This window comes from Solibacillus sp. FSL K6-1126 (assembly GCF_038003445.1).
GTDB lineage: Bacteria > Bacillota > Bacilli > Bacillales_A > Planococcaceae > Solibacillus > Solibacillus silvestris.
Genome location: NZ_JBBOPD010000001.1, coordinates 1,729,917 through 1,845,259, shown reverse-complemented (window position 1 = coordinate 1,845,259; position 115,343 = coordinate 1,729,917). Strand labels below are relative to the sequence as shown.

Genomic DNA, 115,343 nt, shown 5'->3' with positions numbered 1-115,343 from the left:
ATATGGTGTATGATGTGCTATTTCGTTCTTTACTGCACTCTTTTAGCTTGTTCATACCGTCCTTGTATATAACGAATGCTGTCGGTAAGATGGGGGTCGCGTGTATTTTCCAAAAGAATGTTGATGAACGGCTTCTCCTTCTTCAGTCGTTGCAACAAATATTTATAATCCAGCTGTCCAGTCCCAACTGGTACCATCGTAATTTCTCCATTGTCTACGATGAAATCTTTTGCGTGAACAATAACTATCCGTTCACCGAATAATTGGAACGCTTCCTCCATGACAGAATGCTGTTCATGGACATTATCCAAGCTCATAAAATTCGCTGGGTCATAAATGACTTGCAGGTTCGGAGACGGTACATCTTCCAGTAATCGCTTCATCCGTTTCGGTGTATGAATCGGGTGATTGATTCCGCCTTCAACCCCGACGATGATACCAAACTTTTCGGCCTCTTCTACGAGCTCACGCACACTTTTCACCACTTCTATATAAGCTTCCTCAGTAAAATTATCTTCGCTGTAACCGAGTGATGGAATAACACTGCCCGTTTCTGTTCCGACAATAGTGCAGCCGAAATCACGTGCGAAACGGATATGCTCTTTAAAACGATCGAGCTGCCTCTGTCTTTCAGGTAAATCCGGATGAATCATATTAATGTAACAGCCTAAAACAGCGATCCGAACATCATGCTGCTGAAAAATCGATTTTACATAATGACCATACCCTGGTGATAATGAACCTGTACTTGTTGAAAATTCCGTAATGGATTTTGCAAGTGCAAGCTGGACTGCAGAAAATCCTCTTTGCACTACGTTTGCAGCAAGCTCGTGTAAGTTTTTTGCTTCCACATCATGTGCACGAATACCTAAATTTACTTTCATTGTCCCCACATCCTTTAGTAAAAGCCGTATCAGCATGGCGTGATACGGCTTATGATTTCGTATTAATTTTAGTCGTTATCTTGCCAGCCAGCCGCCATCAACAGCTAAAATATGACCGTTCGTATAATCCGAAGCACGGCTTGCCAAGTAAACGACCGATCCCATCAAGTCTGCAGTCGTAGCCCAACGTCCTGCAGGAATACGGGATAAAATTTCCGCACTGCGCTTTTCATCCTGGCGAATTGGTGCCGTATTATCTGTCGCCACATAGCCTGGAGCGATCGCGTTAATCTGCACATTATGCTCTGCCAGTTCATTGGCGAATGCCTTTGTCAAACCGGCAACGGCATGTTTGCTCGCTGTATATGGCGGAACAAATTTGCCGCCCTGATATGAAAGCATTGAGGCGATATTAATAATTTTCCCGCTCTTTTTTTCTACCATTACTTTCGCGACTTCCTGGCTTAACAGATAGAGGGAGTTTAAGTTAATTTCCATAACCGCATCCCAGTCTTTTTCCTCGTAATCCAATAATGGCGAACGACGGATCGTACCGGCATTATTCACTAAAATATCCACTGTGCCATACTCTTGCAGGCAAGCTTCTACAGCTGGTTTGATGACCGTACGATCGCTTAAATCAGCTTGAAAAAATGTTGCTTTTTGGCCTGTTTCGTTGATAAGACGTTCTGTCTCACTCCAGTCTGCGCTGCGTGCGATGACAAAAATATCTGCTCCCGCTTTTGCCAATGCGACCGCATATGCCTGACCTAACCCTTTATTGCCGCCTGTTACAATCGCAATTTTCCCTTTTAAGCTAAAGTAATCCAATGAAAAACCGGCTACATCCTGTGTCATCTATTGTTCCTCCATTCGCTTATCGTAAATCTTCCATTTTTACATGGTCCATGTCGTCATACGTAATGTTTTCGCCGCACATTCCCCAAATGAATGTATAGTTACTTGTCGCTGTGCCTGTATGAATCGACCAGCTTGGGGAAATTACCGCCTGTTCATTTTTCAAAATAAGATGACGTGTTTCGTCCGGTTGGCCCATAAAGTGGAAAACGCGTGTATCCGCTTCCATATCAAAGTATAAATACACTTCCATACGGCGTTCATGCGTATGAGCAGGCATTGTATTCCATACACTGCCCGGTGATAGCATCGTCAAGCCCATCTGCAACTGGCAGCTCTCGCAAACATTCGGATGAATATATTGATAGATTTTCCGTTCATTCAATGTACCTGGTGCACCTGCTTCTAACGGTTTGATGTTGTTAATGTCAATTTTCACCGTCGGATATGTATGGTGCGCCGGTGTGGAATTGATGTAGAATTTCGCCGGATTTGCCGCATCGTTTGATCGGAACAGCACTTGTTTCGTACCACGGCTAACATATAAACCGTCTCGGCGCTGCATGTCATATTCAATACCATCCAATACGACAACCCCATCACCACCGATATTGATGATGCCCAGTTCACGGCGTTCTAAAAAGTAACTCACGCCCAATTCTTTATCCAGTTCAATCGTCAGTTCCGTATCAGCTGGTGTCACCCCGCCAAAAATCATACGGTCGACATGTGTATATGTTAAATGTACCTTTCCAAGTTCAAAAAGTGTTTCCACTAAAAAATGCTGACGCAATTCGTCCGTATTATAGCGTTTAATTTCTTCAGGATGATTGGCATAACGTGTTTCCATTTGACTACCTCCTCCGGTTAATAAACAGTTTTAATCATTCAGGTCTGTGATCCCTAAGTTTCGCTATTGTTTTCTGAATATTGTTACAACCCGATTATAAAAAACGATGTAAGTGTTTACAATGTTACGTAAGGATGTCCTTAAAATATCAAACGCTTTTCTTAAATATTTGTACACATAAGCTCGGCTTCAGCCCGGGCTATAAAAAAAGCTAGCGGCATCTTTAACCGCTAGCTGACATTCGGATTCAGTTTCTTTTTAAATTCGGCCGGCGTATGGCCCGTGTATTTTTTAAAACAAATGCTGAAATATTGCGGATTACTGTACCCTACCTGCTCGCTAATTTCATAAGTTTTCAAACTTTCTTCTCGCAGCAGTTCCATCGCTTTTTTCATGCGCAATTCCAATAAATAATCGCCAAAATTAAACCCTTTTTCGAGTTTAAACAGATTGCTTAAATACGGTGCACTTACATGAATCATTTTAGCCAGTTTCTGCAATGTTAAGTTGCTGTCCGAATAATATTCATTCATATAGTAGATCGCCAAATCAACATGGCTTTTAAACTTACTTTCCTCTTTTTGATAAAGAATTTCCGACCACTGTTGAATAAGCTCCCGGATAATTTGCATCATGTCGTGCAGTGAATTCATTTCCATAACAGCCTGATATACATGAGCGGAATAGGTCGATGCTTCGTCTTTACTCCAGCGGTCGATTTCAAATGATAACAGCGTCGCATATTTCAACGTCATCACTTTCAGATCTGCTAGAGACAGCGATTGATAGTCGATGATTGCGTCATGAAATTCTTCAAGCAATTCCTCCACTTTTTCCGGAACCCCTTGCTTAATCTGTGCAATCAGTTTCGTATCAATCGCTTTTAAACTTTCCGCTGATTGCTCGCCGCTTGTCACTTTTTCATCGATTGAAAACAGTTTGCCAGTCCCCAGAATATAGCGCAAATCCAACGCCATTTTAGCCTCGACAAACGAACGGCCAATTTCAAACAAATTCGTATACGGACGCCCATACGCCAATGTCACATCCGGCAGCTGCTCAAGCAAAAAGGTTGCCAGGCCAACAGCTTCCACCGTTTCATCATGACCGATCAGCAGCACCCATTCATTGTCCGTGACAGATAATAGATGAAATTTGTCTTGATCAATCTGCGTTGATGTATTCAGAACAATTTCTTTATCAAGCGACGATTGCAGCTTTCCTTCACATCCGTCATGCACAATAATGGCAGAATAAAATGTCCCGTCCAAGTGAACATCCAATTCAGCAAGCCCTTTTTCAATATCGGTCTCCGTTTCACCAACCGTCATGAGCTGTTTGAAAAATTTCTGCTGGCGTATTGCACGCGACTCTACCAGCAATTGTTCATTCGAAAACGTTTCGGACCATTCCGCGAGTGCTTCCTTCACCTTTTCAAGCAGCAGTTCCGAATCGACCGGTTTCAATAAGTAATCGAATGCTTTTAACTGTACCGCCTGCTGTGCGTAACTAAAATCCTCATAACCCGTCAAAAATATAAATTTTGTCTGCGGACTGATTTCCTTTAATTGACGCGCCATATCGAGCCCATTTAAAAAAGGCATATTAATATCTGAAATGACGAGATGCGGCTGATGCTGTGCAATCAGTTCAAGTGCCATTTCCCCGTCACTTGCTTCTCCTACCACTTCTATTCCATTCTCTCCCCATGGAATCGTCTGGCAAATGCCTCGACGAATAATGCGATCATCCTCTACTACGATTATTTTATACATCCTTAGTCAAGCCCCCCTGTTGTCACCGGAATAGTAATAATCATTGATGTCCCTTCTCCATATACACTTCGGATTGTGAGTCCGTAAGCTTCCCCGTACTGCATTTTAATTCGGTCATTGACAGACTTTATGCCAATTCCGATATATTGCTTCTGATCTTGGTAAGTCAGCTGCAGCTCCGCATGAATCGCTTCAAGCCTTTCCTCGGAAATTCCTGAGCCGTTATCTATTACATCCATGTAAATACGATCTGCGTCCCGGTATCCTTTAATCACAATCTTTCCTTGGCCGCGCTTTTGCTTTACGCCATGATAGATCGCATTTTCAATTAACGGCTGCAACGAAAGTTTGACAATCTCATTATCCAAAATGCTTTCCTCTACTTCAATTTCATACGTAAAATCATCCCCGTAACGCATCTCCTGGATAATCAAATAATTTTCGATATGCTCAATTTCTTCTTTAACCGAGATGATTTCCTTCCCTTTACTAATCCCGATACGGAAAAAGTTCGATAATGCCGTGACCATCTGGCTCGCTTCTTTTGTCATGCCCATGTCACAGAGCCCCTTAATCGAGTAAAGCGTATTATAGAGGAAATGCGGATTAATTTGTGCATGCATAATAGCAAATTCCAGTTGGCGTTTTTCTTCTTGCTCCAAAATCACCTGGTCCATCAACACATTTATCCGGTCGATCAATTCGATAAAACCACGGTTCAACACACGCATCTCTTTCGGTCCTGATATTTTTTCTTCCAAATAAAGATGGTTTTCATTGACGAGATCCATCTGTTTCGCCAATTTCTGAAACGGTTTCGACATATAGGAAATGAAAATATTCGTCACAAAGACAACGAGACCGATCATGATGATAATTAAAAACAATGCGAATATTTTTATATACTCCACTTTGTTCAACAGATCATCTTCAGGCACAATCGCTGCGATTTTCCATCCGTTCGACTCTAGCGTATCGTATATGACAATCATTTCTTCATTGTCTTCATTTGTATATGTAATTTGGTCTTTTGGATTTGATAATTGATGCAATTTCTGAAAAGTCTTGTCATCAAGCGTATATTTCGACTCAAGTTCCTTCGACTGATAGATCCCGTCTTCGGAAATAAGCGCCAAATAACCATTCTCCCCGATGAGTGATCGACTCAGCACCTTTCCGAAAAATTCTTCGCGAATATTAAGGAGCACTATGCCTTTTTTCTCCAGCTCATTCAGTTCCAAAAGCTTGTACATCGACATCACCGAATTCCCGGTATGAAATGCTGCGTCTTCATGCACATTTTTCCATTTGAAATTTTCACTGTTTGGTTTGTAATTCACGAAAAAATCATCATAATCAATGACCGGTTTTTTCGTAAATTCACTTTGATAAATCAAAAATTCCCCTACGTTCAGATCAATCGTAGCCGACTCCAAAATGGTACTGTACCGCCCGTAAATGATCTGCAGGTTTTTATCAATCGGAATGTAATCTTCCGGTACAATCTGCTCCTGCTCCTTCATCAGTAAACTGACCAGCCGTGAATCATAGGAAATGGACACAAGCTGCGAAAACAGATCCGAAAGGGTGTGGTCTAAATAATTTTTCGTTTGATAAATCGTATCGTTCATACTTTGATACGTATTTTCTTCAATTTGTGCCGTTGCGATGTAAGTCGATACACCACCCGTCACTAAAATACATAAAATTACAATCGGCAAAAACAACATATTCATCGTTGTTTTAAAAGAGTGAAAAATATATTTATACAAAAATGTCCTCAGTCGTTCCAGATGCCCCACCTACCAAACATTCCATTCTCTTTTAAGGAGATGATATTTCATACATAAAACGCATACAAGAAGAGTAACGCAGTTTCTACAATTATTTTCTATATTTTCTAATTATTCTAACATAAACATGTTATTACTTTACATTTATTTTTTGAAGTCAAGAAAAAAGTACCCTATAAACCGGGTACCTTTCCGTTTCTATTATTATTTTGCCTTAATGTCGTGCAACGCCATGCTTGCTAGGATGAATGCGCCCATGCCATGCAAATCATTTTCGGAAGTTGGGCGGTCCACATAATAATCGTACACCCCTGCGGATGTGCCAATGCAGATACCTTTTAGATTGGCTACATCCTCCTGCACATCGACCATATGCTCGATCAGTCCGTCATACGCTTTATTTACTACTTGTTGATAGGAATCATCAACCAAGCCAAGTTTAATCGCTTTTGCGATGAAGTAAATAAACAGGGACGAGCAGGAAGATTCCAGCCAGTTATCATCAAGGTCTCCTTTATCAACAATTTGATACCATAAGCCCGTTTCTTCGTCCTGAAACTTCGTAATAGCAGGCACTAAATCTTTTAGCGATTGTTCCATCTCTTCCTGCCCTCTTGAACCGTTGATCAATTCCAAAATATCGACAAGTGCAGTACCATACCAGCCGACAGAACGTCCCCAAAATTCCGGGGAGCACCCTGTTTCTTTGTCCGCCCATGGTTGCGCCTTTTTCTCATCCCACGCATGGAACAGTAAGCCTGTATTCTTATCCTTCATATGTGCGCGCATCAGTTTTTCCTGGCGAACGACATTCAGCACTAGCTCTTCCTCGACAAAATGCTCATTGTACATGAGCATAAACGATGCCGCCATGAACAAACCGTCCAGCCACATTTGATAAGGATATTTATCTTTATGCCAAAAGCCACCCTCTGTTGTCTGATTAATCGAATACAGCAAATGACGAAGTTTTTTCGCAGCAACTAAATAACGACGGTCTTTTGTCTGTTCATACAAAGGGAACAGTAAAATGCCTGCCTGAACAGAATCAAGCTCATCCCGTGCAAAGTATAAGTTACCTTCTTCGTCGATCAGGCTGTCGATATAGCCTTTCATATAGTCAAAATACTGCTGGTCACCTGTCGCTTCCCATACACGAAGCATACCGTATAAAAATACCCCCTGATGATAGTGGAAGGAATTCGCCGGTGGCAGCTGATCTGGTGTATACGTATCCATAATTGCCTTACATGCTTTTTCCGCCAGTGCAAGCGGTGTATTAACCGTAATATTTTCGGATGTCGTTCTCATTTGTGCCCTCTCCTTTAGCTTTAGCGTCGTTTGTAAATTTCAAAAAACAAAGGGTGTGGCTAAAGCACCGCACCCTTTTTTTGTATTATTTGCCGAAGTGCTCTGAGTATTTAGCTTGCGCAGCTTCCATCGCACCCGCCCACTCATCTAAAAATTCCTGTGCTGACGCTTTACCACTCATTACCGATTGGATTCCCGCATCGACCGTACCATCCAGGATTGAACGGTATTCAGGTAAATAGAATGGCGGCTTATAAAGAACTGTGTTCGGATCATCATACACTTCAAATGCAGTTTGAATATGAGGCGAATTTTGAATCCAGTCTTCTTTTAACACGTCACTGTTCGTCGGAATCTGACCGACTTGCTCATTCCAGAAACTTTGACTAGCTGCCGAGTTCAGGAATTCTGCAAATTTCCATGCTTCATCGGGATTATCTGTCCCGTTGAAAATTGAAATACCGATCGTATTTCCGCCTTCCGCCACGTAATTGCCGTCTTCCGATTTAGGCAGTGGAATCGCCTGGAACTGTCCTTCTTCCAATGCTTCCTTGTGCTCACCGAATGAACCGATGTTATGCTGTACCATTGCCACTACACCTGTATCAAAGCCGGCGATCATTTCTTTATAGCCGTTTGTAATATCGCTTTTCGGTGTGTAGTCTTCATATAACGATAAATACTTTTCGATAAACTCGACGTTTTTCGAATCATTGATCGTTGCTTTGCCGTCTTCCATCAAATAATTTTCAAACCCGTTGTACGCATACATCATACGCTGAATTTGGAATGATCCGCCTGCTCCGCCGCGGATTGTATAGCCGTAGCGATTATTCGCTTTATCCGTCATTGCTTCTGCAGCCGCATAAAATTCATCCCAAGTCTCAGGAATCTTTACTCCTTTTTCTTCAAACCAGTCTTTGCGTACCCAAAGGATATCCAGGTTTTGTGTATAAGGAATTCCGTATAGCTTTTTATCCGCTACGATGTCCTTATTGAAATTCAGTGCCCCTTCATTGATCATACCGTTCAGCTCTGAATCAGCAAAATAATCATCTAATGGCAGTAATGCTTCACGAATCGAGAATTCAGGTAACCAGCTCGTTTGGACAGATGCCAAATCCGGCGTATCGTCCGCTGCAATGGCCGCATCCATTTTTGATTTTGCCGAGTCTTTCGGTAATCCGACATACTCCACATCAATCATCGGGTTTTCCTTTTCAAATCGGGAAATTAATTCCTCCCAAATCGGTGTTCGCTGCGGTCCGGCATTTTCATCCCAGAACGTAATTTTTACCGGCTTTCCGTTTTCTGCTGATACCTCTTTTTTACCTGCCGACTCATCATCCCCGCAAGCGGCCAATAATAACGCTGTTGCGATCGTACCTACTGCTATCGATTTTCTGAACTTGCTTTTGAACATCAACCTTCACCCCTTATAAATTCATGTACAATTAACCTTTTACTGCTCCACCCATACCATTGACTAAATGCTTTTGTGCATATGCAAATAAAATTACTGCCGGAATTAAGGCAATGACACTGCCTGCTGCCAACGCACCGTAGTTGACATTGAATTCGCCCATCATCGTACTCAGACCGACCGGCAAGGTGAACCGGTCCTGACGATTCGTGAGCATTAAGGCAATTAAAAATTCATTCCATGTGTAAATGAATGTAAACACCCCTGTTGCGACAATACCTGGAAGCAGCAGCGGGAACACGACATGACGGATGGACTGAAGTTTCGTACACCCATCAATCATCGCCGCTTCCTCCAATTCTTTCGGAACGTTTGCGATGAACCCGCTCATCAATATGGTCGTAAACGGAATCTCAATCGCCGTATACGTAATAATTAGAGCGAGTGGACTGCTGATCAGCCCTAAATTTTTGAAAATGATAAATAACGGGATAATCATCATTGATCTCGGGATAAATTGCGTACATAACAGCATCAGCATAAAAGCGCGTTTTCCCTTGAACTGATAACGGGCCAATGCATAGCCGGATAATGTTGAACAGATTAATACAACAATTACTGTACTGATGCCGACGATCAAACTGTTTTTCATGAATGTGGCAAACCCGACATTATTCCACGCCATCACAAAGTTTTCCACTGTCGGATTAAGCGGCGCATATTCCAGCGGACGTTTCATAATATCTCCCTCAGGCTTGAACGCCGTATTGATCGTCCAATAGAGCGGGAAAAGGGTAAAACTTAACAACATACCGAGCGGCACATAAAGTGTCAATAACTTATCTATTTTTTTATTTTTAGAAAACATAGGCTATCACTCCTTTTCATAGCGCGATAATTTCAGATAAAGCGCCGCGAAAACTAATAGAATACCAAACGAAATGACTGTAAGCGCTGAGCCATATCCAAAGTTACTGCCATGAACAGCTAATTCTGCAATATACATTGTTAATGTTGTTGTTGAATGGGCAGGTCCGCCGCCTGTTAAGTTGAAGATCAGGTCAACGTTATTAAACTCCCAAACCACTCGCAGCAGTGTCGTTAAAATAATCGTATTTTTCAGCTGCGGCAATGTTACGAACAGGAATGATTTCCAGCGGCTCGCACCATCTACGCGCGCTGCTTCGTACAATTCTTGCGGAATACTTTGCAGACCGGCCAAAAGAGTAATCGCAAAGAATGGAATACCCCTCCACAGTTCGGCAATAACTACTGCACCAAATGCGGTAGATGTACTTGCCAAAAAGGCTTGCGGTGAATCTATAATGCCGAAACGCATCAGGATATCATTCAGTACACCCATATGCTCGTTGTACATCAATGACCAGATAACAGATGCCAGTACACCTGAAATCGCCCAAGGAATAAAAGCAACCGCACGTATAATTCCTCTGAATTTAAATGTCTGGTTCAGCAACAGAGCCAAAATCAGACCAAATACCAATTGAAGCCCCACTTCTGTAACAACCCACTTCAAACTGTTGAGTAAGCTCGGGAAGAACAGCTTATCACTGGTAAAAATATTCACGAAGTTATCGAGCCCTGCAAAACTATTATAGTAAGGTGCCGAAATATCGTAGTTTTGGAAGCTATAATAAAATACCATTCCTATCGGGTAGAAAAGGAAACTTACAACCATTAGTACGGCCGGCGTAATGAATAGATATGGGACCAGCTTCGCCTTATTAAATTTGCGGACTTTTTCGCTTTTCTTTTTTTCCAATACTTGTTCATTTACTTCTGGGGAATAACTCATTAAATTTCCTCCCTTCTTACAAATCATTCTAATTGAAAACGCTTTCCCGAAATATTCAAAATATTAAGATGTTAGATAAAAATTTTAAGAATCTTCACATTTTGATGGCATAAAAAAACGCTGAGCAGTTTTTTCACCTACTCAGCGCTTCCCGTTTGGGCATGATATTTTTCATATAGTGCATATTCATTTTCAATGGCCACGCTCCACTCTTTCAAGAACTGCTCGATTGTTTTCGTACCGCTCAGCACTTCCTGAAGCCCAGGTTCAACAATCGTAAACCGGATGGAATTATACGCAATTAAATAGAATGGCGGCTCGTACATTTTCGTGTTCGGATCTTGATAGACAGAAAGCGCTGTTTGCAGATGCGGCGAATTTTGCACCCAGCCCTCCTCCAACACATCCTCATGTGTCGGCAATTGACCGACTCGTTTGTTCCAATGGCTTTGTCCCTTTTGCGACGCGATAAAGGAAATAAATGTCCATGCCTCTTCCGGATGATCGGTGCCCTCGAACATTACCATATCCATCGTATTACCTGCCTCAACAGTGTAATGCCCATTGACTGATTTCGGCAATGGCAATGCCTGAAACTGATCCGGTGACAGCACTTTTTGATGCTCTGCATATGAACCGATATTATGCTGGATTAAACCGACAGCGCCATGTTCAAAATCGTCAAGCATGCCTTTATAATCTTTTACAATATCATTTCTCGATGTATGTAAGTCATAGAGCGACAAATATTTTTCCAGAAACTCCACATGGAGCGGGTCATCAATTGTACTCTCTCCATTTTTGATATACGTCGAAATACCCGAATAGGCATACATCATCCGCTGCAGCTGAAGTGACGACCCTTCCCCGCCGCGAATGCTGTAACCATACTGTTGATGCTCCTTATCCGTAAAAGTTTTCACCGTATGAAAAAAGTCATTCCATGTATCTATCGTATCCAGCTCATAGTTGGAGAGCCAATCCTTTCGTACCCAGAGGACATCCATATTTCGAGTGTAAGGCAATCCGTACAATTGATGATCCTGTGATATATTTCGATTGTAACTGATGAGAGACTCCGCAATCTTGTCTCCTTCTTCCCACTTTTCAAAATAGGAATCCAGTGGCACCAATGCTTCACGATATGTATATTCCGGTAACCAGCTCGTATAAATGCTGCCAACATCCGGCAATGTCTGCATTGCGAGTGCCGAATTGAATTTCGGTTTCGCGATATCCTTCACGAAGCCTTCGTATTCAATATGAATATGGGGATGCTCCTCTTCAAAGGTCGCGATCAGTTCTTTCCAAATGGCCGTACGTAACGGACCGGCATCATCAAACCAAAACGTTAAGGTCACGTCTTTTTTCGGCGAGCCATCCACCTTTTCTGCTTCCTCACTTGAACAACCCGCCAACATTAACAGTAAACAAATGGGGAAGACATATAACATATAGGTTTTTCGTAAGCTGCTCAATGAGATTCCCCCTTAACGTCAGCTAGCTTCTCACATTCGACATTTGGACAAGCATTTCATCCTTTGCCGTATCTTTGGAACGACAGTGTTCCATCACGACATTTTTACTATTCGTTATTTCAAATGCCGGTCCTTCATGCTGTTGGACCGTCACATGCTCAAACAACACATTTTCCGCATTGGAACAGAAAAAACCACGTTGTTTCATCGGTTCCAGATCCACCATCATTGCCGGTAAATCTGGCTCTGCATCCAGTTTCATCGCAATACGAATATGGCTGAATGTAATATCCTCAACCGGCATCTCCGGTAAGCCATACATAAAGCCGGCAGCCGCCGTTACCTCCGTCGCGGTTATATTCGAAAAATGAATATGTCTGAACTTCGGTGTCAGCGCTGTAACAGGCTGCACCTCCTTATCCGAAACATACGGCTCCATTCCTCGTGGACCGTGATAATAGTATAAGTTTAGTATAAACGGACAAATGACATTATTCATCACAATATTGTTTACACGGATATTTTCAATCGTACCGCCTCTTCCTCGCCGTGACTTAAAGCGAATGCCGCGGTCTGTGCCTTCAAAAATACAGTTCGACACAACGACATTGCGAATATCTCCGCTCATCTCACTGCCGAAGACGACCCCGCCATGACCGTGGAGCATCGTACAGTTCGTAATCGTTATATTCTCACAAGGAATCACACGCTCCGCATCCTCAGTACCCGATTTTATCGCAATACAGTCATCCCCGACGTCAATCGAACAATCGGAAATTCTCACGTTGCGGCACGATTCCGGATTAATGCCGTCCGTATTCGGGGAATTCGCCGGATTAACAATCGACACAGCCGAAATCGTCACATTGTCACAATCGTTCGGATGTACCGTCCAGCTCGGTGAATCAATCATTTTCACCTGCTCAACATGCACCCGCTCACAATGGTCAAAGCTCACTAAATTAGGGCGAGGATATGCGAGGGCATCCTCTTTAAAAAGTTTCCACCAGTAAGCACCCTGGCCATTCAGTGTGCCAAAGCCTGTAATCGCAATATTTTTTGCATGACAGGCATAAATACAGGACATATATACATCTCGACTTGCCCCTTCCCAGCGAGAGGAAATGACCGGATAATCCTCCCGATCATTTGAAAACAAAAGCTCGGAACCCGCCTCCAAATGCAAATGCATATTACTTTTCAGTTCAATCGCACCCGTCACAAACACACCGGCAGGCACATAAACCGTCCCGCCCCCTCCCTGTGAACAAGCCTCTACCGCACGCTTAATCGCAGATGTGTTATTGGCCCAGCCATCACCTACCGCACCAAACTGTTCAATATTATAAACCGCCGAACTATGCTGCATTGTATCCCATCCTTTGCAAACAAATCTTGTTGAGATTAGCATATAAAATCTTGCTTATGGAAGTCTAGCTGCAGATAGGAAATGCTAAAAATAGTACGGGAAACATAGTAAAATATTGTAGGTTCCGGGGGGGTGGTCGAAACGAACCAATGACAGTTGTTTCGTACTTGCAGTAGCTACTACCATTCCATTTTTTCGATTAAAATGTTTTTCAATGAAAACGAGCGATGGATACGCTACACTAAGTTAGACAGAATAATCGAAGCAGTTAGATTGTTCATTCATTATATAAAAGGAGATACATAGGATGGGAATTTCACAAGATTGGAAAACCGGTGCAGATGGTCAAAAGTTTGTTGTTTCCTTTAGCGGAGGGAAAGATAGTACACTCGCTTTATACGAGGCCATGAAGACCGGGAAAGCTGTAGGTTTAATTATCGTACTCGAAGAATATGGGACACGATCTCACTCTCATGGAATGACCGTCGATTTCATAAAAGCACAAGCAGCGTCTATTGGCTTACCAATTTATTTAGCAGCAGCAAGCTGGGAAAACTATGAAGCAACGTTTATTGATATGCTGCACAAAATGAAAACATTAGGAGCAGAAGCACTTGTTACAGGCGATCTCGATATGCCAGAGCATGGCTGCTGGCATGAAAAAGTGACAAACATTGCAAACTTAACGCTCGGAATGCCTTTATGGCAAGCGGATCATACAGAAATTGTGGAACGCTTCATTAATTTAGGTTTTAAAACAATCATTACTACGGTTAACTTAACACTCGGTATGTGTGAAGATGATTTAGGGAAAGTATTAACTTATGAATATGTGCAGGAACTAAAATCTCGGGGCATTGATCCTTGTGGTGAGGGTGGCGAGTTTCATACAACTGTTATTGATGGACCCATTTTTAAACAGCCGATCTCCTTTAGGCCGCTTGAAATTATTCGAGAAAACAACTATGCGTTTTTACTGCTCCAATTAATTTATACAAATGATTGAGTAATGGCTCCTTGCAAGTTATAATATTGCAGGCACATTAAAATACCAAATAGCTGTTGGCGTTATCCAACTCCATAGGCACTCGATAAAATGGTTCCTCTTTGAAACAATATCGACTATGGCAAATTTCAGTTACAAACGGTGGAGTGAAATATGAAAAAATTTACAACTGATTTTATTATAATAATGGTTGGGGCATTTCTTTTTGCACTTGCTATCAACTTATTCGTTATTCCAAACGATTTAGGTGAAGGCGGTGTAACAGGTGTCACGATTATTCTTTATTATGTAATGGGATGGTCTCCTAGTCTTGTCAGCTTTGCTATCAATGCTGTCCTTTTAATAATCGGCTATCGATTTCTCAATAGGCAAACAACCATTTATACGATTATCGCCATAATCTTCAATTCAATTTTCTTATATTTAACTGAATCTTGGTCTATTCAATCAGATGAAATTATAATTAATGCCATTTTTGGTGGGGTTTTTGTTGGTATTGGGATTGGCTTAATTATCCGCGTCGGTGGTACTACTGCCGGCACAACCATCCTAGCGAGAATAGCAAATAAATTCCTAGGCTGGAATATTAGCTACGCGCTACTCTTTTTCGATTTAATCGTCGCATTCTCATCTTATTTCATTATCGGCGCAGAAGCACTTATGCTCACGATTTTGATGCTTTACATCGGTACAAAGGTGATGGAATTTGTAATTGAAGGGGTGAATCCTCAAAAAGCGGTGACAATCATTTCGAAAAATCCGAATGCCATCGCAGATCAAGTAAGCTATAAAATGAACCGTGGTATAACAGTTCTTTCCGGGCACGGCTATTATACGAAGGAACAAAAGGAAATCCTCTATATCGTTATTAGCAGACAAGAAGTGATTAAGCTAAAAAATATCGTAAAAGAAGCAGATTCGGATGCCTTTATTGCAGTCCATGATGTACGGGATGTGTTTGGAAAAGGCTTTATTGAGCTATCCAAGTCTTAATACGATAAGGTTATTGGTCCCCGCCTAATTGCAAATATAAACCAAAGTAGGGGCTGTCCAAAAAGTCGAAACTTTTTGGACAGTGCAAGCCTCGTGTAGTAATGTCCGCTTTAGACGGTGCTTCTGCGGTAGTTGGAACAAATTCTTACCATCTTCGGCGCAAAGGGAGTGTCCCAGAAATAATTCTCGGACACTCCCTTTTCTTATGGATTCTTATTAATACAGTTCGTCTTCGTCTTCCATGCAATGACCAGTGGCTATTTTTTGCTTTTCCGGCATCCATGAAAACGATCAGAAAAAAATAAAAATCGTTGGACTTATTGAAATAAAAAAAGTGTCAAAATCCTTCTCTATCGCACTCAGCATTTCCTATAATAATGAATCCCATCCCGCACCTCAATCTCGACCATACCTTGCTCGACCAGGTAATCAAACTGCCCTAATGTTTCCGATAGTGTCAATCCTAACTGCTGCTGATAAATGCGTTCGAATAATTGAGTTGTCATTTCAAAGTTAGTTTGCGGTGTCTTAAGCAGACCGTATACTTTTAATGCGCGTTGTCTCTGTTTTTCCAACCGTTCATCAATGAGTGGTTCGATATTTGTCAGTTCTCCGCCATGACCAGCATACACTTTGGAGATCTCTAGATTTTTCAGACGTTTAAGTGATTCATTATATTGCAGCAATGATTTAGGACGTTCCATCGATAAATCAAGCGGTGGCTCGACTAATGGATTCGAAGATGTGCGTTCCAGTAGTAAATCACCGCCGATACATTCCCGAGTAGTCTCGTTGACAAAAATCAGATGGCTTTGTGCATGACCGGGTGTTTCATATACTTTCAAACCAGGATGACCTGGCACTTCATCGCCCTCTTTTAAATAGCCAGTCAATGGAATTGTACCGAATAACTCAATTTCCCCTTTAACATGTAAAATCCGGTTCACATATTTTTCAGGCACGCCTTGCTCAATTAAAAGCTTTTTGAAAAATCGCTCATGATATTGCAGAAATTCCGGCTCTTTTTTCATCCAGTAATCAACATATTGATGCCCTAACACTTCCGCGCCGGGAAATGCATCGATCCAACCGGCATGGTCCGGATGATGATGTGTCAGCACGACTTGTTCCACGTCTTTCAAGTCATAACCTGCACTGTGTAAACCCCATTTGATTGCTTCATATGCTTCTTCCGTTTTCGGACCTGCGTCGAATAATGTCAGTGCATCCCCCTTTACTAGAAAAGCATTTACATCTCCCACTGCATATGGTGTCGGTATAACAATTTTATGTACTTCCATATTTTAATCCCCTTTGAATAGCTCGTAATGAATGACTATTCATTTATTTTAACTCTTTTTTCTTCATTCGTCACGTCAAAGGTTGACAGTTTTTCAATACAGCACTATAATTTTGGATAATTCAAAATTTACAGGCAATGAAAAAGCCAAGTAGATTATTTTAAGGTTATAGAGAGTGCCGTCTTTGCTGAAATCGGCATAACCCGCTGGAATAATTGAACCTCCTTTTGAGCCGTTATGACAACATAACCGTACCCTTTGCGATAAAAAGGCTGAAGCTGCACACTTTATGTGTGAATAAAGGTGGTACCGCGGAGATCAATGCATTTTCGTCCTTACTTAATTGTAGGGATGGAAATGCTTTTTTATGTTCCTTAAAGGATCGGATTTAAAAATCGGAGGGATACTTTATGCAAAAAATTATTTTTATTGGCGCAGGCTCGATGGCAGAAGCACTCATTCATGGATGGATTAAAAAGAATGTCATCAACCCGCATGCCCTGTTTATATCCAATCGGTCGAATAAAGAACGTCTAAACGAACTGGTGGAAAGCTATGATGTCAACCTATTGGAGGACCATACACACTTGCGGGATGCAGACCTCGTTATTTTAGCAATGAAACCGAAAGATGCGCGTGCTGCTATGGAAGTCATCGCACCTCATCTAAGTGCTGATACCGCAATTTTATCGGTACTGGCTGGTGTCAGCATTGATACGATTGAACAGCATCTCGGCAGCCGCCCAATCGCTCGTGTAATGCCGAACACCTCTGCAACAATCGGCATGTCTGCATCCGGCATTGCGTTCAATAACCATGTAACAGACGTGAAGCGTGCGCTTTATATTCAAATGTTAGAAGCGATTGGCATTGTCATCGAAGTGGAGGAAGAAAAGCTTCATGCAGTTACAGCGCTCTCTGGAAGTGGTCCTGCCTATTTATACTATTTGGTTGAAGCATTTGAACGGGCTGGTGCTGAGTTTGGTCTATCAAAGGAAATTGTACGGGAACTGATGGTACAGACGATTGCTGGTTCCGCGGAAATGCTGAAATCCGGTAATTTGGAACCTTCCCTACTGCGCAAAAAAGTAACAAGTCCAGGAGGAACGACAGAAGCCGGAATTAAAGCCCTTGAATCGATGTCCTTTAACGAAGCGATTGTAAACTGTGTTCGAAGTGCCGAAAACCGTTCAAGGGAACTGGCGCGTGAGGAATAAAAAAACACCTACTAATAATTCGAATATAGGGTGAAAAGTATAATAAAAAAAAACAGTACTTATATTTAGGGGATTTAATTTTTGTTGTATATAACAAAAATTTTTAATAAAACTAAAAAACATCCATTAAATCTTTATTGAGATAATGGATGTTTTTTAAAATTTTGGTCTTTACTTTACTTAAATCACTTTTCTTAAAGATTGTGGCTATGAGCGCGATTGTTGAATATCGTTTTCTGTGTTTCCAAACTTTTATTAGGTAACGTATTTAAAAACTTTATACACCCTTGTGGTATATAAACAAAAGTTAGTTGGTTTGAGTGTTTGATACTCTAAATATCTTTTGAGATAGAGAATAAGCAACTGTGGCTGTTAACAATGCCAATAGTAATGGATTTGAGGCACTTCCAAATGATATTTCTCGATTTAAATCATTTGCAATTGAAGGGAGATTTGGAGTGTGAAAAGCTGTAAGTATCAAACCCGATAATATTTGAAATGCTAGAAATAATATTATGAAACTAATTATAAATACAGAAAACTTCTTCAAAATTTTTCACCTCCTTCGAAACTATTATTACATTTACGGATTAGAATTCAAAAAGTTTCGATAATTCCAAGCAAATATAACATAATCGTTCCAAAAGCGGCGTTTGGGAACCTTCTTAAAAGAATGTTATTCAACAATATGGCACTTTAGCTGAAGAAGGCACATGTCTTTTCAAGAATTGCACCCGATGGTTGAATATTGAAAGAATGATAACCAACCTTCACTCATCCTTCTCTATAATTTATTTCGCATCAGAATTGAATCGTATTAACGTTAAAAATGAGAACAATGGGAAAATCAAATATATAGACATAAAACCACCAAGAGTAAAGAACCAAAGATCAATGCACCACACCAAAAATAAACCGATAACATTTGTTAGAACAAAAAAAGTATTTTGTTTTTTTATTCTATTAGTTAAATAAATATCAATAGGGACTACAAAGATAATAGTAAATAAATAGATTCCTAAATAGAGCAGTACAGCAAGCTGTATTTTCTCAGCTGTCGAAGGAGGCATTATTTCGGATCGGAATACTCCTTCGATAAATACGATGCTTAATGTGGTAACTAATGCTACTATTATCGGGGCAATTAGCATCTTTGCAATAGAAATCTTTCTCATTCAAGTCACCTCTTTTTGTTATTATAATCCAGTCTTTAAGATGACAGCTAATCTTAATTTCTTTAGAGACATTGTTCAACAATGTGGCCCTATAACGGAAAAACGCGATTTTCTAATTGAAGAATCGCACCCAATTGTTGCATAATGGCCCGTCATATTCGTAGGTTTTACTACCTTACATACAAAGAAGTTCCCAAATACGATTTTGAAGACTTAATTAAGGCTATGAAACAACGGTTTGGGAAGGTTATACTTCAACTAACGAGCCAATTTAGTTGAATAAAAAGGGATAAAATATATATGTAAAATCTAACATTGGACGTGATTAAAACGGATAATAGATTACTGGAAATTTATGAAGAATGGCAAGAAAAATTAGAAAAAGACGAGTGGTATTTCAGTAATTCTTTTGAATCAATTACTAAGGGAATGACTTCTGAAGAAGCATATAATTATTTACCAAAAGTCATTGAGTTGTTATTTAAGTTGGACGAAGACTATTTGATATGGGAAGCTCTTTACTTTTTAATTAAACTGTATAGTATTGCAAATACCACTCAGATTCACCCATTTTTTGAAAAGAATTGGTCTGAGTTAACAAATCATATCAAGAAATTTAATGATTCTTATGCTACTCCATTTAAAGTGCTTAAAAATCACCTTAGAATAACAAATTGAAATTATACCTTTTGCCACTAACGAGTGCTTAATGGCACAAGCATTTTGAAATGTGCAAAACCCCGCTTTATTAGCTTTTTTATTTATAATAGTATCTTAGATTAACTTAACTATTAAGAAGGTGTTAAATTGAGAAATTATTTTAAGTCCTACGCTTTAGGTATATTATTTGGCTTGCTATTCTTTTTGCCAGGACTTTCAGATTTTAATTGGTCATTACAAAAACATTGGATTGCAATGCTTATTTTTGCCCCAGCTTTAGCATATATATTTGTTCTATATACAAATTTTATAACCAAGCCTATTAAAGAGAATTGGTTGTATTTGTTAACTTTCATATTAGGCTTAGTATTATGTGTGGTTGCTTTATTTTCTTTATAAAGTGTTCTTTAATATTTTTTGGATATTTATAAATTTCAAAAATAAATAACGTTCTCAAATTAAAGTTTTGGAATACACCAAAATACGGGAAACGTTGATTTAATAACGTTCTTCGCTTTTCTTATGGAACAATGTTTATACGTGATTTTATACAAGTCAATGAAACGTTACTTAAGCTACTTTTATTATTGCTGTGCATGATCTTTAATTTGTATAAAAACTTGTATAGCCATTCTTTTATCGGTATAAATCTGCATCTTCTCTAACACTCCCCCAAGAAAAATGCTGCTTCACAATATGGCCCTATAACGGAAAAACGCGATCTTCTTATTGAAGAATCGCGCCCGATTATAGAATAAGAATATTAAGTAGTTAAACGAAAAGATAAATGTTTTCCCTGCAATTCCCACCCACTAAATGTTTCAAGGAATTTTTCATGTAGTTCTTTATCTGCGCTTATTATTTCACACCCTCTATCATCGTATAAATGAAAAATACAATTAGTATTAACATTTATTAAAAAAACATCAGGTGCATAATAGCTATGTGCTTTTCTTAACCGAGGTTGTAGAGGATGGAAATCCTCATGAATTAATGTTTTCAAAAGCTGTTCTATCTTCAAATCAGAAGCTTTACAGAACAATGTCATTTGCTGAATAAGTAAATTATCTTCATCGAACTGCCATTGGAACTCATGTAAGTGCAAGAAATACTTTAATTTTTGTTCTTTTACATATCGTTTGAAAAAGTTAGGATAAACTACTTTGTTTGTTTCATGGGGGTATGAATTTACCACCACTAAGACGTCATCCATTTTCTTGAAAAGTATTGGAACAATTGCAGATACCTGTTCATAAATCGTATTAAACCTTTTCATGTTAAGGCGGTTATTGTCACCAAACTGATAAATGTCATTTCCTAATTCTAGATGTATACCGATATTCCATTGATGATAAAAATCTGGTGTTATAGAAAGGCCATTAAAATGTTTTTCCATAATTTCTTGTAGTTTCATAAATATCCATTTTCAGCTCCATTATATTTTTGTTTTAAATAATTTAGTTATCATTGAATTTTAACATAAATATCAAGCTTACTTTTTAAATCCTATTCCAGAAAATGGCCTTGAAAAACTCGATTTTCTTATTGAAGAATCGCGCCTTATTGTTGAATAGTATAGGATATATCTCTTTCGAATCTTAATATTTATTAAAATGATCTTTCAAACCAAACACATTTACATCATTAAAAATGTAGTACTTTTTTTATAGTTTTATTATAAATATTTAACCCTAGATAAGTTAAACTAGTGGGTACCTTTTCCTGGGAAATACTTCAATATCTCACCTTGACATATCGAAAATTCTAGATATATAATTACACGCATGGAACCTATTGATGTATTCAAAGCATTATCGAATGAAACAAGACTCAATATCTTAGAGTGGTTAAAGGAACCCGAGAAACATTTCCCAAAACAAGGCGCTCACCTACCGAAGGAGGTAAGTTACAAGGGTGGAGTATGTGTTGGGGATATTCAGGAAAAGGCCAAAATTTCTCAATCTACTGTTTCTAGCTACTTAAATATGATGCAAAAAGCTGGTTTACTTGAGTCGATTCGCCATGGACAATGGACATACTACAGACGTAATGAAGAATTTATTCAACAGTTAGCTGAATACTTTAAAACAGATATCTAATATTATTGATTTCTGTTTTTTTATCAATACTTATATCGATATTTCTAGATATACAATTATACCGAAAAGAGGATTTCATCTATGCGCTTTATATTTTATCTATTTGCTTTTTTAGCTGGAGCAGCACTTAGCTTTGAAGGCGCAATTTACGCTGAACTAGGAAAAACGATCGGACAAATAGAAACAAGCTTTTATAACTTCTTTATGGGCTCAATCATCATGGGGCTTTTGTGGCTCTTTTTTGGAAAAGGCAGGATTTCCTATACTTTGGAGGCACCTAAATGGGCATTGCTTGGAGGGCTCTTAGGTGTTGTTTATTTAACTTCCATCGTTGTAAGTGTCCCGTTCGTCGGAGTAGGCATAACAATGGTTGCTGTCATCATCGGGCAATTGGTGATGAGTATGACGATCGAGCATTTCGGGTGGTTAGGTAGTAAGAAAAATAAGATTAATAAAGAAAAAATATATGCAGTTATTTCAATGATCATCGCACTTATATTAATAAATTAGGAGGTATGGCCATGGGATTATTTATGATTCTATTCACGTTGATTGGCGGTATCACATTAAGCGCACAATCATCTATCAATGGTACATTTAGTCAAAAAGCCGGAACAATTGAAACAACATTTTTAACCTTTCTCACTGGGACAATGTTTTTGACCATATTTATTTTATTTTTTGGTAGCGGGAATCTACTTGGAATTTTAGAGGCACCAAAATGGCAATTAAGTGCGGCATTTTTAGGTACTATGTATTTACTTTTGACAGTTATGGCAGTACCACGAATTGGAGTTATCGCAACCAGTATTGCTGGTATAGCTGGGCAACTAGTAATTGGAGTGATTATTGATCATTTTGGGTGGTTCAATAGTTTAGTCATAGAATTAGATATAAAACGAATATTCGCCTTACTCTTTATGTTTATTTCCCTATATTTTATCTATAAAGGTAATAAACGCACTAGCGAAGATACGGCTGCATAAGAGAGTAAAATCTTCTCTATAAATAAACAATTTGAGGCAATCTTCATCTTATGAAGATTGCCTTTATAATTAACATTAATTATTTTTGAATTTGAATTTAAAAAATACTGTAAAATTTTTTAATTATAGTTACTAAAATGGCAAGAAAAAATACAATAAGGCTATTTATTAGTAAATAGCCGGCAAGATTTAACCCGTAGAATATAGCAAAGGCATCATTAATAAATAATGTTAATGCAATTCCTAGTCCGCCAAATACACCTGCCAGCAGTAATATTATTAATGCAGCAGAGTACAGATTTTTCTCTTTTTTGAAGACTATAAATCCAATAACATTTGCAATAATGATTAAAAAAATCATTAGTATGATGAAATAATTACCCATTAAACTCCCCTCCATATACATACTTTACCAGTTTAACTGAAAACTTGTTAAGAATTTCCCATAATGAAATCAATCTGAATTCTAGTGCTTCTCTAAGGCAAAATATTCTAAGCATTAAGTTTGTATAAACTTCTATAAGGAATAGCAAGTTCAAAATACAAAGGATATAATAGCAGTAAAAAAGGAGATGATTACTTATGGATTACGAATTAGAGTTAACGAACATTATAAAAACAGACCAATTTTTGATGTCAATTTTAAAAACCGTGCAAGAATTACAATTAAATGATTGCTGGGTCGCAGCGGGTGTTATTCGAAATAAAGTTTGGGATTACTTACATAATGTACAAACAGAAATAAATGATATTGATGTAATATATTTTGACGAGTTGAATAGTTCAATCGAGTCTGAAAAAGCATTAGAATCCAAGTTGCAAAAGAGTATGCCTCATCTACCCTGGTCTGTAAAAAACCAGGCCAGAATGCATTTTAAAAACAGATTCCCTCCCTATTCATCATCATTTGAAGGTGTTGCTCATTTTCCTGAAACACCTACAGCAGTAGCCGTTCGTTTAAATAACAATCAAATAGAAATCTTAGCTCCTTATGGTTTAAATGATTTATTTGTAGGTCTAGTTAGACCTACGCCTCTATTTAATCAAGACTCCAAATTACATCCTATTTATTCAAATCGATTACAAAGTAAAAATTGGGGTTCTATTTGGAATACATTAAAAATTGATTCGGAATAAAGCGTCATTTGGCGGCCTTCAAAAAAAGAATCCGTAAGTAATCTGAACATACCAATAGCAAAACAACTAAGCTACATACAAGCGTCATATCGATACGAGCGCTGATCCTTTTGATAGAATCGAGCCCGATGATCAATTTTATTTTTATTCTTTTCATGACGTTCACCTATCTAAAAAACAAAAATATCACTAAAAATTTTGTCAATCATTTCTTGATATAATTCCATTCACCTTCTCTCATATTAAGGAGCGAGGAGATGATGACATTGTCAAAATTTGATGATAAGAAAAATAAAAAAAGCAATCAGACCAGTAATGATCAATCGAAGCTAGATACTTTTTACGAAATCGCGAAAGAATTTTCACCCATTCTTTCAACCGATGCTAAATCCAAAATCGAAGAAATTGCAAAAGAGTTCCTCCCTGCAAATGATCAAACAAATCGAATGTCCAATGCGGTTGCTTCAAAAAAATCACAACCAAAAAGCCAGGAAGAAATCGCGAAAGAGTTCCTCCCTGCAAATGATCAAGCTAACCGAATGTCCAATGCGGTTGCTTCAAAAAAATCACAACCAAAAAGCCAGGAAGAAATCGCGAAAGAGTTCCTTCCTGCAAATGATCAAGCTAACCGAATGTCCAATGCATTTGCTTCAATGAAATCACAACCGAAAAGCCAGGAAGAAATTGCGAAAGAATTCCTCCCTACAAATGATCAAACAAATCGGATGTCCAATGCGTTTGCTCCGATGAAATCACAACAGAAGAGCCTAGAAGAGATTGCAAAGGAATTCCTCCCTGCAAACGATCAAACAAATCGAATGTCCAATGCGTTTGCTCCGATGAAATCACAACAGAAGAGCCTAGAAGAGATTGCAAAGGAATTCCTCCCTACTAAAGACAAAACATTTAAGCATGATAATGGTACGAATTTTGATAAGTAGAATACCTAAGTCTTGATAAATTTATTAGCAAAGCCTGTGAGATTTTTTCACGGGCTTCTTCACTTTAGATTAAAAAAATTTTAAAACTCAACCTTTTTTCAATAAAGATGGTATGGAACCCCTCTCTTCGGCTAAATGAATAATTGCTAAGAAAAAATGGCTATAAAAGTCAGCAAACAGATTCTATCTAGAAAAGTAGGATTTCCCTCATAATAAACCTCGATTATTTCAAATTACTCTTTTTCCTCCTTTTTGTTCTCCTTCTCCTTTTCCTTGTCTTTCTTCTCTTTATCCATCTCTTTCTTCTCTTTTTCTTTCTCTTTCTTCTCCTTATCCTTATCCTTCTCTTTCTTCTCCTTCTCTTTCTTCTCCTTCTTCTCTTTTTTCTCTATCTCTTTTTCTTTCTTCCTCTGCTCTTCCTCTTTCTTTTCCTGTTCTTTTAGCTGTTTGGCTAGTAGAGGTAAGTTAAATTCTTTTTGGTTAAATTCCGTCATAGATTCAGCCAAAACGGCTTTGAAAATCTTTGTAACAGTAGATCCGCCAGTTCCCATCAAATAATGATTTTCATCTGTTTGATCATATCCCATCCAAACTGCCCCAACAATTTCTGGCGTATATCCTACAAACCAATGATCCTTCGCGCCCCCTGAATTCGCAAAAGGAAGCTCGGTCGTGCCCGTTTTACCGGCTACTTCCCATCCTTCCACTTGAGCATTCTTTGCTGAACCTTCTTCAACAACGCCCTTAAGCATATATGTTATTTCTTGAGCGACTAGGGGCTTCGTAACGCTCGTCTCATTATAATGCCACTTAGCAATGACCTCACCATCTGCATCTTCAATTTTTTGTATAGAGTGTGCTTCTACCATTACACCATCATTAGGAAATGTGGAATATGCCTGAGCCATAGATAAAGGAGATATGCCTTCACTCATACCACCAAGTGCTAAACCTAAATTATGATCCTCTTCTTTTAGTTTAATACCAAAACGCTCAACAGCATTTATACCGTATTTCAGTCCCATTTTATTTAATAACCATACCGGTGGGATGTTGTATGAATTCACCAATGCTTCATACATCGTTACTTCACCATGGAATCGTTTGTCATAGTTCATAGGTTGATACCCGTCAATATTAATAGGTGAATCTTGTAACTTATCATAGATTTCATATCCTTGCTCCAAAGCAGGAGTATACGCCGCCAATGGTTTCATAGTTGACGCAGGCTGACGTTTTAATTGAGTAGCTCGATTAAATCCTCTAAAAGTATGTTCCCCTCTACCTCCAATTAGTGCAGTGATTCCTCCGGTTGAGGGATTGATGAAGATTGCTCCACTTTGGATTAACTGGTCCGATTGCCCTTCAGGAAACATTTCATTATCTTTATATACCTGTTCAACTGCATTTTGTATTGCAGGATTAAGTTCTGTATAAATATGAAGTCCTCCCGAAAGTACCTCATTTTCTGTAAGCCCGTATTGTTCGATCGCTTCTTCAATAATATGGTCTACATAATAAGGATATTTCCCCTTATAATCATCCATCTTTTTGCCCTCTAATACAATAGGTTGTTCTTTTGCTTTTTTCGCATCGTTTTGAGTTATGTAACCTTCCTTTTCCATTAATGCTAGAACAAGGTCTCTCCGTTGAACTGATTTATTCATATCTTTTAATGGTGACAAAACTGACGGCGCTTTAATCAACCCCGCAAGCATAGCCGACTCACCTAATGTTAATTCACTAACATCTTTGCCGAAGTACGTTTCGGAAGCACGCTGTATGCCCCATGCGCCTTCACCAAAGTAAATCTGGTTTAAGTACCGTTCCATTATTTCGTCTTTATCGTATGTTCGTTCAATTTTCTTCGTCAATATGAGTTCTTTTAACTTTCTCGTATATGTACGTTCTTGTGTTAGAAAGACATTTTTAGCTAACTGCTGTGTAATCGTACTGCCTCCAGCCACTATTTCTCCACTCATCATGTTTTGAGTCAATGCCCGAACAATCCCTATCATATTAATTCCACCATGCTTGTAAAACTTCTGGTCTTCCGTTGCAATTACAGCATGAATAAGATGTTCCGGAATCTGTCCTATACTGACCCCATCTATTTTAGAACCCGTAACCTTACTGGCTATATCTCCATTTTGATCATAAATAATCGTTGGCTGCGGAGTGGGTTCTTCTAGTTTACTGACATCGCTTGCCCAAACAAAAATATTAAATATGAGGAAACAGCATAATAAAAATACTGAACCCACTGCTATAACCTTCACCATTATTTTTTTATCTTTAACCTTACTCCATATCTTCCCGGTTAATTTTTGTTGCTTTCTTCTTTCCGTTCTTCTCACGTTTTATTCCACCTTCTAGTCTGACGAATCAGCTTCTGCATAAAGGTTATTGTTAGATATGAAATATACATAGTCAATAGGGATTTTGTAATCCGCTACTTTATCCTCTCTTAAATTCAATGCACTTCATAACATTTCTCCTACATTTTGTACCCATAAATGAAAATTGAGCGCTAATTCTTGTTTAAGAATCTCGCCCAATTGATGAAAATGCTTCTTAAAGTAAAGCACTCCTGAATTATTTTTCTGATAAAAGGATAAGCTTTATCCTGAGGTTGTTTTAGAGGTTTTTACATTCTTACGTCTTTACTAATTATTTTATTAGTATCGGGATTTATATAGATGCCAATCGGTCCCAGAAATCTGTCTCGAGACGTATTAAATATTACTTTCATGACTTTCATTGGATTATTATCTGGTTGTGTTTCATCATTAACGCTGAGCTGTTCCTCTGTTACTTTTGCATCTTTCCAATTCCCCATAACTGTTTCTTTATCCGTATCGCTCAAACTTGCCCAAGCAATTTCCCGCATTTCCATATTTACTTTCTCTAATTCACTTAAAGAATCTACTGGATCTACCTGTTTTTCATTAATGCACCCTAGAACGATAAAACTTAAAGAAAGAATAAAGAGAAATAAAATCAGATTTTTCATTTGCACCTCACTTATATTTATACACCTAAAACCATTTCTATTCTTGGTGTGAAATTAAGCTTTTATTATTCCCATACTGTTAACCCATTTAAAAACGCTTCAAAATTAGGAGCAAGTTCAATAATCTTTTCTTCTTCAGTATCAATAAAAATTACAGGAGGTTCTGTCATTTTAATTCTATAATCCAAAGCTATCCATGAGTGGCCGTCCCCAGAAATCAATACAACATTATTAGGTAGTTCCCATTCTTGGATCAAATACTCACTTTGCAATATCCCTTTATCCATACCCAATCCAATCCCAATTATGTGCTCAACATTAACATGATCTTCTGCCCAAGAGTTCGGTATATTAGTTGGGTATGCATTAAATTTTATATAACCTCCATTTTGTTGTTTCAAAATATTTATGTAGGAATTAGGCAGCTTTATGTTTAATAATTCTTCTGCTTTTTTTACCATCTCATCTGTTAACCGCTCTAATTTATAATAGTCGTTATCCTCTTGCCAAATACTTTTCATTGTTAATTCCTCCATTGAATACATACCCCCTAATCCTGGAATGAAGTTCCTAAATCGTCCTTTCGCCTTTTGGTTTACTTCTACCGAATAAATACCCTAAAATGATTCCCATTAAAAACATGAAAAACCTTTCTACTGAAAAGTCATCTGTAAAATAACCCCATATTAGCCAACCTGCTATAGACCCCATTATTAAACCCAGTATATTTTTCACTCTCTACCTCCCAAATTTAAAATAGCCATACTATATTTGTAACTCTGCTGATTGTATAACAATAGCAGTGAAACCTTTTTGACTACCACAAACGTGACTTTCTCCTTTTTCCCATAAGACAGCTTCACCCATTTGCAATTTTACCTTCTCGTCGCTTTTCCCCTGAACCCAACCTTCTCCCTCAATCACGATAAACAATTGTGGAACAGGTGCTTCATGACGACCTACTAAACCGTTAGCTTCGACATACATAATTCCGAAATTTGTGGGCGTTTCAGTTTTTATAACATTATTATAGGCAGTGAAAATTGAATTATAATTCAAAACTGGTTTCGCTTTATCTTTCGTAAAATTTAATAGTTGCAAGATATATCCCCCTTAAGAATTTAAATTTGTTATTTCGATAAAACACTATCCAAGAGTACTTTACATTATTTATAATCTCTTTGATTTATTTCTTCTCTTAATTTCTTTATTTCTTCCGTCTGTTCCAGAATATTATTGTTCATTCTTCTAATCAAATCATATATAGCAAAGAGGCCAACGAAAAATAATATAGCGAATAGTATACCCATCAGTTACCTTCTTTCTTTTTTCTTTAGTTTTATATTCTTTAAAATTACATAGGATTATTTGTACAAAATTTTCACCCTAGAAAATAAATAAGCGCTGATTCCAATTACAGAATCGCGCCAAATGAATTTAAATAAATCGATACTTACGGGAGAATTGGGAAATAGCCAAAATAACAGTTGCCCCAACTACCAAATCCCAAATTATATTAAAAGGAATTACAAACATCAGTAAACCAAACAAAACAGCTACTGAAGCGCTAATGATCATTGACTGTGCGCTAGTTAATCTATTTTGTAAGAAAAGATAAATTACTAACGGCAATGCCAAAGTAAAAATTGGAATGTAAATTGTGATAAAAGAAAGCTTAAGTAAAGACAACGACAGTACTGCAATTACAAAACCTATAGATGTAGTAAAGGTTCTTCCTAAAGTTTTTTTTCCTGAAATAGAAGCACACAACATAATAGTTAACACAGCAAATAGTCCGGAAATTGAAACAAATGTATAATCCATCAACAGAGCCGCTACGGAAAGACAAAGTAATGAAATACATGGCAACAGCAAGATTAATGGTTGTTGCTCTTTTTCGATATTCATCACATTAGTAAACCCTACTAGGAATAATAAAGAAAATGGAATCGCTAATAATCCTAATTCAATTTGATTAATATAACTAACTTCTAGATCACCAATCAAAACAATGATTAATGATGCGCTAATTTGCCCAACTATTAACCAAAAGCCTGAAAGATTAAATTTTTGAGTAAGCTTCGTTGTCATTACGATCAAAACCAAACCTACTAACAGCGTTAAATATAACAAACTTTTCCCACCTCATTATGCACTGGAATAGTAAATCCAAATAAGCCTAATATAATCGGTCACCGCCTATATCCTACCATAAAAAACTAATTTTTCAAATACTGCATTTACTTAAAATATTCTCTATATGCATTGATGAAAGCTTCAGGTGAGGATTTCACGATATACGTATATACACCTTGCAGCGTATGTAAATAAAGGATCCCTCCCTGCTTTGCAATTTTTCGGTACGAAAAATCCATTACAATTTTAATCGGAAACTCTCTATTTTGTGTAACGACTTTATCATTGTATAAATAAATGATCCGGTCATGTTCAATTTCAAACTGTTCAGTACTTGTCACGGTTCTTTCTACTTTAATATAAGGATGTTGCGCGATCAAATTCATGTGAACCTCCAAAAGCAAAGACTTATTGATTATATTAGCACAAACAGATTATTTATTTGGTGAAACGGACACACCTTCACTTTATTAAGTAAAAAGGCGAAATTCATCATCATGAATTCCGCCCGATAGTTGGTTTTAAAATTTCTCTACACCAAAATATTCAGTTAAAGGTTGCTGTCTCCCTTTTTCATGCCATTCTTCATATTTGCTAAAGACCTTCATAACGTCGCCTTCGTAGCAGCATTCTACTAAATAATGAACTGCAGCGGAGCTTCTCCAATAATTCAGCATAATCGAAGCTAACGATGTTTGATTATAGCTACCTGCTCCAAAATCATTTAATGAAAAGCCGCCATACTTTGGCATAAATAGTTTAATCAATAAGTTTTCAATTTTTCTTAATTCTGTATATCGATGTTCCGTTAATGTCATTCTTTGAGAGAGATATTCACACATCCCTTCTTCAAACCAAATACTGTTATTGCGCTCATCTTCAAACTCATCAGGAAAGAGTTCAATATGATGTGTTAATTCATGAGCTAAAATACAAAAAACGTCATCGATCGTCAGTGATTGGAAATATTGTTTTATGTACTCAATTTCATCACTTTTCTCTAATTCCTCACCATCAAATAGCGAAAGGTAAAACGCCTTCCATTCACTAACACTTGGCGACATATAAATGGTTTCCCGATTAGTATAGGCTGGGACAGGGACTTGCGAAAATACGGTAGTAGCATTCTTACTGCTCGTCCAAACAATTGTTTTAGGTAACTCTATGAGCTCAAATTGGTTAATTAACAATTCTTTATACATATTCAAATTGTTATTTAATAATTGAATTTCGTCTTTATAGTTTTCAAAATCCTGTATGCTTTCAAAAGCATAAATTTGTTTGATCACTTCTCTTCCCCCCCACTCTCACCTTTTATTATCAGCCTGATTTTTACGATGTAACTCTGAAAGATCTCTAATATATATTAATGAATAGTCATCTCTAATATCGACTTCAAAAAAGTAATAGGTATTCGTAACTTTATCCTTAACTTCTATTTCAAACAACCCCATTCCTCTTCGGAAATTGTTTTCTACTAAAATTATATTTTCCCCATCAATCCCATAGTTAGTTTCCATATAGTCTTCCACATAATTGAATACAACCGCGCTTCGAGATTTAATATTAAAATAATTGAATGCAACAATAACAACTACTATACAAAATATTAGATTAAAGAGAATTATTTTTTTCATGTGCCTTTCCCTTCCGTTACAACAGGACTGCTTTTCTAAATTTAATATTTACCAACTAGTTTATAAGAAAAATTTAAATAATCATTTATTACGTAGTCGGGCCACTTCTTCTAACATTAAAATAAACTTTACTCGCTCTTTTTCACAACGAATTAATCTATTTACACGCATAGAACTTTGTAAGTACTTTCTAATTTTTAAGCTTAAATAAAATGAACGCTGATGCTCCTCCATTTTATATACTTCATTAAACCAAGAATAGCCTTTTAATTTTTCTATATTCTTTTCTATCTTTTCTGTATTTAAGCCTTTACCACCACTAAAATCAAAGAAATTCACACCTGATATAATACTTGAAATTATAGTAAGCAAAATTCCTAATAATGCTACTATCCCTCTGCCGAACTTATTCAAAATAATCCTCCTTTATACAAGGTTAGGCCTATATTAGCATATTTCAGTCCCTACCCTCGTTGGATATCGGGATATAGTGGAAATCCATCTGATGGATTGCAGTTACTTCGAGTTATTAGAGAGTAGATAATAAAGAAACACTCAGTTCAAATAGTGACTGAGTGTTTTGGCATGTGATCAATTCAATTAATATTTTTCCCCTTACGCGAACCGGAATCCTTTACAATGTTCCATTCTTAATCCGCTTCACAATACTGAATGTCGTATAGAGTGAAATCGGGCCTAATACCGCCGCAATGATCAGCCACGTCGTTAAGCCGTCTGTCGCTTTCAGCATTTCCAAGTTTGTTCGTATGTACACAACGACCCCAAATAACAGAATATAGCTCATGACATTTGGAAAAATAACTAGCAATCGTAATACTTTTGGTGAAATTGTCGGTTGCTGCATCATTCATCCCCCTTTTCTCCATTATAGCGGAAACTTTCTGTTATTGGACAAAATTCTCTTAAAAAAGTAAAGAAGCATATAGTAAACATTCACCACGTTTACTATACACCTCGATTAAATTCATCTATTCAATTTCCAGCAGTTCGTTTTTTCGCCACTCATATTGGCTGAAATCATTTGCTAAATAACTGTTTTCGAAGATCGCTTTTGCTTCTTCCAAAAACGGAATCAGATCATGCTTCAAAAAACGGGCGCTTATATGATTCAACAGCAAATGTCTCGCTTGTGCCTCTTTTGCAATTTTAGCTGCTTCTGTATTTGTCGCATGTCCATACTTGCCCGCAAGTTCAATTGTGGAATGGTCAAAGGTTGCTTCATGTACGACAACATCTGCATTTTGTGCTAAACGGATACTGTTCTCGCAATACTTTGTATCCCCTAAAATTGCAACAGTGAACCCTGGCTGTGGTGGTGACGTTACATCGCTGCTTTCCACAACTGTTCCATCTTCCAATTTTACAGAATGACCTGCTTTTAACTGCCCTAATAATGGACCTTTTGGTACACCTAATGCTAAAGCCTTGTCAATCAGCAGCTCGCCCTGCATCGGCTTTTGTTCAATCCGGTAGCCGAAGCATGGTACAACGTGTTGAAGCGACAGTGCACGTACCGTAAACTTCTCATCTTCAAATACGATGCCATCTTTTACTTCGACAAATTCAATCGGATATGTTAAATGGGTTTTAGATAATTGTAATGTTTGTTCAATCCATTGTTGTAATCCCGCCGGCCCGTAAATTGTAAGTATGTCCTCCCCGCCTAAAAAGGAACGGGAACTTAAAAAGCCGGGCAGCCCGAAAATATGGTCGCCGTGTAAATGTGTAATAAAGATTTTATCGATTTTGCGCGGTTTAACCGTTGTATGCAAAATTTGGTGCTGTGTCGCTTCCCCGCAGTCAAACAGCCAAATAGAGCCCCGTTCTTCCAGCAGTTTGAATGCGATCGAACTCGTATTGCGTTCTTTTGACGGCATCCCTGCACCAGTGCCTAAAAATTGGATTTGCATGTCATTTCCTCCTAACACGAGTTTAGTTTGCCTCATGTAGAAGCTTTTTACTATCGTTGTATTTATTATAGGTTGCAAATAAGTATATGCAAAGAAAAAAAGGGGCGGCAAAAGAAATGATCATATGGAATGATAAAAATTCCCCTCTTCAACACTTGATTAGCAGAAAAAATTAAGGTCGGCTTTCCTTAATCCTTATTAAAAACCTCCACCTTGGCTAAACTGACTATTCAACTAATCCTTCCTAATCATTAAACATATAGTAATGAAACAAACGATTGGAGTTGAAAAAATGAGCCTAATTTTATGGATGACGGTGATATCCGGAACCTTAATTGCCGTCTTTGCGGATAATAAAAAATGTAAAAAGAAAATCACTTAAGTACAAGAGACCCTTTCCTGAAACCGGAAAGGGTCTTTTATGCATGAACAATCTTTAATTAAAATGTGCGCTCATACCAAGCCTTCGCTTTTTGTACTTCATTCATCGTAAGCTGGTGACCGTTTGATTCCCATTCCAATGTCACGTTCGCGCCTGCATCCGTTAAATAACGCTCCAGATCGATTGCTTCTTGCTGCGGGCAAATCGGGTCATTCACTCCTGCTGCGATAAATACATGTGTGCCGTCCTGTTTCGCAACCGTTGCTTCATGATTCGGAACCATTGGATGATGCAGAACCGCACCTTTTAATGCATTTTCATATTCAAACAACAGGTTTGCTGCGATATTGGCACCGTTAGAATAACCGATTGCAATAATGTTTTGACGGTCAAAGCCGTATTCACTTGCTTTCTCGCCGATAAATTCATACAGCTCCTTCGTACGGAAGGCCAAATCTTCCATATCAAACACACCTTCAGCTAAACGTCGGAAAAATCGCGGCATCCCGTGTTCCAATATATTGCCTCGTACACTTAAAACCGATGCTTCCGGATCAATGATTTCTGCCAGTGCAAGCAGGCTGTTCTCATCTCCGCCTGTCCCGTGAAGCAGTAAAAATACCGGCTTGTCTTCTTTCCCTTTGTTGAAAATATAGTTCATCGGACATTCTCCATTCTCATTTTGATAGACGAATTACTCGTATTCCTTCTCGATTGTTTTTGTTGAGCGTACTGTATCAATCGGACGCACAACACTTTCAATATAGTCGCGTTTGCTCTCCAGGAATGGCGGCAATGAAAGAATTTCCCCTACTGTTTCATATGGCTCATCGCCCATGAATCCTGGTCCATCTGTTGCCCATTCAAATAAAATGCCTGGTGCTACACGTGCATAAAGCGATTCAAAGAAGAAGCGGTCCACATAGCCTGAAGTACCGAACCCGAAGCTTTCAAGACGGCCGATCCATTCACGTAATACGGCTGTATCTTCTACTCGGAACGCGGCATGATGAACTGTACCGAAACCTTGACGGCCAGGCTGTAATACTGTATTGTGCTCGACAATAACCGATGCCCCGTTACCGCCTTCACCTACTTCAAATAAGTGCAGTGAATCTTCTTTACCTGTTTCACGCATTACTAATACCTTCTCAAGAACTTCTTTGAAATAATCAAAGTTCGAAACGCGTACATGAATCGGACCTAAGCCTGTAATCGCAAACTCCAATGGAATCGGACCTTTTTGCCAAGGTGTACCTGATGCAATGCCTTCATTGTTTTCATCTGAGATGAGCATGTATTGCTGGTCATCGAAATCGATGAATGATAATGTTTGCTTGCCGAATAATGGTGTGATGCCTTCATGCTGTACTTTCAGACGGTCAAAACGTTTTACCCAATAATCCAGTGCCGCATCATTTGGCACACGGAAAGCTGTTTTGTAAATTTCATCCGTCCCGTGACGTCCTTTCGGGATGCCCGGAAAATCAAAGAATGTCATATCTGTTCCTGCAGACCCTTTATCATCCGCGAAAAACAGGTGGTATGTTTGAATATCATCCTGGTTGACTGTTTTTTTCACTAAACGCATTCCTAATACATATGTGAAAAATTCATAGTTTTTTTCTGCACTGCTTGTAATCGCTGTTACGTGGTGAATTCCTTTAATATGGTTCATCTGTATAGCCTCCATTTTCTCGATATCGAGATATTAGTTTAAGAAAAATGCACCGAACCCGATGCTTGTAATCAATCTAAAATTTGTTCGCATGGTGTCCTACACGCTTTAAATAGTCTGTTAAGTTTTGCAGCTCTTCATCCGATAACACATCAAAAATCGATGCAATCTTCTCTTCATGTGAAGGGAAAATCGATTCAATCATCTGTTTTCCTTCATCCGTTAACGATACAAATGTAACACGGCGGTCTGTCGGACAGGCAACACGTGTAACGAGATTTTTCTTCTCCAGTTTATCGACGACATACGTAATGCTGCTGCTAGCGATCAATACTTTTTTACCGATGATTTGGATAGGCTGATCTCCTTTATGATAAAGCAATTCCATTACGGCAAATTCCGTTAAATTCAGATCATGCTGCTGGATATCTTTTTTCGTCGCTTCTTGGATAGAAGTTTGAGCCCGATGTAAAACAGTAAATGCTTTTAATTGCTTGTCATATTTACTCATAAAGTACCTCCTCCCTGTTATTACGAATTCATTTATCTTTAATTCGAGATAAATATACCATGTATAAAATACAGTGTCAAATAAAAAACGTTCCAATCCAGGTATTCACTGAATTGAAACGTTACTTCTATTCACATATTAAAACTTGGCGTTCGAATTTCCCTTTTTTCAATACGGCTCGATCGATAATCGTTAAACCGGCTTCGTGGATTTTATCGTCCATCGATTCGATTGTCACAATAATGACCCGCTTTGCAATCCGACGGGCATTTGTAATGATGCTTTGCTGCAGCTCACCCGTAATATGCGTAAATAAATTGTACGGCATATCAATAATTGCGACGTCATATCCTTCATTCGCCTCTTCAATTGGACCGATTTCCACATTCGGTTCATATCCGAAATGGCGGAGATTAATTTGGGACCCCCAAACAACACGTTTATTGATGTCGCGTCCTTCAATCGCAATGCCCATACTCATCGCTTCCACAAGCACCGTACCGATACCGCAGCAAGGATCAATCACCTTTAGTCCGTCCGGAAACGGTACCGCGATATTGACGATCGCACGCGCATCCCTTGTACTCAGTGCTGTTGAATACATTTCAGGCTTCTGCATATGCTTCAGCCAAACCGCTTCACCGTATGTAAGCTTGCCTAAATAAAAGCGCTCCTCATGGCAGACAAGTCCCAATACTACGTCCGGCTTTTCCAGATCCGGTTCGGCATTGATTGCCGAGCTGACACGAATCATATAGTCGTTTCGCATCGAGCGGTTCAGTTTTGGCTGAATTCCATCATCACTATTGTTTAAACAATGAATTTTAAACGTCTTTTGTCCAAGCTCCAGCTGTGCCGCCATTTCTATCAGCTGTTCTATTGAACTCGCTTCATAGAAAATGGCCAAACGTGAACGCATATACGGACTACGACTCGGCTCTATTCTTTCTTGACTAATTAGAACATTTCCTTCCACGTGAAAGTTAAAAAATGTGCGCATTTCCAAACGTGAAAGATCATATTCATCTCTTTGCCAAGTAAAACTATATAAATATTTTTGCGTCATTTATTTTTCGACTGTCGTTATTAATTGCGCAACAAATTGATAAAGCATTTCACAAACTTCTGTAAGAGTCATCTTCTCATGGAAGCCCTCAATGCAGTCAACCGCAATGTTCAGTTCCCAAAGTCCTTCTTGACCAGAGAACGCTGCACTGCTGCTTCCTAATGCAGATTTCACATTGTCTTTCAAATATTGACGAATTACTTCACCATGTTTCTTTTGCAGTTTTAAGCCGAATAATGCCGTATATAGATTAAATGCATCATCAAATTCAAGTGCTACCGCATCAATTCGTATATCATTAAATTGAGTACATTCCACATAAATAAATTCCCCTTGGTTGTCCTTTAAATAGTGGATCGGTGTTGATGCAAATGCGTTACTCTCCGCTGTAATTGTATCTTCTGTTTCTTTACTGCATCGTTCTAAAACTTCTAAATGTAATTGTACCATGATTATAATTCCTTTCGATTCCATATTCGCCCATAAAAAATCACCTAGTCCAGTATACATGACTATCGTTTAAAGCGCATTAGAAAGAAATTTCTTTCAAAACGAAAAAACTGTGTATTTATGAATGATGCATTTTTTCTTTATGCTGAACTTTTACAAATGCGGCACCTGATTTCATAAATGAAAAAAGAACAACGATACAGAAACTAAATAATAATGTCCCTGTAAAGACAAAGCCGGATGTTCCTACTAAATCAAGTGCGCCTAATAGTGAAGACCCTGCGACTACCCCAATGGAGAAGAACGCGTAAAAATAACCATATGCTTTGCCGCGAGTTTGTTCAGTCGTTGCATCAATTAACAGGGCATTGATAGAAGGGAATAAAAATGCAAACCCGATCCCGTAAATTGCGAGTATTGCATACAGCCAGGACATTTCTGTTGCCAGGCCAATGCCGATCTGAGCAAGTCCGAGTAATAGTACACCGACAAACAATGTCACTTGCGGATTTAAATAGTCGAAAATTTTGTTCGTCGGTAATATAAAGATTAGGACAGCGACAATTCCGAATACACTTAGTAATGTACCGGATACACGTGAGTCATACCCTAAATCCTGCACGTAAATCGGTAGTAAATACGCAAGAACACCTTGAGAAAACATAAGGAAAAATGCGCCGCCATACGCTTTTAAAATACCGCTGTTCCAATTGAACTTTTCGGTGACCTGTTTCTTATCGCGTTTCGGTAACGGTGATTTGCGTAAAAACAGGAACAAGCCTATCAATAAGACAATGCCGAACAGCGCAACAATTCCAAGCACATTCGGCACGGAAATTTTGCTTGCTAAAATTCCGCTTGAAGCCGGACCAACAATCGCCGCAATGCCGACAAACGAGCCTGTAACCGCGCTTCCACTCCCCTGTTCGTTGGATGCACGCATATTCGCAAGTAATGTAAAGGCAGCCGGAGTGATAAACCCGCTACTGAACCCATGAATACAGCGAACGATTAAAAGGACCGTCGCATTATCAACAAGCTGGTAGCATAATAACGAAATTGCAGACGTAAGCAGGCCAAATACTAAAATGTGAAATGGCCCAATTTTATCAGTAAAAATACCAGAAAAAATATTGCCGAACGTATTCATAAATGAATAAAGACCGACAACAATCCCCGCAACAAACGTTGTCGCGCCGACCGACAATGCATAAGTGCTCATTATCGGCAACTGGACGAACAGATCGAAAAAGGAAAAGAAAATGATGGCATAAACGAGCCATTGTTTCGGAAACGGCTTTGTATGTAATGTCGGTTGCATTTTTTTCAGTTGATAGTCGAATAGAAAATTGCCGAATGGGATAAATGCGACTAACACACTTAAAAATGACCAGCCGATATGCCATTGAATGCGCAGTTGCACAATGACGATTGCGAGAAAATAAGCTATAAAAATACCGCCGTGTACACTTCCGTTTACCGTCACAAATTGCGGTAAATCCGCGAAATACTTAAGCGGCATGGAAATAAGTAGTAATGTAATGAGCGAAATCCCATCGAGTAAGCCCATTATTCGTAAAAATCGGATCGGATGAATACGCATAGTGTCCTCCTGAAGCATAATATCAATCCTATTATAACATGGGTCTTTCGTAGTTACCTAACTAAATGAAAATTATTCTCACAATACTATGTATGCGTTTGTGAGAATTTAATAAAAGAGGGTGGGACATAACCCAAAAATGGCATTTTTTTGCTGAGCGTAAAAATTGATTTCCATTTCGGGACGCTTTCCGCGGGCGTGGCCTGAGCCTGTAGTCTCAGGCGTCACGCTATTCCCGCAGGAGTCGCCCTCCATTCCAATCAATTTTATAAAATATCCGTTTCTTAATAAGGTTTTTCTCCTTAGCTTATGAAATTTCTACTTCTGTCCCAGCCCCTTTCTCTGCGCGTGAAACGCTGGGTTACTGGCCTACGTCTAATGACGATCTGAAAGGTCTGCCAACCGCACTATGTTTCCATAAACATTGCAAGCTGTATTAAAGTTTATCTTTAATACAGCTTGCGTTTAATTCGTATGATCTTCCAGAAAATCCTTGCTGAAGCTTGTTTTCGATGCGTAACTTCTTGATTTCACCCGGACACCACGTTTAATGGCCCCTTTTCCGAATTTCTTCTCAATATTATCGACCAGTTCCAAAATAGGCTCGTCTTTAATATGCTGTTCAAAATTAAACAGACTGAGCTGTTGGGTCAATTCGGATTGATCGACAACATTTGAAACGGTAATGCCGATAAGTCGGACAGGTGTCTCATCCCAGTTTTCGGTAAACAGCTTCCAGGCGATTTCAAATATTTCATCGGCCTGACTGACTGCATTCCGCAATGTTTTACTGCGTGAAGCATTTTGCCAGTCAAAATTGCGGATTTGAATGGTCACCGTTGTCCCGGCCAAATACTTCACTTTCAGACGTTCAGCGACACTTCTGCTCAGCTTTTCGAACGTTTCTTTCAAAATATAATATTCCGTCTCATCCCTTGGAAGCGTCGTCGAATTCCCGACGCTTTTCGTATCAAATATCGCATTGGGATCAACCGGACGCGAATCAATGCCGTTTGCACGTTTAATCAGGCGAGCCCCGTTTTTTCCTAAATTCCGGATTAACAGCCGTTCATCCGCTTGTGCCAAATCACCAATCGTAAAAATTTGGAGTCCATTCAGCTTCTTCGCTGTTTTTTCCCCTACACCATGCATTGTCACGACTTCCTGTGGCCACAAAAGCTCCGGTAGCTCGCGAATTCTGAGGATAGTGATTCCGAGCGGCTTTTTCATGTTCGATGCCGTTTTTGCTAGGAACTTGTTAGGGGCAATACCAATGGAGCATGGTAGATCGAGCTCATGTAAAATGCGCTCCTGAATCTCTTCGGCCAACTGGAGCGGATGCTGTGATTTGGAGCGTTCCGTTACATCCAAATAGCCTTCATCAATCGATACAGGCTCCACTAAATCGGTATAGCTTCGTAATATTGAAAAAATCGCTGCACTTGCTGCCCGGTATTTTGGAAAATCGGGAGGTAATAACAGGAGTTCCGGACATTTGCGCTTTGCTTCCCCGACATTCATCGTTGTATAAATCCCTTTTGCACGGGCCTCATAAGAGCTTGTCACAATAATGCCGCGCCGTTCCTTTACATTCCCCGCTACGGCAATCGGTTTCCCTTTCAGACTCGGATTATGCGACTGTTCAACAGATGCATAAAAACTGTTCATATCCAAATGAAATATGATTCTCGCTGCCATTTCCCCCACCTCCTTTACCTAGCAGATCCTTTATTGATCTTTCACAAATTTTAATAAAAGTGTTGAAAGTTCTTCTGGCGGATAGGGCTTTGTAAAATACTCTTCAACATTGTATTTATCCATGTTGACGCTTGATTTGTCCAATGCTGAAGAAATAATAATTGGGATTTCCTTTGTATTTTTATGATTTCTTAAAGCTTCGACCAAATCCCATCCATCCATATTTTCTCCCATAATTAAATCGATGACAATACCTACTAATGGAATTTGAATGGCATCATCATAGGCACGTTTCAGGTCATCATGATAAATGATGGTAAAACCTTTGCTTTTCAGTTCTTCCGAAAGTAATAACGCTAAACTCAAATCATCTTCAACAATCATTACCGTACGATTTGATATCGTTTTTTCTTCAGTCAGCTCATTTCGGTTTTCTACTATTTCTTGGTCATACAATGGCAATGTGAAGAAAATAGTCGTCCCTATTCCTTCCTCCGATTCAAGCCAAATGTCCCCTTTATGCTTGGATATAATTTCTTTACTTAACGCAAGTCCTAAACCGGTCCCGCCGATTTTGCGTCGGGAACTGTTGTCCACGCGCTTAAACTTTTGGAATAATGACGGAATTGCACTTTCAGGAATTCCAATTCCGCTATCTTGAATGGAAACTTGCACCGTCTCATTTATATTTTGCATGCGTATTATTATTTCGCCGCCATTAGGGGAGAATTTTATCGCATTGCCGATTAAATTGAACAATAGCTGGATGATACGCTCTTCATCTACATTAACAATTGCATTTGTCGATTCATCTACAAAATGGATATTATGCTGCGGATCAATCTGGAAGTTTTTTAGCACATCCTCGATTAAGGCAGTTAATGAAATCTTATTCATTGAATACACTTGTTGACCAGATTCGATTCGTTGGATATCTAAAAAATCATTAATTAAGTTTGTTAGTCGCTTTGCTTCTTTATGAATCGTTTCTATATATTTTTTCTGACGTTCCGGCTTTATTTCTTTTGCCAAAAGCAGTTCTGTAAATCCTAACACACTTGAGAGCGGCGTACGTAATTCATGGCTTACCGTACTTACAAGCTCGGACTTCATCATATCCACTTCATATTCGCTCGTAATATCGCGATGAACAAACATCGTTCCTACTTTTTCATCACCTTCAAATACACTTGTTGCATAAACTTCCACAAAAACCGGACTGCGACCATCTTGTTGAATGGAATAGCGCATCGTTCTCGTATTTGTAAACTCCTCAATAATCGCGATTTTCAGGAAGTAAACGAGCTCATCCGACTCTTCAGCAATTTTCTGGAAATGCTTCAGCCATAGTTGTTGTGGTACTTTATCATCGATTTCTTCAAAAGGATATCGAATTATATTAAATAATGCTTTATTAAGCAGCAGTACTTCCCCATATTTTGATACAAACTGAATTCCTTCATTGGTAGTATCGATGATGGTCTGATTCAGTTTTCTTGAACGTTCCACTTCTTCATACATTAATATTCGTTCGAACGCAATGGAAGCTTGATTCATATGTCCATTGATGTCGGTTAACTCCTTGCTCGAGAAACTCCGCCCTTCTCTTGTAGCCATTAAAATAGCGACAAGTTTCTTCTCGGAATTCAGAATACAAGTGTACAAGTCATAGTCATTATACGTTGTATTGGCGATATTGTTTGCCGATTTTACCTCACGACAAATGACGAATGTCTTTTCTTCCTCGAGTCGTGCAATCTTGTCAATTTCCAAATGTTTAATTAAGCGTTCCGTAGTTTCTTTCGCCAATCCTTTTGATACAAATTCACCGCTGTCGATTAAATACATCAAGCTCGAATCGAATTCATAAATACTACGTAAATAGTTGTGTAGATCCTCTATCAGCTTCTCTTTATCCAACGTAAAAGTCAGTACATGATTCAGTTCATTATACTGCTGTAAATGGCTTAAGGATTGCTGTAATTGTTCCTGATTGCCTTGAAGTTCATCCTGCTGTGCCATCAACTCTTCATTTTGCGTTGTCAGCACTTCTTCCTTCTCTTGAATCGAACGGGTCATATTATAGAAGGAAGTAGCCAATACCCCGAGCTCATCTTCTTTATTTTTTAATGGCGTAATGTCAACATAGTCCCCAGTTGCAAAAGCATCCGTTGCGGTCGTCAATTTTTCGATTGGAGAAATCAGATTTTGGATAACCCGTTTCAAAATAATTCCAATGATTATAAATACGATAATAAACAGAAAAATACAAAGAACGGTTAAAAACTTAATTTGATCAAGCGTCCGGTTAAAATGATCGTTTACAACCATATCCGTTTCTGTCGTATAACTTTTTGTATATGCAATAAAACTGTTTACTGATTCATTCGCACCGCTATTTGATAATTCACGCAGCGCTTCATAATTATCTGCTTCCACATAGGAAACGGCTTTCGGCAATATTTCATTCCGATAAGTGACAATAAATTGATTTAACTCTTCATAAAGAAGGTTTTCCTCGCTAGATAGGGGCATTTCACCAAATTTTTGCAGCTCCATCTCAAATACAGACATTTGATCATATAAAATGTTCAGTTCATTTTTGTCTTTAAATGCATAATAGCCTCTTGCACGGAAAAATATATCATTGAAGCTTTCATTCATTTTCCGAACGAGCTGCTCTTTCTCGCTAATCGCTTCCCGCTCGCTGATTAGCCGCTCATTTGTAACGTTCGTATAAATGAAAAATGCCCCTACAATAATGGTAAATAAAATGATTATGGACCAAAGCATACGGACAAATTGATTACGTATGTTTTTCTTAAATGTCGGAATCGGTCTTGGCATTTATGAGCTCCTCTACAAATGAAATCAGCTTTATCGGGCTGAATGGCTTGGAAATGAAATATTGTGCGCCTTTATCCAATGCCAGCTGGCGGTCGGATTCCTGTGATTTTGCTGTCAGCATAACGATTGTTGTATTCGCCTTATACTCATCCGAAAGCTTTTCTATTACTTCCAATCCGGTAAAGTGAGGCATCATATAATCCAGGATAATGAGATCATAGTTATTTTCCTTCATTTTTTCCAAAGCTTCTAAGCCATTTTCAGCTTCATCAATCGTAAAATCAAAACTTTCCAATGTATCGCAAATAAGCATTCTTAAAATTTCTTCATCATCTACTACTAAAATTTTATTCATCGTTGAATTCCTTTCTTTTACCGAGCTTTTAAAAATAATTGGTTGGCTAATTGAAGCATTCGGTTTGTTACATCCGCGATATTAAATGGCTTTACGATGAAATCATCCGCCCCGTTTGCAAGAGCTTCCAATACATATTCCTCGTCATTGCGGCCTGTCAGCATCGAAACGATGACGTCGTTTGAAGAATACTCTTCGCGGATTTTTTTCAATACATTCATCCCATCCATTTGCGGCATCATGCCATCTAGTAAAATAATATATTTTGTATTTTTCTCATACCAATTCGACTCCAAAAATTTCACGCCATTTTCAAAGGCAGCAACTTCCATCGTAAATTCTTCCGGTACTTGCAGTTTATTAAAATAGTTCGTTACTAAGTTTCGAATTATCGCTACATCATCAATAACAATAAGCTTCAATTTCTGCTTCTTGCTGATTTGCTCTTCTTTTGTAAATAGAACCGTTTGATTTCTTCCGGATGTCTTTGCTTTATACAATGCCTGATCAGCCTGTTCAACTAATGCCTTCGGGTGTTTATTTTGATGATTAATTTCCGCAATTCCTGAAGAAAACGTAATATTAAACGATTGTTCATTCCCTTTAAATGGCTGTTTTCCAACAATCGTACGCAAGCGTTCCATAATACTGAAAGCTGTATTTTTTGACGTATTTGGCATAACAAGAACAAATTCTTCTCCACCAAATCGGAAAAGAATATCTTCCTCCCGTTTTGCCGACATGATCAAGTTCGAAAAGCCTTTTAATACTTCATCACCAACGATATGGCCATATGTATCATTTATATTCTTAAAGAAATCGATGTCAGCAATCGCAATCGAAAATTGTTCACCTCTTTTTTCAAATTGCTCCATTAGAAATTCCAGCTGGGTATTCATATATTTCCGGTTATAAAGTTGTGTCAGTTCGTCTGTCATAATCGAAAGTTCAAGCGCCTGCTTAAAAACTAGACGGTTTCTTACATATGAAATTAAAATATCAGCATCCAGTGGTTTCTTTATAAAATCAAGCGCACCTAGATCATATGCCTTTGCACGGTTTTCTTTACTATCATCGACGCTCATTATTGTAACAAACATATGATTGGACTTGATTTTATTAATATTCTCCAGTATGGAAAAGCCGTTTATATCCGGTAATTTGATATCTAAAAATACGAGGGCCGGATTCAGCTCATAAATCAGCTCTAAACCCCGTTTCCCATTATGGGCAACAATGACCATAAAACCTTTTGATTCTAAAATATTCTTAATATATGAGGCAAACACAATATCATCGTCAATTACTAGTATAAAGTTATTTTGTTTTGACCTTTTTATAAAAGGTAGATCATTTTCTTCAGTCTGACCGCGCTTCACATTTTTTTCAAAAAAGCTTACGGTTTCTTCAATTTGAAATAAAAATGCTTTCCAGTTTTCTTTTTCCCAACGTTTGCTGCTTTTTTCTTCTAATTGTTCAAGCTTTGTTGCCGCAATTTCGGATAACCCTTCCATCCCAATTGAGCCAGCAGTCCCTTTTAAATTATGAAGAAATGTATAGATTTCCTTTTCTTCAACAGTATTTTGCTGTTCCCAATTTTGAATTGTTTCAGTAATTCGGTCACATATCATAATTTTATATTTATCGTTTAACACCAATTCATCCCCTAAAATCAAATGACTTAATCTTAAGTATAAAGCCGAAACTGGAAATTGCTATATCCTTAAATGAATATTTTTTATCTTTCGTACGTTTTGATCCTAAATAAAGACACATGGATTAGGATTATGCAAATGCTTCATTGCCAGGAATGATAAAATCAAAAATTCCCCATTCCATTTATCATTACTGATAAAGGAACAGGGAATTATAAATTATTTTTTTCGCTATTCCCAAAAAAATTTCTGAACTAAGCCGTTACGTCACGCTTCATAAAGTAACCGAACGTAATCACCAGGAAGACAATCGCATACACGATATTGACAACTAACGAGAATGTAAACGTTAATCCTTCAATCATTGGCATACTTCCCGGTGCATAATATGATAAATCATTGGCAAACCAAATGTATTTCGCGAAATCATATTGGGCGATAAACATTGTCGCCGTTGAACCCATTAGTAAAATGAACAGCGATAAACTTACCGCTAACGTACTTGAACCAAATATTGTACCGATCATGAACGCAAATATAATTGTCATAATTGTAGAACCGAGTGAATAAAGCGTCGTTTCAATAAAGGTATTTTTCACCGTATCCTGCACGATTTGCCCATCAACAATCGATAACGCTATCGAACTATCTGTACCGAATAAAGCTATCCCGATAATTAATGCGACAACGATTCCAGCGGCAAAGAGTACAATACCATAAAGAATGGACGCAACAAGTTTCGAAAGTAAAATTTTCCATCTTGATACAGGTCGCGTCAGCAACATTTTAATCGTACCAGTACCGAACTCAGAAGATACGATACCTGCCGCAATCACAACTGTAAAAATACCCGTCACCATAATTGTCAATGATAATGATAAGTCCATATGTTCCGTAAATGTCATGGCATTTGCTGCTGGCAAATCATTGGCGATACGGTATTCGGCCATCGCAATTTCTTCCTTGAAATATTGCTCATCTTCCGGCGTTATATCTTCCGAAGCAAGCATTTCTTTCGGATACGCCATCATTTCTTCGTTTGCTGCTATGCGCGCCTCTTTAGTACTTGAATCCACATCATAATATTTGTTCATACCAGCCACAAATACGATTAACACGATTAAAAGCCCGCACATAATCCAAGCATTTTTTTGCGACCACATTTTGATCCATTCATTTTTAACGTATTGCATCGATAGCACCTCCACCTGTCATCTCGATAAATTGATCTTCAAGACGTTTTTGAATCGGCTGGATCGTATAAAGATCGATACCGGATTCAACGAATTTACGAACAAGCGCAGGCACTTCTTCTTTTGTCAGATTCACTACATAGCCGCCGTTTTCTTTTGTTAACGGCTCTTCGAACATTGCCTGAAGCTGGTCCGGCTGTCCGACTTCAATATAATATTGTGCTGCCGCAACATGTTGCAGTTCGCGAATATCAATCAGCTCGCCATTTTGGATAATCGCAATACGATCTACCATTAACTCGATTTCCGATAAAAGGTGGCTCGATACAACGATTGCCACATTATCCTCTTCCGCAATTTTGCGTAAGTACATACGGAATTCACGGATACCGGCCGGATCCAGACCATTCGTCGGCTCATCCAAAATCAGAAACTTTGGACGATGCAGCATCGCCTGTGCCAGTCCGAGACGTTGACGCATCCCTAACGAATACGTTTTTACTTTTTCATGAATACGATTTTGCAGACCCACTTGTGCTACGACTTCATCAATACGCTGTTTTGTTACCCCTTTATGCATACGGGCAAAGTGCTGCAAGTTTTTGTACCCTGACATATATTTGTACATTTCCGGGTTTTCAACGATTACACCGATATTACTGATCGCTTCTTCATAATTTGTCGACAGCTGTTTCCCATCGATGATTACTTCTCCTTTTGAAGGATACATTAACCCCGTCATCATACGGATCGTCGTCGTTTTACCCGCCCCGTTCGGACCTAAAAAGCCCGTTATTTGACCTGGATAAAAGTCGAGATTCAAATCTTTAATAATGTGTTTGCCTTTAATCGTTTTATTCAGATTTTTAATTTCCACAATTGGCTGTGACAATTGTCCACACCTGCTTTCTGCTTTTTCTTCTATTACAAGCATTTTTTCGTGTGCCTAAATGTTTTATGTATTGGCATTAATGACTTCACATGTAATAGATTCTAATTACTATACTTGATGAGTATGGAAAAAGTTTCATTATTTATAATTTTTCCGACAAAAAACCTCATCAGTTACTTCTGATGAGGCCAAAATCAGTTATTTATATTCTCCTACCCATTCGTCTTTTAACAAACCATACACCGCATGATCAACATAATGATTGTACAGCCACTCTGCCTGACGGATTGTCCCTTCATGCATAAAGCCTAATCGCTCCGCAATATGACGGCTTTTCGTATTGTTGACGGCTGCATGAATTTCGACTTTCCCAAGCTTATATTCATTGAAGGCGATATCAATGATGCCTTTTACAGCGCGTGTCATAATCCCTTCACCTTGGAATTCTTCATCTAAAAAATAGCCGATCTCACATTTTTTCAGAGACCAGTTAATTGTATTAATCGATACTTTCCCGACAAATTGTCCTTTATAAAAAATCGCTGTATCGAGACCTTCACGCTTTGCAAATTTTGATAAATTCATTGCGGCAAAATCGCGTGTATCTTCGACAGTTTTTGTATTATCTACCCACCCAAGCCATTCGCGTAAATAATCGCGTGAACGGTCAATGAAAGCAAAGATTTCTTCTGCATCATTTTGTGTAATCAATTTTAATTGAATTTCATTATCTACTTCGTAAAAGAACATTACTATCTCTCCAATCTAAGCTCCCATTTAAAACAATAAACCCTTTTTTATTTTCTTATCATATAGAGCTATTTCAGAATATGCAATTAAAATATCTAATCCTTTAATGATTTGTGTAAGTTTACCATTTTCACAGCGTTAATTGTGCTTTTTTTAAAGAAAATTCGCAATATTCCCGGTTCGTATTTTGGTAAACTAACTATGAGGTGTTTTTATGGAAAACAATGAACATGCTTGGGGAAAGCTATTAAAATATTATCGTCAAAAAAAGAAGCGGAAACAAGATGACGTGGCATTCGGCATCTGTACCCCTTCCTATTTAAGCCGAATTGAGAACGGACTTGTTATAGCAGAACATTCGATTTATGCGCAGCTGCTTGAAAACTTAGGCATCGATTTCAACCAGCTCGAACAACAATTGAAAAACCAAACCGCTTTTTTGGAGCAGCTATACGAAAAACTATTATTAAATGCCGAGCTAACATCCGATGAAATTAAACAATTGACCGATATCCAAAACGATGAGCAGCCTTTTGAACAGCAGCTGATGGCAAAGCTTGTGTATGCACGTTTCCTGTACTCAATAAAAGAAGATGATGAGGCAAGAACAATACTCAATGAAGTCGAGCCGCTCGTCAGCTGGAAAAAAGATCGGATCACGCAGCTATTCGTAGCGATTACGGCGTTCGGCCATCTTTCTTTTCACGAATTTGAACAGTTATCCCTTAAAGAAGCGGAAAATCAATTTGCGCAATATTTATCGAATGCCCACCCGTTTGAGCTGGCTAACTACCATTATCATATCGCTTTTGCGAATCACCGAAGCTACAAGTTGCACAAAGCGCTTGAACATATTGAACTGGCACAGCAATTTTTTATCCACCAGTATAAACCGTTGTTTCAGTTGAAACTTTACTCAATGAAAGGTGTAATTTTTAATGATTTGCACCGATTCCGTGAAGCTATTCAGGAGTTTGAAGCAGGACTTGAATTACTGTCAAATGTCCAAACCATCCAAACACCGGTGCAATGGAGCTCACTGCATAACAACATAGCCTACTGTTTTGAATGCCAGGAAAATTTCCCGGAAGCGTCCAAACATTATGAACTGGCGAATCAATACGACGAAGACTTGCATTCGGCGATCAACTGGATGCGTACGTGCTTTGTACAAAAGGATTTCGATCAGCTGGAAATACTCTTTAATCGCTATGAAGAAATTCGGTTTACTGTCCCTCATCATATTTATCAGCGGAGGTTATTGCAGTATGCGGTTGATACAGCACATACGATCCGCGGATTGAAATTACTGGAGGATGAAGCTTTTACCCATTTCGATGAACAGCAGTATTATTCGCTAATTCTGTTCTATGCTCCATTATGGGGACAGTTTTATGAGCAGCTCCACGCCTATAAACAGGCAAGTCATTGCTACAGGCAGGCATTGGAAGCGAGTGAAAAAGTTCGTCAACGAATGAGCAGCTAAGGGGTGATGAGATGAAGTTACGTAAAGAATATTTCTATTTATGGTTTGGGTTTGGCGCATCAAAATTGGGCAGCTGGATTTACTTGATCGCTCTCAATTTAACGGTTTGGCATTTGACCGAATCCCCGACTGCGGTTGCGGGTATCTATATCATTGGCCCGATTGCCCGCATTATGTGCAGTTTTTTTGCAGGCTCGATCGTAGACAGAGCCAATAAAAGAACCATCTTAATTATTTGTGATGTTTTCCGCGCAGGTCTTGTGTGTTTGATGCCGCTGCTTTCGGAAATCTGGCTTATATACAGTTTTATCTTTTTGGCAAATGTCGCCGTCTGTTTTGCCAATCCGAGCAGCACATTTATGATTACAAAACTTGTATTGCCAAATGATCGTCTTCGGTTTAATGCGATCAACAGCATGTTAGGCTCGGGAAGCTTTATGATTGGACCTGCTTTAAGCGGTGCCATTATCGCCATAAGCAGTACTGCTGCGGCAATGTGGGTGAATGGTGTCATGCTGCTGTTCAGTGCGTTCATGATGTTTTTATTGCCGAATGTTGAGCAGAAATCGGCAGGTACCGCTACTGTACTGACACCCGCTGTCATCCGTGAAGATTTTTCAATCGTCTGGACTTTCATTTCGCAACGAAAAGCGGTACTGCAGTTCTTTATTTTATATTCAACAGCTTTAATGATCTGCTATTCGCTTGATTCTCAGGAAATGTCGTTTTTGAAGGATTTTCATCAAGTAACGGATTCAGTTTACGGAATCATTGTAGGTATCACGGGAATCGGGGCCATTGTCGGCGGCTATTTGGCAGCCCGATTCGTCAATAGTCTGTCACTCGTCTCATACATTGGCATCGGGTTTACATGTACGTTACTATCCTATTTCACATTTTATTTCTCGCCTAATTTGACGATTGCGGTCGCTGCTTTCATATTGCTCGGACTGTTTATGGCATTTAGCAATGCGGGCTACGCGACCTTTTACCAGCAGACTATTCCGACCGAATTGATGGGACGGTTCGGCAGTTCGCTTGGCCTGATAGAAAGCGTAATGCAAATTACCTTAACCTTGATCATTGGATATTTGGCGGAAATCTATACAATTCAGCTGACAACTAGCCTCTTTGCCTTTATCGGCGCTGTCATCGCATGTATCGTCTATTTCCACCTGTTATACAATAAATCACTTTTTGTAAAGGAGGAGCTAACATGATTACGTATGAAACAATTTGCTACTGCTGCAAAAAACCATTTTTATTAATAGAAGGAACGGTAAAATACCGGAATTACAAACGGAATATGCAGGGGAAATTTTCCTGTGATTCATGTGACAATAAAATCTTCTCAGAAGCAAGAAGCCAATTTTTGCGGAAAATAAACTAATAGAAAAAACCGGGCTTCCACGATGGAAACCCGGTTTACTGTTTATTTTTTTCGAACCTTATAAAGAACAAACAGCAGTATAAACCATAACGGTGTTAACAGCAGTGATGTTCTCGTTGATTCGGAAATACCCATAATGACTAGTAAAAATAAGAAGAATGCCAATACTAAATAGTTGATGAAGGGTGTTAATGGCGCTTTGAAAACTGAAGTTTTATGTAATTCCGGATGACGCTTTTTGTATATGATATGCGAAATCAGAATAATGCTCCAAACCCAAATAAAACAAATCGCACTAATTGTTGTCACGATACTGAATGCATCGTCCGGCATGAAGTAGCTAAGCAATGCCCCAATCGAAACTACGACTGCAGAAAATATCAGACCATTTTGCGGCACTGCATTTTTGTTTAATTTACCGTATGCTTTTGGTGCTTGTTTATTATTACTTAAACTGTACAGCATACGGCTCGTTGAGAACATCCCGCTATTTCCTGCAGAAGCAGCTGATGTCAGCACAACAAAGTTAATTAAACCTGCTGCAATCGGAATACCTACCAATGCGAAAACCTGAACGAATGGTGAACTTGCAGCGCTTAATGTATCCCAAGGATTGATTGTTAAAATGACGAATAATGCCCCTACATAAAACAGCAGAATACGTACGGGAATTTTATTGATGGCAGATGGGATATTCTTTTTCGGGTTTGCCGTTTCAGCAGCAGCTACCCCTACTAATTCAACCCCAACGAATGCAAAGACAACCATCTGGAACGCCATTAAAAATCCAAATGCCCCATTCGGGAATAACCCTCCGTGCTCCCATAGGTTCGATACGGCAACTTTTCCTGTATCTGTTTCAAAACCAATGATCAACAATATAATTCCAATTGCAATCAATGCAACAATTGTGATGATTTTTATCAACGCAAACCAAAACTCCAGCTCTCCGAACAGTTTGACCGTCAATAAATTCAAAATTAGTAAAACTACTAAACATGCGATAGCCGGTACCCATTGCGGTATATCGAACCAGTATTGCGTGTACATGCCGACAGCGATTATATCCGCCATTGCCGTCATAACCCAGCAGAACCAGTATGTCCAGCCGGTAATATAGCCTGCCCAATCCCCTAAGTATTCAGTGGCGAACTCGGTAAACGATGCATAGCCGCCTTTTGATAAAAGCATTTCGCCAAGTGCACGCATGACGAAAAATAGTGCGATACCAACGATTAAATATGCAAAGATAATAGAAGGTCCTGCAAGTGAGATCGCTTTACCTGACCCTAAAAACAACCCCGTTCCGATTGTTCCTCCAATCGCTATTAACTGAACGTGTCGATTTTTCAGATCGCGCTTTAATTCTTGTTGTTCCAAAACGATTCCTCCAAAGGATAAGTATTTTGTCTGTTTACACAGCGCAAAATAATAAGTACTTCATCGCGGTCCATCAAGTAATTTTTTCTGGAAAATTAAAACAGGGACTGATTATGTGCCAGTCCCTGTGTCTAAGAATAATCGATCTCGCCTCTGCGAAATCGCGTCCAGATTCCAAAAAAATCTGTGACATCTATCGAGGGCTTTTCTTTTTCAAACAGTGGATGCTACATACACCAATTTTTAAGGAAAAGCGTCTCTCATTACTCTTCTGTCCTTTTGCCTGAGATTATGAACCCTTCGGCGACGCGGTATACGCGCTCTCTCCAGAAACTGCTCCCGCCAGTAGTTTTATCCACGACGATCAACGCTTGATATGTATGCAATTAGTTGCCTATAGGTCATCTGGCATCTTCCAGTTTCCTATAGCTCGCGTTCAATACTATTATTGTACGATAATCATACTATCAATTTTCTGCCCGCCTTACAATGGATAATAGTAGTCAGTTATTATGTAAATAGCAATTTAACCTTATTCCCAACATAATGTTTTCATCTTGCAGAAGATTCATGACTAAAAAAATATTACACCGAAAATTCAATATTTTCAGTGTAATATTTCATATAGAGGAATTGGTAGCCCCTCGTAATTCTGTTTTCGTTTACTGCAGTTTTTCCTGTACTGTTGAATCTTCTTCGTATGTTGTTCGATTGATATCGATCAGCTTACCTTTTGTTGTGTTTGTCTTTTTCATTTTGACAACATACGTATTGTCTATAGCAATTTCTGTGCAGGCGATGTCTTTCTCGCGAATATTTTCAGGGTAATTTAAAGTAATAACTAATGTATCCCCGTCTTTTTCGATTTTTTCAATTTCTCTTCCACAGCCATCTGAATACCCTGTGACAAACAGCACTTCTTCTGTTTCAAAATCGATGGGCGGAATCGATTCAAAACCAAAAATATCGGCCCACGTCGTATAAAGCTTTTCATCCTGCACGATTGAAATACTCGTACCAACTTCAGGGGGAATCGAATCTAATTGAAACAGTAATTCATATTCAACTTGATTTTCTTCCTGAACAGGGTCGGTCGAATTGGATGAGGTTTCTTGATCTTTCGTATTACATGCTGCAAGTAGAAAAATCAGTCCCATGACAAGCATGCAACTAAAACATTTTTTCAATGTCCATCACCTCGTTTCTTACATAATTAGTCGGATGAAAAATAAAAAAGTTTCGATTTCCCCACATTTTATCTGTTACTATTGGTTAATTTAAACTTACAAGATTATGTTAAATAAACTAATAATTCAGCAAGTAAGCTTTTATCATAAAATGGCGTATAATGTAGTTGTTTATCCAACTATTACACCATTCTCTTGGAGGGTTTGTACAAATGAGTACACGTATTGAAAAAGACTTTTTAGGCACATTAGAAATCCCAAAGGACGTTTATTACGGCGTTCAAACAACTCGTGCATTAGAAAATTTCCCGATTACTAAAATGACAATGCACCCTGAATTAATTCGTGCATTTGCCATCGTAAAGAAAAGTTCGGCACTTGCAAATGCCGCTATCGGTAAATTGGACCCGGTAATTGCCAATGCAATTGCACAAGCATCCGATGACATTATTTCAGGACTATTACATGACCAGTTTGTTGTAGATCCAATTCAGGGCGGAGCAGGCACTTCAATGAACATGAATGCCAATGAAGTAATTGCTAACCGTGCACTGGAAATTTTAGGGGAAGAAAAAGGTACTTATTCAATCATTAGTCCTAACAGCCATGTCAATATGGCGCAGTCAACAAATGATGCATTCCCATCGGCTATCCATATCGCAACAGTTTCTACATTAGATAATCTAATTATTGCAATGGAAATGATGCGTGATAGCTTTATCAAAAAATCAGTAGAATTCGATTCAATCGTTAAAATGGGACGTACGCATTTACAAGATGCTGTACCCGTTCGTTTAGGTCAAGAATTTGGTGCCTACGCTGCCGTTGTTTCTCGTGATATTGCTCGAATCAAAAAAGCGCAGCAGACAATGCTGCAAATCAATATTGGCGCAACTGCAATCGGTACAGGCTTAAATGCAGATCCAGAATATATGAAATTAGCTGTGGAAAACATTGCGGTTTACAGTGGCTTCCCGTTCATTAAAGTAGACAATTTAATCGACGGTACACAAAATACCGATACGTATGCAGAAGTATCATCAATGCTAAAAATCGCTATGATGAATATGTCGAAAATCTGTAATGACCTACGCTTAATGGCATCAGGTCCAAAAGCCGGATTTGCAGAAATTCGCTTACCGGAACGCCAGCCAGGTTCTTCTATTATGCCAGGTAAAGTAAACCCGGTTATGCCGGAAGTAATTAACCAAATTGCTTTCCAAGTGATCGGTAACGACGTGACAATCTCACTTGCATCAGAAGCAGGTCAATTTGAGCTTAACGTAATGGAACCAGTTCTAGTATTTAATCTGCTTCAGTCGATTGAAATTATGACGAACGGTTTCACAGTATTTACAAAATACTGCCTGGATCATATCGAAGCGAATGAAGCGCGTCTGCATGATTTTGTTGAGCGTTCAATCGGTGTTATTACTGCACTGGCTCCACATTTAGGGTATGAGCGTTCAAGTCAAATTGCGCGTGAAGCATTGCATAGCGGCAAATCTGTACGCGAACTTTGCTTAATGTACAATTATTTCACACTTGAGCAGCTTGATATTATCTTAAATCCATTCGAATTAACGCAACCCGGTATTGCTGGTGAACGTGCATTTGAAAAACAATAATAAAAGCTAAAACGAAAGCTCCGCCGGGATATTTTCCCTGCGGAGCTTTTTCATTAAATATAGAGCACTTCTTTTGCGAGTGAAATTGCACGCTTGCTAACTTCCAATTTATCGCCGTCCGCATTTAGCTTCACGACTCCATTTGGCTCATCAAAAATGGATTTCAGCTGTGTTTTCGGTTTGACACCGACCATCATCGGCCCTTTTTCGGGCTCACCTGTACGCAGTTTTTCCTGCTCTCGTGTGACACCTTGTTCTTCCCCGATTTTCGGGAAAGCTGTTGTTTGTTGCTGTAAATTTCGGGGACGTGTCTGGTTATTTAAACTTGAACTCCCTGTGCCAACAGAACGTATCATGAATGATCCCCCTTCAATTATCTTTTCTTACTCTTTCGTATATCAATATCCGCGTAGATTTCAACTTCCAGTAGTGCCTGATTCGCGAGCTGATCTGCTTCACCGTTTAGTTTGCGGTCAATATGTTGATATTCCGGACGAATGCCAAGCTTCTGAAGCTTCGCATCGATTTTATCTGCCCACGTTGACAGAACACTATCCGTTACGCCCCATTCGCCGTTCATTTCATTAATGACGACTTGCGAATCACCGTAAATCTTTATTTTTTGGTGATGCACGCCCATCTCCTCAAGCTGCTCTACAGCAAGATTCAGTGCCGCATATTCCGCTTCATTGTTTGATGTTAAATACTCCGCCAGCTGATTCGTCCGCAAGCGATAGTTTTTTCCGTTCTGTTTATAATAGACGACTATCCCTAAACCGGCCAGCTTTTCTTCTCTATTAAAACCGCCATCAAAATAGACTTCCACTTCGGTAGGTTCTGTTTCGAGAGATTTCAAATATTTTTTTAGCTCTTTTAAAGTCCATGTACTGTCATGTTCATCTGTCATCACAATATTTTTTGTACGGCCCGTGTTTTCCATATCCAGTACGAGCGTATAGGCATGCGCTGCAGGAATTGCCTCACTTCGCCATGTAATTTCCTGCTTAGCCTTTGTGATATATTGCCATTCAATCGTCAATTCCAATCGGCTCTCCCCTTCCATTTGTCGTCTGCTTCAAATCTTCTTTATAAAACCAGTTAATACACAATGTACTAACCATTATGCCAACTATAAACGGTGGTGATACAAAAAATAAAAAATACGCGCTGCCGACCGGTGCTTTCATAAAGTATCCGAATACGATTGGCTGCAGAATACAAAAAATAAAGCTTGTTAAGTAAAGTGCCCGTTTGCTGTAATTTTTACGCATGAAGTACAGCACATAATACCAGGGAATCACGACAAAAAAATAAATCGGCAAAACATAAATAATGATGGACATGGCCGTACCAAATGTGATCGATTCATTTATATAAGGCAATGAAAATGCAATAAAAACCATGACCGCCATGACATAAGGTAAAAAACCGGTTAAAATGATTTGCCAACTCTTCATCACATTCCCCCTATTTCCAATCATTATACCAAACACTATTTGCCTATACAAAATTTGCATTTACGGGTATAGTACAGGGGGTGATAAAATGAAGGTAAAATTTTATGAAAATAATGAAAAACGCGTACTAGGCATTACATTAAAAGATCCAGCATTAGCCGAGGACAACAATATGGCACTCCATGTTTGCAAAAACGAAGCTGATATTATCGAAAACCGCCAACAGCTTGCCTCACTGCTGCAAACCAAATTATCAGAGTTTGTATGCGCCAATCAAACACATAGTGCCAACTTCTTTCGTGTGGAAAAATCGGAAATCGGCAAAGGAGCAACCGACAATACAACTGCTGTTCATGATACCGACGCATTGTATACGTACGAACCGAACGTTGTGATCTCAAGCTTTACCGCAGATTGTGTACCGGTCTTATTTTATAATGAAAAAACAAATGTCATCGGGGCTGTGCACTCTGGATGGCAAGGGACGATTAAAGAAATTACATTAAAGTTGCTTCAACATTTACAACAAGAGGAAAATTGCGATTTACGTGATTTAAAAGTAATGATCGGGCCAGCAATCAGCCAAGAGAAATTCGAAGTGGATGCCGATGTCCAGGAAAAATTCAAAGCACTCGGCTATGCGGACGAATTTATGTACTGGAATGAAGAAACGAGCAAATTCCATATCGACAACCAGTTGACCGTGAAAACACAGTGCATGCTTGCAGGTGTGCCTGAAGAAAACATATCGATTGACCGAATGTGCACATTTTTGGATGAGGACGGATTCTCCCATCGCCAAGACCGCTCAACCGGCAGGCACTTGAGCTTTATTATGCGAAAAGAATAGATTTCGTTAATTAGTGTGAGAAAAGGAATACCTAACATTCAGTAGGTATTCCTTTTTTCATGAGTCTAAAACCGGCGGCATAATCATGGTGCTACAAGTTCAACCTTGATTCTATCCGGATCTTCAAAAAAAACAGCGTAATAATTTTCCCCTCCTGCATAGGGATGTTTATCAGTATAAAGGATATTAACACCTTTACTTGCTAACTTTCTTGTCATCTCATCTACTTGTTGACGCGAACTTGCATGGAAAGCCAAATGATTTAGACCTACCCGGCATCTATGATAAGGAATATCCATAAACCGTTCTTCTGCTTGCACGAAAACGATATAGGTCTCTCCGATTTTCCAACTCTGTCCACTTTCCCACGATTGATAAGATTCATATCCCAATTCTTCTAACAACCATCCCCAAAAGTTAATGGAAGTTTTTAAATCTGAAACATATAATTCGATATGATGAATAAGCCCTTTTGACAATGTAATCCTTCCTTCCTATCTACCAAATAATCCTAATCGATATTTTAGATGAGGTACGTTTTTGTATAGTTTTTGTAATAACAAGAATTTCTGATCATACTTCATTTTTACACTCTCTATTGCAGCTGGGTATTCACTCTCTTAATTATTTTATTCTCTATACCTTAACATAAATAACCATTTTATATTATTCATACTGACAGAATGGAATCATTCGTCGAACAGGTTTTCATTTATACATTGTAATACGATGTACATTGGATTAATATGTATTTAAAGGCGGTGATTGTAAAAAATGGAGAAAGAAATGATGAAAGGGAGTATCGATATTTTACTTTTATCACTATTGGCAGAACAGGATCGATACGGCTATGAAATGACAAAGCAGCTTCGCGTTTTAAGCGATGAAGCCTATTCGATGAATGAAGGAACGTTATATCCAGCATTAAAGCGTTTAGAACAGCATCGTTTTGTGACGAGTTACTGGCAAGATGAAACTTCCGGAAAACGCCGGAAATACTATGCCATTACGGATATTGGACGCGAACAATTAAAGCAAAAGTTATCAAGCTGGGAGCAGTTGACCCGTTTAATCAAACGAACGGCAGGTGGATTGTATGGAAGTCGTTAAACAATATGTTGAAAAAATTATAGCGAATTTGCCAATCCATGATGATGAACGGGCATTGATGAAAGAAGAATTTGAAAATCATATTTTGGAACATATCGATGAATTACGAATGGTTGGCTATTCAGAACAACAAGCCATTCAACTCGCTATAAAGTCGTTCGGTGAAGCGAATCACATTGAAAGAGAAATGAAGAAAGTATTGTTTCCGCATTATAAATGGATCCGCTTTTGTGCGGCGATTATATTTACGACGTTTACACTATGTTTGAGCTCCCACTTTATTACAAAATGGCTGGAGCCACGTAACGACTCACCTATTTCCACCGATGTAGTTTTGACGCTGCTTTTTATCTGTACAGTCGTTTTCGGAATATGGGAGCTATTATACAACGAAGCGAAAAAGGCCTACAAAACAAAATGGCTGAATGTGGCCACGATTTTTATCGTACCGACATTCGTCTATGAAATGATTGTCTTTTGGCAATTCCAGCCGAATACATTAGAGGACTGGTTACTTCACGATGAACTGTTAATTCCACTATATGTAATCTTTTACGTTGTAGGGCGCCAATTATATACGTATAGTATAGGCGAAAAAAATTAGGAGGTAAAAGGCCTTGGGAGTCGCATTATTAATCATAGTTATTGTCGCAGCAACTGGCCGGGTGTTAACAAAAAATCAATCTAAAAGAAGAAATCGGATTGTATGGGGTATCCTGGTCATGATTGTGTTAAACCCGTTTGTTTCTTGGCTAATTGGTATTTGTTTCGCAATTTTTGCCGGGGAAGGCTTTGCAGGAATGGGCGTGATGGTCATATTGTTTATTGCCATGTTTTTCATTGGGGCTTGTATTTTGGTAAGTGGCCTGTTAACAAAGGTAGATATTTAACAAGCGTCTCCAAAATAGGAGACGCTTGTTTGGTATGATTAAAATGGTAGTGACTTATTACAGGTTTTCAATTTTTTCGACATCTGCTGCAGTTAATTCGAAATCAAATAGATCCAAATTTGCTGCCTGATTCAAACGGTTGTGTGATTTCGGAATAACGACAACACCGCGCTGGATTTGGTATTTCAATAAAACTTGTGCACCCGATTTATCATAGGCTTTACCGATTTCATCCAATACTTCTTGTTGATGCGCTTCAGTTTTCATCGGTCCCCATGCAACAGGTGTAATGCCCTCGTCTTGTAATAAAGCAAGAAGGTCTTCGTTCTTTTCTTTTAAGTTGATTTGTATTTGATTAACGGCTGGCTTCACTTTCGCGAATTCTTTCAATTCATCCAGATGATTTTTTCTAAAGTTTGAAACGCCAATTGCTTTCAGTTTTCCTGCTTCGTAATATTCTTCAAAAACTTCCCAAGTGTTTTTAAGCTGTTCCTTGTCCTCGATTGGTGCATGAATCAGAAGCAGGTCCAAATAGTCTGTTTGGAAATTTTTTAGACTGTTATCGATTGCTGCTCGAGTCGACTCCTTTGAAGAAACATATTCTTCTCTCGCCGGTATTTTCGTTGTAATGAACAACTCTTCTCTCGGTACTGAACTTTCTGCTAATATTCCCCCTACAAGCTCTTCGTTTCTATAACTAATCGCAGCATCTATTAATCGATATCCTAACTCAAGTGCTGTTACGAGCTCAGGAATTTCATTTGTTAATACTCCGTTATAGTCCTTATTTTCTTTACCATACGTATTTGTACCTGTACCAACAATCGGCATTTTTATTCCATTATTAAGTGTGATGTATTCCATATTTTTGGTACTCCCCTTTTATACTTAAATTATTTTACTGATTAAGTATATCATAACAAAATATAGAATCTTCAGAAATCGATCCGGTAGACATAAATCGTACTCAAATAAAAAGGAGCACTGTTCCCTGTCGGAAGCGCGCTCAATTGTTGGTGATGTGCCTGCATCAATTCTCCCACTTAAGGTTCTTCAGTTACTTTCCTTAATTGCTTTCTTCGGATGGCATACACTACTATCAGTAAAAGAGGTAAGACTATACCAATTGTATAGGAGAATATTAAACCTATTGTAGTATTCCACCGCTGCTGGTAAATGACATCCGGGAAAATTACAATCGAAATGACTACCGCAATGATTCCAAAAGGGATCGTTAACGGGCGGTAATCCTTTAAATTGAATATTTGCGAAAATCCTAAAACAGTAACATAAAAATAAATGGTAGCCTTATAATAAAGTGCGATAATCCAAAGTGTGCCCATTAATGCCTCAATCCGTTGTATAAATTCACCGACATTAATTCTTTTGGCCAATACATAGCCAGGATACAGCTCTATTCCAGTATTATAAGCCCCTAATACTGCTACACATAAAAATGTAAAAATAATAATGACAATTCCACCTAATAAGTTCCCGATCAAAAAGAATTTTTTAGCTTTAAGACCTGTGTTGATAAAGGCAGGAAAAATCATTAATAACACTATAGCATTGACCGAAGTTACTTCTATAAAAGATAAGGATGTTTGTACAATTTTTTTAGGTTCGGCTTCAAATACTGGTTGCAAGTTATCCAAATTTACTTGCGGAGAAATGAAAAATACTAAAAAAGAAAAAATATTAAGCAAAAAAGAATTAATACTTCTGCAGAACGTGCAATTGTTTCTAATCCTAATCGGACGCCCATCACAATAATAATTGCCAATAGGATATTTAGCGCGACCATTGGCGTATTTGGCATTAAATGAGTGTTCAAAAAGGTCCCTGAATAAAATAGTAGGATTGCGGTATAGATAAAAGACATGAACACAAATAAAAGTGAGGCAGCTTTCCCTAGCCAGCGCCCCAGAACCTTTTCCATCATTTGAACAAAAGTGAGGTTCGGAAACCATTGTGCGATTAAGCAGAATAACCATATTACGATTAATCCAATTGCTGTGCCGAGGGTTGCAACAATCCAAGCATCTTGTTTTGTTGCGGAAGCTAAAAATGACGGAACAATTAAGATACTTGTACCAACTGAAAACAACACGACTAAAACCATAAATTGATATGGATTTATTTTAATATCCTGCATCATGCCTTACCCGCCTTCCACTGAGGGATCTTTTGAACAAACAACTCTTTTTCAAGCACTCCTTTTATTTTTACATGGCGATTAGTCCTTAAGCTTTTCTAAAAATGAACTATTCACCGTCCCTGTAAGGCGAATTTTCATATCTACTTTAACGTTCACTGTTAAGTCAGAAAATTCCTCGTCCCAATTTTCTTTTATCTTATTCCACTCTTCCGGGTTGGCGCGATGGATAGCTTCACCAAATCCAAATATGTCTGATTGGTATTCTTCTTGTAGCACATCGATTGTCTCATTTATTATTCTTGTCGCTTCTTTTTCATAATTTTTCTCAAGCTCCTGTATGGTTTCCGGATTCTTTAAATCAATTTTACATCTAACTTCGCCTACCTTCCCCTCGGCTTTCGTATGGATATTTACTTCGGGTTTTCCATGGACTATATTTCCCTCGACTTTAGAATGGAAGTTAGTCACTTCAATGGTAGATTTCCCTTCGTTAGGACAAGATATTGATGTTACGGTTGATTTAACTGTATTGGTTATACCGCTATACCCCCTACTATCTTGTTCAGTTAACCAGCCCATCAGCCGATCTTCTTTAAATACGGCTAAATTATCATATTGGATTTGAGCAGGCTTAGAAATGGATTCTATATTCTGTTGAGTGGATCCTATTTGTTTATTGCCTGTCAACTGAATCCCCGTTAATACAGCTTCTTTTCCGTCACTTATAAGATTGACTATCAATTCATCTAAAGTAACACCAGTCGTACCTGCCCAAGCCTTTTCCGATACTTTTAGACCTGCAAACATCTTACTGGCAGGTATGCTTTCCAAATCTGTTGTGACATTCAGAATTTCTCTGGCGGTTACATCCTTAGCAACAACAACATAGAAGTCAGGTCGAAGTTCCCAATCCCTAGCGAGTAAATCCAAAGATTCACCTATTCCTTCCTTAGCCAATTCTTCACCAATGATCAGCATTTGAAGGTGTCCGGGATATATTTTCCTAGGCGAGACTTTTGTCATTCTACGAAGTGCTTCATAAACTGTTTCCCCATTCTCTGTAAAAAGTGTGACTGTTGCACCCCCTGTCCCGTCTTTCATGGAAACGGCAGAAGGTACTACTACTTGTGCGGTTACCTCGTATTCATCTTCACCCTCCACTTTATCAATACCCAATGCCAGTGTAATTGCGAGCTCGTTTAACTCCCTCTTATCCCAGCACCCCGTAAGAATGAAATTAAGGATTATGAGAATAATCATGTACTTTTTCAACATTTAAGTCCCTTTCATTCCTTATTTTTTGGTGGTGCTGGCTTTGCAGAGGATGGATTTTGTTGCCTAACTCTATTTTTTTGACTGATTAGATGGGGTCGAGTCAACAAGCTCCAGAGCGGAAATACAATAAACGTATCCTTTTGATCGGAAACATTAAATGGTGCAACCGGTGACATATAAGGTATCCCAAACGAGCGTAAACTGCATAAATGTAAAATTAGAGCGATTAATCCAATAGTAATTCCATAGAGACCAAATGATGCTGCTAAAGCCATAAATGCAAAGCGGAGTATCCTTGTAGCAATCGCCATATCGTAAGAAGGTGAAACAAAACTGGATATGGCCGTAATTGAAACGATGATTACCATCATGGCTGAAATTATTCCTGCTTCCACAGCCGCTGTACCTATAACAAATGCCCCAACAATGGACATTGCTGAACCAATCGCACGAGGCATCCTAACACCAGCTTCGCGTAATATTTCAAACGTTATTTCCATTATTAGTGCCTCAACAAATGCCGGAAACGGAACACCTTCTCGCTGAGCTGCAAGACTGATAAGGAGTGCAGGTGGTAGCATCGTTTGATGAAACGTCGTGATTGCAATAAATAATGCAGGTGCCAGCAATGTAATTGTAAATGATAAAAAACGTAGGAGCCGAACAAGACTCCCTATAAGCGTCCGAACATAGTAGTCTTCCGGAGATTGAAAAAACTGTATGAATAATGCTGGAACAATCAGCACAAAGGGTGTTCCATCTACAATGATCGCTATGCGCCCCTCAAGTAGTGCAGCTGCTACTACATCCGGTCTTTCTGTATTAAAGACAGTAGGAAAAGGTGTATATGGCGTATCCTGAATTAATTCCTCGATATTTCCGCTTTCCAGAATTCCATCGATCATTATTCGATCCAAACGTAAATTGACTTCTTTTACTATTTCGTCATTTGCAATGCCGTTGATATAGGCTATGGCAACATTTGTTTTCGTTCGTGAACCAATCTTCTTTGACTCAATCCAAAAGTTAGGATCTTTAATTTTCCTACGGATTAGCGCTGTATTGACACGTAAATTTTCGGTAAAACCTTCACGCGGACCCCTAACTACTGTCTGGGCCACTGGTTCCGTTACCCCACGCTCGACCCATTGCCTGTTGGAAATAGTTAAGCCATGATTATAGCCATCGATTAAAATAATCGTATCCCCTGACAAAAGGTCCGTAAATAGTACATCAAAGTCTGCTATTTCTTTAATATCCCCTACTGTCATGGCGACATCTTTTAATACGGTGATAAGATTTTTCTGAGGAAGAGTCTTTCCCAGTAATTCAATTTCCTTTATATCCAGCATCAGCGTTTCAAGTATAAAGTTTTGTAAAGAAGCTGTATCGGTTAATCCGTCCGTATATATAATACCTGCTTTTATCGTTCCTTCTTTACCAATTAGAATTTCGCGAATAACAATATCCGAACTGGTTCCAAGAGCATCTTTTATAAATTGTAAGTTCTGTTGAAGATTTGTTTTTATCAGATCATTTTCAATGTCATCCACTTCCTGAATCTGAGTAGCGGGAGAGGAACTAACTTCACGAAATTTTTCCTTTTTCTTAAACCACATCGTATCCCTCTCCTCTTCTTCATTCAACTATCCATATTACCATTTGGTAATTTATGGTATTTATATAAATCAAGTCTATATTAAAGTATGGACGAATTGGTTTTTTTTATACGAATAATACAACAGCAAGGGGGTTATAAACGAAGCCAAAGTATGTTCTCGTGCTCGATAACTGCGTACCGTCCATTTAAAAACAGTTCAAATGAACCCGAAATGTAATTTACTGTTCATCCCCCGTTCATATTCAATTTATAAACTATGGATGTAAAGAACAGATCGGAGGAAAGTAAAAATGAATATTGCGTGGAAAGAAATCAAGAAAAATAAAGTGAGATTTTTAATTTTAGGTTCCATTATTTTTCTCGTTAGTTTATTAACATTTATAATATCTGGTTTGGCAAATGGATTATCGCAAGACAATGCTTCTTTAATTCAAGATTTACCAAATGGTCAATTTTATATGAATAAAGATGGAGACGAAACTTATAATCTGTCAAAAATAGATAGTAGTATACAGGATAAAATAATAAACAACGAAAAAGATGCTGTGGCATTTTCAATTCAAATGGGTTTCTTAACGAACAAAACTGACAAACAACAGAGTGTAGCCTTTGTTACATCCACTGATTCAGAACTATTTGAGAAGGTGGAAGATGGGGAGATTATATTAGATCGCTCAATGGAGGACAAAGGGATAAAGGTCGGAGATACGTTAACGAATAATCAATTCAGTGGCGAATTTAAAGTAAAGGGTTTTGTCGACCAAAAGAAATTCAGTCATGCCCCGGTTGCATTTATAAACACTAAAAATTTCCAGGAAATGTATCGGGTTATGGAAATGCAACTGATATTTATACCGGGAGGAGATTCTTCACAACAATTCGCAGGCTTGCAATCCTTTACGAACAAGGATTTCCTCAATACCATTCCAAGCTATAATGCAGAACAGATGTCATTAAATATGATTGTTTGGTTTTTAGTTGTAATTAGCGGAATGTTATTTGCCATCTTTTTTTACATGATGAATATTCAAAAAGTCGGTTTATATGGGATTTTAAAGGCAATCGGTATGAAAACAAGCAAGCTGTTCAAAATCATGTGGTCACAAATGCTCTTTATAACGGTCGTTTCGCTTATATTGTCCATTTCTTTCAGCCAAGTATTTAATATGATTGCACCTGAGGGAATGCCTTTTCATTTAACATTTGAAAAAACCGCCCAATTATCTATAGTTTTCCTGCTAATCGGTTTTATCGGAGCTACACTCTCTGGAATACAAATCAAAAAAATCGAACCATTACATGCGATACAACAAGGAGAGGCTTAATATGACAATATTCACACTAGAAGATGTTAGGAAAACATTTGTTACTGGTGAAGTAGAGGAAGAAATACTAAAAGGAATCAACCTTACGCTTAAAGAGGGAGAGGTAACAGCATTAGTAGGTGCATCAGGTTCTGGTAAAAGTACGCTCCTTACTATAGCTGCAGGATTACAACCTGTATCTGATGGGCAAGTTATATTCGATGGAAATAATATGACTGCCATGAGTTCTGAACAGGTTCGAAAAATTCGGGCTAGCAAATTTGGCTTTGTCTTTCAATTTGCTCATCTTGTTCCTTTTCTCACAGTTGAAGAGCAGTTAATGTTAATGCTGGATGTTTCTGAATCAAACTTAAGCAAACAGGAAAAACATGCAGAAGTTAATAACATTCTACAACTAGTTGAAATGAATCATAGGAAGCATGCTTACCCCTCTTCCTTATCGGGGGGAGAAAAACAACGGATCGCCATTGCCCGAGCAATCATCCATAAACCGAAAGTTCTCTTTGCAGATGAACCAACTGCCAGTCTTGATTCAAGGAAGTCCAGAGATGTTATGCTGTTAATTCAAGATTTAACTAAAACGTTGAATATTGCTACATTAATGGTTACCCATGATGAGGAATTGCTTTTATATGTAGACCATGTGATTAAAATGAGTGATGGAATGGTTTTGCAAAGTGAAAAGTAGATTCTAATAGATGAATTATGTGACAGAACATAAATGAACAGCCTGGACGTGTATGGCTGTTCATTTGTTAGTTCATTAAATAGACGAAATTTCTATAAAACAGGAGAAAATAGAATGACAACAATTTTAATTGTAGATGACGATATCAATATATTACAGCTTGTAAACATCCACTTGTCCGAAGCAGGTTTCAAAGTTTTCCAAGCAAAAGATGGGACTGAAGCATTAGGGATTCTTAATCGAGAAGTATGTGATTTAGCAGTAGTGGATGTAATGATGCCTTTTATGGATGGTTATGCCCTAACAAGGGTGATTCGAAAAAAATACGATATTCCCGTTATCCTTTTAACTGCCAAAAATCAAATTGAAGATAAAGAAATAGGATATAAATCTGGTACGGATGATTATCTAGTCAAGCCGTTTGAACCAAAAGAATTAAATTTTAGAATTGAAGCCTTACTGCGTCGATACGATAAGCATTCCGATGAATCGATTATTCGTTTAGGAAGTACAACTATTAATAAAAAAAGCTATGAGGTTCAGATTGGTGACCGGACGATTCTCTTACCCTTAAAGGAATTCGAACTCCTGTATTTCCTTGCTTTAAATCCTATGCAAGTATTTTCTCGTGATCACCTAATCGAACATATATGGGGTGTCGATTACGAAGGAGATGAACGGACAGTAGATGTTCATGTAAAACGATTAAGAGAACGTTTTTCTAAATTGACAGATGATTTTCATATTAAAACAGTACGTGGGGTTGGCTATTCATTGGAGGCAATCAGAAGATGAGATCTCTTTATGTGAAGTTTGTTGTGTTCACGATTGGAATTATGATTTTTAGTGGAATATTAGCTTTTTTAATCTCGAATATGTATTATCAGCAAAAATTAAAACCATTTAATGACCAGAAAAACACAACAATTGCATTAAACATTGCTGAATTTACCGGGAACCAACCTGATTTAAATCTAAAAGATTATTTTGAAAACATTTCGTCAATTGGTTATCAAATTTTCCTCGTTGACAATTCCGGTAATGAATTTTATTTTGGTGCACCCTTTAGGGAAAAGACATTGTCTCATTCCACCAAAGAACAAGTAATAAACGGTGATATTTTTCATGGTATTCTAAATTTTCCACGGGAGACATTTGTCACAGGATTTTTTGCAAACGAATTGAAAAATACGATTGGTGTTCCATTGACACATAACGGGAAAAAGTATGCGCTTTTCATTAGACCGGATATTAAGCTACTGTTTAACGAAATGCATATTTTATTCGGATGGCTGCTGGCTTTGGCGATTATGCTGAGTATCATAATGGTCATTTTTATAACTAAATATTTAGTTCATCCAATTTCAAAACTTACATCTGCAACAAAATCACTCTCAAACGGAAATTACAATGTCGATCTTGATACTACCCGTCATGATGAATTAGGTGAACTTTCACTTAGTTTTTTACGGATGGCCAGTAAACTGGAGCAGATGGATGAAATGAGGAAAGAGTTTATTTCGAATATCTCTCATGATATCCAGTCACCTTTATCTAATATAAAAGGATATGCAAACCTCTTGAAAAGCGAATCCATGAGTCCGGAAGATAAAAGCAATTATATTTCGATCATCAACGGAGAGATTAAAAGACTGTCTACATTAACAAGACAGCTATTACTTCTTGCTTCGTTAGACCGAGATGAGGATATTATGAAAAGAAAGTCAGTTAATATCGGAAAACAAATTAAGGAACTTATACGGAGCAATCAGTGGCAAATTGGAGAAAAAGGTATAACGCTCGGATTCACATTACCGGATGTAGAAATTACTGGGGATCCGTCCTTACTTAATGCGGTCTGGGACAATCTGTTAACTAATGCCATCAAATATAATAAACCGAATGGCATTATTGAAATATCCATTAAAGAACAAGGAAAATCGGTGTTGGTATTCTTTGAAGATTCGGGTATAGGTTTGAATGATAAAGAGAAAGAAAGAATTTTTGACCGCTTTTATCGAGTAGATACTGCACGGTCGCGTTCAATTGATGGAACAGGACTGGGACTTTCAATAGTTGCCGCTATCGTTACATTACATGGTGGAATCATTCATGTGAATAGTATTGAAACCCAAGGAACGAGCTTTGTCGTAGAATTGCCTGTCAGGTAGTAACAGTAAAAATAGATTGTATCAGACAACTACAATTGCCAAGTGGCAGAAAAAAATCGGCTGGCTTGAGCCCGGTGAAATACCACTTTCAATCCAACCGATTACCTGCCTAATCAAAACTCAAAATTAAAGGGCTCACTATCAATTCATATGTGAATTTGATAGTGAGCCCGCTTCCCTGTTATACATTCCAATCATACCGGATAAAAAAATATTATTTATTGAAAAGATCGGTGCTGTGTGGTAGATGCTTTTTTGCTGACGGATCAATAAACAACCGAGCCGCACTAATGGCAACCGGCGCTTCACCGAAACCAGTTGCAATTAACTTCACTTTTCCATCGTAAGTTGATACATCACCAACAGCATAGATTCCCTCGATATTTGTTTCCATTTTAGAGTTTACAATAATGGAATTTTTCTCGATTTCTAATCCCCACTCCTTGATTGGACCTAATGACGATTTAAATCCATAGTTCACAATTATGTCATCAACCTCAAGTGTTTCTTTATCCCCTTCTGCATTCCGGATGATAATTTGTTTAATGCCGTTTTCATCGCCAAACAACTCATCCGGCATATATGGTGTTTTGATCGCCACACTTGATTTGAACAGATTTTCAACACTGTACTCATGTGCTCGGAATTGATCTCGTCTATGGACAATTGTAACTTTGTCAGCAATAGGTTCAAGCATAAGCGACCAGTCAATAGCTGAGTCTCCTCCGCCGAAAATAACTACATTCTTTCCCTTAAAATCATTTATTTCGCTGATGAAATAATGAAGATTTTTGCCCTCATAGTATTCTGCTCCTTCAACTTCCAACTGTCTTGGCTGGAATGCGCCAAGACCTGCTGTAATAATGATTGTTTTTGAATAATGGATTTCTTCGTTTGTTGTCAGCTTAAATGTTCCGTCATCCAACTTTTTAATCGTTTCGACACTTTGACCAGTTACTACTGTTTGGTCAAACGCTGACATTTGTTCTTTCAGATTATTGACAAGTTCCTGCGCCCGCACCTTCGGAAATCCTGCGATATCATAAATATATTTATCAGGATAAAGAGCAGCAAGCTGCCCACCTAATTGGGGAAGACTTTCAATCAGTTTAACTTCAAGCTGGCGCATGCCGCCGTAGAATGCCGTAAACATCCCCGCAGGACCTCCGCCGATAATCGTGACATCATATACCTTTGAATCTTCCTTCATATTGATGGCTCCTATCATTATTGGTTTATTTCTAATAAAGATGGATTGATTAAAGTCTATTATTTTCAATTCCATTTTACACTTCGATTGTAAGTTTCCACTATAATTATTTTCAAAACCTATACTGTGTATTTATGTTGGTATATTCTTATTAAATTTAAACTTCAAAATGGATCGTCATTCCCTCAATCATCCTGTAAATCTTCTTAGTCCTTTTATGAATGAATAGCCTTCTTTATTCAGGAAGTCGGTATTTTTACAATTTTACACGCTGCAGTCTCAATGCATTCAACACAACCGAAACGGAACTGAATGCCATTGCTGCGCCTGCTACCCAAGGTGCGAGGAAACCGAGTGCAGCGATCGGAATACCGATGACATTGTAGGCAAACGCCCAAAACAGGTTTTGTTTAATATTCGTCATCGTTTTACGGCTCATTAAAATCGCATCGGCAATACTGTTCAAATCTCCGCGAATCAATGTAATATCAGCCGCCTCCATCGCAACATCCGTTCCTGTGCCGATTGCCATCCCAATATCAGCTACCGCAAGGGCAGGTGCGTCATTGATCCCGTCACCAACCATCGCAACATTTCGTCCGTGTTGCTTCAAGTTTTCAATTTGCTGTGCCTTTTGTTCCGGCAGCACTTCAGCAATGACTTCATCAACACCCACTTCTGCTGCAATCGCTTTTGCCGTTCGTTCATTATCACCTGTAAGCATAATCACTTTCAGACCAAGTGCATGCAGACGTCTTACCGCTTCAGCAGATGTTTCTTTCACCGTATCTGCAACGGCAATAATTGCAGCGAATTGGTTGTTAATTGCTACTAGCATCGCCGTTTTCCCTTGCTGTTCCAATGAAATCAATTGCTGTTCGATCGTTTCTTCAATACTAATTTGTCGATCCCGCATCAGTTTTCTCGTACCTACAGCTACTTCTACATTATCCACTTGTGCTTCAATACCAAGCCCTGGTAGTGCCTGGAAGCTTGAAACAGCCGATAGCTTAATCCCGCGCTCTAATACACCTTCAACAATTGCTTCTGCCAATGGGTGCTCAGACTGTTTTTCTGCAGAAGCAACAATGCGCAGGACATTATTTTCTTCTAAATCACTGAACAATACAACATCTGTCAAAACCGGTTTCCCGTTTGTAACCGTCCCTGTTTTATCGACAACGACAGTATCGACAAAACCAGTCTGTTCAAGATGTTCCCCGCCTTTAAATAAAATACCAAACTGTGCCGCACGTCCTGAACCCGCCATAATCGATGTTGGTGTCGCCAAGCCAAGCGCACATGGGCATGCGATGACAAGTACTGCAATTGTCGCCTCAAATGCCTGAATGAATTCTCCTCCGATCAGCCACCACAACATGAACGTCACAACGGCAATTCCTACTACTATCGGTACAAATATATTAGAAATCTTATCGGCAAGACGCTGAATCGGTGCTTTGGAACCTTGTGCCGACTCGACGATTTTAATGATTTGCGACAATGCTGTTTCACTGCCAACCTTTAATGCCTTCATTTCCAGTGCACCATTTTTATTCAGTGTTGCACCATAAACGAAATCGCCTATATTTTTTTCTACCGGCAGACTTTCGCCTGTCAGCATCGATTCATCCACCGCAGAAGTTCCGGAAACGACTTCCCCATCGACTGGAATCTTTTCACCCGGCTTGACGCGGACAATATCATTGATGCGCACTTCTTCAAGTGGTACCGCCTGTTCAACGCCATCACGGATCACAAGCGCTGATTTCGCCTGCATGCCCATCAATTGTTTGATCGCCTGCGAAGACTTGCCTTTTGCACGTGCTTCAAACAGTTTCCCTAATAAAATCAGCGTAATGAGCACCGCGCTCGTTTCAAAATACAAGTGTGGCATATGACCGCTCGGATGTGCGAGCATTTGATAAATACTGTAAAAATAGGCCGCACTCGTTCCCATCACAACGAGCACATCCATGTTTGCCGCACCGCTGCGTAATGATTTGTATGCACCTACGTAAAACTGCCACCCAATAATAAATTGAACGGGTGTTGCTAATGCGAGCTGTACCCAAGGATTCATGAGTATATCAGGCACGTATAAAAAACTCGTAAACGAAAAATGTGCAACCATCGTCCATAACAAAGGCAATGATAAAATGGCCGCCGCGGTAAATTTAATTGTTTGCCGTTGGATCGCCTTTTCCCTATGATCAACCGGATCGCCCTCAACGACTGGCTGTGCACCATAACCGATCTTTTCAATCCGTGCAATAATATCGGACATCGATACTTGAGACGGATTAAATTCTATCGTCGCTTTTTCCAATGCCAAGTTCACATTCGCCGAAGCAATCCCGTCCATTTTCCCGAGTACCTTTTCGATTCTTGCCGAACACGCCGCACACGTCATTCCATCGATTGTAAAGTCGACTTTCTCTTTTACGACATCATAACCGAGCGCTTGGATCTTTTGCTCAATATCCTGTGCTTTGATGACCGTTTCATCATATTGAATCATTGCTTTTTCAACCGCTAAATTGACATTCGCCGATTCGACCCCTTCCATCTTGTTCAGGCCTTTTTCAATTCTTGCCGAACATGCCGCACACGTCATACCTGTTACTTGCAATGTCAGTTCTTTAGTCATGTTCTCACCTCTTTATACCTCAAGGGGGTATGGAATTTTGTAAAAAGAGAGGTTCTCTAAATTAGAGAACCTAAATCATTTGTAAACCTCAATCATTCAACAACGTCATAACCTTGTTCATCAATTGTTTCTTTGATCTGCTCAACAGTAACGGCATCTTCGTTATATGCAACCGATACTTTTTTCTCAGCAAGATCCACTTTTACTTCCTGTACACCAGCTAAAGCGCCAACACTAGTTTCTACAGATTTCACACAATGACCGCAAGACATACCATTCACATTTAACGTTACATTTACCATACTCGAACACTCCTTATTTTTTCATCATTTTTTGAATAGTTACGACAAGCTCGTCCAATACTTCAGTATCGCCTTCATTTAGACGATCCACGACACAGCCTTTTAAATGACCTTCCAGCAAGATCTTCGCGACACTATTTAATGCCGATTGCGTTGCGGATAATTGTGTAATCACATCATCACAATACACATCTTTATCAATCATGCCTTTGATTCCGCGAATTTGCCCTTCGATTCGATTTAATCTTGTCGTTAAATCTTTTTTTATCGGTTCAGGATGATGACTTTTACGACAGCTCACTTCATGAGTTTCCAATAATCCATCATTTTCATGAATCATTCAATCAATCCCCCTTACTTAATTTTACATTACCATACCTACAAGGGGTATGTAAAGCGTTAAGAAAAACGCTGAAGTCCTTGTAAAAAGAACTTCAACGCTATTTTATTTCGTACACACCATAATGAAACTTGGCTGTTAACCGCACATCACGCTGAAACTGGTACTTTTCAAACCAGTCCGATTTATAATGGGCCTTTAACACCACCCGGCTTTTCGCAACACGCTTTGCTTCAGCCACCCATTCATCAGTTAACGTTAAGTGCTTTCCGGCATAACGCAACGCTTCAAAATTTGTCGATTCTTCAATAATTTCCTCGAACATCGGGTCCATGTAGACAACATCAAAGCTGTCATCTTTTTGATTCTTTAAATATTCTAGAGCAGTAGTATGAACAACTTGGATATTTCGCATGCATGCAGTTAACGGAAGTTCTGTCGTGTCATAATTTTGCATCCCAGTTTTCACAATAAATGCGACATTTTGGTCCGCTTCCAAACCAGTTACTTTCCCTTTCTCGCCAACTGCAAAGGTCGCCAATAAACTATCGGCCCCGATGCCAAGAGTGCAATCCAAAAACGTATCCCCTTTTCGAAGTGCACAAGCAGTAAGCAATGGATCATCTTCACCGCGAGCCACACGCTTCAAACGAAAAGCGGCAGAGTTTGGATGAAAAAAGAAAGGCGCCTCAGCACCTTTCGCATAGTATTCGAAACGGTTTTTTCCCGCAACAACGACATTAGCATCGTACACTTCGGAAAGCTTACGAACCGAACGTTTTTGGCGCGGAATAATTTTTGCCTGCAGCACCTGACTTGCGAATTCAGCTAATTGAAGTGATTGCTCGTCCGGTCTACCTGCAGTAGTGACAATTGTTACTCGGCACATACTTGTTTTAACACATCTGATAAATGATCACGAATTTGTTCCATTGGGTGACCTTCGATTTGATCACGTGGAATGAAATAAGCTAATTGACCATCTTTTAAAACTGCCATTGATGGTGAGCTTGGCGGAACTTCATCAAAGTATCCGCGCATTGCTGCAGTCGCTTCAGGATCTTGACCGGCAAATACAGTTACTAGCTGATCTGGTTTCACATCTGCAACTGCTTCACGGGCAGCCGGACGTGCCAAACCTGCAGCACAACCGCAAACAGAATTGATTACAACTAAAGCTGTCCCTTTTGTTTCAGCCATAAATTCATGGACACTATCTGCCGTTGTTAATTGTGTAAAGCCTGCGCTTTCAAGTTCCGTACGCATTGGCTGTGTTACCTGACGCATGTATTCATCATAAGCATTTGTCATTTTTCATAACCTCTTTCTGTTTATATGTATTCACAACGCTCATTATATCAAGGTTGTTAGCAGTTGTACAAAAATTGGATTTCTGGGATTTGCGAATTTTATCCTTCCCGATGTCTCTCCTTAAAATTCATACATTTTAAGTTTAGTCAAATATAAAGCTTTCTATTTAAACATTAATTTTTTGTTTTTTACAAATTATTGAATTTTCCATTTTTAACATGTTTCGACATTTATCTTGTTTAAAATAAGATAGGATTAAACAGTTGTCATTTTATATTAACAAAAGTTTAAAAACTACCAACTATTATTGAAAGGAAATTTATCGATGAAATTTTTACTATTAAAAAAGGTACTAAAATTAAGAATTGAGACAAAAAGAAAAATTATGTACAAAAAAGCAAGGGATTTAGGTTTCACTCACCCGGAAGTCGTCAATTGCAGTCAGGAATTGGATGAATTGCTTAATAAGTATTCGGATATTGCCGCCTTATAAAAGAAGGATTACATAATGCTTCACTTCGTATTATTAACTGGACATAGCTCATTGACTGCCAATGGGCTATGTGCCTGTGTGTATTATATGATCCATGTTTTTATTCATAATAACCCCTTTTTATTCCCCTTAAATTTTAAAAATATGAAAATTCCTTTCCCTAAAAATCCTTATAGTGAACTAACATATTTCCAGCATTCATAAAATGGACATTTACTCTGCTTTGATGGAGGCTTATTTAATTTTAAAGAGGTTATACTCTACGTAAATGGGAATATAATTTTTGTTAGCATTAATTTAGTGAAGTTAGGGGGAATGTAATTGGATATCTCTTTATTACTAGAGTATGGTTGGGTATTATTATTGTTAATTGGCTTAGAAGGTTTGCTTGCAGCAGACAATGCCCTAGTCTTAGCAATTATGGTTAAACATTTACCTGAAAAAGAAAGACGAAAGTCACTATTTTATGGTCTTGCAGGTGCTTTCATTTTCCGGTTCGCTTCTTTATTTATTATAACGTTTCTAGTAGATGTATGGCAGGTTCAGGCTATTGGTGCCGTATATCTATTATTTATAGCAATTAATCACATTGTCAGGAAACTCTATTTTAAAAATAAAGGACCAAAAAAGGAAAAAGAACAGAAAAAATCTGGATTTTGGGGTACGGTTATAAAAGTCGAGTTGGCGGATATTGCATTTGCGGTTGATTCGATATTAGCAGCAGTAGCTCTTGCAATGACACTTCCAAATACGAATTTACCGCAGATTGGTGACATGGATGGCGGAAAGTTCCTCGTAATATTTGCAGGCGGATTAATCGGGTTAATCATCATGAGGTTTGCTGCAAACTTTTTCGTGAAACTTCTTGAATCCAAACCAGGATTAGAAATTGCGGCATTTGTAATAGTGGGATGGGTTGGTGTCAAGCTTGCAGTATTAACTTTAAGTCATCCTGATGTTGGTGTCATTTCTTATGAGTTTGCCCACTCCTTCGAGTGGAAACTGATATTTTATGGAGTGTTAATCGCTATTGCACTAGCTGGATGGTTTTTATCCAATCGCAAAACAACAAAAACCTCAATAGAATAATTTTAACTGAAAATAAGTGGTCCCATTGCTTAAGCCGATCACTAATAAAAAATAACCCTCCACCAATTCAGTGGAGGGTTTTATTCGTTTTGACTTCTCATTATTTAAGGTTTCCTTTCTGATAAGATACATGCTCTTTAATTTGCCCAATCGTGGTTTATTTTTCACATTGGTGTCAAAGATTTTTTCTGCCTCCATTCTATTAGAAACTTTCTGCATCAATTTTAACCACCTCCCTATCTTTATTCTACCATAAATAGTCAGAATATTACACACAATCATCACTTAAAAGATAAGATTTTCCCTTTTTCGATAGAATACCTCCTAGATATTAAGCCTCTAACCCTCGTATTTTTTTATTTACCGGATGTACTGCTAAAATATTATCTATAATAAAATTTCGTTTTGCATGTCGTGTAAAACAATAGGCTTGAGCATAGTCACCAGAGATTTTTATTAATTTAATTCGCCGCTTCGTTATTTTCCGGTCTTTGGCCATATACATAATATCCAAAATCTGATGTTGCCGCATTGCTTTTGTTAATTGATCTTTCATTAATCACACCTCACTCATAACTACATTATAGAACAAACGTTCCCCTTTTGACAATTATCAAAATTACCCATTAAGAGTGAACTCGATGCCATTAACAAATTAAATAAAATCAGCTTACTTTAAGTGATTTTTTTGCTCCAAATTACTCAAGCATATCGAAACATTCATTGTTATAACAAAGCGCTCTCCATTATGTTAAAATAGTAAAATTCGAACATGAGAAAGCAGAGGTCCACTGATGAATATTTACCCCTATGAAAAGAAATATGCTGTGCAAATTGCTGCACTGCTCAATGATTTTTTACCATTTGAACCGGAAACGGCCAATACCGTCGATCAGGCTGGCGGCATTCGTTATGTATCCATTAATGAGCATAATGAAGTTGTCGGATATATTGCGGGTTATGAAATACAGAATTTCAACAAGGAATTCCCTTATTTCCATGAAGAGCTGCAATCGTTAAAGGAACAGGTCACAACAGGCATCAGTTATTATACAAGTCATTTTGTCGTCCATCCGAACGAACGAAAAAAAGGGATTGGAACTAATCTTGTGCGTGCTTATCTTGAAGCAGCACAGCCGATTGCAAAAACAATTGTAACGGTTGGCTGGGTACAATCTGATACAAATCGCTGGGCAGCTGAGCGACAGTTTACGACGCAGGGATTCGAACCATTCGTTTATATGCCGCGCTATTTCGAGCCATATAACGTCGATTGCCCAAGCTGCAAAGGACTTTGTTATTGCGATGCACATATTTTTGTAAAATAAAAGTTGACTTCAGTACCTAATAGTCCATTTTCATAAAAAAAGAACACAAAATGAATTATCAACGATCAGTTTATACATGATTTCATGCAAAAAATCCATGACACAGTGTCCCCAATGTACGTTCAAACCGTTGTCCGTATTGATTTACAATGTACCTATATTAAAAGCAGAAACGTTGATTAAACAAAGTTCCTGCTTTTTTTGTGTATTCAAACATTTTTGAATGTGATTTTGTATACTGTATTAATTTTTTAAGACTAAAGTACCTGGTTGTTGAAAAACACGTCGTTTAAACTTATTCCTGCTTCAATATAACTTCTTACTAATTTCCAATCACCTTGGTTATATTTTTTAAACGTTTGAAAGAATAAATTTGCTGTTTTTAAACTCTCTCCTTGAATAACCATAGTAGCGGATAAAATAGCCATCGTTTCATCCTTTCTTAAAGGAAGAATTGAAACTACTCTTATATTCCATTGAGCATTATTCTCTTTAGCGAAATTAAAACCCTGTTCCCATCCATTTAAAGATTCTACATAACCAAAGTCAACTATATTACCGCCTGTAATTTCTCTGGCTTCATAAGTTTGTGAAATTAATTCTTTCAAGTCCACTAAAGATGAATTTCTCCAAGCATCTAAATAAGTGTCCAAAAATATAGAAAATGAATTGTCCATAGAAGTCTCCTTTTAATAATTTGGATTACATTAAGAACGCTCCCAAACCTTCGTTTAGGAACTATCTTAATATAAAGTTAAGTATTTTTAGATGCATCTATTCGGCTAGAACCGAAAACAGCGCAAGAAAAAATAAAAATGCCTGTACACACCCACATCGTGATTCCATTCCATTCACCATTTAACAAAGTTATATTTGTTAATATACAAAATTGCATTAAACAAATTGAAATAAATAAAATTGTAGTATGCTTCATAGATATGCCTCCCCATTAGTTTTACAAAGTCCCTAACCTCGTTTTTTAAATTTAATATTAAATTGTTGATATATCAAAAAAGAGAGACACAATTCATTTACGAAATGCGTCTCTTACTGCACTGTTATTTACTGTTTTCTCCACAATATCAAACCCGTTATCTGTCGGTAATTTAGATCACCTAATTATGCATTTACCGGACCCTTGTTAATCTTAGTTAACGACTCGTTCACCGAGAAAATTTTACTGTTGATCGCTGTAATGCCAAAGCCATTTAGTCGTTTTGAATGCATTTCCAAATAAGCATCAGCTGTTTCTTTTGTTTCAAATAAATAAATACCACCAGCTTCACCTGCTTCCGCATCCTCTGTCCAAATTTTCCAAAGCATGCCTTTTTCCTCATTTATGCTCTCCGCTAATTCTTTAAAACCAACTGCCATTTCATCACCGAAAGGGCCATCCATTTTGAAATCTACTTGTAAAATATATGCCATTATAAGTGCCTCCTTTTTAAGTTCCTTACTGCTTACTTCTTTTATTGTTCTGCAAAGTCCTTCTTTCATGCGTCAATCAATTTCGTGCACTTCACAATGCATCGCTGCTTTTGCCTCACCCCATGGCACACTGTAACCCTTACCCTTTGCACAAAAAATGCTGGATGATGTATATTCCGGGTCAGCGTTTTTATTGTAGCCAATTTGTTCTATAATCTCATCACTGTTATGGCATACATCATAGCCGTCAAATTGCAGCGTTAACGCACCTTTTCCATTTGTATAGGCTGCAAATTGAGTGGAATAATCCATAAAAGTTGCTACAGGTGCCCGTCCGTAAAGTGTAACAGTGTCTTCTGTTAAATTCGGTGCTTCGAATGATCCGCTTGCCTGCTGGATATCCGACATCATCCGGCCAATATGATCACTTGACGCTTTCATTTTAAAACGGTAATACGGCTCCAACAGTACATTTCCAACTTGTTCCAGCCCTTGTCGCAATGCCCTAAACGAAGCTTCCCGGAAATCGCCGCCATCTGTATGCTTATTGTGTGCACGCCCTGTCAGCAGCGTCAAATGAATATCTGTTACCGGAAATCCTGTTAGTAACCCATGATGATCTCGTTCAAATAGATGCTTTTCTATTAACCGCTGATGCCCGACAGATAAGTCGTCGGCATGACAGCGGTTCGAGAATGTGATGCCGGCACCACGATTGTTCGGTTCCATTTTCAGATGCACTTCCGCATAATGCTTTAACGGTTCAAAATGGCCATAGCCGACAGTAGGTGCTGCAATTGTTTCTTTATAAAGAATTTGCGGCTTGCCAAATTGGACCTCGATTCCAAAGTGCTCTTTTACCAATTCCGTTAATACCTCAAGCTGGATTGTTCCCATGACATGAACGGAGATTTCCTGGAATTTCTCGTTCCACACGACACGTAAGCTCGGTTCCTCTGCTTCGATTTCACGGAAAACACGGTGAAGTTCTTTAATATGTAACGCACCTTCATACATCACTTTCGCCTGCAATGTCGGAATCATATCAAATTGTGCAGGATTAGTTTCCGTTGCCCCAATCACATCACCGATAAGCGGCGTTGTCAGTCCCTTTACCGCAAAAATATCGCCCGCCTGCACTTGTGGAACCGTCGTAAAACCGTTGCCATTGTATAGACGAATTTCCGTAACTTTTTCAGTTGTTTCACCAAAAGTAAATTCATCACGTACCTTGAGAACACCCGATAAAGCTTTCATAAATGTCAGACGCTGCTGATTGTCATGGCGAATTTTATAAACCTTACCTTCAAATGGTCTGTTCACATCGAACGTTGTTTCTGTCAATTGCGCAATCATTTCGAAAAAATCCAGTACCCCTTCATCTTTTAAAGCAGATCCCGACATACAAATAAATGCTTGTTCATGGTTAATTGCATGTTTCAGGCTCTCTAAACAGTCATTCTCCGCTAGATTATCGGCAAAATATTTTTCCATCAGCTGTTCGTCACGTTCCGCAAGCCACTCTTTTACGGTTGTGTCGAACCCATCATTGAACAATAATGCATTTGGGGATAAGTCTTTTTTTATCGCAGACATGACCGCTGCAACATCTGCTCCTTCACGGTCTACTTTATTAATGAAAATAAAAGTCGGAACATGATGCTCCCGCAGCAAATGCCAAACCGTTTCTGTATGTCCCTCGATTCCGTCGACCGCACTGATAATAACAATGGCCGCATCCATTACATGAATCGCACGTTCCATCTCCGGTGCGAAATCGATATGCCCTGGTGTATCGATCAGCGTATACGCTTGACCGTTATAGTCAATACGCCCCTGCTCCGCAAAAATCGTGATCCCGCGCTGCCGTTCAATGGCATGGTTATCTAAAAAAGCATCTTGGTGATCCACCCGCCCGCGCTTCTTGATCGCATTTGTATGATATAGTAATTGTTCGCAAAATGTCGTTTTACCAGAATCGACATGAGCGACAACTCCGATTGTAGTATGCAATAGTATTCCTCTTTCTTTTTTTATGGATTTATGAACCTATGTACGGTTATTTCTGTGAAAGAAAATATTCTTTAATTTCCTTTGGTAGTTCTTCAATATTAATAATTTCCCATTTTGTCGTACCGGGAGTTGTCTGAATCAAAAAACTCTTCTCATCAAACTCCAGTATTGTAAACTGCTTCACCATATTGGGGCTAAATTCTTCTTGTATGTACTCAACACTATCGGCATCGAAATTATTTTCATCCATAAAAAGCGATTCCGGATTTTCTGCAATTCTTAATGTTTGCATGAGCTCCAATGAATTGGAAGGGTTAGTCAGCAGCCTCTCAATGAGCATCGGGATTGAGACAATGAATACTACAGCAATAATTGCAAATACTTTTTTCATTTAATAACCTCCGATAAAATGATTACCCGTAAGTTCTTCCATTTTAACAGAAGACGGCGGATTTTGATTCATTCACAGATAAAAGCCATTTTCATTTTCCGTTACATTGAAGTGAGGTGCATCTATTCACCGAAAATGAGGGTATAATAAAAAGCCACTTGAAATTAAGTGACTTCATCCATTACAAAAGCATACACTTCGATATTTTTATCAGCCTCTATCGTAATTCCGAATACAGTAATAGCACCATCACTTACCTCAACGTCCATAAGTTTGTTCGTCATTTTTTCGAAGATATTTGGATTCATTTTAATTTTATTTACCTTCTTACCTTGTATAGTCAGATAATCCAGACCTTCACGAATTTGACCTAATAAAACGTCCAACTATTTTCCTCCTAGTAGATAATATTTGTTCTTCATATCATGCCTCAACTAACGAAAAATATTGCATAAGAAAAAGCCACAACTCGTAATGAGTGTGACTAAATTGAAAAGTTAATTGCAAATTGAGTTCAGCTCTATAACTACCTGTCAATTTCCTGAAGTATACTGAGTAAAGCTTTTATAGGACTTATCCATTAGAAATGGAAATCATCTTCACAAATAATCAGCTCTTTCGGGTCGTACGGTTCGATATGGACAAGTGTTGTTGCATAAGGGTTCAAGTGCTTCACTTCATTTTCAATCTGCTCCGTAATGGCATGTGAATCACGTACATTTAAATTAGGATTAACACTTACCGTAATATCGACAAGAATTAAGCTTCCGTGCTGTCTGCCGCGCACATCGGTAACGTCACGGACACGCGGAATTTTCGAAACGCGCTCTTCAATCGAACTGATTAATTCCGTATCAAAACCGTCTGTTAACGAGAACACCGCTTCTTTAAAAATTTCAATCGCTGTCTTAATAATAATTAAACCGATGATAAAGGCGGTTATCGTATCGACAATTGAAAAGCCTAGAAGCGCAGCACTAATACCGATAGCTGTTCCGATACTAACAAAGGCATCAGAGCGATTGTCATAAGCTGCTGCTTTAACTGCAGAACTGTTAATTCTTTTAGATAGGTTTAAATTATATTTATATACCGCAAACATGACGGCCGCACTAAATACGGCAACAATAATTGTTAAATAGGAAGGATTCTGATCGATCGGATTGGCAATTTTTTCACCTGCTGATATAAGGACTTCAATCCCGACATAAATCATAATAAATGATGCGACAAGTGATGCGATCGTTTCTGCACGAAAATGTCCGTATCGATGGTCATCATCCGGCGGGCGCTGGGAAATTCGCAGCCCGATTAAAACGGCTACCGAAGCAATAATATCCGTTGTATTGTTTAATCCATCTGCCTTTAATGCTTCTGAATCCCCTAAATAGCCTGCTGCTAACTTAAGCGCACTTAAAAATATGTAGGCAATAATTGATAAATAGGCACCTTTTTCGCCCGCTCGTAAATTTGTATATTGCTCCAAAATGTTTCCTCCCTGAAAAACTTCTTTAAACACGAAAGAGGCTACCCCGCACAAAATCGAACGGGATAACCTCTTTTATATTGTTACTAATAGTATACCAAAAAATCAGGGGAAAACATACATCCAAGAAATAATATTATTTAAATATAACTTTTTACCCAATCATAACGACACTTGTCAATCATTGAAGTTTTCGGCTTTTTCAGAAGTAACGGTATATACGCGAACAATTTGCCCAACTTCCGACAGAACGATGCCATTCAATTGTCCTGTAAAATAACAACCTCCGTCTATTCCAATATATTTTTGGTCTTCACTAATCCAAACATCATTGGAATCATGAATATGTTGTACTGGCGTATGTCCAAAAACATTGATAAATGGCGTTTTATTCTCATTTTTATAATGCTGGCGAATCCACAGGAAATTTTCTTCCGGCGTTTCATCAACTGCCGCACAACTCGAATCAAATCCTGCATGCGTCAACAAAAGGTTCCCTGCAATTTCATATAATTTGCCGCAATTTAGAAAATCCAATTCCTCCGCAAACTTCTCTTTCACGATCTGTACTTGGTCAATCGGGTCGAGTTCGCTTACTTCAACCGGTAAGTACCTTAAAAATGAAGCCATTGTTTCCCGACCGCCGTATTTGTAATAAAAGGCGTGTTTTTGCCCGGGGTTTTCGATAAAATCCAATAGCATTTCTTCATGATTCCCTTTACAGAAAACAACCTGTTCCCCGTAGTGCCGCTTCAGATCCATTACCTTTTGTACAACCTCATAAGACTGAGGACCCCGGTCGATCAAATCCCCAAGCAGAACAAGGACATCCTTTTGATCCCAAAACGTTAATAATTGTTCAAATGCTTTATACTGACCATGGATATCACTAATAATAAAATAATTTTTCATCTTGCACCTGCTTTTCTACAACCTATTTTACACAACTTACCGCCATATACGATTTCCAACTGGATGTTCTTTGCTAAAATCCATTTCAAAGACATCCGGATTCGACAGTTGCTTCCATTCCTCGAATCCAAAATGCGGTTGATAATAATTGAGTAGTAATGACATGATATTGCCATGTGTAACGATTGCCACTGACTTGTAATTACTTTGTTTTAATTCTTCCACCAATTCATTAATACGTTTTGTCGCTTCATTACTTGACTCCCCGCCAGTAAAATTTAACTCCTTATCAATATAGGTTTGCTGTAACTTTTCATACCAGTCGGGAAGATCTTCACTGCTTAAAACCCTTTCCTTTAGACGGTCATCTAATTTAAATGGAATGTTGTTTTGTAGAACGAAAGGTTGTATTGTATGAACTGCCCTCGTAAATGGACTTGAAATGACTAGCTCTATATTTAAGCCAGATAAAAACTTTGCTAAACGCCCGCTTGCTTCACTCCCAGCCAACGTTAAGCATGCATTTGGTGCTTGCCCATTGGCTTCACAATGGCGAATTATATATAATTTCACAACTTATATCTCCTTACGCTAAAATTTATAGCGATTTGATGCCTCGAATTGAATCGACTCTTTTTTAAAACATGTTTCCAGATTATTTATTCATTCAACATTACTTTTAGTCATTCCCCATGACAATTTAGTCAATTTCTAACACGAAAGCTTCGCTATAAGTAAGCCAGTTGCCAAAATCCAAAACAATATTTCATAAAATATCAGATAATTATTAAGCTTAAGTATATAAGTTTCTTCTTAACCACTACTCTATCTATAGCCTCTGACTCTTTTACAGTATAAACTAGTATGTAAAATATTAGAAGAATGGAGGCAGGAAAATGGAAGATTGGATAAAAAATTTACCAGGTCCTGCAATAATGCAAATTTTGGAGACTGCCTTTCCCTGGTTTGTAGTCGTAGACAGAAATGCAAAAATTATTTACCTTAACGAAGGTTATTGTAATTTTCTCGAAGTAAAACGTGAAGATGCGATCGGTAAGCATGTAGCAGATGTCATTGAAAATAGTGAGATGCACCTCGTCATAGAAAAAGGGACACCTGATATTGCAGCCCCTCAATATATTAAAGGTACCTATATGCTTGCCAATCGTGTTCCAATTGTGATTGATGGGGAAATTATTGGCGCTTTCGGGAGTGTAACCTTCCGGGATTTAAATGACTGGAAAAAACTAAGTTCTCATGTTCGAAAGACTTTAGACCAAATTGAAACAAATATGAAACAATATCGCGAATCATTTTATAGCTTGTCAGATATTAAAGGAACCTCCAACTCTATGCGAAAAATAAAAGAAACGATCACCATGATTGCTCCGACAAAACTGCCTGTTTTAATCGAGGGTGAAACAGGTACAGGAAAAGAAATGTTTGCCCAGAGTATTCATAGATTATCCGATCAGGTAGATCATCCTTTCGTAAAAATTAATTGTTCCACTATACCAAAAGAGTTGCTGGAAGGAGAATTGTTTGGAAAATGGGATTCGGCTGAACAGCGAATTAAATCAGGAGGAATTCAGAGAGCACAAGGCGGAACTCTTTTTATTGAAGAGATTAGTGAACTCCCAACAACCTTACAGGCAAAGCTGTTAAAGGTCATGCAGGATGAAAAAGTTCAACCAGCCGGCACTGATGAAGTAATTCCAGTTGATGTTCGCATAATCGTAGGTTCAAATTTATCACTTGCTGGGCTAGTAAAAGAAAAGCAATTTCGTGAAGATTTATTTTATCTTATTCAGGCGATTACATTGCAAATTCCCCCTCTTCGCGATCGGATTGAGGATCTTCCTGAATTAATACAAACTTTTATGCACAAATTCAGTTCCGAAGTGAGTCGCCAAGATTTTAAGCTTAGTCGAAAAGCTTGGTTGTTACTTCAACAATATAACTGGCCGGGAAATGTTCGAGAACTCAAAAATGTGTTAAAAGCAATTATTCAGTTATCAAATGGTGAGCAAATTACTGAAGATGCATTACCAATCTATATTCGACGACAAAAACCGGATTATACTCGAATTAATGGAACTTTGGAAGAAATCCTTTTTCAAGTAGAAGAGCAGATTTTACAAGAATATCTAGAAAATGAGAAGGACAAAATGCGGATTGCCGTGAAGTTGGGCATTAGCCGTTCAACTCTTTATGAAAAAATAAAAAAACACAACTTATGACCTAAATTCCGATATTTTGGATTAAATTCCGAAATATCGGATTTTTTAATTTCACATTAATCCACTTTTTAAAATTTCCCATAATAATTGAGTCCGATTTTCCGGAATACAACCACCTTAAATTCTGTCACAGTTCTGTCACACGATATTGTACACGTTGAAATATTCTGCTTTAATACAATTAAATATGCTTTTAAAGCGATATTTTCACGAAAACTATTTTTCTATTGGAGGTAAAAACATGAAACGCATTTTCTCTTCTGCAGAAGAAGCAGTCAGTCAAATTCAAGATGGCACAACTCTCATGGTTGGTGGTTTCGGATTGGTTGGTATTCCTGAACAGCTTATCCTTGCACTTGAAGAAAAAGGAGTAAAAGATTTAACGGTAATTTCGAATAATTGCGGTATAGACGATTGGGGATTAGGACTTTTATTGCGGAAGAAGCAAATCAAAAAGATCATTGCATCTTATGTAGGTGAAAATAAAGAGTTTGAACGCCAAGTACTTTCCGGTGAAATCGAAGTGGAGCTGACTCCCCAAGGCACACTTGCTGAACGAATCCGTGCAGGAGGTGCTGGTATTCCGGCCTTCTATACACCAGCTGGAGTAGGGACAATCACTTCAGAAGGAAAAGAAATTCGAAATTTCAACGGAAAGGAGTATGTTTTAGAGACAGCATTAAATGCTGATTTTTCTATAATTCGCGCTGCTCAAGCTGACCATTTAGGCAATCTGATTTATAACAAAACCGCTCAAAATTTCAATCCTATCATGGCTGCAGCTGGAAAAGTTACGATTGCAGAAGTTGAGGAAATTGTGGAAACAGGTGTATTAGATCCAAATATGATTCAAACGCCGAGTATCTATGTCCAAGGTATCCTTCAGGCAAAACAAGAAAAGAAAATAGAAAGATTAACAGTACGTTAATAAGAAAGGAGTATTCTAAATGACTTTATCTAATAGGGAACGAATTGCCATTCGGGCTGAAAAAGAAATTGAACACGGTAACTATGTCAATTTAGGAATTGGGATGCCTACATTAGTCGCAAATTATATATCTCCAGAAAAAACCGTCATCTTGCAATCCGAAAATGGTTTGCTTGGAATCGGACCGTATCCGACAAAAGAAGAAGTTGATCCAGATTTAATCAATGCCGGAAAAGAGACAATCACAACAATACCTGGCTCCTCTTTTTTCACAAGTGCAGAATCATTTGCAATGATCCGCGGTGGACATATTGATGTTGCCATTTTGGGTGGAATGGAAGTCTCCGAAAAAGGCGATTTAGCCAACTGGATGATTCCGGGAAAAATGATTAAAGGTATGGGTGGTGCGATGGATTTAGTAAATGGTGCAAAAAAAATTATTGTCATAATGGACCATGTCTCGAAAGACGGTTCACCAAAAATAAAAAAAGAATGTTCTTTACCTTTAACAGGCAAAGGCGTAGTCAATAAAATTATTACGGAAAGAGCTTTGATTGAAGTAACATCACGTGGTTTAGAACTGAAAGAAGTATTTGAAGGATTTTCAGTTGAGGATGTAATTCAATCAACGGAAGCAAATTTAATTGTTGAGAATGTAAAAGAGAGCGTTTCTATTTAACTGTTTTCCTGCCAGATAAACGATGTAATACACCATAAATAAGAGTTTCTTTCATATGGCAATTGTCCAAAGAATAGAACTCTTACTACTATTGTACGAGGGGGATTTATATGGATTTGTTGGTTATTCTATTGGCGCTTGGACTATTAATGTTTGCTGCCTACCGCGGTTATTCCGTCATATTATTTGCACCAATTTGTGCGCTTTTAGCGGTCGTATTAATTGCACCAAGCAATGTTTTACCATTTTTCTCAGGTATATTCATGGAAAAGATGGTCGGATTTATTAAATCATATTTTGCTGTTTTCCTTTTGGGAGCTATTTTCGGAAAAGTTGTAGAAATGTCAGGAATTGCTGAGTCAATTGCCAAAACAATTGTCAGCTGGCTTGGTGCGAAACGAGCAATGCTCACGATCGTATTGCTTGGCGCCATCTTAACATACAGTGGAGTGAGTTTATTTGTAGCGGTATTTGCGATTTATCCATTTGCTGCACAAATGTTTAGACAGGCAAATATTCCTAAACGTTTAATTCCAGGTACGATTGCTCTTGGTGCATTTACCTTTACAATGGATGCACTGCCTGGGACACCACAAATACAAAACGTTATTCCAATCGCCTTCTTTAAAACGGATATTTATGCAGCACCGGTTCTAGGAATCATAGGGGCAATTGTCGTTTTAACAGCTGGATTACTATACTTGGAGGCTAGAAGAAAAAAAGCCGAATTAGCTGGAGAAGGTTATTACGGGTTTGATTCGGAAACGGCCGTTACGATTCAAAGTGCAGAAGTAAAGGATGAGCCTGCTCTTCCCGATTTAACAGCCAAACAATCGCTGTCTAGACAAATACTGGCTTTTGTTCCGCTTATTTTGGTTGGGGTTACCAATAAAATATTTGTTACAAGTATACCTAAATGGTATCCGAATGGCTTTGACTTTGAAGCACTTGGCTTGAGTGCCTATAAAGTGGATGTAGCAACATCTGCTCCTATTTGGGCGATTATTATGGCGTTGATTGTGGGAATTATATCATCTATTGCCTATGATTTTAAACGGGTATTTAGTGGTTTTAAAGATGGCGTTAATACAGCGATTGGAGGGTCGCTGCTGGCGACTATGAATACCGGCGCTGAATATGGATTTGGCGGGGTCATTGCAGCTCTTCCAGGATTTGCGAAAATCAGCGACGGGATATCGACAACATTTACAAATCCACTTGTCAATGGTGCAGTTACGACCACTACTCTTGCCGGTATGACGGGATCCGCATCAGGTGGTATGGGAATTGCCTTGGGAGCAATGGCTGATAAGTATAATCAGGCGATTATTGCGGCTAATATTCCACCAGAAGTAATGCACCGCGTAGTGGCAATGGCTTCAGGGGGCATGGATACCCTTCCGCATAACGGAGCGGTTATTACCCTGCTGGCAGTAACGGGACTCACACATAAACAGTCATATCGGGATATTTTTGCGATTACGATTATTAAAACGTTAGCCGTATTCGTAATCATCGCACTTTATACATTCTTTGGATTAGTATAATAGAACGGAAGTTATTAAATGGCTGTTTAATAAACCGAGAGTTTTAAGTCGTGTTTCGGAAATTAAATTTAAAGGAGCCAGCTCTTTTGGCTCCTCATCTAGGAGGCGTTTTTTTGTGGTACAAAATAAAGTGGTATTCATTACTGGTGCAGCACAAGGTATAGGATTTGAGATTGCGAAAGAGTTTTATACAAAAGGTGCTACTGTCGTGCTAACAGATATAAATGAAGAAAAAGTGAAAGAGGCAGCAAGCAGCCTTGGAGAACGAGCAATTGGACTTAAATGTGATGTAACAAATGAAGAAGAAATTATAGCAGCAATTGATGAAACAGTACAGAAATTTGGTCGAATCGATATACTTATAAACAATGCTGGTATGCAACATGTTGCAATGATTGAAGATTTTCCGACAGAGCGTTTCGAACTGTTAATAAAAATAATGTTAACTGCTCCATTTGTATTAACTAAGCATGTGTTACCGCATATGAGAAAACAAAAATTTGGCCGTATTATTAATATGGCTTCCATTAACGGACTTGTTGGATTTGCAGGAAAAGCAGCATATAATTCTGCCAAACATGGTGTTATTGGTCTTACAAAAGTTGCGGCACTTGAAACTGCATCAGAAGGCATAACGGTTAACGCTATTTGTCCAGGCTATGTAGATACACCACTTGTTCGAAATCAATTGCAAGACTTAGCAGCAACACGCAATATACCTCTCGAAAACGTATTGGAAGAAGTGATTTACCCACTCGTTCCTCAAAAAAGATTACTTGATGTAAAAGAAATCTCTGATTTGGCTCTATTTATCTCAAGCGAGGGAGCAAAAGGAATGACTGGCCAGGCTATCGTTTTAGATGGCGGGTACACAGTGCAATAATTAATTCAAGGATGTTCATCTTTAGCATGGCTTGTGCCTCGAAATCCAAGCTATCTTCGCTTTGTTGGGGTCCTTAAGTCTCACGTAGGGACCTTTATTAATAAATGGATGCCAAATTTATTAAGCAATGCAGGTGTGTAGAAATTTTTTTACCTTTCAACACACCTGTTTCCTGTTTGTCATCTGTAAACAGGCGATCAAAAAACTGCTGGAGGGATATTTGAAATTACCTGTGTAGCTGCTTACTTCCTACCTTATCAGCTATTGTTAACTTGGCCTCCTAATCTTTGTCCTCTGTTTTGATATGTCGGATAATATACGTTTCCGTACTGTTAAAGCTCCCTTATTAATTCGTACTAATTTTTTATAATCTTAAGCAGTTGATTCATTGCTTTCTTTGCTTCCGGAATCGGAAATACCGGAAAAACATGGTTCATTTTTGGGTATTCGTAGTATTGAATTGCTATTCCCTGTTCTTTTGCTTTATCGAGAAGCATATTTGCATCGACTAACAGTAGTTCACCCGTCCCCACAAAAGCGGTAATTTGTCCAATGTCTATCAGTTCTCCATGTACAGGACTTATTTTGTAGTCGGTTAACTCTAAGCCATCCGCCCATAACCTGCCAAGCTCCTGTGCGCCTATCACTCCAAGCATCGGATCGAGTTTTTCAAGTTCTTTATAGCGCGGGTCTTCCCCTCGTACATCTAGCCAAGCAGAGTGTAGAACAATATGCTGCGGCTGCTTTTTCGAACATCGCTTTACATCCTGAGCCAACGCCATTGCCAACCCGCCTCCAGCAGAATCCCCCATAAAAATAAACGGTGCATCGTATTTTAAAACGAGATGATCATATAAGTCATGGATGGCAACAAAACACTCTCTATGTGTATGTTTAGGCAGCTTCGGATAAATTGGCACAACAATCGTGAAATTTGTCTTCTGTGCAAGCTTTACTAAATAACGCCAATGAAAAATCAGTGGATCATTAATATACGCTCCGCCGTGGAAATAGTAGATGACCTTTTCCGGTGTTTGCTGTTCATTAATTGTGTAATAGTGAATGCCATTCAATTCGTCTTTCTTTATTTGATACTGATCTCTGAATTTAGCATCGAGTTCATACGGTTTCTCGTTATGCTTCATTGCAATAAAATCATCGAGCAGACGCAAATCCATAAACTTTTTCTTTGTTCCGCGCAGTATTAAAAACTTCTCAAACAACACACTTTGCACGCTTCGCATACAATGCCTCCATCCTATTTTTTCTACTATGATTCTTATCCATTCGACTAAAATTGATTGATCACCTTCTAAACGGATAAACGTTTCTATTTATCCTTATGCATACTTAGTACCTATTAGAAAAAAGTGTCGATTGTTTTAAGCACATTATTATCTCAATAAAACAAATCGCGATATAATTCTGAAACTTTTTCCCGACTTATCCGTAAATTAGGTAATAAATTCTAAAGGAGGGAATGATGGTGCTCATTGGATTTTACAGTGCTCTAATAATTTTCACTTTATTATTCATCATTGCAGCTTTCTTTTTTATACGGCAGTTCGTAAATAAGAAATCCTCCCCCTATAACATGAATACGTTTATGCTTGGTGTGCTAACGCTGTTCATGCTGATTGTAACGGGTATTTATGAATATGATTTTTATCATCTACAAGCGGGTAATCAGAAATTTGCGGAGGGGATTTGTGAAATCAACTTTGTAAACGGTCATGGGAGAAGTATTGATACGACTGAAGTAAAGATTGAAGATAATCTTTATAACATAAAGTCCGGTACTTACAAAGATCTACCTGATGGGCGTTATAATTGTGAACTTTCGTATTTACCGATTTCAAAAATTGTGACACAGATCGATATTCAGTCAAAAGGAGAGGAAGGAAACTAATATGGTTGATTTAGATTTTTTAATTCAGTACGGATTCATATTATTAGTGATTTCAATTACGACACTTGTCTTGTCTATGTATTTCCGGAAAAAGCCGAAAGTGGATAAAGGATTTAAGTTTGCCTATCATGGCCTATCATATCGCCGTAAATTTTTACGCACGATTTATTCAATCCCGTTTTGTATTTTTCCGTTAGCGATCATTTATTATTTTGAAAGGTTTTCCGCTAACTTTATATTTGTTACGCTGTTGCTCGTGATCGTATTTGTTTTTCAAATGTCATACAATTACATAAAGTGGAAAAAAGAAGATTAAAAGCCTGTGTTCATCCGAAAGCAGGCTTTTTTTCATTATTTCACTCCACTCGAACCAAAGCCCTTATCACCGCGCTCCGTAACCGACAGCTCGTCTGTTTCATCAATGAAAACTTGCGGAACATATTGAATGACTAGCTGGGCGATTCGCATTTGTTTTTCAATCGTAAAAGGTTCTTTTCCGTGATTGATTAAAATCACGCCGATTTCTCCGCGATAGCCTGCATCGATCGTACCTGGACTATTTAACACCGTAATCCCATGTTTGAGTGCTAATCCGCTACGAGGACGTACTTGCGCTTCTGTTCCCTCCGGCAGTTCGATTTGAAGACCGGTTTTAATTAATGCGTATTCACCAGGCAATAAAACTTTTTCTTCAACCGCACTTAAATCCATCCCTGCATCCCCTTCCCGTGCCTGTTTCGGCAATACAGCATTCGGGTGGGTTTTCTTAATTTTTAATTGAATCGACATATTCAACCAACTTTCTCATTTATAAAATCTATTTACATGCAGTTATAACAAAACCATATTTTTTCTTTATTTTCAATAGGGAGTTTTCTAGAATTCTTAATGGATTTATGTTATCTTTCTTTAGGCTCTTTACTTTTATGTTGTTAAAGCTTATACTCAATTCAACTATATATTGTGTTTTTTTATCACGGTACTACTAAATGTAGTTTAAAAGGGAAGTTTGGTGTGAATCCAACGCTGTCCCCGCAACTGTAAATGCTGACTGAAGACGAATAGACCACTGTGCAATGCATGGGAAGGTATGTCTGACGAATGAAGCAAAGCCAGGAGACCTGCCGCGTTAAAACTACGTACATTTCTTCGGGGAATAGGAAATGGAGGCGCTCTTTTATTCGTTTCCATTTCAAGCTATCCTGTTTTCCGGGATAGCTTTTTTTTGTTTTTTCTGCATGTTCCCCCATGACATGTGGCACCACAATTACTAGTAATATTTAAATAGCGAGGGGTTCTATTATGAAACTTTATACGAAAACAATTTGTCCAAAATGCCTATGGGTAAAATCGGAGCTCGATGCTGCCAACTTGGAGGTCGAGGTTATTAATATTGACCATGATGAGAGCGCAAAACAAATAGTACTCGATGCAGGTTTTTTGTCTGTGCCGTTATTTGAAATCAACGGTGAATTTATCGCAGAGCCGACGTCAATTATCGATCGCATTTCTGAAATGACCGCATGATCATATTTGCTTCACGAACTGGTAATGTACGATCCATTGTGCAAAAACTCGGCTTGCCCGCAAAGGATTTGGCGGAAGTAGAGAAAATGGATGAACCGTATCTTCTATTTACGTATACGGATGGATTAGGCTCTGTTCCCCCTATCGTCGACCAGTTCATGACTGCGAACTTTGATCTATGCAAAGGAATTATCGTAAGCGGAAACCGTAATTTTGGTCATGCTTTTTTCGGCCGTGCAGGTGACCTTTTAGCAGCACAATACGGAATTCCGTTAATCGAAAAAGTGGAAATGCGAGGAACTCCGGCGAATTATGAAGCGATTACAGATTACTACTACTCCATTTGGAAAGAGGCATCGATATGAAACAATATTTAAAATTAAATAACGATATTCTAAACCGTTACCGTGCTACCGGTGAATTGGATCTGGCGAAAGACAAAGAAGCAACACGCCGCTATTTCCTGGAAGACGTGAATGTCCGTTTACGCTACTTTATCGATATCGAGGAAAAAGTGCGTTATTTAGTCGATGAAGGCTATTACGAAAAAGAGTTTTTGGAATTGTACTCGATGGACTTTATTAAACAAATGTACAAAAAAGCCTATTCCTACAAGTTCCGGTTTCCTTCATTCATGAGTGCTTCTAAGTTCTACGAAAGCTATGCGATGAAAAGCCGGGACGGAAAAGAAATTCTGGAAAAGTATGAAGACCGAATCGTCATTATCGCCCTGTATTTAGCACAAGGCGATGAAGCATTGGCTGAAAAGGCCATCGAAGCGGTCATGACTGCCTACCAGCCGGCAACCCCAACTGCCCTAAACAGCGGGAAAAAAGCGCGCGGTGAGCTAGTCTCATGTTTTAAACTAACGATGGACGATACGATGAACTCAATCGCCGAGAATATCGGCTATTGTCTTGAACTTTCCCGCTTAGGCGGCGGTGTCGGGGTAAACTTGACCGATCTGCGTCCATTGGGAGATCCGATTAAAGGAATTTTAAACCGTGCGAGCGGGGTTATGCCTGTTGCGAAACTGCTGGAAAATTCGTTCTCGTATTCGAATCAGCTTGGCCAAAGAAATGGTTCCGGAGTCGTCTATCTAAATGTTTTCCACGGTGATATTGAAGCGTTCATCTCTTCCAAGAAACCAAATGCCGACGATAAAATCCGATTAGCTACATTATCTACAGGGATTATTCTTCCCGATATTTTCTTTGAACTGATGCGCCGCGATAAAGATATCGTATTATTCAGTTCTTATGATATTTTCAAAGAATACGGCAAACGCATGTCGGAAATTTCGATTACGGAAATGTACTACGAATTTTTGGATAATCCAAACATCCGTAAACTGAAACGTTTAAACGCCCGTAAATTGTATACGGAAATTAAAAAGGCGCAATTTGAATCGGGTTACCCGTTCGAAATATTCGATGATAATGTCAATAACATCCACCCATTAAAGGAAATCGGGCGTGTGAAGATGTCGAATCTATGCACCGAAATTCTCCAATACCAGCAAACAAGTGTTGTTACCGACCAAAACGAGCCGAATGAATACGGCCTCGATGTTTCTTGCAATTTAGGATCGATCGACATTCACGAAGCAACGAAAGTTCAGGATTTCGGACAGCTTGTCGATACAGCAATGCGTCTTTTAACGAATGTTTCAACGATGACCGATATCGTCAACGTCCCTTCTGTGTCGAAAGCCAATAAAGTGATGCACTCTGTAGGATTGGGCGTTATGAACTTGCATGGACACCTTGTACAAAGCGGAATCCGTTATGGTTCCAAAGAGTCGATCGAATTTATCGATGCGTTTATGGAATCACTGAACTATCACTCGTTAAAAGCATCAATGAAAATCGCGAAGCAAAAGAACGAAACGTTTTATCGATTTGAGGAAAGTGATTATGCGAGCGGGGTTTATTTTGAAACTTATATAAACAAAGAAGATAAAGAACTTGCACCAGAAGTGATTAAAGCACTTGGGGGTACACCGATTATTACTCGGAATATGTGGGAACAGCTAAAGTCTGACGTACTGAAGCATGGTTTGTTCCACTCATACAGACTTGCGATTGCTCCAACTGGCTCTATTTCCTACATCCGCAGTTGTACGGCTTCCATCTCCCCTGTTACGGAACGTGTGGAAGTACGTGACTATGCGGATAGCCGAACAATTTATCCGATGCCGTTTTTAACGAATGATAACCAGGAACTTTACACCGAAGCCTATGAAGTAAACCCGTATGAACTGATCGACCTTTACGCAGCCGCGCAAAAGCATGTCGACCAGGGAATTTCCATGACACTATACGTAACGGATCAGTGGAACACAGAACAATTGGCAAAAGCCTATATTTATGCGTGGACGAAGGGCATTAAAACCGTTTATTACGTACGCCAACGTTTACTAACAATTGAGGAGTGTGTCGCATGTCAAATTTAACGTATAAAGCGGTCAACTGGAATACCCCTACGAGTGAACTTGCTCGTATTTTTTGGGACCAGCAATGGAAACAAATATGGTTCCCCGAAGAAATTGCAGTAAGTAAAGACGTAAAACAATGGAAGGAATTCGAACATCAGGAGACATACAAAAAAGTGTTCGGCGGCCTGACATTGCTTGATACGGTACAAACGAACATCGGCATGAATGAAATCGCCAAGTACACGCCCGATTTTCAGGAGAAAGCGGTGTTAACGGTATTCGGATCGTTTGAAGCAATCCATGCAAAGTCTTATTCGTACATTTTTACAACATTATGCACAAACACGGAAATTGACGAAGTTTTTGAATGGGTGCAAAAAAATGAGTTTCTTCAATATAAGGCTAACCGCATTGGTGAAGTATACACTGCTATAAAAGAAGATGACCCGGAAAGCTTATGGAAAGCAATGTTCGCTTCAGTTATGCTTGAAAGCTTCTTATTCTATTCCGGCTTCTTCTATCCTCTTTATTTAGGAGGACAAGGTGTACTGCGAAATAGTGCGGAAGTGATTAGCTTAATCTTGCGTTAAATCGTGGCGCAAGTAAAACTCTTTGAATTCAGGGAACATCCTAACGTTAAGTCGAGGACAATCCTGAGCCAAGATTGATAGTTAAAAGGTTGAAATATATCAATAAGGTGCAACGATCATCGAAAGCACATGGTTTTACATGGAAGCGAGTAGAGTAGGGTACAAGTCAATAATGGTATTCGAAGCGGAGAGATATAGCAAAAGCTATATATGATATGATCTGATCTTATAAGAAATTATAAGCTGCATATAGCAGAAGTAAGAATGACGAACTTACTTGAAACAAAATGGACGAATCAATCCACGGAGTAGCAGTCGGCTTTTTCGCCCAGAACATTTTCAAAACGTTCCCAGCAGAAAAACAGCAGGAGCTAACTTTGTGGGGCTATGAATATTTACTCGATTTATATCAAAATGAAATGAAGTATACCGATGATTTATACGCAGAAACGGGACTTTCCCCTGAAGTGAAAAAATATGTGCGCTATAATGCAAATAAAGCGCTCATGAATTTGGGGCACGATACAATGTTCCCTGACGAGGAAGTCAACCCGATAGTAATGAACGGGATTTCCAATACAGGATCCACTTATGATTTCTTCAGTCAAAAAGGAGCGACATATGCGGTTGCTAAAGTGGCCCCTATTACAGATGATACATTTAAGTTTTAAAATTAAAACGCTATGGTTTTGAAGTGACCCCTAAAAGTTAGACACGGTAATTTAACCTAGGCAGCTTGGGTGAACTGAGTTCGGTATTGCACCGGACTCAGTTTTAATTTTGCCTTGATTCGTTTCGTATTGTAATATTCTATGTATTTTTCTAGTTCTATTTTAAAATGCTCGATACTTTCGAATTCCTTTAAGTAAAGGAATTCAGATTTTAGTATCCCAAAGAAATTCTCCATCACTGCGTTATCATGACAATTTCCTTTGTTTCATATTGTTTGACCCATTTTAAAATGGCTTGATAATTCGTTCCCATTGACCTGGCAATTTGATAAGAACTTTCTTTACCATCTAAGTAACGTAACGCCGCTTATAATTTTTCTCCCGCAGTAAATTTTGCCATAGAAAAACTGCACCCCAATTGTTAGATGTGTCTAACAATTGGGGTGCAGTTCATTTGGTCATGGTCCATAGCGTTTTTTTCAAATTAGATTAATTCTTGCTTATTGTAAAAATGGATAATCATCTTTATAGTCATCATTTGCAATCTCCTAATTTGACTATTTACTGCTTGTTTTAAAAAGCTTCTTTAATGGTTCCGGAATCTTCGCAACCTTTTTCTTTTCTAAATGATAAAAGCAGCCGTATTGTTCCCCCATACAATGAACATGTTTCTCGGTAGTAATCTCCAGCTCCATTTCCCAGCTGGATTGTCCGATTTTCACCATACAGCACCGTCCGACCGGTTTATCAAAAATTGTTAAACTTTGTATTCTTTTTCTGTTTTCATCAAGATTGGTGAAATTTGCACTGCCATCATGTCTGCCAATGGATAATGGTTATTTAAAAAAGCCATGCGTAGATCCTCAAACCACCGCACGTACACAATATTACTGACAATGCCTTCGCATCAATATCATAGGCATTGATTTGCATTGGTTGTTCTGCCAATAAAATTCTCTTAATTTTTGTCCCCCTTATTTTCCCTTTTCATAACGAATTACTGACCAAAAACCAATATCCTCAAATCTAATTTGCTTATAAATGCGCCCTAAGCAATTTGTAATTCCATAATCTCTTTTAAAATCAGAAATCTAATTCAGACATTTTCGATATATTTATAAGTAGGATACGCTTCGCTAACTAATCTTCTCACTAGTATATTTTTATCTATACTTAATATTGTTGAAGCAAAATTAACACTCTGATATTCAATACCGTCAATAATTACCTTTCTTGCCTTTTTAGATAAGGGATTTTCTCCAACTTCAATGAACTTATAATTCGAAAAGGACTCACTCTTAACTCTTTCTGATATAGTTCTATTCGAGATACCTAGCTGACGACTCGCTTCCATTATTGAAGTGTATTCAATCCCATCAACGCAAATTCGTTTACTCTTCCTCGAATTATGTGAAAACTCCCCTTTAGGAGTTTTCTTTATCTGAACCTCTGTATAATTAGGGTATGCCTTATCTTTTAGCCTTTTAGCAATAACTTTACGATTTATACGTAGCTGTCGTTCAGCTTCCATCATTGAATGATAAAACACATCATCTATAATTATACCTTTCCTTTTTCCATTGTTCTTCCTCATTGTATTACGAGTCGATTCTGAAATTTCTTTTCCCTTCATTCTCTTTCCATTTTCAACTAATTTCTTTTTTACTTCTCGCTGATGAGCCACTTTTATCTTATCATCTATACACTCACGTTCAGAAAAGTGTTTCTCCCACCAATTATTATATAACTTCCGATTACGAATTCGACTTGCTGTGCCAGATGGCAGTGTATGGATTTCTTCAATTTCAGCATTAGTTTTTCCCTCTAACATTTCCTCTACTATCATTAAAAACTCTTCTTCTGTGACATTACCTAACAACTCAGCAACATCATTTGATTTGGTAGGGATGTAATTTTCCACTAGAGCCCATAAAGTTTTAAATCTATGTTTATGACGAATAAGTGAAACATATCTATCATGCAAATCATATAATTCTCCGATAAATTTATTGCTCTTTCCAATGACAAACAAATCTACTAATTCAAAAAATTGTTCATTAGTTAGTTTTGCCATTGGATTTTTCTCCCCTGTAATTCGTTGAGACATTTCTCTCTTTCGTTCTTCGGTAATAATTAAACCATGTCCACCTTCTCCACCTAAGGTTAGATTATAACCATTTTTATAAGAATCATATTTTTGAATAAAGCTGCGTTCTTCTACTGAGAGACCTTCCTTTGAAATATTCTCATATGTAGCGATGATATATGTCTGAATATCCCCATACTTATCGAATGCCTTTTGTAGATAACGATTATAATGCTCTCCTTTTAATAATAAATTAATATGATCTTTAATTCTTTTCTCTTTTTCAATTAAATGGTCTTTTCCAATATAATATTTCCCATTAATCACCAAAGCATATATTCCTTTTTTCATTTTCTTTCCCTCGCTTTTTTCTTTCTCTTGAAATTGGGAGATTACTTACATTGGTTTAACAACCTTTGACTTTGGAACCTAAGAAAAGTTAAGATCTAACCATTTAACGTTGTTTGTGCGAGTTCATTTGTTCACTCGAAAATCAACATCTCAAAGCTCCTTAGCCTAAGTACCATTGTTTTAAATATATAAAAGAGAGTGGCTACTGCCAAATCCGATTTCCAGCACCTTCTTCTCTTCAACAGATCCGATTAAATGCAACTCTTCCTCTGTTTGAGCTAAAGGCCCGTAGCTCGGAAATGCGTCTCCCACTGCAAAATGCTTCGCTACGATATCCCAACTTTTTTATTATTATCGATAATTGAATTCAAACAAAGTCAACCCTTTTCGGGTATTTTGTTTTCAAACAATTTTCCAAATTAACTTTTTTGTTTGCACAATACGGGCATCCATTACCTCGTTTTCTTCCATTTATGGCACATTCGTATTCATGCCCTTTGTTACAAATCCACCATACTTTCTTTGAACTGCCCGGGGTTATATCTAATGGTGTTATTAAATTTTTTTTTATAATTCCACTCTTTCGCTATATTAGGATAAAGAGTTTGTAAACAATTTTCTCTATTTGCTTTTTTATCAGAACAATATGGACACCCCTTCGATACACTTTTATTTTTAATGGATTTTTCGTAAGAGTGATTTTCTGGACAAATCCACCATACCTTTAAATTACTGCCTTTAGAAACTTCAGTAGGAGAGATAATGGTTGCATTTTTAGAAAAATCCCATTCAACAAGGAGTGCTGGAAATAACTTAGCAATAGATTTCTCCTCAGTAACTGTTCTCAAAAATCATTCACCAACCTTTATTCATGTTATTATATCAAGAGATTCTCACCTAAATTGTAAATTAATATGATTGAAAATTCTATTAATTAATATGCTGGCCCCTATTACTGATGATACGTTTAAATTCTAAAAGAAACGCTATACCAAATTCTGGTATATCGTTTCTTCCTATTTAATATGTTCATTTTAGCCATTCTTTAAATATCGGGTCATGTGTTGAAACTATCGGCTGGTAATTCGCCCCTTCGTGTAAATATTGAAAGGCCGCATTTACTGCTTGCATTGCGTCATGTGTTGCCCCGTGGATGAGTTTCAGTTTACCTTGCTCATAGCGGGCATCCCCTGCTACAAAATACCCGCGACAATTCGTTAAACCATTATCTCTTTGCGCTATACGTCCGTTGAATTCAATGGTACGTTTTTTTGAACCAATATGGCAAAAGACAGCCTCATATGCCCAATCATTAAAATCCGAGAATTTATAAATTAGAATGTTATTATTGGCAAGCCCGTCCATTAAAATAGGCTGTAAATTCAGCTCTTTGTCGGTATATAATGTAACCGCATTTCCATACCCCATTAACTGAATTGCCCAATCTGCTGCCATCGGTGTATGTCCGATCACTGCAATTGGACCGTCATATTGTTGGAAAGCTGGCGGGTCATACTGTATTTTTCCCGAGGTGTGCGCATGTTCGATCCTTTTTACCTCATTAAATCCATTGCCAGTTGCCGCTATGATAGTTTTAGCTAGTATGGTTTGCTTTGTTGTCGTTACATAAAACAACTCGTCAATATTTTCAATTTCCTCAACAATTTCTCCAAGTAACATATTAGCTTTACTTACTTTTAACTGTTCGATCAGCGCTTGTTTATAATCACGCGCTAAAACACCAAATTGACCAGGAATATCGTATATTTCATAGTTTAAAAATAGATTAAGTCGCCCACCTAGTTCATGATTACCTTCAATTAATACAGTGTTCATCTTTCTAGATGCACTATAAAATGCACTGAATATCCCGGCAGGACCACCACCGATTACACAAACATCGTAAATCATTGCTCTCCCCCATTATTACTGTACAAAAATATCTTTATGTAATTGTTCGCTATTCCCTTCTATCGAAAAACAAGCAGCACCATTCAACATATAATCCCACAACTGGTTGTATGGCTGTTTATGAATCCCTGCAAACAAACAGGCTATGGCAACACCATGAGATACGACAGCGATTCTCTCATACGGTAACTGCAACAAATATCCATAAAATCCGAGCATCCGTTTTGTTACGTCATTAAAGGATTCCTGAGTCGTATTCACAAATAAATCTGGGGTATTCAAATAGCAAAGATACTGGTCATCCTGTTGAAGGTCCTTTATGTAGCTGCCTTGCCAATGCCCTAAGTGTATTTCACGCAAATTTTTGCTCTTATGAACAGTGCGGTTTGGAAACATGAGGTGTGCTGTTTGCAGCGCCCGATTCAAGTCACTGGAAAATACGATCTGCGGGTTCCATTTCACGGACATTGCCTGCTCTATTCCTTCTGTCGTCAGATCCGAATTAAGCCATCCTTGCAGCCGCCCTTCTCTATTCCAGACTGTTTCACCATGACGGTAGTAGTTAATGATTTTTGACATAATTCGTTATCTCATCCTTGCATTTAGTCCAGATTCCTTCACTTTTGACAGCGATTCGAAACCATACGCCGTCCAAGCCGACATAGTTTTTTGTATGGCGCAATACGATTCCTCGTTTTAATAAATACTCAAAAAATTTATCCGAATTATACTGTTCCGGTAATTGAAACAATAAGAAATTCGCTGCACTGTTAGATACTTTACAACCAATTAATTTTAAGTCCTTCACCATCTGACTTCGTAATTTACTGCTCTTTTCACGAGATTCCTTCACAAAATCCTTGTCATGTAAACAGAGACAGCCGATTTCATTTGCAATCGCGCTCACATTCCAATGCGGCAAGTAATGACGGAGTTTTCCTGCCTGTTGACCGATGACATAACCGAGACGAACCCCTGCCAGTGCATACATTTTTGTCATGGATCGTACGACAAATAAATTGGAATAGCTGTTTACCAATGAAACAATGCTCTCCGATTCATCGGTCCAGTCCATAAACGCTTCATCGACTACAAAATTGCAGTGGGGATACTTTTTAATCAACTGTTCAATCCAATGTTTTTTCAATAATACGCCTGTAGGATTATTCGGATTGCAAATATAGCAGGCATGGACATCTTTCAGCTGTTTCTCCAATATTTCCTCATTAAATCGATATGTTTCAATATCGTCAGCTAAAATAGAATGAATGACACAATTCTGCTGTTTTAGTGTTCTCGCATACTCCGAAAATGTTGGCTGTAACAAAGCAATTTCCTGTCCATTGAAAAGCTGTGCCAAAGCCATTAAGCCCTCTGCCGCACCATTTGTGACGACAACTTGATTGGCTGCTACTTGGTGAACAGCTGCCGCTTGCGATCGAAATGGTTCTGCTTGTTCATCCGGGTAGCCAGCAATTTTTTCTAACAGGTTTGGCCACTGTTGCTTTACATGCTTCGGTACCCCCAGATGATTGACATTTTCGCTCACATCGATGAATTGATCCGGCATTTTTAAATTCATCGCTTTATATAATGCTGCCGCATTAGCCCCATGTGCAGGCAATTGCATACAATATTCCCCCTGTTATCACAACACACCATGTACAAACATACATGTGCCGGATCGCTTTTTTAATATGTATTCTTTGCATCGTTTCGTACGGTTCACCCATATAAGCACGGAAGGATTCCACCCCGCCATAACGATTAAACCCACCTAAACGAATTCCTAACTGGACAGCAGTAGCGGCCTCCAAATATCCACTATTCGGGCTTGGATGTTTTTTAGCATCCTTTAGCCAGTTTTTATAGCGGTGTTTGAAAGGTTTTGCCGTCTCACATTTTGTAAATATAATAAGGAACCACCCGGAAATTCTGCTGGGCAGATAGTTCGCAACATCATCCAATTTAGCTGCAGCAAACCCAAAATCAGCATACCGTTCATTTTTATACCCGATCATCGAATCCAGCGTATTAATCGCTTTATAGCACCATGCACCGGTTGCACCAAAACATAACGCATACATAAGCGGAGCCGTCACACCGTCACTCGTATTTTCTGAAACCGTTTCAACGACACCCCGTACTATTTCAGGTTCATCCAGATGATTCGTTTCACGGCCTACAATCCAGCTTAAATATTTTCTTGCTTCGGGTAAATCATTCGCTTTCAAGGAATCGTAAACGAGCATCGCCGCTTCTTTTAATGATTTCTGGGCAAGAGCTAAACTAATCAAAAAGATTTCGACTACAAGCCAAAGAAGAAGATGTATTTTTATTGCAAGAAAGACAATAAAGAAAACCGAGCCCGTTGTGATACTTATCGTGAGAAAAACTGTTAGTAATCCATTGATCCGTCTTCTACTGCCACTGCCATGATTCCATTTCTTTTCGAAAAAAGAAATCATGTTTCCGATATATATAACAGGATGTGTCCATTTTTTCGGATCCCCAACAATACAATCGATGAGCACTGCGATTACACAAATAATAAAATACATCGTGCCCCTCGCTCCTTTATTTTCGTTTGATATGAAATGAAAATTCCAGAGCATATTCGATGCTCTGGATAAACTTTAACATTAATGATGGTGGTGATGTTCATATCCATGTTCTTCTGCATATTTTCGGAAATTCTCTAAATCGATCATCCCTGTTGATGTACCGTCTAAAGCCTGGTCCATGCGCTCGAGCAATACTTTCTTTAAATTCGGATGGTAGCCGAAATAATTTGCAAGTAAAAAATCTACATCTTCATATTGCTCTGTAAACTGCTGGACCATTTTAGCCATTCGTTCCATCAACACCCCTGTAAACAAGAAGTATGGAAGCATCACAATTTTTTTTGCTCCAAGTCTTATACAGCGTTCAACCCCTTGTTCTACTGATGGAGTCGTTACGCCCATAAATGCACTTTCTACTATAGGAACGTCTAGTTTTTCCCATAATAAACGGGTAATTTTATAGAAATCGCCATTTGCATATGGATCACTGCCGCCGCGAGCAATAAGTAAAATAGCTGTGTCGTCATGTTTTTCATCAGGATTGAAGCCTACTTCTGTTAATCGCGACTTAAGAATTTCGAAAATTTCTTCATGAATCCCAATTGTTTGACCATATGTAAAGCGAACATCCGGAAAATGCTCTCTTGCATGTTCGATTTCGGCCGGGATGTGCATTTTTGAGTGTCCTGCGTGTAATAAGATGATGGGAATTACATGGACTTCATCCGCGCCTCTTTCAACACATAGCTGAATCCCATCTTCTATATTCGGCGAAGCAAATTCCAGAAAACAAGTTTCAACTAGTAGTGCTGGATCAATATACGTTTTCGTCTGCTCGACAAACTGACGTACTTCCTCATTTCCAGCCTCTAATCTACTACCATGCCCAACAAATAATACTGCTTTTTTCAATGGTCCTCTTCCTTTTTTATATTTATCGATCCCTTTAATTCGATTTTCACGTCGGATTCTTTCCCCATGTTCCACCGAATAAATAATGGATGATTCTTCAGCAGTATCCTGAACTATTGCACGAGATGTTTCCTCGTCTTGAACGGAATACCATGTCCCTTTTGGATAATCGATGACAACACATTTATCTTTACATCGACCATTACAACGGGTACGTGATGTATGAATCATTTCATCTAAACGATTTTTACGAATTTCATCCCGGATTTGCTTTGTTACTTCTTCGGCACCTGCACCCATACAGGTAGCCCCGTTACAAATTAACAGATGACGCTGCATTTGGTTTAAATTCCAAGTTGTCATAGAGTCCTCCTTCTTGTAGTTGATCAAAGTAAGTTTTATTTTTGTGCACGAACGTCGAAAACTTATCGATTGATGATGCATCGTACTTTTCTAATATATTTTTCACAAGATTGATCACTTGATTTTCCGGTACTTTTTTTAATAATAGATGCCCGGAACTGGCACGTCTCCCCATTGGAATCGCGCCTCCGTAAATATCAACTTTGCCATTATGAAAAATGAGTGCCAAGTCATCCTGAACCGCGTTATAGCATGCTTGGGTGCATGCATTAAAGCCGATGCGTACCCTATTTTTTAATGGCATTTGTTCAACCTGTTCTAGTAAGTCCTTTGCAAATGGTAAACCGTCTAACAAATCCCCATCACAAAAGTCGCAACATTTAAATAAAGCACTTGGTGTTTGGGATGCCACATACAAATTCACTTCCGTTAATTTTTTCATTGCCTGCTCAATATGTGAACGATGGACAGTAACAATAAAACTATGGCCGGCAGAATATTTTACAGCGCCAGATTTTTCAAGATTCGCTAACACAATCAGCTGATCACTTGTCAAATGTTTGTTTATTAACCCTGGTCGTACAATTAATGCTACATAGTCATCCGTTGCTTTTAATTTTGCAAACGTCTTGTTCGGCATCGGCAGCTGCAACGCCTTTTCAAAATTTTTCTTAGCATATTCTTGCATGTATACACCGCTCCCATTCATCAATTACGCACTTGTGTCGACTGGTGGAATCCCTTTGATTTTGAAAGATTAGAATGAATCAGGGTAAAGACCTTTTACAATAATTTCAAGCGCTTCTGCCACACGAACACCTTCTGATGCAGCCGATAATGGTAAAACAACAAAACGCTCATTTTGTACTGCCAGTGTTTGGCTCAGTGCCGGATCATTTTTCAGGAAATTAATTTTCTCTTCTGCTGTAGTAGAACCGTAATCAATTACAATAATAGCTTCCGGATTACGTTCTACAGCATCTTCTTTTGAAACTGTAGCCCAGTTTTTCTCGATATCACCAAAAATATTATTTGCTCCCGCCATTTTCACGAGAGTGTTCATAAAGTTTTGAGTGGCTGTAAATACATCTTTATCACCACTATCAAATACTAGAACATCAATTGGTTTGTCCACAGTAGGAACTTTTTCTTTAATTTTTTCAATATTAGCGTTCATTTCTTCTATTAATGTTTCTCCGCGCTCTTCAACACGAAAGATTTTTGCGATATTACGGATATCCGTGTAAATATCCTCTAACTCCGGAGCCACTTTTACTGAGGAAGACTGCAGGTAACTGCCGATTCCCAATTGTTCCATTTCTTCGCGTGACATTAAGTTTTTCTCATTAAAGGCACTTGCCCAGCCACCGTAAATGAAATCGGCTTCTGTTGAAATAACCTGTTCTTTCGAAGGATATTGTTCAGCCAGTACCGGAACCTGGTCATACGCTTCTTGTAACGGAGGATAAATCTGGTCGTCCAAGTAAGCTGTACCTACCATCGAATCTTCCAAGCCGAGTGCTAGCATTACTTCTGTTACATGCTGATTTATGGAAATCGCTTTTTTGGGAGCTTCTTCATATGTAATGGACATGCCTTCATTTTCAATTGTTACTGCCTGAACTGTTTCATCCGAATCTGCTGTCGCCTGTTTTATACTTTGTTCCTCATCCGAACATGCCCCTAAAATTAATGCTGATGCTAGGGCAAACGGAGCCCATAGATTTTTACGAATCTTCATTGTTAATCTCCTATAGTATCTATTCGTGTATTCGTATAAAAAAATAAATGCATTTTCCCTGTGAACGGATTTTTAGAAATCCCTGCATCTATATGAAATACTTCTTTTAACATCGGGGTCGTCAATACATTTTCCGGTGAACCATGAATATGTAATGTTCCATTGTTCATAACAATTAACTCATCACAATAAGCTGCAGCTAAATTTAAATCATGTAACGCCGCAATGATCGTAATCGGTAAATCTTTGACTAAATCCATTAAATGGAGCTGGTGTTCAATATCCAAATGATTTGTCGGTTCATCCAATATGAGAATACTTGCTTGCTGTGCCAATGCACGTGCGAGCATTACTCGTTTTTTTTCGCCACCTGATAAATTACTTAATGTTCGATTGGCTAAATGAGCAATATTTGCTAATTTCATGCTTCTGTCCACGATTGACATATCTTCTGCGTTATCAGAACTGAGCCAGCCTTTATAAGGGGTGCGTCCCATCATTACCAAATCTTTTACTGTAAAATCAAATAATATAGCGGACTCTTGACTAACGACCGCCATTTGTCTTGCCAGTTTTTTCGGGGAAATATCCCAGACTTCCTGTTCATGCAAAGTTACTTTTCCCGATGATTGTTTCAGGTGACGGTACAAAATCTTAAGCATTGTTGATTTACCACTGCCGTTTGGACCAATAATCCCTATAAATTTTCCTTCGATGATTTCCAAAGAAATGCTTTTCAAAATCTCCTTATCATCCACCGAATATTCAACTTGTTGTAGCTGGATCATCTCATTCTCCTTCCCCAAATGCATAGCGCTCCCGACGAAGCATCCAAATAAAGAACGGACTGCCAAATAATGCGGTAATAATTCCGATTGGCATCTCTTCTGGTGCAATTGCAATACGTGCACCCATATCAGCCCAAATAATAATAATGGCTCCAAGCAGCGCACTTAGCGGTAAAACTACTTTATAATTGGACCCGACAATCATCCGTACAATATGTGGGACAATGAGACCGACAAATCCGATACTCCCGCTTACAGCAACTACGACGCCGGTTAGTAAAGATACAATGATAATAATGAACAGCCTGAATCGTTCAATATGAATCCCTAAAGTCGATGCTGTTTCTTCACCTAGTAACAGTGCGTTCAGTTGACGATAGCTTAGTAGTAATAATGGAAATACGATACAAAAAGTAACTAAAGGTATTCCGAGATTTGACCACTTTGCCCCACCTAAACTGCCAAGCATCCAAAACATGACTGCCTGAACACCGCCCTGTTCTTTCGAAATCATCAACATAAAGTTGGTCATCGCACCTAACACCATGGAAACCGCAATCCCCGACAGCAATAATCGAATCATCGAAGTTTTCCCGTTCACACGGGCAAGCATAAATACAATCATTACGGCAAATATTGCACCAAAAAAAGCGGCAAGCGATAAAGCAAACACTCCGAAAAAGCTAAATGCACCGAATAAAATTACTGAAGTTGCCCCGACAGATGCTCCCGACGAAACACCGAGTATGTAAGGATCTGCAATAGAATTCTTTACTAGAGCTTGTATTGCGGCACCCGATATTGCCAATGATGCTCCGACTAGAAGTGCCAATAGTACACGTGGCACCCGGATTTCCCAAATAATTATTTGCTGCGCCTTAGAAGCGTTTGTTTCACTTAAAATTCCTGTTTTAAAAAGTAAAACCTCAATAATTAACTGGGGTGTGATCCCTACAGAACCTACCATGATTGCACCAATAATCGATATGACGAGCACAATGATTAAAATAGGCATCCATAGCCAAAGTTTTTTTTTATTCATAAAAGTTTACCGGCTCCCAACTAATGATCGCTGCATAAAATTTATGACGGTAAACAATCTTGCCTTTCTCCACTTTAACGAATCGGGCAAGTGCCTCTTTAACATGCTCTAAATCAAACGGATTCGATAATATTTTTTTACTTTGTGCTTCATAGAGCGCTTCATAACTGTCATAGTAATAAACACGTTCCAATGGCAGCATTTCGCAATCTGCATAAATTCCTAATTGGTACAGCATATTTAAAATTTCAATATAGTCTCTTCTGGGATATTTAATCTGATAGTGATATTCTTTCGCTAAAACATCATAATGTGGTTGAATTGGACCTGTTGTTAAACCGATGATTGCTCTTTTCTTTGCGCAATTATTCATTTTCAGCAGTGCATCATTCATCTCATATATTCGGTAATAGCAATTGACCCCGATTACTATATCATGCTGTTCAACATCTGCTTCTTCCCACTTCGCATGGACAAAATTTACCGCATCGTCTTCCATGAAATACTGCTGCAAGTAGTTTAAAACACTTTTTGAGCCATCAACCAATGTCAGTTTTCCGACATCTTCTCTTAAAGGAAATGTATAATTCCCCCAACCTGGTCCCATTTCCAGACAGCTTGCACCCTGTGGTATGTATTGACGAATTTTTTCATAAATCGGAATGGCATATGCATCCGTTTGTTTATAGGATTTTTTTTGCATCGATTGGGCCCAAAATGCTTCCTCCAATGCATCATTTTTCATCCGTTCCGGCATATTTCCATGCCAGTCCAGCATCCCTTCCTTCCAGAGTTGCTCAAAATCAATTGCAAGTGGCCCATGTAAAACAGCCATCAACTTCACCTCTTTTCAAACTTGGCTTCTGAAATAAACGAATAAATCTTCTCCATATCCAAATGCCCACGTACATGGCGGTCCAGCAATTCATAGGCTTGTTCGCGACGTTCAAAATCGGATAACACTTCTCCTGTAATTGGCTCCATTCCTTTTTGCACACGGATTGTATTAAAATAATCGCGTGTAAATAGGCGATTTTGGAAAATCCCATGAACATATGTACCAAATACTTGGTCAGTATAGACACCGTCTGTCCGGCCGTCATAAAATTGGATGAAAGGCTTCAACGGTTTTGTCGCAACACTGCGGCCTAAATGAATTTCATAGCCTTCAATCTCATGACCTGTGCAGCTTCTTCCCGAAACTTGAACCGTTTGCTTACTATTGATAAATGTTGTTTCGATCGGCAGCAGACCTAATGTCAAATACGTTCCGCCAGTGCTTTCAACCGCCTGTTCGTCACGGATAATCTCACCAAGCATCTGATAACCTCCACAAATACCGATAATGCGGACATTTTGATTCGCTAACTGTAAAATACCTTGCATCAGCCCAGTTTGCTGAAGCCATAAAAAATCTTCCACCGTGTTTTTAGTACCTGGTAAAATTACGACATCCGGATTTTTTAAATCACTAAGCGTTGAGACAAAGCGCACGCCTACACCCGGTTCTTCAAACAATGGATCCAAATCAGTAAAATTAGATATACGCGGTAAACGGATAACGGCGACATCAACCGCAAATTCATGCTGCTGTGGCTTCTTTAAGCGCAGGCTGGATAGGGCCATCGAATCTTCTGCCTCAATTTGAACATCGAAATACGGAATGACACCCAGTACAGGAATACCTGTATATTCCTCCAGCCAATCGATTCCACTTGTCAGCAGTTCTTTCATGCCGCGAAACTTATTAATAATAATTCCTTTTACACGTGCTTTTTCCGCATCATCCAATAACATTAACGTTCCGACGAGTGAAGCAAAAACACCACCGCGTTCAATGTCCGCCACTAAAATCACTGACGCGTCGGTCTCATGTGCCATTCGCATATTGGCAATATCACGGCTTTTCAAGTTAATTTCCGCAGGACTTCCCGCACCTTCCAAAATAAGAACATCGTAGTTATCCGATAAACGGTCAAGTGATGTACGAACTTCAGGCATGACATCTTCTACAAATTGTTCACGATAACTGACCGCATCCATGTTTGCAAAATGTTTACCGTGCAAAATTACTTCTGATACCATATCCCCTTTAGGCTTTAGTAAAATCGGGTTCATATCTGTCGTAGCATCAATTTTTGCCGCTTCTGCCTGGACCCCTTGAGCACGCCCAATTTCTCCGCCATCTTTTGTAATATACGAATTCAGCGCCATATTTTGTGATTTAAACGGAGCAACCCGGTAACCGTCATTAACTAAGATGCGACATAATGCTGTACATAGTACACTTTTTCCCACATCGGATGCTGTGCCTTGAATCATGATTGCCTGCACTAAAACTCCAGCCCCTTCATAGCTGTGACATCCTGCTCGCTGTAATAATGTTTCGTTGCATCAACGGTTGAAACCAGATCAGCCATCGCAATAAGATCCGGATGTGCCGAACGTCCTGTAATGACTAAATGCATTGTGGCAGGTCGACTCCGAATTGCTTCAAGTACCTCCTCTAAAAGCAAAACATCATCGATTGGGAATTTTGAAATTGCCAATGCATTATTTAATTCATCCAAAACTAGTAAATCCGTCGTTTCATCCTGCAATTCCTTTTTTACAATTTGCCAAGCCTTTCTTAACGCTTCCCTATGTTCTTCCGGTGTTTTTGTCCACGTAAAGCCAATGCCGAGCTGAACGGTTTCAACGCCTAATTTCCGAAGTGCAATTTGTTCACCATATGTACGTTCCGGTGATTTAATAAACTGAAAATACTTCACCGTCATCCCACGGCCAATTGCACGTAAGGTTACACCTAATGAAGCGGTTGTTTTGCCTTTTCCTTCACCCGTATATACGAGCAGCATTCCTTTTCTCGCCATGTTAGTACCTCCCTATACCCAAGTAGTTTTTTCTGAAAATGGTGTACGTTTTTTCTCCGTTGTAACTGGTTCCTCCGGATAGCCAATACATAACGTACCTACGAGGTGTTCAAAATCCGTCGCCCCGATAAATTCATGCAAAGCTGTTTCATGTACAAGACCGACTCCGCGTGTCCGCCACACCATGCCTAAACCAAGCGCTTCAGCCATTAGCCACATCGACATGATTGCACTGCTGACAGCAAATTTATTGTCCAGCGTCGCCCCTTCATCACCTTCGACTACAGCAGAAGTAACGACAATGATAAGCGGTGTTTTTGTAACGGCCTGCATTGAGCTTTCCACTAAGTTTGGTTTTGTCGGGAAGCGCTGCTGTAAATAATTGAATGCTACTTGTTCAAAACGTTTTAAACTATCTCCTTGCAGCACATAAAATTGCCAAGGCTCGCGCATCCGGTCATTCGGTGCATAGGTTGCTGCTTCCAATAATTGTTCAATCTTTTCCTGTTCTATTTCCTTAGCTAAAAATTGACGAACCGCCCGTCGTTTTTTTAATGCTTCTAACATGTTGTCTCAATCCTTTCATTGAACCAAGCAATTTCTTCACGAATTCCTACAACATCCCCAACTAGAATCATCGAAGGGTTGACCATTTTCTCCTGCTGAATTTGTTCGGAAATCGTCTCTAATTGACCTGTAATCGTACGCTGATTGCTTGTTGTTCCCCATTCAATTACTGCAACCGGGGTTGTCGGTTTCTTTCCGTGTCTGATTAGGCTTTTCGTAATATGTTCGATATTGCCGATACTCATATAAAACGCAATCGTATCGATTTGTGCGAGACTTGCCCAGCTTAAAAAATCCTGCCCCTTTTCTTCACGGCCATGCCCGGTAACAATCGCAAAGCTTGTTGCATAATCACGATGTGTAACGGGTATGCCTGCATATGCCGGTGCCGCTATTCCTGCTGTGATCCCTGGGACAATTTCAAATTCAATATTTTCATTGCGAAGAACAGCTGCTTCTTCTGCGCCTCGTCCAAAGACAAATGGGTCGCCACCTTTTAGACGGACAACCTGCTTGTTCTGCTGTGCTTTTTCAACGAGCACACGATGAATTTCGTCTTGTATGAGGCCATGCTTCCCCGGTTCTTTGCCACAATAAATTAATTCGCAATGGGCTGGTGCGTGTTTTAAAATTTCTGGGTTTACTAATCTATCATATAAAATGACTTCAGCTATCTGAATGCACTCTAATGCACGTATTGTCAGTAATTTCGGGTCACCCGGTCCAGCACCAACTATATAAACAAATCCACTCAATTGACTTCTCCCGCTTCAATCTGACGTAAAAACTGTGCACATTTTTCCTCATTCTTTTGCTGAATCCAATCGAGTATTTCAGGTTCAAGCAATTGAGCCAGCGCTGCTTTTTTTGCATCGCCTTCATAGTTTTTCAAAATAAGCAGACGGGCTTCCTTTAAAAATGCAACATATTCTGCATAACTTTCATCGTATTGTTCCTCTAAGTCCGCTTTTACTTTTCTAGTAAGCGCCGGACTTGCGCCAGTTGTTGACACCGTTACAACAAAATCTCCACGACGGACAACTGCAGGATTCATAAAATCCATACGACCTAAAGCATCTGCACGATTTAATAATTGCCAATGCTGTGTTGCTTCTTCCACAGCATCATTTACCGCTTCATCATTCGTTGCAACAAAAATGAGGGCTGCACCGTCTAAATCAGCCGGTTCAAAAAGCTTTTGTTTCCAAACTGCTCTGCCTTCATCTAAATAGTTTTTCAACTTATCCGTTACTGTTGGACTTACAACGGTAATTTCAGCATTCGTAGGTAATAATGCTTCCACTTTTTGACGGGCTACATGGCCACCACCAATGATCACCACTTTTTTAAACTCAATATTGACCATTAACGGAAAATAATTCATACTCTTACCTCCAAACAAGCTGCAAGCCAATTTTTCACGAGTTGTGGATTGGATGCGAAATGAAAATGTGTATATCCAGCAACTAGATTCCCATGTGAGTACCCTTCCTGTTTCGCTCCAAAGCGCCCTCTTGTAAAATAAGCAGGTGTTTCATGATTTCCTTCGTATACGGAATAATGGAATTCGTGACCTTTAGCCAGCTCCTGTTCACCGATTAAAAAGTTGCCATCCACACCGGTAATTTCTCTGTAACCTAACGCCGCTAACTTATCTTGCATACGAACGCTTCCTGGAATGACACCAAGCATTTTGTAGCCATTTCCTTCACGGTTGAAAATTTCTTCTGTTAAATACATGAAGCCGCCACATTCCGCAAGTGTCGGGATTCCCTTTTCAATCGCTTGTTTTATCGAAGTTTTTGCCTGTTCATTCTGTGCAAGTTTCTCAGCAAATTCTTCAGGGAACCCTCCTCCAATATACAAACCTTGTGCCTGTTCAGGAACCGGTTCATTTTCAAGTGGCGAGAAGAAATGGAGTTTTGCACCGTTTGCTTTCAGTAATTCAAAATTTTCTTCATAATAAAAGTTAAAAGCTGCATCTTTTGCTACAGCCAAATGAATTTCTTGCGTATTTCCTTGTGTTTCGAAAATCTTTGAAGTTTGCTCCAATTCGGTCGCTTTTGTGACTTGTAACAATAAATCCAGATCAACAGTTGCTTCAATAGCAGCTGCAAGCTCATCGAAATACGGATCGAGCTCTCCTCGTTCAATAGCCGGTACTAAACCTAAATGACGGCTTGGCAACGCTGGTACCGCACCTTTTTGTAGGTAGCCGAGAACGGGGATGCTACATTCATGTTCGATCGCTGTTTTAATAATTTCAAAGTGACCTTTACTCCCAAGCTGATTGGCA

The 115,343-nt window shown here is 38.6% G+C and carries 123 protein-coding genes, 5 pseudogenes, 2 riboswitches and 1 other annotated feature (1 of these 131 only partly in view); of the genes and pseudogenes, 36 read left to right on the top strand and 92 right to left on the bottom strand.

The features are described 5' to 3' along the window. Nucleotides 1-29: 29 nt before the first annotated feature. The 11 genes from MHH44_RS08970 to MHH44_RS08920 all read right to left on the bottom strand — a co-directional run bounded on the left by MHH44_RS08970 (nt 30) and on the right by MHH44_RS08920 (nt 13,557). Nucleotides 30-884, bottom strand: coding sequence for a sugar phosphate isomerase/epimerase family protein (locus MHH44_RS08970; RefSeq protein WP_008407836.1), 855 nt, complete (start codon nt 882-884; stop codon nt 30-32). 75 nt (nt 885-959) lie between these two features. Continuing rightward, the gene (gene kduD / locus MHH44_RS08965) at nt 960-1,742 is read right to left on the bottom strand and encodes a 2-dehydro-3-deoxy-D-gluconate 5-dehydrogenase KduD (RefSeq protein WP_008407838.1); all 783 of its coding nucleotides are present in this window, start codon (nt 1,740-1,742) and stop codon (nt 960-962) included. A 19-nt stretch (nt 1,743-1,761) separates the two neighbouring features. Next, entirely contained in the window at nt 1,762-2,592 is an 831-nt protein-coding gene (kduI, locus tag MHH44_RS08960; protein WP_008407839.1) for a 5-dehydro-4-deoxy-D-glucuronate isomerase, read from the bottom strand. Between the two features lie 230 nt (nt 2,593-2,822). Continuing rightward, nucleotides 2,823-4,367 carry a response regulator gene (locus MHH44_RS08955; protein ID WP_339264408.1) on the bottom strand — a complete coding sequence of 515 codons (1,545 nt, stop codon included), beginning with the start codon at nt 4,365-4,367 and terminating at the stop codon, nt 2,823-2,825. Between the two features lie 2 nt (nt 4,368-4,369). Continuing rightward, nucleotides 4,370-6,139 carry a sensor histidine kinase gene (locus MHH44_RS08950; protein WP_340798354.1) on the bottom strand — a complete coding sequence of 590 codons (1,770 nt, stop codon included), beginning with the start codon at nt 6,137-6,139 and terminating at the stop codon, nt 4,370-4,372. A 225-nt stretch (nt 6,140-6,364) separates the two neighbouring features. Continuing rightward, the gene (locus MHH44_RS08945) at nt 6,365-7,471 is read right to left on the bottom strand and encodes a glycoside hydrolase family 88/105 protein (RefSeq protein ID WP_340798353.1); all 1,107 of its coding nucleotides are present in this window, start codon (nt 7,469-7,471) and stop codon (nt 6,365-6,367) included. A gap of 85 nt (nt 7,472-7,556) precedes the next feature. Beyond that, complete coding sequence (locus MHH44_RS08940; RefSeq protein ID WP_065216154.1) at nt 7,557-8,894, bottom strand: ABC transporter substrate-binding protein; 1,338 nt, start codon at nt 8,892-8,894, stop codon at nt 7,557-7,559. Between the two features lie 31 nt (nt 8,895-8,925). After that, nucleotides 8,926-9,762 (bottom strand): carbohydrate ABC transporter permease, encoded by an 837-nt coding sequence (locus tag MHH44_RS08935; RefSeq protein ID WP_339264402.1) that lies wholly within the window; start codon nt 9,760-9,762, stop codon nt 8,926-8,928. 6 nt (nt 9,763-9,768) lie between these two features. Further along, the gene (locus MHH44_RS08930) at nt 9,769-10,710 is read right to left on the bottom strand and encodes a carbohydrate ABC transporter permease (RefSeq protein ID WP_340798352.1); all 942 of its coding nucleotides are present in this window, start codon (nt 10,708-10,710) and stop codon (nt 9,769-9,771) included. Between the two features lie 137 nt (nt 10,711-10,847). Continuing rightward, nucleotides 10,848-12,188, bottom strand: a complete 1,341-nt coding sequence (locus MHH44_RS08925) for an ABC transporter substrate-binding protein (protein WP_339264401.1) — start codon at nt 12,186-12,188, stop codon at nt 10,848-10,850. A gap of 22 nt (nt 12,189-12,210) precedes the next feature. Further along, a complete protein-coding gene (locus MHH44_RS08920) occupies nt 12,211-13,557 on the bottom strand; it encodes a glycoside hydrolase family 28 protein (protein ID WP_339264400.1) in 1,347 nt (448 codons plus the stop codon). Between the two features lie 307 nt (nt 13,558-13,864). On the opposite strand from MHH44_RS08920, the gene MHH44_RS08915 reads away from it, so the two are divergent. Next, nucleotides 13,865-14,563 carry a Dph6-related ATP pyrophosphatase gene (locus MHH44_RS08915; RefSeq protein WP_008407857.1) on the top strand — a complete coding sequence of 233 codons (699 nt, stop codon included), beginning with the start codon at nt 13,865-13,867 and terminating at the stop codon, nt 14,561-14,563. 153 nt (nt 14,564-14,716) lie between these two features. Then, nucleotides 14,717-15,556, top strand: coding sequence for a YitT family protein (locus tag MHH44_RS08910; protein ID WP_339264398.1), 840 nt, complete (start codon nt 14,717-14,719; stop codon nt 15,554-15,556). A 359-nt stretch (nt 15,557-15,915) separates the two neighbouring features. On the opposite strand, the gene MHH44_RS08905 is transcribed toward MHH44_RS08910, so the two are convergent. Further along, nucleotides 15,916-16,857, bottom strand: a complete 942-nt coding sequence (locus MHH44_RS08905; RefSeq protein ID WP_339264397.1) for an MBL fold metallo-hydrolase — start codon at nt 16,855-16,857, stop codon at nt 15,916-15,918. A gap of 128 nt (nt 16,858-16,985) precedes the next feature. Further along, nucleotides 16,986-17,197, top strand: a binding site (T-box leader). Nucleotides 17,198-17,267: 70 nt separating this feature from the next. Between MHH44_RS08905 and proC the strand changes: the two genes are divergently transcribed. After that, on the top strand, nt 17,268-18,074 hold the full coding sequence (proC, locus tag MHH44_RS08900; RefSeq protein WP_340798348.1) for a pyrroline-5-carboxylate reductase: 807 nt from the start codon (nt 17,268-17,270) through the stop codon (nt 18,072-18,074). A 307-nt stretch (nt 18,075-18,381) separates the two neighbouring features. On the opposite strand, the gene MHH44_RS08895 is transcribed toward proC, so the two are convergent. Next, a complete protein-coding gene (locus MHH44_RS08895) occupies nt 18,382-18,624 on the bottom strand; it encodes a hypothetical protein (RefSeq protein ID WP_008407863.1) in 243 nt (80 codons plus the stop codon). 241 nt (nt 18,625-18,865) lie between these two features. Further along, entirely contained in the window at nt 18,866-19,249 is a 384-nt protein-coding gene (locus MHH44_RS08890; protein WP_340798347.1) for a pilus assembly protein PilB, read from the bottom strand. A 321-nt stretch (nt 19,250-19,570) separates the two neighbouring features. On the opposite strand from MHH44_RS08890, the gene MHH44_RS08885 reads away from it, so the two are divergent. Next, nucleotides 19,571-19,927, top strand: coding sequence for an ABC transporter (locus MHH44_RS08885; protein ID WP_340799500.1), 357 nt, complete (start codon nt 19,571-19,573; stop codon nt 19,925-19,927). A gap of 129 nt (nt 19,928-20,056) precedes the next feature. After that, nucleotides 20,057-20,308: a hypothetical protein gene (locus MHH44_RS08880; RefSeq protein ID WP_340798346.1), complete on the top strand. Its 252-nt coding sequence runs from the start codon at nt 20,057-20,059 to the stop codon at nt 20,306-20,308. Between the two features lie 364 nt (nt 20,309-20,672). On the opposite strand, the gene MHH44_RS08875 is transcribed toward MHH44_RS08880, so the two are convergent. Then, nucleotides 20,673-21,323, bottom strand: coding sequence for a DUF3885 domain-containing protein (locus MHH44_RS08875; protein WP_340798345.1), 651 nt, complete (start codon nt 21,321-21,323; stop codon nt 20,673-20,675). A gap of 370 nt (nt 21,324-21,693) precedes the next feature. On the opposite strand from MHH44_RS08875, the gene MHH44_RS08870 reads away from it, so the two are divergent. The 3 genes from MHH44_RS08870 to MHH44_RS08860 all read left to right on the top strand — a co-directional run bounded on the left by MHH44_RS08870 (nt 21,694) and on the right by MHH44_RS08860 (nt 22,994). Further along, complete coding sequence (locus MHH44_RS08870; RefSeq protein WP_008407867.1) at nt 21,694-22,008, top strand: ArsR/SmtB family transcription factor; 315 nt, start codon at nt 21,694-21,696, stop codon at nt 22,006-22,008. Nucleotides 22,009-22,089: 81 nt separating this feature from the next. Beyond that, the gene (locus MHH44_RS08865) at nt 22,090-22,518 is read left to right on the top strand and encodes a DMT family transporter (protein ID WP_251688254.1); all 429 of its coding nucleotides are present in this window, start codon (nt 22,090-22,092) and stop codon (nt 22,516-22,518) included. Nucleotides 22,519-22,529: 11 nt separating this feature from the next. Continuing rightward, nucleotides 22,530-22,994 carry a DMT family transporter gene (locus MHH44_RS08860; protein ID WP_340798344.1) on the top strand — a complete coding sequence of 155 codons (465 nt, stop codon included), beginning with the start codon at nt 22,530-22,532 and terminating at the stop codon, nt 22,992-22,994. Between the two features lie 97 nt (nt 22,995-23,091). Here the strand turns inward: MHH44_RS08860 and MHH44_RS08855 are convergent, their stop codons facing one another. Continuing rightward, entirely contained in the window at nt 23,092-23,379 is a 288-nt protein-coding gene (locus MHH44_RS08855) for a 3-isopropylmalate dehydrogenase (protein WP_340798343.1), read from the bottom strand. A gap of 197 nt (nt 23,380-23,576) precedes the next feature. Between MHH44_RS08855 and MHH44_RS08850 the strand changes: the two genes are divergently transcribed. Next, complete coding sequence (locus MHH44_RS08850; RefSeq protein ID WP_340798342.1) at nt 23,577-24,131, top strand: nucleotidyltransferase family protein; 555 nt, start codon at nt 23,577-23,579, stop codon at nt 24,129-24,131. 266 nt (nt 24,132-24,397) lie between these two features. After that, nucleotides 24,398-25,072: a cohesin gene (locus MHH44_RS08845; protein WP_340798340.1), complete on the top strand. Its 675-nt coding sequence runs from the start codon at nt 24,398-24,400 to the stop codon at nt 25,070-25,072. A 90-nt stretch (nt 25,073-25,162) separates the two neighbouring features. Here the strand turns inward: MHH44_RS08845 and MHH44_RS21180 are convergent. The 26 genes and pseudogenes from MHH44_RS21180 to MHH44_RS08720 all read right to left on the bottom strand — a co-directional run. Then, nucleotides 25,163-25,242, bottom strand: a pseudogene (locus tag MHH44_RS21180) (DUF2837 domain-containing protein); the annotation flags it as partial. A 63-nt stretch (nt 25,243-25,305) separates the two neighbouring features. Then, nucleotides 25,306-27,429 carry a transglycosylase domain-containing protein gene (locus tag MHH44_RS08840; protein ID WP_340798339.1) on the bottom strand — a complete coding sequence of 708 codons (2,124 nt, stop codon included), beginning with the start codon at nt 27,427-27,429 and terminating at the stop codon, nt 25,306-25,308. A gap of 290 nt (nt 27,430-27,719) precedes the next feature. Next, complete coding sequence (locus tag MHH44_RS08835; protein WP_340798338.1) at nt 27,720-28,085, bottom strand: hypothetical protein; 366 nt, start codon at nt 28,083-28,085, stop codon at nt 27,720-27,722. Between the two features lie 65 nt (nt 28,086-28,150). After that, nucleotides 28,151-28,606 carry an SMI1/KNR4 family protein gene (locus MHH44_RS08830; protein WP_340799499.1) on the bottom strand — a complete coding sequence of 152 codons (456 nt, stop codon included), beginning with the start codon at nt 28,604-28,606 and terminating at the stop codon, nt 28,151-28,153. A gap of 49 nt (nt 28,607-28,655) precedes the next feature. Then, a complete protein-coding gene (locus tag MHH44_RS08825) occupies nt 28,656-28,820 on the bottom strand; it encodes a tRNA U-34 5-methylaminomethyl-2-thiouridine biosynthesis protein (RefSeq protein WP_340798336.1) in 165 nt (54 codons plus the stop codon). Nucleotides 28,821-28,850: 30 nt separating this feature from the next. Next, nucleotides 28,851-29,186, bottom strand: a complete 336-nt coding sequence (locus tag MHH44_RS08820) for a cupin domain-containing protein (RefSeq protein ID WP_340798334.1) — start codon at nt 29,184-29,186, stop codon at nt 28,851-28,853. Between the two features lie 336 nt (nt 29,187-29,522). Then, nucleotides 29,523-30,218, bottom strand: a complete 696-nt coding sequence (locus MHH44_RS08815; RefSeq protein WP_340798333.1) for a UDP-N-acetylmuramyl pentapeptide phosphotransferase — start codon at nt 30,216-30,218, stop codon at nt 29,523-29,525. A gap of 107 nt (nt 30,219-30,325) precedes the next feature. Then, on the bottom strand, nt 30,326-30,607 hold the full coding sequence (locus MHH44_RS08810) for a hypothetical protein (protein ID WP_340798332.1): 282 nt from the start codon (nt 30,605-30,607) through the stop codon (nt 30,326-30,328). 135 nt (nt 30,608-30,742) lie between these two features. Beyond that, nucleotides 30,743-31,510 carry a hypothetical protein gene (locus tag MHH44_RS08805; RefSeq protein ID WP_340798331.1) on the bottom strand — a complete coding sequence of 256 codons (768 nt, stop codon included), beginning with the start codon at nt 31,508-31,510 and terminating at the stop codon, nt 30,743-30,745. Nucleotides 31,511-31,528: 18 nt separating this feature from the next. After that, nucleotides 31,529-31,858, bottom strand: coding sequence for a histidine kinase (locus MHH44_RS08800; RefSeq protein ID WP_340798330.1), 330 nt, complete (start codon nt 31,856-31,858; stop codon nt 31,529-31,531). 81 nt (nt 31,859-31,939) lie between these two features. Continuing rightward, nucleotides 31,940-32,272 carry a nitrite reductase gene (locus MHH44_RS08795; protein WP_340798329.1) on the bottom strand — a complete coding sequence of 111 codons (333 nt, stop codon included), beginning with the start codon at nt 32,270-32,272 and terminating at the stop codon, nt 31,940-31,942. Nucleotides 32,273-32,492: 220 nt separating this feature from the next. Then, the gene (locus MHH44_RS08790) at nt 32,493-32,723 is read right to left on the bottom strand and encodes an acyl-phosphate glycerol 3-phosphate acyltransferase (RefSeq protein WP_065216177.1); all 231 of its coding nucleotides are present in this window, start codon (nt 32,721-32,723) and stop codon (nt 32,493-32,495) included. Between the two features lie 124 nt (nt 32,724-32,847). Beyond that, nucleotides 32,848-33,789 (bottom strand): ribonuclease Z, encoded by a 942-nt coding sequence (rnz, locus tag MHH44_RS08785; RefSeq protein WP_340798328.1) that lies wholly within the window; start codon nt 33,787-33,789, stop codon nt 32,848-32,850. A gap of 440 nt (nt 33,790-34,229) precedes the next feature. Next, on the bottom strand, nt 34,230-34,832 hold the full coding sequence (locus MHH44_RS08780) for an alpha/beta hydrolase (protein ID WP_340798327.1): 603 nt from the start codon (nt 34,830-34,832) through the stop codon (nt 34,230-34,232). A gap of 33 nt (nt 34,833-34,865) precedes the next feature. Continuing rightward, a complete protein-coding gene (locus MHH44_RS08775) occupies nt 34,866-35,849 on the bottom strand; it encodes a ring-cleaving dioxygenase (RefSeq protein WP_340798326.1) in 984 nt (327 codons plus the stop codon). Between the two features lie 76 nt (nt 35,850-35,925). After that, a complete protein-coding gene (locus MHH44_RS08770; protein ID WP_340798325.1) occupies nt 35,926-36,360 on the bottom strand; it encodes a MarR family winged helix-turn-helix transcriptional regulator in 435 nt (144 codons plus the stop codon). Between the two features lie 127 nt (nt 36,361-36,487). After that, nucleotides 36,488-37,426: a TRM11 family SAM-dependent methyltransferase gene (locus tag MHH44_RS08765; RefSeq protein ID WP_339264374.1), complete on the bottom strand. Its 939-nt coding sequence runs from the start codon at nt 37,424-37,426 to the stop codon at nt 36,488-36,490. Continuing rightward, entirely contained in the window at nt 37,427-37,876 is a 450-nt protein-coding gene (locus MHH44_RS08760) for a hypothetical protein (protein ID WP_008407903.1), read from the bottom strand. It abuts the gene before it with no gap. A gap of 118 nt (nt 37,877-37,994) precedes the next feature. Beyond that, nucleotides 37,995-39,479 (bottom strand): MFS transporter, encoded by a 1,485-nt coding sequence (locus MHH44_RS08755; RefSeq protein ID WP_340798324.1) that lies wholly within the window; start codon nt 39,477-39,479, stop codon nt 37,995-37,997. A 465-nt stretch (nt 39,480-39,944) separates the two neighbouring features. Then, entirely contained in the window at nt 39,945-41,177 is a 1,233-nt protein-coding gene (locus tag MHH44_RS08750; protein ID WP_065216183.1) for a DNA polymerase IV, read from the bottom strand. Nucleotides 41,178-41,207: 30 nt separating this feature from the next. Then, complete coding sequence (locus MHH44_RS08745) at nt 41,208-44,024, bottom strand: ATP-binding protein (protein ID WP_340798323.1); 2,817 nt, start codon at nt 44,022-44,024, stop codon at nt 41,208-41,210. After that, a complete protein-coding gene (locus MHH44_RS08740; RefSeq protein ID WP_008407909.1) occupies nt 43,999-44,379 on the bottom strand; it encodes a response regulator transcription factor in 381 nt (126 codons plus the stop codon). The genes MHH44_RS08745 and MHH44_RS08740 overlap by 26 nt, the downstream gene beginning before the upstream one ends. A 17-nt stretch (nt 44,380-44,396) precedes the next feature. Next, a complete protein-coding gene (locus MHH44_RS08735) occupies nt 44,397-46,034 on the bottom strand; it encodes a diguanylate cyclase (protein ID WP_340798322.1) in 1,638 nt (545 codons plus the stop codon). A 254-nt stretch (nt 46,035-46,288) separates the two neighbouring features. Further along, the gene (locus MHH44_RS08730) at nt 46,289-47,227 is read right to left on the bottom strand and encodes an ABC transporter permease (protein WP_340798321.1); all 939 of its coding nucleotides are present in this window, start codon (nt 47,225-47,227) and stop codon (nt 46,289-46,291) included. Continuing rightward, nucleotides 47,214-48,119: an ABC transporter ATP-binding protein gene (locus MHH44_RS08725; protein WP_008407922.1), complete on the bottom strand. Its 906-nt coding sequence runs from the start codon at nt 48,117-48,119 to the stop codon at nt 47,214-47,216. Before MHH44_RS08725 ends, MHH44_RS08730 begins: the two co-directional genes overlap by 14 nt. A 198-nt stretch (nt 48,120-48,317) precedes the next feature. Next, the gene (locus tag MHH44_RS08720; RefSeq protein ID WP_008407924.1) at nt 48,318-48,869 is read right to left on the bottom strand and encodes a GNAT family N-acetyltransferase; all 552 of its coding nucleotides are present in this window, start codon (nt 48,867-48,869) and stop codon (nt 48,318-48,320) included. Nucleotides 48,870-49,083: 214 nt separating this feature from the next. Here MHH44_RS08720 and MHH44_RS08715 point away from each other — a divergent pair, with 214 nt between their 5' ends. Both MHH44_RS08715 and MHH44_RS08710 read left to right on the top strand, forming a co-directional pair. Then, nucleotides 49,084-50,355 carry a helix-turn-helix domain-containing protein gene (locus tag MHH44_RS08715; RefSeq protein ID WP_340798320.1) on the top strand — a complete coding sequence of 424 codons (1,272 nt, stop codon included), beginning with the start codon at nt 49,084-49,086 and terminating at the stop codon, nt 50,353-50,355. Nucleotides 50,356-50,366: 11 nt separating this feature from the next. Then, complete coding sequence (locus MHH44_RS08710) at nt 50,367-51,575, top strand: MFS transporter (RefSeq protein ID WP_340798319.1); 1,209 nt, start codon at nt 50,367-50,369, stop codon at nt 51,573-51,575. A gap of 212 nt (nt 51,576-51,787) precedes the next feature. Here MHH44_RS08710 and MHH44_RS08705 read toward each other — a convergent pair whose 3' ends face one another. Both MHH44_RS08705 and MHH44_RS08700 read right to left on the bottom strand, forming a co-directional pair. After that, complete coding sequence (locus MHH44_RS08705; RefSeq protein ID WP_340798318.1) at nt 51,788-53,125, bottom strand: amino acid permease; 1,338 nt, start codon at nt 53,123-53,125, stop codon at nt 51,788-51,790. Between the two features lie 261 nt (nt 53,126-53,386). Beyond that, a riboswitch (glycine riboswitch) is annotated at nt 53,387-53,465 on the bottom strand. Nucleotides 53,466-53,787: 322 nt separating this feature from the next. Further along, complete coding sequence (locus MHH44_RS08700; protein WP_340798317.1) at nt 53,788-54,312, bottom strand: dehydrogenase; 525 nt, start codon at nt 54,310-54,312, stop codon at nt 53,788-53,790. 212 nt (nt 54,313-54,524) lie between these two features. On the opposite strand from MHH44_RS08700, the gene aspA reads away from it, so the two are divergent. Next, a complete protein-coding gene (gene aspA, locus MHH44_RS08695) occupies nt 54,525-55,940 on the top strand; it encodes an aspartate ammonia-lyase (RefSeq protein ID WP_008406686.1) in 1,416 nt (471 codons plus the stop codon). 53 nt (nt 55,941-55,993) lie between these two features. Here the strand turns inward: aspA and MHH44_RS08690 are convergent, their stop codons facing one another. Genes MHH44_RS08690 through MHH44_RS08680 form a run of 3 tightly spaced genes read right to left on the bottom strand, consistent with a single transcriptional unit; the run spans nt 55,994 to nt 57,397 of the window. Further along, nucleotides 55,994-56,296, bottom strand: coding sequence for a DNA primase (locus tag MHH44_RS08690; protein WP_340798316.1), 303 nt, complete (start codon nt 56,294-56,296; stop codon nt 55,994-55,996). Nucleotides 56,297-56,313: 17 nt separating this feature from the next. Continuing rightward, nucleotides 56,314-56,985, bottom strand: coding sequence for a DUF771 domain-containing protein (locus MHH44_RS08685; protein WP_008406681.1), 672 nt, complete (start codon nt 56,983-56,985; stop codon nt 56,314-56,316). Continuing rightward, a complete protein-coding gene (locus MHH44_RS08680; protein ID WP_340798315.1) occupies nt 56,969-57,397 on the bottom strand; it encodes an ATPase in 429 nt (142 codons plus the stop codon). The genes MHH44_RS08685 and MHH44_RS08680 overlap by 17 nt, the downstream gene beginning before the upstream one ends. A gap of 88 nt (nt 57,398-57,485) precedes the next feature. Between MHH44_RS08680 and pgeF the strand changes: the two genes are divergently transcribed. Further along, entirely contained in the window at nt 57,486-58,247 is a 762-nt protein-coding gene (gene pgeF / locus MHH44_RS08675; RefSeq protein WP_340798314.1) for a peptidoglycan editing factor PgeF, read from the top strand. Nucleotides 58,248-58,330: 83 nt separating this feature from the next. On the opposite strand, the gene MHH44_RS08670 is transcribed toward pgeF, so the two are convergent. Then, nucleotides 58,331-58,726, bottom strand: a complete 396-nt coding sequence (locus tag MHH44_RS08670) for a VOC family protein (RefSeq protein WP_008406676.1) — start codon at nt 58,724-58,726, stop codon at nt 58,331-58,333. Between the two features lie 295 nt (nt 58,727-59,021). On the opposite strand from MHH44_RS08670, the gene MHH44_RS08665 reads away from it, so the two are divergent. The 3 genes from MHH44_RS08665 to MHH44_RS08655 are packed head-to-tail and all read left to right on the top strand — an operon-like array spanning nt 59,022 to nt 60,247. After that, a complete protein-coding gene (locus MHH44_RS08665) occupies nt 59,022-59,357 on the top strand; it encodes a PadR family transcriptional regulator (protein ID WP_340734998.1) in 336 nt (111 codons plus the stop codon). Continuing rightward, entirely contained in the window at nt 59,344-59,961 is a 618-nt protein-coding gene (locus MHH44_RS08660) for a permease prefix domain 1-containing protein (protein WP_340798313.1), read from the top strand. The genes MHH44_RS08665 and MHH44_RS08660 overlap by 14 nt, the downstream gene beginning before the upstream one ends. Nucleotides 59,962-59,974: 13 nt before the next feature. After that, nucleotides 59,975-60,247, top strand: coding sequence for a hypothetical protein (locus MHH44_RS08655; RefSeq protein WP_340798312.1), 273 nt, complete (start codon nt 59,975-59,977; stop codon nt 60,245-60,247). 57 nt (nt 60,248-60,304) lie between these two features. Here the strand turns inward: MHH44_RS08655 and MHH44_RS08650 are convergent, their stop codons facing one another. From MHH44_RS08650 to MHH44_RS08635, 4 genes and pseudogenes are all read right to left on the bottom strand, one after another. Further along, nucleotides 60,305-61,111, bottom strand: a complete 807-nt coding sequence (locus MHH44_RS08650) for an aldo/keto reductase (protein WP_340798311.1) — start codon at nt 61,109-61,111, stop codon at nt 60,305-60,307. Nucleotides 61,112-61,290: 179 nt separating this feature from the next. Beyond that, nucleotides 61,291-62,369, bottom strand: a pseudogene (locus MHH44_RS08645) (GerAB/ArcD/ProY family transporter). A 114-nt stretch (nt 62,370-62,483) separates the two neighbouring features. Further along, nucleotides 62,484-63,680 carry a Ger(x)C family spore germination protein gene (locus MHH44_RS08640; RefSeq protein WP_340798310.1) on the bottom strand — a complete coding sequence of 399 codons (1,197 nt, stop codon included), beginning with the start codon at nt 63,678-63,680 and terminating at the stop codon, nt 62,484-62,486. Nucleotides 63,681-63,691: 11 nt separating this feature from the next. Continuing rightward, complete coding sequence (locus tag MHH44_RS08635; protein WP_340798309.1) at nt 63,692-65,299, bottom strand: spore germination protein; 1,608 nt, start codon at nt 65,297-65,299, stop codon at nt 63,692-63,694. Nucleotides 65,300-65,591: 292 nt separating this feature from the next. Here MHH44_RS08635 and MHH44_RS08630 point away from each other — a divergent pair, with 292 nt between their 5' ends. The 4 genes from MHH44_RS08630 to MHH44_RS08615 all read left to right on the top strand — a co-directional run bounded on the left by MHH44_RS08630 (nt 65,592) and on the right by MHH44_RS08615 (nt 69,485). After that, on the top strand, nt 65,592-66,626 hold the full coding sequence (locus MHH44_RS08630; RefSeq protein ID WP_340798308.1) for an ABC transporter permease: 1,035 nt from the start codon (nt 65,592-65,594) through the stop codon (nt 66,624-66,626). A gap of 1 nt (nt 66,627) precedes the next feature. Continuing rightward, nucleotides 66,628-67,314, top strand: a complete 687-nt coding sequence (locus MHH44_RS08625) for an ABC transporter ATP-binding protein (protein ID WP_008406662.1) — start codon at nt 66,628-66,630, stop codon at nt 67,312-67,314. 114 nt (nt 67,315-67,428) lie between these two features. After that, on the top strand, nt 67,429-68,109 hold the full coding sequence (locus MHH44_RS08620) for a response regulator transcription factor (RefSeq protein WP_340798307.1): 681 nt from the start codon (nt 67,429-67,431) through the stop codon (nt 68,107-68,109). Beyond that, nucleotides 68,106-69,485: a sensor histidine kinase gene (locus MHH44_RS08615; RefSeq protein ID WP_340798306.1), complete on the top strand. Its 1,380-nt coding sequence runs from the start codon at nt 68,106-68,108 to the stop codon at nt 69,483-69,485. The genes MHH44_RS08620 and MHH44_RS08615 overlap by 4 nt, the downstream gene beginning before the upstream one ends. 214 nt (nt 69,486-69,699) lie before the next feature. Here MHH44_RS08615 and MHH44_RS08610 read toward each other — a convergent pair whose 3' ends face one another. From MHH44_RS08610 to MHH44_RS08585, 6 genes are all read right to left on the bottom strand, one after another. Continuing rightward, a complete protein-coding gene (locus MHH44_RS08610) occupies nt 69,700-70,695 on the bottom strand; it encodes an NAD(P)/FAD-dependent oxidoreductase (protein ID WP_340798305.1) in 996 nt (331 codons plus the stop codon). Nucleotides 70,696-70,951: 256 nt separating this feature from the next. Beyond that, nucleotides 70,952-73,345 carry a heavy metal translocating P-type ATPase gene (locus MHH44_RS08605; RefSeq protein ID WP_340798304.1) on the bottom strand — a complete coding sequence of 798 codons (2,394 nt, stop codon included), beginning with the start codon at nt 73,343-73,345 and terminating at the stop codon, nt 70,952-70,954. Between the two features lie 92 nt (nt 73,346-73,437). Further along, on the bottom strand, nt 73,438-73,647 hold the full coding sequence (gene copZ / locus MHH44_RS08600; RefSeq protein WP_340798303.1) for a copper chaperone CopZ: 210 nt from the start codon (nt 73,645-73,647) through the stop codon (nt 73,438-73,440). A 13-nt stretch (nt 73,648-73,660) separates the two neighbouring features. After that, a complete protein-coding gene (locus MHH44_RS08595; protein WP_008406650.1) occupies nt 73,661-73,987 on the bottom strand; it encodes a metal-sensitive transcriptional regulator in 327 nt (108 codons plus the stop codon). A 100-nt stretch (nt 73,988-74,087) separates the two neighbouring features. Continuing rightward, complete coding sequence (locus tag MHH44_RS08590; RefSeq protein ID WP_340798302.1) at nt 74,088-74,876, bottom strand: class I SAM-dependent methyltransferase; 789 nt, start codon at nt 74,874-74,876, stop codon at nt 74,088-74,090. Further along, on the bottom strand, nt 74,864-75,298 hold the full coding sequence (locus tag MHH44_RS08585) for a BrxA/BrxB family bacilliredoxin (RefSeq protein WP_008406646.1): 435 nt from the start codon (nt 75,296-75,298) through the stop codon (nt 74,864-74,866). The genes MHH44_RS08590 and MHH44_RS08585 overlap by 13 nt, the downstream gene beginning before the upstream one ends. 325 nt (nt 75,299-75,623) lie before the next feature. Here MHH44_RS08585 and MHH44_RS08580 point away from each other — a divergent pair, with 325 nt between their 5' ends. Together MHH44_RS08580 and MHH44_RS08575 are read left to right on the top strand one after the other, a co-directional pair. Continuing rightward, nucleotides 75,624-75,791, top strand: coding sequence for an aspartyl-phosphate phosphatase Spo0E family protein (locus MHH44_RS08580; protein ID WP_087617627.1), 168 nt, complete (start codon nt 75,624-75,626; stop codon nt 75,789-75,791). Between the two features lie 321 nt (nt 75,792-76,112). Then, nucleotides 76,113-76,880 carry a TerC family protein gene (locus MHH44_RS08575; RefSeq protein ID WP_340798301.1) on the top strand — a complete coding sequence of 256 codons (768 nt, stop codon included), beginning with the start codon at nt 76,113-76,115 and terminating at the stop codon, nt 76,878-76,880. Between the two features lie 331 nt (nt 76,881-77,211). On the opposite strand, the gene MHH44_RS08570 is transcribed toward MHH44_RS08575, so the two are convergent. After that, nucleotides 77,212-77,436 carry a transcriptional regulator gene (locus tag MHH44_RS08570; RefSeq protein WP_008406640.1) on the bottom strand — a complete coding sequence of 75 codons (225 nt, stop codon included), beginning with the start codon at nt 77,434-77,436 and terminating at the stop codon, nt 77,212-77,214. A gap of 238 nt (nt 77,437-77,674) precedes the next feature. Here MHH44_RS08570 and MHH44_RS08565 point away from each other — a divergent pair, with 238 nt between their 5' ends. Beyond that, entirely contained in the window at nt 77,675-78,208 is a 534-nt protein-coding gene (locus tag MHH44_RS08565; protein WP_340798300.1) for a GNAT family N-acetyltransferase, read from the top strand. Between the two features lie 257 nt (nt 78,209-78,465). On the opposite strand, the gene MHH44_RS08560 is transcribed toward MHH44_RS08565, so the two are convergent. The 9 genes from MHH44_RS08560 to MHH44_RS08520 all read right to left on the bottom strand — a co-directional run bounded on the left by MHH44_RS08560 (nt 78,466) and on the right by MHH44_RS08520 (nt 85,011). Continuing rightward, the gene (locus tag MHH44_RS08560; RefSeq protein ID WP_340798299.1) at nt 78,466-78,885 is read right to left on the bottom strand and encodes a flavoprotein; all 420 of its coding nucleotides are present in this window, start codon (nt 78,883-78,885) and stop codon (nt 78,466-78,468) included. A 77-nt stretch (nt 78,886-78,962) separates the two neighbouring features. After that, nucleotides 78,963-79,142: a hypothetical protein gene (locus tag MHH44_RS08555; RefSeq protein WP_008406635.1), complete on the bottom strand. Its 180-nt coding sequence runs from the start codon at nt 79,140-79,142 to the stop codon at nt 78,963-78,965. Nucleotides 79,143-79,327: 185 nt separating this feature from the next. Continuing rightward, nucleotides 79,328-79,636 (bottom strand): monooxygenase, encoded by a 309-nt coding sequence (locus MHH44_RS08550; protein WP_340798298.1) that lies wholly within the window; start codon nt 79,634-79,636, stop codon nt 79,328-79,330. Nucleotides 79,637-79,708: 72 nt separating this feature from the next. Further along, the gene (locus MHH44_RS08545; RefSeq protein WP_340798297.1) at nt 79,709-81,649 is read right to left on the bottom strand and encodes a translation factor GTPase family protein; all 1,941 of its coding nucleotides are present in this window, start codon (nt 81,647-81,649) and stop codon (nt 79,709-79,711) included. 46 nt (nt 81,650-81,695) lie between these two features. Then, on the bottom strand, nt 81,696-82,040 hold the full coding sequence (locus MHH44_RS08540) for a hypothetical protein (RefSeq protein WP_340798296.1): 345 nt from the start codon (nt 82,038-82,040) through the stop codon (nt 81,696-81,698). Between the two features lie 164 nt (nt 82,041-82,204). Next, nucleotides 82,205-82,426 carry a hypothetical protein gene (locus MHH44_RS08535; RefSeq protein WP_008406630.1) on the bottom strand — a complete coding sequence of 74 codons (222 nt, stop codon included), beginning with the start codon at nt 82,424-82,426 and terminating at the stop codon, nt 82,205-82,207. Between the two features lie 194 nt (nt 82,427-82,620). Beyond that, nucleotides 82,621-83,526: a cation diffusion facilitator family transporter gene (locus MHH44_RS08530; protein WP_340798295.1), complete on the bottom strand. Its 906-nt coding sequence runs from the start codon at nt 83,524-83,526 to the stop codon at nt 82,621-82,623. Nucleotides 83,527-83,703: 177 nt separating this feature from the next. Beyond that, nucleotides 83,704-84,438 (bottom strand): metallophosphoesterase family protein, encoded by a 735-nt coding sequence (locus MHH44_RS08525; protein WP_340798294.1) that lies wholly within the window; start codon nt 84,436-84,438, stop codon nt 83,704-83,706. A 36-nt stretch (nt 84,439-84,474) separates the two neighbouring features. Then, the gene (locus MHH44_RS08520; protein WP_340798293.1) at nt 84,475-85,011 is read right to left on the bottom strand and encodes a histidine phosphatase family protein; all 537 of its coding nucleotides are present in this window, start codon (nt 85,009-85,011) and stop codon (nt 84,475-84,477) included. Nucleotides 85,012-85,334: 323 nt separating this feature from the next. Here MHH44_RS08520 and MHH44_RS08515 point away from each other — a divergent pair, with 323 nt between their 5' ends. The 5 genes from MHH44_RS08515 to MHH44_RS08495 all read left to right on the top strand — a co-directional run bounded on the left by MHH44_RS08515 (nt 85,335) and on the right by MHH44_RS08495 (nt 90,715). Beyond that, nucleotides 85,335-86,678 (top strand): sigma-54 interaction domain-containing protein, encoded by a 1,344-nt coding sequence (locus tag MHH44_RS08515; protein ID WP_340798292.1) that lies wholly within the window; start codon nt 85,335-85,337, stop codon nt 86,676-86,678. A gap of 241 nt (nt 86,679-86,919) precedes the next feature. Beyond that, nucleotides 86,920-87,606 carry a CoA transferase subunit A gene (locus MHH44_RS08510; protein ID WP_339264332.1) on the top strand — a complete coding sequence of 229 codons (687 nt, stop codon included), beginning with the start codon at nt 86,920-86,922 and terminating at the stop codon, nt 87,604-87,606. 19 nt (nt 87,607-87,625) lie between these two features. Then, nucleotides 87,626-88,285, top strand: a complete 660-nt coding sequence (locus MHH44_RS08505) for a 3-oxoacid CoA-transferase subunit B (protein WP_340798291.1) — start codon at nt 87,626-87,628, stop codon at nt 88,283-88,285. Nucleotides 88,286-88,395: 110 nt separating this feature from the next. After that, nucleotides 88,396-89,832, top strand: coding sequence for a GntP family permease (locus tag MHH44_RS08500; RefSeq protein ID WP_014824121.1), 1,437 nt, complete (start codon nt 88,396-88,398; stop codon nt 89,830-89,832). A 115-nt stretch (nt 89,833-89,947) separates the two neighbouring features. Continuing rightward, nucleotides 89,948-90,715, top strand: a complete 768-nt coding sequence (locus MHH44_RS08495) for a 3-hydroxybutyrate dehydrogenase (RefSeq protein WP_340798290.1) — start codon at nt 89,948-89,950, stop codon at nt 90,713-90,715. Nucleotides 90,716-91,071: 356 nt separating this feature from the next. Here the strand turns inward: MHH44_RS08495 and MHH44_RS08490 are convergent, their stop codons facing one another. Further along, the gene (locus MHH44_RS08490) at nt 91,072-91,959 is read right to left on the bottom strand and encodes an alpha/beta hydrolase (protein ID WP_340798289.1); all 888 of its coding nucleotides are present in this window, start codon (nt 91,957-91,959) and stop codon (nt 91,072-91,074) included. Nucleotides 91,960-92,198: 239 nt separating this feature from the next. On the opposite strand from MHH44_RS08490, the gene MHH44_RS08485 reads away from it, so the two are divergent. Beyond that, complete coding sequence (locus MHH44_RS08485; protein ID WP_340799498.1) at nt 92,199-92,624, top strand: cobalamin biosynthesis protein CobN; 426 nt, start codon at nt 92,199-92,201, stop codon at nt 92,622-92,624. A gap of 1 nt (nt 92,625) precedes the next feature. Next, nucleotides 92,626-92,940, top strand: a complete 315-nt coding sequence (locus tag MHH44_RS08480) for a hypothetical protein (RefSeq protein ID WP_014824125.1) — start codon at nt 92,626-92,628, stop codon at nt 92,938-92,940. 35 nt (nt 92,941-92,975) lie between these two features. On the opposite strand, the gene dut is transcribed toward MHH44_RS08480, so the two are convergent. Then, nucleotides 92,976-93,413 carry a dUTP diphosphatase gene (gene dut / locus MHH44_RS08475; RefSeq protein WP_340798288.1) on the bottom strand — a complete coding sequence of 146 codons (438 nt, stop codon included), beginning with the start codon at nt 93,411-93,413 and terminating at the stop codon, nt 92,976-92,978. Nucleotides 93,414-93,584: 171 nt separating this feature from the next. Continuing rightward, a riboswitch (cobalamin riboswitch) is annotated at nt 93,585-93,767 on the top strand. Nucleotides 93,768-93,926: 159 nt separating this feature from the next. Here dut and MHH44_RS08470 point away from each other — a divergent pair. From MHH44_RS08470 to MHH44_RS08450, 5 genes and pseudogenes are all read left to right on the top strand, one after another. Beyond that, nucleotides 93,927-94,151: a glutaredoxin family protein gene (locus MHH44_RS08470; RefSeq protein WP_008406611.1), complete on the top strand. Its 225-nt coding sequence runs from the start codon at nt 93,927-93,929 to the stop codon at nt 94,149-94,151. A 38-nt stretch (nt 94,152-94,189) separates the two neighbouring features. Next, nucleotides 94,190-94,516 (top strand): ribonucleotide reductase stimulatory protein, encoded by a 327-nt coding sequence (locus MHH44_RS08465; RefSeq protein ID WP_231918721.1) that lies wholly within the window; start codon nt 94,190-94,192, stop codon nt 94,514-94,516. Continuing rightward, nucleotides 94,513-96,606, top strand: coding sequence for a class 1b ribonucleoside-diphosphate reductase subunit alpha (nrdE, locus tag MHH44_RS08460; RefSeq protein WP_340798287.1), 2,094 nt, complete (start codon nt 94,513-94,515; stop codon nt 96,604-96,606). Before MHH44_RS08465 ends, nrdE begins: the two co-directional genes overlap by 4 nt. Next, nucleotides 96,594-97,175, top strand: a pseudogene (locus MHH44_RS08455) (ribonucleotide-diphosphate reductase subunit beta); the annotation flags it as partial. The gene nrdE and the pseudogene MHH44_RS08455, both read left to right, overlap by 13 nt. A 290-nt stretch (nt 97,176-97,465) precedes the next feature. Beyond that, nucleotides 97,466-97,849 (top strand): ribonucleotide-diphosphate reductase subunit beta, encoded by a 384-nt coding sequence (locus MHH44_RS08450; RefSeq protein ID WP_340798286.1) that lies wholly within the window; start codon nt 97,466-97,468, stop codon nt 97,847-97,849. A gap of 56 nt (nt 97,850-97,905) precedes the next feature. Here the strand turns inward: MHH44_RS08450 and MHH44_RS08445 are convergent. From MHH44_RS08445 to MHH44_RS08340, 22 genes and pseudogenes are all read right to left on the bottom strand, one after another. Further along, nucleotides 97,906-98,112 (bottom strand): annotated as a pseudogene (locus MHH44_RS08445) (IS3 family transposase); the annotation flags it as partial. Nucleotides 98,113-98,406: 294 nt separating this feature from the next. Further along, nucleotides 98,407-98,782: pseudogene (locus MHH44_RS08440) on the bottom strand (acyl-CoA thioesterase). 163 nt (nt 98,783-98,945) lie between these two features. Further along, complete coding sequence (locus MHH44_RS08435; protein WP_340798285.1) at nt 98,946-100,286, bottom strand: hypothetical protein; 1,341 nt, start codon at nt 100,284-100,286, stop codon at nt 98,946-98,948. Between the two features lie 180 nt (nt 100,287-100,466). Continuing rightward, nucleotides 100,467-100,598, bottom strand: a complete 132-nt coding sequence (locus tag MHH44_RS08430; RefSeq protein ID WP_340798284.1) for a hypothetical protein — start codon at nt 100,596-100,598, stop codon at nt 100,467-100,469. Nucleotides 100,599-100,653: 55 nt separating this feature from the next. Continuing rightward, entirely contained in the window at nt 100,654-100,794 is a 141-nt protein-coding gene (locus MHH44_RS08425) for a zinc-ribbon domain-containing protein (RefSeq protein ID WP_340799497.1), read from the bottom strand. Further along, entirely contained in the window at nt 100,787-101,134 is a 348-nt protein-coding gene (locus MHH44_RS08420; RefSeq protein ID WP_340798283.1) for a zinc-ribbon domain-containing protein, read from the bottom strand. The genes MHH44_RS08425 and MHH44_RS08420 overlap by 8 nt, the downstream gene beginning before the upstream one ends. A gap of 181 nt (nt 101,135-101,315) precedes the next feature. Then, nucleotides 101,316-102,197, bottom strand: a complete 882-nt coding sequence (locus tag MHH44_RS08415; protein WP_340798282.1) for an NAD(P)/FAD-dependent oxidoreductase — start codon at nt 102,195-102,197, stop codon at nt 101,316-101,318. A 15-nt stretch (nt 102,198-102,212) separates the two neighbouring features. Next, on the bottom strand, nt 102,213-102,776 hold the full coding sequence (locus MHH44_RS08410; protein WP_340798281.1) for a histidine phosphatase family protein: 564 nt from the start codon (nt 102,774-102,776) through the stop codon (nt 102,213-102,215). Continuing rightward, nucleotides 102,760-103,827: a pyridoxal phosphate-dependent aminotransferase gene (locus MHH44_RS08405; RefSeq protein WP_340798280.1), complete on the bottom strand. Its 1,068-nt coding sequence runs from the start codon at nt 103,825-103,827 to the stop codon at nt 102,760-102,762. Before MHH44_RS08405 ends, MHH44_RS08410 begins: the two co-directional genes overlap by 17 nt. Further along, nucleotides 103,802-104,758, bottom strand: a complete 957-nt coding sequence (cbiB, locus tag MHH44_RS08400; protein ID WP_340798279.1) for an adenosylcobinamide-phosphate synthase CbiB — start codon at nt 104,756-104,758, stop codon at nt 103,802-103,804. Before cbiB ends, MHH44_RS08405 begins: the two co-directional genes overlap by 26 nt. An 81-nt stretch (nt 104,759-104,839) precedes the next feature. After that, nucleotides 104,840-106,036: a CbiX/SirB N-terminal domain-containing protein gene (locus tag MHH44_RS08395; RefSeq protein WP_339264314.1), complete on the bottom strand. Its 1,197-nt coding sequence runs from the start codon at nt 106,034-106,036 to the stop codon at nt 104,840-104,842. Then, nucleotides 105,987-106,724: a sulfite reductase gene (locus MHH44_RS08390; RefSeq protein ID WP_339264313.1), complete on the bottom strand. Its 738-nt coding sequence runs from the start codon at nt 106,722-106,724 to the stop codon at nt 105,987-105,989. The genes MHH44_RS08395 and MHH44_RS08390 overlap by 50 nt, the downstream gene beginning before the upstream one ends. Before the next feature lie 69 nt (nt 106,725-106,793). Further along, nucleotides 106,794-107,777: an ABC transporter substrate-binding protein gene (locus MHH44_RS08385; RefSeq protein ID WP_339264312.1), complete on the bottom strand. Its 984-nt coding sequence runs from the start codon at nt 107,775-107,777 to the stop codon at nt 106,794-106,796. Between the two features lie 2 nt (nt 107,778-107,779). Next, nucleotides 107,780-108,565, bottom strand: coding sequence for an ABC transporter ATP-binding protein (locus MHH44_RS08380; protein ID WP_339264311.1), 786 nt, complete (start codon nt 108,563-108,565; stop codon nt 107,780-107,782). A gap of 1 nt (nt 108,566) precedes the next feature. Continuing rightward, the gene (locus MHH44_RS08375; protein WP_340734967.1) at nt 108,567-109,607 is read right to left on the bottom strand and encodes a FecCD family ABC transporter permease; all 1,041 of its coding nucleotides are present in this window, start codon (nt 109,605-109,607) and stop codon (nt 108,567-108,569) included. Continuing rightward, nucleotides 109,600-110,442: a class I SAM-dependent methyltransferase gene (locus MHH44_RS08370; protein WP_340798278.1), complete on the bottom strand. Its 843-nt coding sequence runs from the start codon at nt 110,440-110,442 to the stop codon at nt 109,600-109,602. The genes MHH44_RS08375 and MHH44_RS08370 overlap by 8 nt, the downstream gene beginning before the upstream one ends. A 5-nt stretch (nt 110,443-110,447) precedes the next feature. Further along, a complete protein-coding gene (locus tag MHH44_RS08365) occupies nt 110,448-111,941 on the bottom strand; it encodes a cobyric acid synthase (RefSeq protein WP_340798277.1) in 1,494 nt (497 codons plus the stop codon). After that, nucleotides 111,941-112,480 (bottom strand): cob(I)yrinic acid a,c-diamide adenosyltransferase, encoded by a 540-nt coding sequence (locus MHH44_RS08360; protein ID WP_340798276.1) that lies wholly within the window; start codon nt 112,478-112,480, stop codon nt 111,941-111,943. The genes MHH44_RS08365 and MHH44_RS08360 overlap by 1 nt, the downstream gene beginning before the upstream one ends. Nucleotides 112,481-112,492: 12 nt before the next feature. Further along, complete coding sequence (locus MHH44_RS08355; protein WP_340798275.1) at nt 112,493-113,047, bottom strand: nitroreductase family protein; 555 nt, start codon at nt 113,045-113,047, stop codon at nt 112,493-112,495. Further along, nucleotides 113,041-113,802 carry a uroporphyrinogen-III C-methyltransferase gene (gene cobA / locus MHH44_RS08350; protein ID WP_065217082.1) on the bottom strand — a complete coding sequence of 254 codons (762 nt, stop codon included), beginning with the start codon at nt 113,800-113,802 and terminating at the stop codon, nt 113,041-113,043. Before cobA ends, MHH44_RS08355 begins: the two co-directional genes overlap by 7 nt. Beyond that, nucleotides 113,799-114,431, bottom strand: a complete 633-nt coding sequence (locus tag MHH44_RS08345; RefSeq protein WP_065217083.1) for a precorrin-2 dehydrogenase/sirohydrochlorin ferrochelatase family protein — start codon at nt 114,429-114,431, stop codon at nt 113,799-113,801. Before MHH44_RS08345 ends, cobA begins: the two co-directional genes overlap by 4 nt. Continuing rightward, nucleotides 114,428-115,343: the 3' portion of a cobyrinate a,c-diamide synthase gene (locus tag MHH44_RS08340; protein ID WP_340798274.1), read on the bottom strand. It continues 443 nt past the right edge of the window; only the last 916 of its 1,359 coding nucleotides appear in the window; its start codon lies beyond the right edge, outside the window; its stop codon occupies nt 114,428-114,430. Before MHH44_RS08340 ends, MHH44_RS08345 begins: the two co-directional genes overlap by 4 nt.

Coding starts and splice junctions, on each gene's coding strand:
- MHH44_RS08610 (WP_340798305.1), bottom strand. CDS start 70,695: ATGAAGGAAGATTCAAAGGTATATGATGTCACGATTATCGGCGGAGGT.
- MHH44_RS08590 (WP_340798302.1), bottom strand. CDS start 74,876: ATGTGCCGAGTAACAATTGTCACTACTGCAGGTAGACCGGACGAGCAA.
- MHH44_RS08755 (WP_340798324.1), bottom strand. CDS start 39,479: ATGCGTATTCATCCGATCCGATTTTTACGAATAATGGGCTTACTCGAT.
- MHH44_RS08540 (WP_340798296.1), bottom strand. CDS start 82,040: ATGAAAAAAGTATTTGCAATTATTGCTGTAGTATTCATTGTCTCAATC.
- MHH44_RS08905 (WP_339264397.1), bottom strand. CDS start 16,857: ATGGAAGTACATAAAATTGTTATACCGACACCATATGCAGTGGGAGAT.
- MHH44_RS08435 (WP_340798285.1), bottom strand. CDS start 100,286: ATGAAAAAAGGAATATATGCTTTGGTGATTAATGGGAAATATTATATT.
- MHH44_RS08870 (WP_008407867.1), top strand. CDS start 21,694: ATGGAACCTATTGATGTATTCAAAGCATTATCGAATGAAACAAGACTC.
- MHH44_RS08935 (WP_339264402.1), bottom strand. CDS start 9,762: ATGTTTTCTAAAAATAAAAAAATAGATAAGTTATTGACACTTTATGTG.
- MHH44_RS08370 (WP_340798278.1), bottom strand. CDS start 110,442: ATGGCTGTTTTACATGGGCCACTTGCAATTGATTTTGAGCAACTCTGG.
- MHH44_RS08620 (WP_340798307.1), top strand. CDS start 67,429: ATGACAACAATTTTAATTGTAGATGACGATATCAATATATTACAGCTT.
- MHH44_RS08835 (WP_340798338.1), bottom strand. CDS start 28,085: ATGAAAAATCTGATTTTATTTCTCTTTATTCTTTCTTTAAGTTTTATC.
- MHH44_RS08970 (WP_008407836.1), bottom strand. CDS start 884: ATGAAAGTAAATTTAGGTATTCGTGCACATGATGTGGAAGCAAAAAAC.
- MHH44_RS08865 (WP_251688254.1), top strand. CDS start 22,090: ATGCGCTTTATATTTTATCTATTTGCTTTTTTAGCTGGAGCAGCACTT.
- pgeF (WP_340798314.1), top strand. CDS start 57,486: ATGAAGGTAAAATTTTATGAAAATAATGAAAAACGCGTACTAGGCATT.
- MHH44_RS08955 (WP_339264408.1), bottom strand. CDS start 4,367: ATGTATAAAATAATCGTAGTAGAGGATGATCGCATTATTCGTCGAGGC.
- MHH44_RS08770 (WP_340798325.1), bottom strand. CDS start 36,360: ATGAGTAAATATGACAAGCAATTAAAAGCATTTACTGTTTTACATCGG.
- MHH44_RS08595 (WP_008406650.1), bottom strand. CDS start 73,987: ATGATTCATGAAAATGATGGATTATTGGAAACTCATGAAGTGAGCTGT.
- MHH44_RS08800 (WP_340798330.1), bottom strand. CDS start 31,858: ATGAAAAAAATAATTCTCTTTAATCTAATATTTTGTATAGTAGTTGTT.
- copZ (WP_340798303.1), bottom strand. CDS start 73,647: ATGGTAAATGTAACGTTAAATGTGAATGGTATGTCTTGCGGTCATTGT.
- cbiB (WP_340798279.1), bottom strand. CDS start 104,758: ATGTATTTTATTATTTGTGTAATCGCAGTGCTCATCGATTGTATTGTT.
- MHH44_RS08930 (WP_340798352.1), bottom strand. CDS start 10,710: ATGAGTTATTCCCCAGAAGTAAATGAACAAGTATTGGAAAAAAAGAAA.
- MHH44_RS08855 (WP_340798343.1), bottom strand. CDS start 23,379: ATGGGTAATTATTTCATCATACTAATGATTTTTTTAATCATTATTGCA.
- dut (WP_340798288.1), bottom strand. CDS start 93,413: ATGTCGATTCAATTAAAAATTAAGAAAACCCACCCGAATGCTGTATTG.
- MHH44_RS08760 (WP_008407903.1), bottom strand. CDS start 37,876: ATGGTACAATTACATTTAGAAGTTTTAGAACGATGCAGTAAAGAAACA.
- MHH44_RS08830 (WP_340799499.1), bottom strand. CDS start 28,606: ATGAAAAGTATTTGGCAAGAGGATAACGACTATTATAAATTAGAGCGG.
- MHH44_RS08740 (WP_008407909.1), bottom strand. CDS start 44,379: ATGAATAAAATTTTAGTAGTAGATGATGAAGAAATTTTAAGAATGCTT.
- MHH44_RS08640 (WP_340798310.1), bottom strand. CDS start 63,680: ATGTTGAAAAAGTACATGATTATTCTCATAATCCTTAATTTCATTCTT.
- MHH44_RS08450 (WP_340798286.1), top strand. CDS start 97,466: ATGGACGAATCAATCCACGGAGTAGCAGTCGGCTTTTTCGCCCAGAAC.
- MHH44_RS08385 (WP_339264312.1), bottom strand. CDS start 107,777: ATGAAGATTCGTAAAAATCTATGGGCTCCGTTTGCCCTAGCATCAGCA.
- MHH44_RS08505 (WP_340798291.1), top strand. CDS start 87,626: ATGACTTTATCTAATAGGGAACGAATTGCCATTCGGGCTGAAAAAGAA.
- MHH44_RS08730 (WP_340798321.1), bottom strand. CDS start 47,227: ATGCAATACGTTAAAAATGAATGGATCAAAATGTGGTCGCAAAAAAAT.
- MHH44_RS08565 (WP_340798300.1), top strand. CDS start 77,675: ATGAATATTTACCCCTATGAAAAGAAATATGCTGTGCAAATTGCTGCA.
- MHH44_RS08515 (WP_340798292.1), top strand. CDS start 85,335: ATGGAAGATTGGATAAAAAATTTACCAGGTCCTGCAATAATGCAAATT.
- MHH44_RS08355 (WP_340798275.1), bottom strand. CDS start 113,047: ATGTTAGAAGCATTAAAAAAACGACGGGCGGTTCGTCAATTTTTAGCT.
- MHH44_RS08630 (WP_340798308.1), top strand. CDS start 65,592: ATGAATATTGCGTGGAAAGAAATCAAGAAAAATAAAGTGAGATTTTTA.
- MHH44_RS08715 (WP_340798320.1), top strand. CDS start 49,084: ATGGAAAACAATGAACATGCTTGGGGAAAGCTATTAAAATATTATCGT.
- MHH44_RS08945 (WP_340798353.1), bottom strand. CDS start 7,471: ATGAGAACGACATCCGAAAATATTACGGTTAATACACCGCTTGCACTG.
- MHH44_RS08560 (WP_340798299.1), bottom strand. CDS start 78,885: ATGGACAATTCATTTTCTATATTTTTGGACACTTATTTAGATGCTTGG.
- proC (WP_340798348.1), top strand. CDS start 17,268: ATGCAAAAAATTATTTTTATTGGCGCAGGCTCGATGGCAGAAGCACTC.
- aspA (WP_008406686.1), top strand. CDS start 54,525: ATGAGTACACGTATTGAAAAAGACTTTTTAGGCACATTAGAAATCCCA.
- MHH44_RS08650 (WP_340798311.1), bottom strand. CDS start 61,111: ATGGAATACATCACACTTAATAATGGAATAAAAATGCCGATTGTTGGT.
- MHH44_RS08580 (WP_087617627.1), top strand. CDS start 75,624: ATGAAATTTTTACTATTAAAAAAGGTACTAAAATTAAGAATTGAGACA.
- MHH44_RS08510 (WP_339264332.1), top strand. CDS start 86,920: ATGAAACGCATTTTCTCTTCTGCAGAAGAAGCAGTCAGTCAAATTCAA.
- MHH44_RS08570 (WP_008406640.1), bottom strand. CDS start 77,436: ATGAAAGATCAATTAACAAAAGCAATGCGGCAACATCAGATTTTGGAT.
- MHH44_RS08375 (WP_340734967.1), bottom strand. CDS start 109,607: ATGAATAAAAAAAAACTTTGGCTATGGATGCCTATTTTAATCATTGTG.
- MHH44_RS08395 (WP_339264314.1), bottom strand. CDS start 106,036: ATGACAACTTGGAATTTAAACCAAATGCAGCGTCATCTGTTAATTTGT.
- MHH44_RS08720 (WP_008407924.1), bottom strand. CDS start 48,869: ATGTTCTTTTACGAAGTAGATAATGAAATTCAATTAAAATTGATTACA.
- MHH44_RS08745 (WP_340798323.1), bottom strand. CDS start 44,024: ATGCCAAGACCGATTCCGACATTTAAGAAAAACATACGTAATCAATTT.
- MHH44_RS08525 (WP_340798294.1), bottom strand. CDS start 84,438: ATGAAAAATTATTTTATTATTAGTGATATCCATGGTCAGTATAAAGCA.
- MHH44_RS08500 (WP_014824121.1), top strand. CDS start 88,396: ATGGATTTGTTGGTTATTCTATTGGCGCTTGGACTATTAATGTTTGCT.
- MHH44_RS08690 (WP_340798316.1), bottom strand. CDS start 56,296: ATGATACGTTCTGTTGGCACAGGGAGTTCAAGTTTAAATAACCAGACA.
- MHH44_RS08585 (WP_008406646.1), bottom strand. CDS start 75,298: ATGACAAATGCTTATGATGAATACATGCGTCAGGTAACACAGCCAATG.
- MHH44_RS08665 (WP_340734998.1), top strand. CDS start 59,022: ATGGAGAAAGAAATGATGAAAGGGAGTATCGATATTTTACTTTTATCA.
- MHH44_RS08780 (WP_340798327.1), bottom strand. CDS start 34,832: ATGAACTATATTTTCAACAAAGGGAAAGAAGACAAGCCGGTATTTTTA.
- MHH44_RS08480 (WP_014824125.1), top strand. CDS start 92,626: ATGGTTGATTTAGATTTTTTAATTCAGTACGGATTCATATTATTAGTG.
- MHH44_RS08490 (WP_340798289.1), bottom strand. CDS start 91,959: ATGCGAAGCGTGCAAAGTGTGTTGTTTGAGAAGTTTTTAATACTGCGC.
- MHH44_RS08850 (WP_340798342.1), top strand. CDS start 23,577: ATGGATTACGAATTAGAGTTAACGAACATTATAAAAACAGACCAATTT.
- MHH44_RS08390 (WP_339264313.1), bottom strand. CDS start 106,724: ATGCAAGAATATGCTAAGAAAAATTTTGAAAAGGCGTTGCAGCTGCCG.
- rnz (WP_340798328.1), bottom strand. CDS start 33,789: ATGCAAATCCAATTTTTAGGCACTGGTGCAGGGATGCCGTCAAAAGAA.
- MHH44_RS08790 (WP_065216177.1), bottom strand. CDS start 32,723: ATGCAGCAACCGACAATTTCACCAAAAGTATTACGATTGCTAGTTATT.
- MHH44_RS08750 (WP_065216183.1), bottom strand. CDS start 41,177: ATGGCAGCGAGAATCATATTTCATTTGGATATGAACAGTTTTTATGCA.
- MHH44_RS08915 (WP_008407857.1), top strand. CDS start 13,865: ATGGGAATTTCACAAGATTGGAAAACCGGTGCAGATGGTCAAAAGTTT.
- MHH44_RS08625 (WP_008406662.1), top strand. CDS start 66,628: ATGACAATATTCACACTAGAAGATGTTAGGAAAACATTTGTTACTGGT.
- MHH44_RS08605 (WP_340798304.1), bottom strand. CDS start 73,345: ATGACTAAAGAACTGACATTGCAAGTAACAGGTATGACGTGTGCGGCA.
- MHH44_RS08920 (WP_339264400.1), bottom strand. CDS start 13,557: ATGCAGCATAGTTCGGCGGTTTATAATATTGAACAGTTTGGTGCGGTA.
- MHH44_RS08470 (WP_008406611.1), top strand. CDS start 93,927: ATGAAACTTTATACGAAAACAATTTGTCCAAAATGCCTATGGGTAAAA.
- MHH44_RS08405 (WP_340798280.1), bottom strand. CDS start 103,827: ATGCAATTGCCTGCACATGGGGCTAATGCGGCAGCATTATATAAAGCG.
- MHH44_RS08890 (WP_340798347.1), bottom strand. CDS start 19,249: ATGAGAAAGATTTCTATTGCAAAGATGCTAATTGCCCCGATAATAGTA.
- MHH44_RS08550 (WP_340798298.1), bottom strand. CDS start 79,636: ATGGCATATATTTTACAAGTAGATTTCAAAATGGATGGCCCTTTCGGT.
- MHH44_RS08615 (WP_340798306.1), top strand. CDS start 68,106: ATGAGATCTCTTTATGTGAAGTTTGTTGTGTTCACGATTGGAATTATG.
- kduD (WP_008407838.1), bottom strand. CDS start 1,742: ATGACACAGGATGTAGCCGGTTTTTCATTGGATTACTTTAGCTTAAAA.
- MHH44_RS08910 (WP_339264398.1), top strand. CDS start 14,717: ATGAAAAAATTTACAACTGATTTTATTATAATAATGGTTGGGGCATTT.
- MHH44_RS08660 (WP_340798313.1), top strand. CDS start 59,344: ATGGAAGTCGTTAAACAATATGTTGAAAAAATTATAGCGAATTTGCCA.
- MHH44_RS08765 (WP_339264374.1), bottom strand. CDS start 37,426: ATGACGCAAAAATATTTATATAGTTTTACTTGGCAAAGAGATGAATAT.
- MHH44_RS08635 (WP_340798309.1), bottom strand. CDS start 65,299: ATGTGGTTTAAGAAAAAGGAAAAATTTCGTGAAGTTAGTTCCTCTCCC.
- MHH44_RS08555 (WP_008406635.1), bottom strand. CDS start 79,142: ATGAAGCATACTACAATTTTATTTATTTCAATTTGTTTAATGCAATTT.
- MHH44_RS08485 (WP_340799498.1), top strand. CDS start 92,199: ATGGTGCTCATTGGATTTTACAGTGCTCTAATAATTTTCACTTTATTA.
- MHH44_RS08775 (WP_340798326.1), bottom strand. CDS start 35,849: ATGAACCATATTAAAGGAATTCACCACGTAACAGCGATTACAAGCAGT.
- MHH44_RS08940 (WP_065216154.1), bottom strand. CDS start 8,894: ATGTTCAAAAGCAAGTTCAGAAAATCGATAGCAGTAGGTACGATCGCA.
- MHH44_RS08380 (WP_339264311.1), bottom strand. CDS start 108,565: ATGATCCAGCTACAACAAGTTGAATATTCGGTGGATGATAAGGAGATT.
- MHH44_RS08875 (WP_340798345.1), bottom strand. CDS start 21,323: ATGAAACTACAAGAAATTATGGAAAAACATTTTAATGGCCTTTCTATA.
- MHH44_RS08680 (WP_340798315.1), bottom strand. CDS start 57,397: ATGAAGAGTTGGCAAATCATTTTAACCGGTTTTTTACCTTATGTCATG.
- MHH44_RS08345 (WP_065217083.1), bottom strand. CDS start 114,431: ATGAATTATTTTCCGTTAATGGTCAATATTGAGTTTAAAAAAGTGGTG.
- MHH44_RS08710 (WP_340798319.1), top strand. CDS start 50,367: ATGAAGTTACGTAAAGAATATTTCTATTTATGGTTTGGGTTTGGCGCA.
- MHH44_RS08360 (WP_340798276.1), bottom strand. CDS start 112,480: ATGGCGAGAAAAGGAATGCTGCTCGTATATACGGGTGAAGGAAAAGGC.
- MHH44_RS08860 (WP_340798344.1), top strand. CDS start 22,530: ATGGGATTATTTATGATTCTATTCACGTTGATTGGCGGTATCACATTA.
- MHH44_RS08810 (WP_340798332.1), bottom strand. CDS start 30,607: ATGAATTTGATCGCGCAACATCCTTATATTAAAGTAGAAAGAACCGTG.
- kduI (WP_008407839.1), bottom strand. CDS start 2,592: ATGGAAACACGTTATGCCAATCATCCTGAAGAAATTAAACGCTATAAT.
- MHH44_RS08415 (WP_340798282.1), bottom strand. CDS start 102,197: ATGATTTACGATGTTTGTGTAATCGGTGGTGGTCCTGCCGGGATATTC.
- nrdE (WP_340798287.1), top strand. CDS start 94,513: ATGAAACAATATTTAAAATTAAATAACGATATTCTAAACCGTTACCGT.
- MHH44_RS08410 (WP_340798281.1), bottom strand. CDS start 102,776: ATGTCAAAAATCATTAACTACTACCGTCATGGTGAAACAGTCTGGAAT.